The 115,343-nt window shown below is 52.8% G+C and carries 89 protein-coding genes, 5 tRNA genes and 2 other RNA genes (1 of these 96 cut by a window edge); 16 read left to right on the top strand and 80 right to left on the bottom strand.

Translation table 11 applies throughout. From position 1 onward, the window contains the following. The 16 genes from BLT02_RS07155 to BLT02_RS07075 all read right to left on the bottom strand — a co-directional run. On the bottom strand, positions 1 to 95 hold the 5' portion of the coding sequence (locus BLT02_RS07155; protein ID WP_092992992.1) for an endo alpha-1,4 polygalactosaminidase. The gene continues 976 nt to the left of window position 1, outside the view; the window shows 95 of its 1,071 coding nt (coding positions 1-95); its start codon is at positions 93 to 95; the stop codon falls past the left edge of the window. Beyond that, positions 88 to 915: a tRNA (guanosine(37)-N1)-methyltransferase TrmD gene (gene trmD / locus BLT02_RS07150; RefSeq protein ID WP_092992990.1), complete on the bottom strand. Its 828-nt coding sequence runs from the start codon at positions 913 to 915 to the stop codon at positions 88 to 90. The genes BLT02_RS07155 and trmD overlap by 8 nt, the downstream gene beginning before the upstream one ends. 3 nt (positions 916 to 918) lie before the next feature. Continuing rightward, positions 919 to 1,431: a ribosome maturation factor RimM gene (rimM, locus tag BLT02_RS07145; RefSeq protein ID WP_092992988.1), complete on the bottom strand. Its 513-nt coding sequence runs from the start codon at positions 1,429 to 1,431 to the stop codon at positions 919 to 921. 205 nt (positions 1,432 to 1,636) lie between these two features. Continuing rightward, complete coding sequence (locus tag BLT02_RS07135; RefSeq protein WP_092992984.1) at positions 1,637 to 1,864, bottom strand: KH domain-containing protein; 228 nt, start codon at positions 1,862 to 1,864, stop codon at positions 1,637 to 1,639. 33 nt (positions 1,865 to 1,897) lie between these two features. Further along, entirely contained in the window at positions 1,898 to 2,140 is a 243-nt protein-coding gene (gene rpsP, locus BLT02_RS07130; protein ID WP_092992982.1) for a 30S ribosomal protein S16, read from the bottom strand. Between the two features lie 141 nt (positions 2,141 to 2,281). Beyond that, a complete protein-coding gene (gene ffh, locus BLT02_RS07125; protein ID WP_092992980.1) occupies positions 2,282 to 3,688 on the bottom strand; it encodes a signal recognition particle protein in 1,407 nt (468 codons plus the stop codon). A 3-nt stretch (positions 3,689 to 3,691) separates the two neighbouring features. After that, on the bottom strand, positions 3,692 to 4,033 hold the full coding sequence (ylxM, locus tag BLT02_RS07120) for a YlxM family DNA-binding protein (protein WP_092992978.1): 342 nt from the start codon (positions 4,031 to 4,033) through the stop codon (positions 3,692 to 3,694). Positions 4,034 to 4,229: 196 nt separating this feature from the next. Next, entirely contained in the window at positions 4,230 to 5,486 is a 1,257-nt protein-coding gene (locus BLT02_RS07115) for a glycoside hydrolase family 25 domain-containing protein (RefSeq protein WP_092992976.1), read from the bottom strand. 53 nt (positions 5,487 to 5,539) lie between these two features. Then, a complete protein-coding gene (ilvA, locus tag BLT02_RS07110; protein ID WP_242869728.1) occupies positions 5,540 to 6,772 on the bottom strand; it encodes a threonine ammonia-lyase in 1,233 nt (410 codons plus the stop codon). Between the two features lie 154 nt (positions 6,773 to 6,926). Then, complete coding sequence (gene ftsY / locus BLT02_RS07105) at positions 6,927 to 7,835, bottom strand: signal recognition particle-docking protein FtsY (protein WP_092992974.1); 909 nt, start codon at positions 7,833 to 7,835, stop codon at positions 6,927 to 6,929. 77 nt (positions 7,836 to 7,912) lie between these two features. Next, the gene (smc, locus tag BLT02_RS07100) at positions 7,913 to 11,509 is read right to left on the bottom strand and encodes a chromosome segregation protein SMC (RefSeq protein ID WP_242869727.1); all 3,597 of its coding nucleotides are present in this window, start codon (positions 11,507 to 11,509) and stop codon (positions 7,913 to 7,915) included. 56 nt (positions 11,510 to 11,565) lie between these two features. After that, entirely contained in the window at positions 11,566 to 12,273 is a 708-nt protein-coding gene (gene rnc / locus BLT02_RS07095; RefSeq protein WP_092992970.1) for a ribonuclease III, read from the bottom strand. Positions 12,274 to 12,409: 136 nt separating this feature from the next. After that, complete coding sequence (acpP, locus tag BLT02_RS07090; RefSeq protein ID WP_092993043.1) at positions 12,410 to 12,643, bottom strand: acyl carrier protein; 234 nt, start codon at positions 12,641 to 12,643, stop codon at positions 12,410 to 12,412. Positions 12,644 to 12,675: 32 nt separating this feature from the next. Further along, complete coding sequence (gene plsX / locus BLT02_RS07085) at positions 12,676 to 13,770, bottom strand: phosphate acyltransferase PlsX (RefSeq protein WP_092992968.1); 1,095 nt, start codon at positions 13,768 to 13,770, stop codon at positions 12,676 to 12,678. Positions 13,771 to 14,279: 509 nt separating this feature from the next. Continuing rightward, positions 14,280 to 14,462: a 50S ribosomal protein L32 gene (gene rpmF / locus BLT02_RS07080; protein WP_092992966.1), complete on the bottom strand. Its 183-nt coding sequence runs from the start codon at positions 14,460 to 14,462 to the stop codon at positions 14,280 to 14,282. Between the two features lie 336 nt (positions 14,463 to 14,798). Further along, a complete protein-coding gene (locus tag BLT02_RS07075; RefSeq protein WP_092993041.1) occupies positions 14,799 to 16,001 on the bottom strand; it encodes an acetate kinase in 1,203 nt (400 codons plus the stop codon). Between the two features lie 254 nt (positions 16,002 to 16,255). Here BLT02_RS07075 and BLT02_RS07070 point away from each other — a divergent pair, with 254 nt between their 5' ends. Further along, complete coding sequence (locus BLT02_RS07070) at positions 16,256 to 17,626, top strand: tRNA(Met) cytidine acetate ligase (protein WP_092992964.1); 1,371 nt, start codon at positions 16,256 to 16,258, stop codon at positions 17,624 to 17,626. Positions 17,627 to 17,823: 197 nt separating this feature from the next. Here the strand turns inward: BLT02_RS07070 and BLT02_RS07065 are convergent, their stop codons facing one another. Further along, positions 17,824 to 19,308 (bottom strand): mechanosensitive ion channel family protein, encoded by a 1,485-nt coding sequence (locus tag BLT02_RS07065; protein WP_092992962.1) that lies wholly within the window; start codon positions 19,306 to 19,308, stop codon positions 17,824 to 17,826. 419 nt (positions 19,309 to 19,727) lie between these two features. Here BLT02_RS07065 and BLT02_RS07060 point away from each other — a divergent pair, with 419 nt between their 5' ends. Continuing rightward, on the top strand, positions 19,728 to 20,177 hold the full coding sequence (locus tag BLT02_RS07060) for a MarR family winged helix-turn-helix transcriptional regulator (protein WP_092992960.1): 450 nt from the start codon (positions 19,728 to 19,730) through the stop codon (positions 20,175 to 20,177). A 163-nt stretch (positions 20,178 to 20,340) separates the two neighbouring features. Here BLT02_RS07060 and BLT02_RS07055 read toward each other — a convergent pair whose 3' ends face one another. Then, positions 20,341 to 20,880 carry a glutathione peroxidase gene (locus BLT02_RS07055; RefSeq protein ID WP_092992958.1) on the bottom strand — a complete coding sequence of 180 codons (540 nt, stop codon included), beginning with the start codon at positions 20,878 to 20,880 and terminating at the stop codon, positions 20,341 to 20,343. A 406-nt stretch (positions 20,881 to 21,286) separates the two neighbouring features. Here BLT02_RS07055 and BLT02_RS07050 point away from each other — a divergent pair, with 406 nt between their 5' ends. Beyond that, positions 21,287 to 21,685, top strand: a complete 399-nt coding sequence (locus tag BLT02_RS07050) for a DUF1284 domain-containing protein (RefSeq protein ID WP_092992956.1) — start codon at positions 21,287 to 21,289, stop codon at positions 21,683 to 21,685. A gap of 86 nt (positions 21,686 to 21,771) precedes the next feature. Here the strand turns inward: BLT02_RS07050 and BLT02_RS07045 are convergent, their stop codons facing one another. Continuing rightward, positions 21,772 to 23,505, bottom strand: coding sequence for an ADP-ribosylglycohydrolase family protein (locus BLT02_RS07045; protein ID WP_092992954.1), 1,734 nt, complete (start codon positions 23,503 to 23,505; stop codon positions 21,772 to 21,774). A gap of 57 nt (positions 23,506 to 23,562) precedes the next feature. Then, positions 23,563 to 24,489 (bottom strand): HAD-IIB family hydrolase, encoded by a 927-nt coding sequence (locus BLT02_RS07040; protein WP_175453732.1) that lies wholly within the window; start codon positions 24,487 to 24,489, stop codon positions 23,563 to 23,565. A gap of 575 nt (positions 24,490 to 25,064) precedes the next feature. Here BLT02_RS07040 and BLT02_RS07035 point away from each other — a divergent pair. After that, entirely contained in the window at positions 25,065 to 26,222 is a 1,158-nt protein-coding gene (locus BLT02_RS07035) for an FtsK/SpoIIIE domain-containing protein (protein ID WP_092992950.1), read from the top strand. Between the two features lie 28 nt (positions 26,223 to 26,250). Continuing rightward, the gene (locus BLT02_RS07030) at positions 26,251 to 26,970 is read left to right on the top strand and encodes an HAD family hydrolase (RefSeq protein WP_207649393.1); all 720 of its coding nucleotides are present in this window, start codon (positions 26,251 to 26,253) and stop codon (positions 26,968 to 26,970) included. Between the two features lie 3 nt (positions 26,971 to 26,973). Here the strand turns inward: BLT02_RS07030 and BLT02_RS07025 are convergent, their stop codons facing one another. The 17 genes from BLT02_RS07025 to BLT02_RS06940 form a co-directional block, all read right to left on the bottom strand. After that, a complete protein-coding gene (locus BLT02_RS07025; RefSeq protein ID WP_092992948.1) occupies positions 26,974 to 28,083 on the bottom strand; it encodes an RluA family pseudouridine synthase in 1,110 nt (369 codons plus the stop codon). Positions 28,084 to 28,239: 156 nt separating this feature from the next. Continuing rightward, positions 28,240 to 28,956 carry a cysteate racemase gene (locus BLT02_RS07020; RefSeq protein WP_092992946.1) on the bottom strand — a complete coding sequence of 239 codons (717 nt, stop codon included), beginning with the start codon at positions 28,954 to 28,956 and terminating at the stop codon, positions 28,240 to 28,242. A 302-nt stretch (positions 28,957 to 29,258) separates the two neighbouring features. Next, positions 29,259 to 29,522, bottom strand: coding sequence for a 30S ribosomal protein S20 (rpsT, locus tag BLT02_RS07015; RefSeq protein ID WP_092992944.1), 264 nt, complete (start codon positions 29,520 to 29,522; stop codon positions 29,259 to 29,261). 331 nt (positions 29,523 to 29,853) lie between these two features. After that, positions 29,854 to 31,344: a nickel pincer cofactor biosynthesis protein LarC gene (gene larC / locus BLT02_RS07010; protein WP_092992942.1), complete on the bottom strand. Its 1,491-nt coding sequence runs from the start codon at positions 31,342 to 31,344 to the stop codon at positions 29,854 to 29,856. Between the two features lie 19 nt (positions 31,345 to 31,363). Continuing rightward, positions 31,364 to 32,308: a TIGR03943 family putative permease subunit gene (locus tag BLT02_RS07005; protein WP_242869726.1), complete on the bottom strand. Its 945-nt coding sequence runs from the start codon at positions 32,306 to 32,308 to the stop codon at positions 31,364 to 31,366. A 128-nt stretch (positions 32,309 to 32,436) separates the two neighbouring features. Further along, positions 32,437 to 33,717, bottom strand: coding sequence for a CobW family GTP-binding protein (locus BLT02_RS07000; protein WP_092992938.1), 1,281 nt, complete (start codon positions 33,715 to 33,717; stop codon positions 32,437 to 32,439). 265 nt (positions 33,718 to 33,982) lie between these two features. Continuing rightward, positions 33,983 to 34,350: RNase P RNA component class A (gene rnpB, locus BLT02_RS06995), an RNA gene on the bottom strand. 313 nt (positions 34,351 to 34,663) lie between these two features. Then, the gene (locus BLT02_RS06990; protein ID WP_092992936.1) at positions 34,664 to 36,325 is read right to left on the bottom strand and encodes a nucleoside kinase; all 1,662 of its coding nucleotides are present in this window, start codon (positions 36,323 to 36,325) and stop codon (positions 34,664 to 34,666) included. Between the two features lie 20 nt (positions 36,326 to 36,345). After that, the gene (locus BLT02_RS06985) at positions 36,346 to 37,128 is read right to left on the bottom strand and encodes a Nif3-like dinuclear metal center hexameric protein (protein WP_092992934.1); all 783 of its coding nucleotides are present in this window, start codon (positions 37,126 to 37,128) and stop codon (positions 36,346 to 36,348) included. A 3-nt stretch (positions 37,129 to 37,131) separates the two neighbouring features. Next, positions 37,132 to 38,016, bottom strand: a complete 885-nt coding sequence (locus tag BLT02_RS06980) for a tRNA (adenine(22)-N(1))-methyltransferase (protein WP_175453731.1) — start codon at positions 38,014 to 38,016, stop codon at positions 37,132 to 37,134. Positions 38,017 to 38,097: 81 nt separating this feature from the next. Continuing rightward, positions 38,098 to 39,228 (bottom strand): RNA polymerase sigma factor RpoD, encoded by a 1,131-nt coding sequence (gene rpoD / locus BLT02_RS06975; protein ID WP_242869725.1) that lies wholly within the window; start codon positions 39,226 to 39,228, stop codon positions 38,098 to 38,100. Positions 39,229 to 39,364: 136 nt separating this feature from the next. Continuing rightward, positions 39,365 to 41,338, bottom strand: a complete 1,974-nt coding sequence (gene dnaG, locus BLT02_RS06970) for a DNA primase (protein ID WP_092992930.1) — start codon at positions 41,336 to 41,338, stop codon at positions 39,365 to 39,367. 14 nt (positions 41,339 to 41,352) lie between these two features. After that, a complete protein-coding gene (locus BLT02_RS06965; RefSeq protein ID WP_092992928.1) occupies positions 41,353 to 42,360 on the bottom strand; it encodes a deoxyguanosinetriphosphate triphosphohydrolase in 1,008 nt (335 codons plus the stop codon). 426 nt (positions 42,361 to 42,786) lie between these two features. Beyond that, positions 42,787 to 42,860: transfer RNA gene (locus tag BLT02_RS06955), tRNA-Val, on the bottom strand. A 70-nt stretch (positions 42,861 to 42,930) separates the two neighbouring features. Further along, positions 42,931 to 43,014, bottom strand: a tRNA-Leu gene (locus BLT02_RS06950). A 20-nt stretch (positions 43,015 to 43,034) separates the two neighbouring features. Then, positions 43,035 to 43,117 (bottom strand) — tRNA-Leu (locus BLT02_RS06945). 78 nt (positions 43,118 to 43,195) lie between these two features. After that, a tRNA-Val gene (locus tag BLT02_RS06940) sits at positions 43,196 to 43,269 on the bottom strand. Positions 43,270 to 43,535: 266 nt separating this feature from the next. On the opposite strand from BLT02_RS06940, the gene BLT02_RS06935 reads away from it, so the two are divergent. The 3 genes from BLT02_RS06935 to BLT02_RS06925 all read left to right on the top strand — a co-directional run bounded on the left by BLT02_RS06935 (position 43,536) and on the right by BLT02_RS06925 (position 46,828). Beyond that, a complete protein-coding gene (locus tag BLT02_RS06935; RefSeq protein WP_242869724.1) occupies positions 43,536 to 45,659 on the top strand; it encodes a flavocytochrome c in 2,124 nt (707 codons plus the stop codon). A 241-nt stretch (positions 45,660 to 45,900) separates the two neighbouring features. After that, the gene (locus BLT02_RS06930; protein ID WP_175453730.1) at positions 45,901 to 46,293 is read left to right on the top strand and encodes a NusG domain II-containing protein; all 393 of its coding nucleotides are present in this window, start codon (positions 45,901 to 45,903) and stop codon (positions 46,291 to 46,293) included. Continuing rightward, positions 46,265 to 46,828: a Gx transporter family protein gene (locus BLT02_RS06925; RefSeq protein ID WP_242869723.1), complete on the top strand. Its 564-nt coding sequence runs from the start codon at positions 46,265 to 46,267 to the stop codon at positions 46,826 to 46,828. Before BLT02_RS06930 ends, BLT02_RS06925 begins: the two co-directional genes overlap by 29 nt. Before the next feature lie 201 nt (positions 46,829 to 47,029). Here the strand turns inward: BLT02_RS06925 and BLT02_RS06920 are convergent, their stop codons facing one another. The 21 genes from BLT02_RS06920 to BLT02_RS06810 all read right to left on the bottom strand — a co-directional run bounded on the left by BLT02_RS06920 (position 47,030) and on the right by BLT02_RS06810 (position 79,718). Beyond that, a complete protein-coding gene (locus tag BLT02_RS06920; protein ID WP_092992920.1) occupies positions 47,030 to 47,956 on the bottom strand; it encodes an RnfABCDGE type electron transport complex subunit B in 927 nt (308 codons plus the stop codon). Between the two features lie 15 nt (positions 47,957 to 47,971). Further along, positions 47,972 to 48,550, bottom strand: coding sequence for an electron transport complex protein RnfA (locus BLT02_RS06915; RefSeq protein ID WP_092992918.1), 579 nt, complete (start codon positions 48,548 to 48,550; stop codon positions 47,972 to 47,974). A 3-nt stretch (positions 48,551 to 48,553) separates the two neighbouring features. Then, positions 48,554 to 49,240 (bottom strand): electron transport complex subunit RsxE, encoded by a 687-nt coding sequence (locus BLT02_RS06910; protein WP_092992916.1) that lies wholly within the window; start codon positions 49,238 to 49,240, stop codon positions 48,554 to 48,556. Further along, positions 49,240 to 49,812 carry an FMN-binding protein gene (locus tag BLT02_RS06905; RefSeq protein ID WP_092992914.1) on the bottom strand — a complete coding sequence of 191 codons (573 nt, stop codon included), beginning with the start codon at positions 49,810 to 49,812 and terminating at the stop codon, positions 49,240 to 49,242. The genes BLT02_RS06910 and BLT02_RS06905 overlap by 1 nt, the downstream gene beginning before the upstream one ends. Before the next feature lie 12 nt (positions 49,813 to 49,824). Next, positions 49,825 to 50,880: an RnfABCDGE type electron transport complex subunit D gene (locus tag BLT02_RS06900; protein ID WP_092992912.1), complete on the bottom strand. Its 1,056-nt coding sequence runs from the start codon at positions 50,878 to 50,880 to the stop codon at positions 49,825 to 49,827. Beyond that, the gene (gene rsxC / locus BLT02_RS06895; RefSeq protein WP_092992910.1) at positions 50,870 to 52,192 is read right to left on the bottom strand and encodes an electron transport complex subunit RsxC; all 1,323 of its coding nucleotides are present in this window, start codon (positions 52,190 to 52,192) and stop codon (positions 50,870 to 50,872) included. Before rsxC ends, BLT02_RS06900 begins: the two co-directional genes overlap by 11 nt. Positions 52,193 to 52,627: 435 nt before the next feature. Then, positions 52,628 to 54,292, bottom strand: a complete 1,665-nt coding sequence (locus tag BLT02_RS06890; protein WP_092992908.1) for a CotH kinase family protein — start codon at positions 54,290 to 54,292, stop codon at positions 52,628 to 52,630. 62 nt (positions 54,293 to 54,354) lie between these two features. Beyond that, positions 54,355 to 55,803 (bottom strand): hypothetical protein, encoded by a 1,449-nt coding sequence (locus BLT02_RS06885; protein ID WP_092992906.1) that lies wholly within the window; start codon positions 55,801 to 55,803, stop codon positions 54,355 to 54,357. 209 nt (positions 55,804 to 56,012) lie between these two features. Then, positions 56,013 to 58,913 (bottom strand): flippase, encoded by a 2,901-nt coding sequence (locus tag BLT02_RS17750; RefSeq protein WP_242869722.1) that lies wholly within the window; start codon positions 58,911 to 58,913, stop codon positions 56,013 to 56,015. Between the two features lie 43 nt (positions 58,914 to 58,956). Further along, positions 58,957 to 59,808 (bottom strand): LicD family protein, encoded by an 852-nt coding sequence (locus BLT02_RS06875; RefSeq protein WP_092992904.1) that lies wholly within the window; start codon positions 59,806 to 59,808, stop codon positions 58,957 to 58,959. Positions 59,809 to 59,944: 136 nt separating this feature from the next. Beyond that, positions 59,945 to 61,096, bottom strand: coding sequence for a glycosyltransferase family 1 protein (locus tag BLT02_RS06870; RefSeq protein WP_092992902.1), 1,152 nt, complete (start codon positions 61,094 to 61,096; stop codon positions 59,945 to 59,947). A gap of 423 nt (positions 61,097 to 61,519) precedes the next feature. Next, the gene (locus BLT02_RS06865) at positions 61,520 to 64,747 is read right to left on the bottom strand and encodes a SpoIIE family protein phosphatase (RefSeq protein ID WP_092992900.1); all 3,228 of its coding nucleotides are present in this window, start codon (positions 64,745 to 64,747) and stop codon (positions 61,520 to 61,522) included. Between the two features lie 177 nt (positions 64,748 to 64,924). Continuing rightward, complete coding sequence (locus BLT02_RS06860) at positions 64,925 to 66,433, bottom strand: glycosyltransferase family 2 protein (protein WP_092992898.1); 1,509 nt, start codon at positions 66,431 to 66,433, stop codon at positions 64,925 to 64,927. A 70-nt stretch (positions 66,434 to 66,503) separates the two neighbouring features. Continuing rightward, positions 66,504 to 67,598 carry a tRNA preQ1(34) S-adenosylmethionine ribosyltransferase-isomerase QueA gene (gene queA / locus BLT02_RS06855; protein WP_092992896.1) on the bottom strand — a complete coding sequence of 365 codons (1,095 nt, stop codon included), beginning with the start codon at positions 67,596 to 67,598 and terminating at the stop codon, positions 66,504 to 66,506. A gap of 27 nt (positions 67,599 to 67,625) precedes the next feature. Continuing rightward, positions 67,626 to 69,080 carry an aminopeptidase gene (locus tag BLT02_RS06850; RefSeq protein ID WP_092992894.1) on the bottom strand — a complete coding sequence of 485 codons (1,455 nt, stop codon included), beginning with the start codon at positions 69,078 to 69,080 and terminating at the stop codon, positions 67,626 to 67,628. A 278-nt stretch (positions 69,081 to 69,358) separates the two neighbouring features. Beyond that, on the bottom strand, positions 69,359 to 71,866 hold the full coding sequence (gene pheT, locus BLT02_RS06845; protein ID WP_092992892.1) for a phenylalanine--tRNA ligase subunit beta: 2,508 nt from the start codon (positions 71,864 to 71,866) through the stop codon (positions 69,359 to 69,361). Between the two features lie 253 nt (positions 71,867 to 72,119). After that, positions 72,120 to 73,142, bottom strand: coding sequence for a phenylalanine--tRNA ligase subunit alpha (gene pheS / locus BLT02_RS06840; protein WP_092992890.1), 1,023 nt, complete (start codon positions 73,140 to 73,142; stop codon positions 72,120 to 72,122). Between the two features lie 288 nt (positions 73,143 to 73,430). Next, a non-coding RNA gene (gene ssrS / locus BLT02_RS06830) (6S RNA) lies at positions 73,431 to 73,622 on the bottom strand. Positions 73,623 to 73,898: 276 nt separating this feature from the next. Further along, positions 73,899 to 75,854 carry an aminopeptidase P family protein gene (locus tag BLT02_RS06825; protein WP_092992886.1) on the bottom strand — a complete coding sequence of 652 codons (1,956 nt, stop codon included), beginning with the start codon at positions 75,852 to 75,854 and terminating at the stop codon, positions 73,899 to 73,901. A 56-nt stretch (positions 75,855 to 75,910) separates the two neighbouring features. Then, the gene (thrC, locus tag BLT02_RS06820) at positions 75,911 to 77,398 is read right to left on the bottom strand and encodes a threonine synthase (protein WP_092992884.1); all 1,488 of its coding nucleotides are present in this window, start codon (positions 77,396 to 77,398) and stop codon (positions 75,911 to 75,913) included. Positions 77,399 to 77,822: 424 nt separating this feature from the next. Then, positions 77,823 to 79,718 (bottom strand): fructose-1,6-bisphosphatase, encoded by a 1,896-nt coding sequence (locus BLT02_RS06810; RefSeq protein ID WP_092992880.1) that lies wholly within the window; start codon positions 79,716 to 79,718, stop codon positions 77,823 to 77,825. Positions 79,719 to 80,284: 566 nt separating this feature from the next. Between BLT02_RS06810 and BLT02_RS06805 the strand changes: the two genes are divergently transcribed. Continuing rightward, on the top strand, positions 80,285 to 81,409 hold the full coding sequence (locus BLT02_RS06805; RefSeq protein ID WP_175453729.1) for a ribonuclease H-like domain-containing protein: 1,125 nt from the start codon (positions 80,285 to 80,287) through the stop codon (positions 81,407 to 81,409). Between the two features lie 826 nt (positions 81,410 to 82,235). Beyond that, positions 82,236 to 82,817, top strand: coding sequence for a cytidylate kinase-like family protein (locus tag BLT02_RS06800; protein WP_092992876.1), 582 nt, complete (start codon positions 82,236 to 82,238; stop codon positions 82,815 to 82,817). Between the two features lie 272 nt (positions 82,818 to 83,089). Here BLT02_RS06800 and BLT02_RS06795 read toward each other — a convergent pair whose 3' ends face one another. From BLT02_RS06795 to BLT02_RS06755, 9 genes are all read right to left on the bottom strand, one after another. Next, complete coding sequence (locus BLT02_RS06795; protein ID WP_092992874.1) at positions 83,090 to 84,082, bottom strand: glycosyltransferase family 2 protein; 993 nt, start codon at positions 84,080 to 84,082, stop codon at positions 83,090 to 83,092. Positions 84,083 to 84,144: 62 nt separating this feature from the next. Beyond that, positions 84,145 to 85,245, bottom strand: coding sequence for an NAD-dependent epimerase/dehydratase family protein (locus BLT02_RS06790; RefSeq protein ID WP_092992872.1), 1,101 nt, complete (start codon positions 85,243 to 85,245; stop codon positions 84,145 to 84,147). A gap of 233 nt (positions 85,246 to 85,478) precedes the next feature. Further along, a complete protein-coding gene (gene rpsA, locus BLT02_RS06785; RefSeq protein WP_092992870.1) occupies positions 85,479 to 86,642 on the bottom strand; it encodes a 30S ribosomal protein S1 in 1,164 nt (387 codons plus the stop codon). After that, positions 86,623 to 87,480, bottom strand: a complete 858-nt coding sequence (ispH, locus tag BLT02_RS06780; protein WP_092992868.1) for a 4-hydroxy-3-methylbut-2-enyl diphosphate reductase — start codon at positions 87,478 to 87,480, stop codon at positions 86,623 to 86,625. The genes rpsA and ispH overlap by 20 nt, the downstream gene beginning before the upstream one ends. Positions 87,481 to 87,604: 124 nt before the next feature. Further along, positions 87,605 to 88,270, bottom strand: a complete 666-nt coding sequence (gene cmk / locus BLT02_RS06775) for a (d)CMP kinase (protein ID WP_092992866.1) — start codon at positions 88,268 to 88,270, stop codon at positions 87,605 to 87,607. 21 nt (positions 88,271 to 88,291) lie between these two features. Then, the gene (locus BLT02_RS06770; RefSeq protein WP_175453728.1) at positions 88,292 to 89,962 is read right to left on the bottom strand and encodes an MBL fold metallo-hydrolase; all 1,671 of its coding nucleotides are present in this window, start codon (positions 89,960 to 89,962) and stop codon (positions 88,292 to 88,294) included. 87 nt (positions 89,963 to 90,049) lie between these two features. Beyond that, a complete protein-coding gene (locus BLT02_RS06765; protein ID WP_092992862.1) occupies positions 90,050 to 91,423 on the bottom strand; it encodes a BaiN/RdsA family NAD(P)/FAD-dependent oxidoreductase in 1,374 nt (457 codons plus the stop codon). A gap of 96 nt (positions 91,424 to 91,519) precedes the next feature. Then, entirely contained in the window at positions 91,520 to 92,236 is a 717-nt protein-coding gene (locus BLT02_RS06760) for a YkgJ family cysteine cluster protein (protein ID WP_092992860.1), read from the bottom strand. Positions 92,237 to 92,288: 52 nt separating this feature from the next. Further along, the gene (locus BLT02_RS06755) at positions 92,289 to 94,298 is read right to left on the bottom strand and encodes a glycoside hydrolase family 3 protein (RefSeq protein ID WP_175453727.1); all 2,010 of its coding nucleotides are present in this window, start codon (positions 94,296 to 94,298) and stop codon (positions 92,289 to 92,291) included. Between the two features lie 257 nt (positions 94,299 to 94,555). Between BLT02_RS06755 and BLT02_RS06750 the strand changes: the two genes are divergently transcribed. Continuing rightward, the gene (locus BLT02_RS06750; protein WP_092992856.1) at positions 94,556 to 95,389 is read left to right on the top strand and encodes an SIMPL domain-containing protein; all 834 of its coding nucleotides are present in this window, start codon (positions 94,556 to 94,558) and stop codon (positions 95,387 to 95,389) included. Between the two features lie 169 nt (positions 95,390 to 95,558). On the opposite strand, the gene tpiA is transcribed toward BLT02_RS06750, so the two are convergent. From tpiA to BLT02_RS06730, 4 genes are all read right to left on the bottom strand, one after another. Then, on the bottom strand, positions 95,559 to 96,311 hold the full coding sequence (tpiA, locus tag BLT02_RS06745; protein WP_092992854.1) for a triose-phosphate isomerase: 753 nt from the start codon (positions 96,309 to 96,311) through the stop codon (positions 95,559 to 95,561). Positions 96,312 to 96,434: 123 nt separating this feature from the next. Next, positions 96,435 to 97,643, bottom strand: coding sequence for a phosphoglycerate kinase (locus BLT02_RS06740; protein WP_092992852.1), 1,209 nt, complete (start codon positions 97,641 to 97,643; stop codon positions 96,435 to 96,437). Between the two features lie 166 nt (positions 97,644 to 97,809). Next, positions 97,810 to 98,829, bottom strand: a complete 1,020-nt coding sequence (gene gap / locus BLT02_RS06735; RefSeq protein WP_092992850.1) for a type I glyceraldehyde-3-phosphate dehydrogenase — start codon at positions 98,827 to 98,829, stop codon at positions 97,810 to 97,812. Between the two features lie 370 nt (positions 98,830 to 99,199). Further along, a tRNA-Arg gene (locus tag BLT02_RS06730) sits at positions 99,200 to 99,271 on the bottom strand. A 369-nt stretch (positions 99,272 to 99,640) separates the two neighbouring features. Here BLT02_RS06730 and BLT02_RS06725 point away from each other — a divergent pair. Both BLT02_RS06725 and BLT02_RS06720 read left to right on the top strand, forming a co-directional pair. After that, positions 99,641 to 100,348 (top strand): fibronectin type III domain-containing protein, encoded by a 708-nt coding sequence (locus tag BLT02_RS06725; protein ID WP_092992848.1) that lies wholly within the window; start codon positions 99,641 to 99,643, stop codon positions 100,346 to 100,348. Between the two features lie 266 nt (positions 100,349 to 100,614). Next, positions 100,615 to 101,253 carry a M48 family metallopeptidase gene (locus BLT02_RS06720; RefSeq protein ID WP_242869721.1) on the top strand — a complete coding sequence of 213 codons (639 nt, stop codon included), beginning with the start codon at positions 100,615 to 100,617 and terminating at the stop codon, positions 101,251 to 101,253. Positions 101,254 to 101,259: 6 nt separating this feature from the next. Here BLT02_RS06720 and BLT02_RS06715 read toward each other — a convergent pair whose 3' ends face one another. The 9 genes from BLT02_RS06715 to BLT02_RS06675 all read right to left on the bottom strand — a co-directional run bounded on the left by BLT02_RS06715 (position 101,260) and on the right by BLT02_RS06675 (position 111,168). Continuing rightward, on the bottom strand, positions 101,260 to 101,895 hold the full coding sequence (locus BLT02_RS06715) for an HAD family hydrolase (RefSeq protein WP_092993028.1): 636 nt from the start codon (positions 101,893 to 101,895) through the stop codon (positions 101,260 to 101,262). A 113-nt stretch (positions 101,896 to 102,008) separates the two neighbouring features. Beyond that, positions 102,009 to 103,283 carry an O-acetylhomoserine aminocarboxypropyltransferase/cysteine synthase family protein gene (locus tag BLT02_RS06710; protein WP_092992846.1) on the bottom strand — a complete coding sequence of 425 codons (1,275 nt, stop codon included), beginning with the start codon at positions 103,281 to 103,283 and terminating at the stop codon, positions 102,009 to 102,011. A 173-nt stretch (positions 103,284 to 103,456) separates the two neighbouring features. Then, on the bottom strand, positions 103,457 to 104,254 hold the full coding sequence (gene proC / locus BLT02_RS06705; protein WP_092993026.1) for a pyrroline-5-carboxylate reductase: 798 nt from the start codon (positions 104,252 to 104,254) through the stop codon (positions 103,457 to 103,459). A 232-nt stretch (positions 104,255 to 104,486) separates the two neighbouring features. Continuing rightward, positions 104,487 to 105,275 (bottom strand): HAD-IIB family hydrolase, encoded by a 789-nt coding sequence (locus BLT02_RS06700; protein WP_092992844.1) that lies wholly within the window; start codon positions 105,273 to 105,275, stop codon positions 104,487 to 104,489. Between the two features lie 25 nt (positions 105,276 to 105,300). Beyond that, positions 105,301 to 106,053, bottom strand: a complete 753-nt coding sequence (gene truA, locus BLT02_RS06695) for a tRNA pseudouridine(38-40) synthase TruA (RefSeq protein WP_092992842.1) — start codon at positions 106,051 to 106,053, stop codon at positions 105,301 to 105,303. Between the two features lie 129 nt (positions 106,054 to 106,182). Next, positions 106,183 to 106,533, bottom strand: coding sequence for a hypothetical protein (locus BLT02_RS06690; protein ID WP_092992840.1), 351 nt, complete (start codon positions 106,531 to 106,533; stop codon positions 106,183 to 106,185). A 197-nt stretch (positions 106,534 to 106,730) separates the two neighbouring features. Further along, a complete protein-coding gene (locus BLT02_RS06685; RefSeq protein ID WP_092992838.1) occupies positions 106,731 to 108,428 on the bottom strand; it encodes an ATP-binding protein in 1,698 nt (565 codons plus the stop codon). A 40-nt stretch (positions 108,429 to 108,468) separates the two neighbouring features. Further along, positions 108,469 to 110,112, bottom strand: a complete 1,644-nt coding sequence (locus tag BLT02_RS06680) for a vWA domain-containing protein (protein WP_092992836.1) — start codon at positions 110,110 to 110,112, stop codon at positions 108,469 to 108,471. Between the two features lie 84 nt (positions 110,113 to 110,196). After that, entirely contained in the window at positions 110,197 to 111,168 is a 972-nt protein-coding gene (locus tag BLT02_RS06675; RefSeq protein WP_092992834.1) for a leucine-rich repeat protein, read from the bottom strand. Between the two features lie 579 nt (positions 111,169 to 111,747). Between BLT02_RS06675 and BLT02_RS06670 the strand changes: the two genes are divergently transcribed. From BLT02_RS06670 to BLT02_RS06655, 3 genes are all read left to right on the top strand, one after another. Beyond that, positions 111,748 to 112,509: an esterase family protein gene (locus tag BLT02_RS06670; RefSeq protein WP_092992832.1), complete on the top strand. Its 762-nt coding sequence runs from the start codon at positions 111,748 to 111,750 to the stop codon at positions 112,507 to 112,509. 243 nt (positions 112,510 to 112,752) lie between these two features. Next, on the top strand, positions 112,753 to 113,979 hold the full coding sequence (locus BLT02_RS06660) for an ATP-grasp domain-containing protein (RefSeq protein WP_092992827.1): 1,227 nt from the start codon (positions 112,753 to 112,755) through the stop codon (positions 113,977 to 113,979). A gap of 368 nt (positions 113,980 to 114,347) precedes the next feature. Next, positions 114,348 to 115,010: a MotA/TolQ/ExbB proton channel family protein gene (locus tag BLT02_RS06655; protein WP_092992825.1), complete on the top strand. Its 663-nt coding sequence runs from the start codon at positions 114,348 to 114,350 to the stop codon at positions 115,008 to 115,010. Positions 115,011 to 115,343: the final 333 nt, after the last annotated feature.

The raw sequence follows: 115,343 nt of genomic DNA, 5'->3' as shown, positions 1-115,343 counted from the left end.
TGTCTCTTATTCCTGACTTTTTCTTTCCCGCTTCCCTGTGTTCCGCTCTTCTCTTTCCTGTCTCTGTGAGCCCTGCCTTCCTCTGCTCTATTCATCTGTTCTCTTTGTCTGATCTTCTTTATCGGCTTTCCTTTGTTCCCTTCTCCTTCTTCTCTCTTCGCTGCGCCTTTGTCTCTCGAGCCTTTTGCGCCGCTCTTCAAGGATTTCAGGATGCTCTGCCTCAAACCTCGCAAACAGGTCCGGACGCAGTTCACGGGTGATCTGGATCGACTGTTCCAGACGCCATTCATCCACTTTGGCATGGTCCCCGGACAATAGCACTGCAGGCACCTCTCTGCCTCTCCAGACCGCAGGCCGGGAATACTGTGGGTATTCCAGAAGTCCGTTCATAAAAGAATCCGTATCCGCAGAACCGGAATTCCCGAGCACTCCGGGGATCATCCTGGAGACAGCATCGATGATGACCAGAGCGGGAAGCTCTCCTCCCGTAAGTACGAAATCACCTACGGAAACTTCCTCCGCGCCGATCTCCTCCAGAGCCCGTGCGTCCACACCTTCATAATGCCCGCAGAGCAGGATCAGGTCTTCCTCAGCCGCAAATTCCCTGGCCATCTTCTGGTCAAAAACCCGTCCCCGGGGGGACATATAGAGGACTCTGGCGTTCTTTCCGCTCCGCTCTCTGATACCTGCCTGGACGAAGCTGCAGCAGTCATAGACCGGCTGGGCCTGCATCAGCATGCCGGCGCCTCCTCCATAGGTATAATCGTCGACGCTGCCATGCCTGTCCTCGGTAAAGGACCGTATGTCCACAGCATCGACCTTTATCAGGCCGCGTCCTGCGGCACGTCCCAGAATACTCTCACCCATAGCCGCCCTGATCATATCAGGAAACAGGGTCAGTACATGAAAAAACATTCGTCACAAATCCTCAAGTCCCGGCATGACATAAACGGTCATGAACCCCTGCTCCGGCTGGACATCCAGGATACACTCCGGAATAGCCGGCAGGAGAAGGTCTTTTCTGCCTTCCCGCTCAACCGCGTATACGTCATTGGCCCCCGTCTCGATGACTTCCTTCAGAGTTCCGATCTCATTCCCGTCCTCAGTCCGGACGGACAGACCGATCAGGTCCGCCACATAATACTCCCCTTCTTCAAGGGGGATCGCGTCTTTTCTCTCCACAAGCAGGGGACACCCTCTGAGCTTCTCGACATCTTCGATCCGGTTCATCCCTTCAAAACCCAGGATCACAAATTTCTTAAAAAATTTAACACTGCGGATCTTCAGACGCCGCTCCTGTCCGGGCATCTGCAGGATCACTTCTTTCAGATCCAGAAACCGCGCAGGATCCTCCGTAGTGGGGAAGACCTTTACCTCGCCTCTGAGGCCATGCGTTCCTGTGATCACTCCCGTCTGAAACCTGTCTGTCACTATACTTCACCCCGTATGATGATGTTGGCGCATTCCACAAATGTCCCGCGGATGCACAATGAATGTACAACAAATAAACCGCAAATGCACTTCCAGGGGACAAATGTGCCGCTGCCGGATCCCGGATCCGTCTGCAGCGGTACATACAGATGCAGGGCAATGAAAAGGCGGCGTTTCCGCCGCCTCATAAAGCTTTCACCTGTTCTCAATCGATGTCAACATCGATCCGGTAATCTTCCTGAGCAGAAGCGGCCTTGACAACAGACCTGATCGCTCTTGCGATCCTTCCCTGTCTGCCAATCACCTTTCCCATATCCGAAGGTGCCACATGCAGCTGTACCCGGATGTTCCTGCCCTCTATTTTTTCGGTCACGATGACTTCATCGGGATAGTCGACAAGTGCTTTCGCAATCACTTCAACCAATTCTTTCATAGACAATCCTTCCGGTTGTCAGGCACACGGCAATTATTTAATGCCCGCCTGCTTGAAAAGTTTTTTGACCACAGTCGTGGGCTGCGCGCCATTGCCGAGCCACTTCTTTGCAGCTTCCACATCGATATCAACCGTGCCGGGATCCGTGTTGGGATTGTAGTGACCGATGGTGTCGATCGCTCTGCCGTCCCTGGGAGTAGAGGCATCAGCCACGACGATCCTGTAAAGCGGAACCTTCTTTTCTCCGATTCTTGTAAGTCTGATTTTAACAGCCATGATATCATTCCTCCTCTTTTATACGCATCGGTCATGCCGTGCTTTTTAAATTAATAAATGAATAAACTAATAAATGAATAAACTGAAAATCACAAAATGTCAGGTCACAAAAAATATCAGATCACAAAATGAATGAAGCAGTCAAAACGGGAAGCCGCCTCTTCTGCGTCCCATATTTCCCTGCGGCATACCTCCTCCGAACATGCCTGCCAGAGGATTCCTGCCTCTGCGCTTTCCGGACATGCCGCCCATCTGCTTCATCATTTTCTGCATCTGTGTAAACTGCTTGATGAAGCGGTTCACCGTAGCCACATCGCAGCCGGAACCCTTGGCGATCCTGAACTTTCTCTGTGGGCTGAGTATCTTTGGATTGGCCCGTTCCTGCGGAGTCATGCTCAGGATGATCGCCTCGGTCTGTTTGAGCTGCTTTTCATCCACGGCATCCTCGATCATATCGCGGTTCATTCCCAGTCCCGGGAGCATAGACAGGATGCTGCTCATGCCGCCCATCTTGCGCATCTGCTTCAGACTCTCAAGATAGTCGTTAAAGTCGAACCTGCCCTTGCGGACACGGCCTGCCATGTCACGGCTCTTCTCCTCGTCCTCCTTGTCCAGGGCAGCCTGTGCCTTGTCGATCAGAGTGAGGACATCTCCCATTCCAAGGATCCTGCCCGCCATCCGGTCCGGATAAAACTGTTCAAGGTCGGACAGCTTCTCTCCCATACCGACATACAGGATCGGCTTTCCGGTGACAGCCTTGATCGAGAGCGCCGCGCCGCCGCGGGTATCACCGTCCATCTTCGTCAGGATCACTCCATCGACGCCCACCTTCTCATCGAAGGTCTTGGCGACATTGACGGCTTCCTGACCGGTCATGGCGTCCACGACCAGCACAGTATGGTGAACGGTAACAGCCTCTTTGATGTCCGAGAGCTCCTTCATCATCGATTCATCGATCTGCAGACGTCCTGCCGTATCCAGAATGATGACGGTCTCGCCGTTGGCCGCCGCATGCTCCATTGCCGCCTTCGCGATCTCCGCCGGCTTTTTACCCTGTCCCATGGAGAAGACATCGACGCCCTGTTTCTGAGCATTGACCTCGAGCTGCTTAATAGCTGCCGGACGGTAGATATCCAGCGCTACCAGCAGGGGTTTGCGGCCTGTGGACTTGAATTTGCCAGCGAGCTTTGCTGCCGTCGTGGTTTTACCTGCGCCCTGAAGGCCCGCCATCATGATCACTGTGGCGCTTCCTCCCGGCTCAAGACTGATCTGGGTCGTCTCCGAACCCATCAGTTCGGTCATCTCCTCATTGACGATCTTGATGACCATCTGGGCGGGATTCAGTCCGTTCATGACATCAGCGCCGACAGCCCTCTCCTGCACAGTGGCGACAAACTTCTTGACTACCTTGAAGTTTACGTCCGCCTCCAGGAGAGCCATCTTGACCTCCTTCATAGCGGTCTTGACATCGCCCTCTGTCAGCTTTCCCTTCCCGCTCAGGTTTCGGAACACCTGATTCAGTTTGTCTGTCAGACTCTCAAAAGCCATGATTTAATCCAGATCCTTTCTGATTCTCTCCGCGATCCCGCGGACCCGGACCGCCAGCTCCTCCCTGGTGTCTGCCTGATCTGCGGCTTCAGCGAGCAGGTCTGCCGCCTCCCGCAGGTTTCTGAATCTCCTGATCATACCCAGGCGGGTCTCGTATTTCTGCATCAACGAAGTTGTGCGCCGCACGAGATCATGCACCGCCTGACGGCTGATCCCCTCATTTTCAGCGATCTCATTAAAAGAGAGATTGTCATAGACCGCCTGCTCATAGATTTTCTGCTGATGAGAAGTCAGGAGCTGCCCGTAAAAGTCATACAGCAGTCCCTGTTCTACGATTTTTTCCATATCACATTACAGCCTGCCGTTCACAGGGATTCCGGGACAAAACATTTGATCCACAGTTTTTTATCACACCCGGCTATTTTACATAGGAAAGCATGGGTTGTCAAGCAAAAATTCTTGACTCCAGGCAAAAATATTTCAGCAAAAATATTTCAGCGGAAATTTTTCACCTTCAATAAAAAGTATTTCAAAGAGTATTTCAGCTGTCTGCTTCAGTATCTTTTTCGGGTTCTGTTTCAGTGTCTGGCTCCGAGTCTTTCCCGGCTTCTGTTTCAGTGTCTGGCTCCTTGTCTTTCCCGGCTTCTGTTTCAGTGTCTTTTCCGCTGTCTGTTTCCGCGCCATCCATGATCTCTTTAACAGCTTCCGTGTTTTCGATTCTGGCATAAAGGACAGCGTCTCCGGGAACTCCCTCCATATGCCCCTCCAGACTGTATTCCCAGAAAAGAAAGCTGTAGGGAAAACTGGCGATCTCATCGTGCTCGATGAGCCATCTGGGGTAGTCCTTCAGTCCCTTGAGGTCAAACTGCGCGGCAAAGGTAAAGAGGTCTCCGCCGATTACCGGCACTCCCCCTTCCTTTTTTACTGCGTCACAAAGGGAACGGATCGTTCTTGTCCACTCCTCCCGCTTTTCCTTTTCCACAGGCACATCCCTCTCAGCCCGCAGCCGCAGAAGTATCGGGAGATCCTCAAAAAATTCCTTCTGATCCTGTAAAGATCCTTCAGTAGTAACAGCTTCTCTGCATTCCCTGATCGTGTCCCTCACAGCCTGCGACACGCCAGCGACCATTTCATCGCGGACAGGTTCTGAAATCTCAAAACACAGACCGGTCTTTATCTCCTTTTCAAAGGCCTCTTTCCAGTTCCTGTCCAGCTGTTCATCCCTGGCGAGTCCGTTCCCTACAACATTTCCAGCTGCCAGCATGATCTCCTCGATACCACTGTCAGCGAAACGTTCCCAGTCGATCTTCCCGTTGGCAACAGAGAGAACCACACCGCAGGAGATGTCCAGCTCATCATACACCGCAGACACGACACGTCTTCCGCTCCTTTCCAGGGCTCCGTAAGGAAGAGGATTTCTTTCGACGTCGTCGATCATGGGATAAAAATAATACCTTCCTCCCTTGACGACTACGATGGTTTTACTATCATAAAAGATCTCCCGCAGCATCTGGGTCGTGCTCCTGCCGGATTCCAGACTGGACTGGATCTGCAGAAGGATCGATCTGCGCTCCTTCTCCTCAGCCTCCTCGCGGATACTGTCGATCTGTCTGGCAGTATAAAACTTTCTCATCCCGGCCATCCCTCTTCCGCTCACTCCAAAAAAAGTGATCAGGGCAAAGAGCAGCGACGCGATGGTGAGACAGCACAAAAAAATGATATTCACAAGATACAGCGTGTGCGGGTGACTCCTGTGTTCCTTGTCATTTTTATTCGTGTGGTTCAGATTGGCATTCATATCTCTTCTCCCGTTCCCTGTCTCCCCGGTCCGCTCTATTCATTATTTTCCTGTCAGCTCCTGGTCTTCACGAATCTGGGTTTGTAGCCGTTTTTCTCAAGAACAGAAATGATCTCATTCTTGTGGTCAGTGCCGAACGCCTCGAGAGTGATGCGCAGTTCAACTGCCGCATTGCGGTTGATGGAGATAAACTGGTTGTGCTCCAGTTTGATGACATTTCCGTTGGCCTGGGCGATAATGCCGGAAACGCGGTGGAGTTCCCCGGGCTTGTCAGGCAGAAGGACGGAAACGGTAAAGATCCTGTCTCTAAGGATGAGGCCCTGCTGGACCACGGAAGACATGGTGATGACATCCATGTTTCCTCCGCTGAGAACACAGGCTACCTTCTTATTTCTGCAGTCCAGATGACGGAGGGCAGCGACAGACAAAAGCCCTGAATTTTCCACGACCATTTTGTGGTTTTCGACCATATCCAGAAAAGCTGTCACCAGCTCCTGGTCCGGTACGGTGATGATGCCGCTCAGGTTTTTCTGCAGCCAGGGAAAAATCCTGCTGCCCGGCGTCTTGACGGCAGTGCCGTCCGCAATGGTATTAACAGCGGGAAGTGTGACGACTTTGCCGGCCTCAAAAGAAGCTTTCAGGCAGGCCGCTCCCTCCGGTTCGACTCCGATCACTTTAATGCCGGGCTTAAGGTAGCCGGCCAGGACACTGACTCCGGTCGCCAGTCCTCCTCCTCCGACCGGAACAAGGATGATGTCAACGAGGGGGAGGTCCCTCATGATCTCCATGGCGATCGTTCCCTGACCGGTCGCCACATCCGGATCGTCGAAGGGATGGATAAAGGTGTATCCATTTTCCCGGGCGAGCTTGTCCGCCCAGGCTGCCGCATCATCATAGACATCCCCGTGCAGGATGACTTCAGCCCCCAGTGCCTTGGTCCTGTTTACCTTGATCAGGGGAGTCGTCGTGGGCATCACGATCACAGCCTTTGCGCCGCACTCGCGCGCCGCATAAGCTACACCCTGGGCATGGTTGCCGGCGGATGCAGTGATCAGCCCCCTCGCCCGCTCTTCAGCGGACAGAGTGCTGATCTTGTAGTAGGCTCCTCTCACCTTGTAGGCACCGGTTCTCTGCATATTTTCGGGCTTCAGATAAACCTTTCCGCCCGTAATCTCACTGAAATAATCCGAATAGATCAGCTTCGTATCCAAAGTCACCCGGCTGACGGCGTCGCATGCCTCCTCGAATCTGGCCAGTGTGAGCACATCTTCTCTTTCTGTCTTCATATTCTGCTCTCCATTTCCTATAATCAGCAGTTCGCAATCAGCAGTCCGGCCGTCTGCGGTAAGGCATTGTAACTAAATTACTTGCTAATATCTGCAGGTCTATTCTTCCGATCGCTTTGTCAACAAATACTTTGTCAAAGCCCCGCCGATGTGATCAGTAAAACAGCGCATCCACATACTCATCCGGATTGAAGCGCTGCAGGTCCTCGATCTTTTCCCCGACGCCAATAAACTTGACAGGTACCCCCACCTCGGCCTGGACTGCGATCGCGATACCGCCCTTGGCCGTGCCGTCCATCTTGGTCAGGACAATACCGGTCAGGTTGGTCACAGAAGCAAACTCTCTGGCCTGGGAGACCGCGTTCTGTCCCGTCGCGGCATCCAGAACCACCCAGTTCTCCCTGTAGCACTCCGGAAATTCACGGGTGATGATCCTGTCGATCTTGGAAAGCTCGTTCATCAGGTTCTTTTTATTATGGAGACGTCCTGCTGTATCGCACAGGAGAATGTCGATCTTACGGGCTTTTGCCGCCTGGACGGCATCGTAGACGACGCTGGCGGGGTCAGACCCCTCCGCGGCGCTGATAATGTCGACACCGGCGCGCCTTGCCCACTCTGTCAGCTGTTCATTGGCCGCTGCCCTGAAGGTATCCGCGGAAGCGATCAGGACTCTCTTGCCCTGTTTTTTATAATTGGCGGCAAGCTTCCCGATCGAAGTCGTCTTTCCGACTCCGTTGACCCCGATCACGAGGACAACAGCGGGTCCCTTTTCAAAATCATAGGCGTCTTTGCCCTGTTTCATGCGGTTGCGGATTCCCAGGATCAGTTCCTGCCGGCAGTCTGCCGCATATTTGATACGCTCCTCGCGCACTTCCTCCCGCAGATGATCGAGAAGCTCCTCCGTGGTCTTGACCCCGATGTCGCCCATGATCATCGTCTCTTCGAGTTCATCATAGAAATCCTCAGTCACTTTTTCATAAGTGTTGAAGATCTGGTCCATGCTGTCGGTAAAGCTCTCCCTGGTCTTTCTGAGGCCTTCCTTCAGTCTGTCAAAAAATCCCATCTTTATTCCTCCTTGAGGGTAAACCGGGGGTTACTATTGGACCAGAGGACGGATCGGGAAGCCGTCCCCGGACCATGTCAGGAAATATCCTTATCTTCGATCAGATCCACGCTGACCATGGAGGATACTCCTTTTTCCTGCATCGTGATGCCATACAGGCGGTCCGCCTGTTCCATCGTGCCGCGCCGGTGAGTGATTACGATAAACTGTGTCTGTGCAGTGAGATTGTGGAGATACTGGGCAAAGCGTCCCACATTGCTCTCGTCCAGAGCCGCTTCGATCTCGTCCAGCAGGCAGAAGGGAGATGGCTTCAGGCTCTGGATCGCAAACAAAAGGGAGATCGCGGTCAGAGCCTTCTCCCCTCCGGACAGCTGCATCATATTCTGCAGTTTTTTCCCAGGAGGCTGGGCGATCACGCGAACGCCCGCTTCCAGAATATCCACATCCTCCATCAGCTCGAGCCGGCCCTGGCCTCCTCCGAAAAGCTCTTTGAAGACCTTGTCAAAAGCGGCCTGGATGTCCGCAAACTGCTCTTTGAACTGTCTGCGCATTCCTTCCTCCAGGTCCCGGACGATCTTTTCCAGGGAGACCGCTGCTTCTTTCAGGTCGTCGTACTGCCCTTTGAGGAAAGAATAGCGCTCCATCACTTCCCTGTACTCTTCTATGGCGCTCACATTCACATTTCCCAGGGCTTTGATCCGGCTTCTGTACTGGGTGATCTCTTTTTTCATCTTTGCCAGATCTGTGAGGCTGTCGTCCCGCATGGATGCCGCGTCTGAAGGTGTGATCTCATATTCCTCCCACATGTAGGCAGCTTTCTGTTCCACTGCTTCTTCCAGCCTTTCACGGCGGGAGGACAGGCGTATGCATTCCCTGTCGAGGCCGGAGATCACCTCCATGGTGCTCTCCCTCTCCCGGGCTGTATCCTCCTGCTGTTCCCGGAGGGCTTCACTCTGCCTTCGCAGATCCCGGAGTACTTCTTCATCAGAGCTGCGGACACCCTCGGATTCTTCGGATTCCTTTTCCAGTTCTTTGATCCGGGCTTTCTTTTCTTCTATGCCGCTGCGGTCGCTTCGGGCACTCTCGAGGATCAGGCTGAGCTGGCCTCTGAAATTCCCCAGTTCTCTGCGGATACGTTCCGCGTTCTGCTGTATGAAGCCCAGTTCCTGGCCGGTCCTGCTTTTTTCCAGTTCCAGGGCGGACAGACGGCCGGCATCTCCCTCTTCATCTTTGAGGCGTTCGGTCAGCCTCTCCTGCACAGAGGCGGCTTCTGTATTGAGTTTTTCCTCGAGAAGTACACTCGCCTCGAGCTCTTCCTGCGCTTTTGCCTGCGACGCAGCCGTGGCTGCAGTCCTCTCCCTGAGGGAACGCAGCTCCTGCCGCAGAGATTCCACATTTCCAGCCGCCTCTTCAAGCTTCTGTACTTCCTGCTGGATGCGGACGCGGAGTGTATTCTGCCTGATGAACAGTTCCTGCAGGGCCCGCTTGTTGTCATCGAGCTTTCTTCTGAGGATATTGCGGCTCTCCTTGGTGTCCTCGATCACCTTTTCCAGCCGTTCGACCTCTCTGCGAAACTGTTCTGTGCTCGTTGAAAGCTCCTGCAGCTCCCTCTTTCTGCCCAGAAGGCTGCTTGTGTTTTTATAGGTGCCGCCGCTGATCGCGCCCCCGGGCGCGAACAGCTCTCCTTCCAGGGTCACCATACGGATCCCGTGTCCTGACCGTTTCGAAGCCGCAACAGCGTGGTCAAAGGTATCAACGATCACCGTCCGTCCCAGGAGGGATGCGGCCACGTCCCTGCAGCCTTCCGCCGCAGTGACCAGCGTGTCCGCGGTGCCGATGACGCCAGGCTCCCGGAGCACCGCACTGCCGGAAAGGGTCCTTGCGTTCCGGATCCCGGACAGCGGCAGGAAAGTAGCTCTGCCGGCTCTCTCCCTCTTGAGGATCTCGATCATCCGTCTGGCTGTGTCTTCATCCCTGGTGACAATATTCTGGATGCTGCCCCCCAGGGCGACCTCTATCGCCGTCTCGTATTTTTTATCTGTCGTCAGCAGATCCGCCACAGATCCGATGATCCCCGGCTCCCTCTGCTTCTCTTTCATCACTCGCCGGACACTTCCGCCATATCCCTCATATCGTTCCGCGAGATTAGTCAGGGCATCCAGCCTGGATTTTTCCTGATGCCAGGAGAACTGGGCGCGCTGAAGCATGGCATCTGAATCGCCCAGCGTCGTCTTGTGCGCCGCGATCTGTTCCTCGATCTCTTTCTGACCGTCCTGCAGACTCCGGATCTCCCCGGAAGCCTCACGGAACTGGTCTTTGAGAGAAAGGATCTCATCATCGGTCTGTTTTTGTTCACCGCTGACCTGGGAGAGTTCTTTTTCGACTTCGGCCAGCCGGTCACCCTCCTGGGACTGGAGGGTCTTCAGACTGGCAAGTCTGGACCTGATGTTGGCACGGCGGTCCATTTCCTCCAGGACGCCCTGCCTTTTTATCTCAAGCTGCTCACGGAGACTGCGGACATCTTCCGAAGAAGACTGCAAAGCCTCCTTTGCGGCCTCATAATCCGCCCCGATCCGTGAAAAGGCTTCCTCCGCCCCGCGGATCTTTTCCGCAAATTCCGTCTCCTGGACTTCTCTGGCGGAAATATCCTTTTTTAGGATCTCCTCCTGTTCTGAAAGCCTGTGCGAGCGCTGGACAGCGGAGCTGATCTGTTCCTGGAGAACCTTGATGTCCCCCTCGATCCGGCCCCGGACAATGCTCGCGTCGGTGATCCTGCTCCGCAGGGATTCTATCTTTGCGTCCAGATCCCTTCTCTGGTCCTGCAGCCCCTCGGCCCTGACGCGGAGCGCCTCACTGCGTATGTTCGCGTCAGAGAGGTCCTGCCGCGCAGTCGTTTCCTGTGAAGTGATCTCCTGCAGCTGCTGTGTATTTTTCCCGTTTTCGATCAGAAAGGCATTGATATCGAGACGCTTGAGTTCCTCCCTCTGCTTCAGGTAGATCTTTGCCTTTTCCTGCTGTTTCTCCAGGGTGGGGATCTGTTTTTCCAGTTCACCCAGAATATCCGTGACACGGACCAGGTTTTCTTTTTCGCTCTCCAGGCGCCGGAGCGTCATCTCCTTCCTGTGCTTGTATTTGACGATACCGGCCGCTTCATCAAAAAGAGCCCTGCGGTCCTGCGGTTTGTCGCTCAGGATCCTGTCGATCTGGCCCTGACCGATGATGGAGTAGCCCTCCTTGCCGATCCCGGTGTCATAAAACAGTTCGTTGATCTCCCGAAGGCGGCAGACCGTCCCGTTGAGCAGGTATTCGCTCTCCCCGCTGCGATAGATCCGTCTGGCTACAGTGACCTCGCGGTAATCGATGGGAAGGGCTCCGTCCGCATTGTCCAGCGTAATGGCAACATAAGCAAAGCCAAGCGGCCTGCGTGCCTGTGTCCCTGCAAAAATGACATCCTGCATGGAAGACCCGCGCAGCTGCTTGACTCTCTGCTCCCCCAGGACCCAGCGGACAGCGTCTGCGACATTACTCTTGCCGCTCCCGTTCGGCCCTACGATCCCGGTGATCCCGTTATGAAATTCAAATCTGATCTTATTGGCAAAGGATTTAAATCCCTGTATTTCAATACTCTTTAAAAACAACTCTGTCCCCGATACTGTAGACGAATAACGTTTCACCCACCTGTTTTCCAAACGGTGTATTTAGTGCTTTGCCCGTTTTCCAAACGGTAAATTCAGTGTTGTGCCATAGATCCGCTCCTCGGGCGGGGCCTCAGCGCAGCGTAGGCAGCCTGCTGTTCAGCGGCCTTCTTGGACCGGCCTTCGCCTACGCCGGCCTCCTGACCGTCCAGTAAGACAGCGACCCTGAACAGTCTGCAGTGTCCCGGTCCGCTCTCTTCCAAAACCTCATAACGGATCTCCTGGCCCTCCTGCTGGGCCCGCTCCTGGAGGATCGATTTGGCATCATAAAACAGCTGCTTGTCCTCGAGATCTGAGAGGATATAGGTCATGATAAAGCGGCGGGGTTCTTCTATACCTCCGCTGTCCAGATACAGGGCTCCGATCAGGGCCTCCATGACATCGGATATGATCGAATCCTTTTCCCTGCCTCCGCTGGCTTCTTCTCCTTTTCCAAGGCGGATGAACGATCCCAGTGACAGATCTCTGGCACAATAAGCCAGGGCTGGCTCACATACAAGAGAGGCGCGCAGCTTGGTGAGCTCCCCCTCTTTTTTCTCCGGATAAGTACGGAAAAGAAAGTCACTGGATATCATTTCCAGTACTGCGTCGCCAAGAAATTCGATCCTCTCGTAATCCCTGAATGTCTGGATCTTTTGTTCATTCGCAAAAGAAGTATGTGTCAGTGCACATTCCAGCAGATACCTGTCCTTGAATCTGTACCCGATCTTTTCTTCAAGCACTTTGCGCGATGCCTCTATCATAAATGTCTTAAGTATCCTCCTGTATAAGGCTGTTTAAGGGTTTATAATGTGTCCTGATGCCTTAACCGATATGATGCCCGGCCTGTCCGCAGACAGGCCGGGCTCAGCTGTCACAGGTTGCCCTGCACGGTGATTTTTAAGCATCGATAGCGTTCTTGATCAGCTCAAGAGCCTGGCCCACCGTAGTAACGTTGGAGGCGACGTCCTGATCCACTGTGACGTCAAATTCCTCTTCGATTCCCATGATGATCTGCGCGACATCGAGAGAATCAGCACCCAGATCATCCACAAATGTGGTATCCGGTGTGATTTCCTCAGCATCGACGCCGAGTACATCCACAATGATCGAAACCAGTTTTTCAAACTCCATATCCATACTTTCCCTCCCTTTATGTTGATGAATCAGAAACTGCCTTTTTCTTCCTGAGCTGTACTATCCTGAGCTGTACTTTCCAGAGCCGGATCTTTCAGAGCTTTTTCTTTCTGAGCGCCAAGTCCCATCTGGGCTACGAACTGTCCGTTGATATCCTTTTTCTTAAACTGAATGCACTGTTCGATCGCGTTTCTGATCTCCACTGCCTCGGAATTGCCATGGGTCTTGACCACCAGACCGCGCAGGCCCAGCATAGGCGCTCCGCCATAGCTTGTGATGTTGAATTCCTTTAACAGCCCCTTGAGAGCCGGTTTGATCAGCAGGGCTCCGATTTTGGAGGGGATGGTGGACATCAGTGCGGCTTTGATCTTTTTAAGGAGCATTGTGGCAAGTCCTTCATAGAGCTTGAGGATAACATTGCCCACAAACGCGTCGCACACGACAACATCCGCAGCGCCCTCGGGGATCTCCCTGGCTTCTATATTGCCGATAAAATTGATTCCCTCACACGCCTTGAGAAGAGGAAAGACTTCTTTTACAAGTGCATTTCCCTTTTCTTCCTCCGCGCCTATATTGACAAGGGCCACTCTCGGGTTTTCGATCCCTGTCATGTTTTTCATGTAAATAGAGCCCATCTGGGCAAACTGGACCAGCTGGGAGGCACGGGCATCTACATTCGCACCGCAGTCTACCAAAAGGACCGGCCCCTTCGCTGTGGGAAGAAGAGGAGCCAGAGGCGGCCTCTCGATCCCGCGGATCCTTCCGACCAGAAGCTGTCCGCCTGCAAGGGTCGCGCCGGTGCTGCCCGCTGTTACAAAGGCATCGCAGGTGCCCTCTTTGACGAGCCGAAGCCCCTTTACAATAGAAGAATCCTTCTTTTTACGAATCGCATTGACCGGTGATTCGGCCATTTCGATCACTTCCCTGGCATCCAGGATCTCCAGCCTGTCTTCAGGATACTGATATTTTTCCAGCTCAGCACGGATAACTTCCTCCTTGCCGACCAGAGTCATATGAAGGATCTTCCTTTTTTCCAGCGCTTCAACAGCTGCCTTGACCGGCTCTGCGGGCGCCAGGTCACCACCCATTGCATCCAAAGCTACTCTGATATATTTTTTGCTCATTTTTACCCTTTTTTATTCAACCTTTTTTCTGAGACTATTCACTTAATCTGAGACTGTTCACTTAAGCGGTTTTACTAAGCCTGTTTATCAAACCTTTTTTACAAAAGCTGCTTTACTGTCTTCTTATTCTGCTCAATGCAGCCTTACGGCAGGCTGCTCTCCTTATGTGGGTATTATACGACAGGATTTAAGGCAAGGGCAACCATTTACTTTTTCAGGAAAAACGCGCCCCTTCCACAGAACTTGTTTTGTTTCTTATTTGTTTCTTATAAGGATAATACCCATGAAATAATATACTATCACGATGTCTATATTGCAAGTAGACCTGCAGGATCCGGGATAAGGGCCGCTGTATAGGCGAAGAGATCAGAAACCCGAAGGTCTGAGGTTCCGATATTAAACGAAGAAAGCCTCCCGATGCCTTAGGGCTTCGGGAGGCCTGCCATAAATCCGATTCTCAGGTTCTGTCATGCTGTGAAAAATCAGCGGATCAGCTGTTTCGTTTACAATCAATCCTCAACCTGGATGATCTCCTTCTTGTTGTAGGAGCCGCACTTTGCACATACTCTGTGGGGAACCATAAGGGCGCCGCACTTGCTGCACTTTACCAGAGCGGGAGCAGACATCTTCCAGTTTGCTCTCCTTTTGTCTCTGTGGCTTTTCGAAGATTTATTTTTAGGGCAGATCGACATGATTAACACCTCCTTCTTTCAAAGAATCACACGAAGCCTATTATATGGAGGGATTCGGGTTTTGTCAACAAGTTTTTCTTTACAAAACGGCCCTTTTTTATTCTTTTTTTATCCTTTTTTCAGGTTTCCGGTCAGCATTGCAAAGAGACCTCTCCGGCCGGGCATCAGTCTGTTCTGACCAGGAGAGCCCCCGAAACCGGCTGGGGCTTCAGGGGCTCTTTCGCATGCCATCCCTAAGGTGTTATCCGTATAGTGATAGTGTACCTCTGGACAGGGTTCCCGTCACACAGGGATGGACTGTTATTTCGCAAAGGCTGTTTGCAAATATTATTTGTATTATTTGCAGAGTGCTGCTGTCTCGCGTGCGATGGCAAGCTCTTCATTGGTAGCAATGACATAAGCTGCGACAGTGCTGTCGTCAGTGGTGATCTTCACGACATCGCCGCGCTCTTTGTTTGCTGCCTCGTCGAGCTTCGCGCCGAGATAGCTGAGGTACTGCATGATCTTGCCGCGGACAAATCCGCTGTTCTCGCCGATGCCGGCTGTGAAAGCGATATAGTCCACACCGTTCATGGAAGCGGCATAAGCACCGACATACTTCGCTACACGATAGCAGAACGCTTCGATCGCGAGTGTGCAGAACTTGTCGCCTTCATTGTAGCCCTGCTCAAGATCACGGAAGTCAGAGGACTTGCCGTCGGAGAGAGCAAAGACACCGGACTTCTTGTTGAGGACAGATACGACCTCTGCTGCGGTCATGTTCTCTTTGCCTGCGATGAACTCGATGATCGCGGGATCCAGATCGCCGCTGCGGGTGCCCATGATCAGGCCCTCAAGCGGGGTAAGACCCATGGAAGTGTCAACGCACTTGCCATTGCATACTGCGGAGATGCTGGCGCCGTTGCCCAGGTGGCAGACGATGGTCTTAATGCTGTCGTAAGGCTTGCCGACCACTTCAGCGACCTTCTTGGAAACGAAGGAGTGGCTGGTGCCGTGGAAGCCATAGCGGCGGACCTTGTAATTCCTGTAATAGTCCATGGGGACCGCGTACATATAAGCCTTCTCGGGCATGGTCTGATGGAAAGCAGTATCAAAGACAGCTACCATGGGAGTCTTGGGCATCAGAGCCTTGCAGGCATCCACGCCGATGAGGTTGGCGGGGTTGTGCAGAGGAGCCAGATCGGAGACATCCTTGATAGCCTCAATAACTTCATCAGTAATGACAGCGGAGGAAGTGAACTTCTCGCCGCCATGGACGATACGGTGGCCGACAGCACCGATCTCGTCGAGGGACTTCAGGACGCCGGTCTTTTCATTGGTCAGGGCTTCGAGAACCAGGCTGACTGCCTTATTGTGATCGGGCATAGGAATCTCATTGACTTCCTTGCCTGCGTTGGTCACTTTATTCTCATAAGTGATGACGGATCCGTCGATGCCGATCCTCTCGCAAAGACCTTTTGCAAGAAGAGCCTCGGTCTCGGAATTGATGACCTGGAATTTCAGGGAAGAGCTGCCGCAGTTGATAACCAGAATATTCATTTTTACCAGTCCTTTCGAAATCATGCCTTGAATAAGCATTATTGCAACACCTTCCGCAGAATCGATTCCGCCGATCCTGTTCCCTCTGACCATATGGCAGGACCCGCTCACATGCCCAATGAATCCGGCATCCCCCGGAGCAGCTATACCTCCGGATCTGAGTAACAGAAAACGATGAAAAAGTCTGCAGACATTAATTGAAATATCACCCAAATTTATTATATCATTTATACAGTTTCATTCAAGGAAGAAAAATGCTTAAAATGCAGGACACAGGCTGTACAGGGAGCTGCGGGATCGGAGAAAGGAGAAGGGGACGGTTCTTTGTCTCCACGGTACTGACGGAGGAGGACAGCACATTTATGAGAGTGACCGGAATCATTATGGAGTGCAACCCTTTTCATGAGGGGCATGACTACCTGCTGAAAGAGGCGCGCAGGATCACACAGGCCGACTATATTATTGTGGTCATGAGCGGCGATTATGTACAGCGGGGTGAACCTGCTGTCTTTGATAAATATATCCGCGCAGGCCAGGTTTTAAAAGCCGGCGCAGACCTGGTCCTGGAGCTTCCTCTGTACATGGCATGCGGCAGTGCCGAATATTTTGCCCGGGGAGGCATTTTCCAGCTGGAAAAACTGGGGGTCGTCACGGATCTCTGCTTTGGTTCTGAGACAGGAGATCTCGACCATCTGGCGCAGTGCGCGCGGATTCTGTCCCTGGCTGAAGATACTGAAGGTCCTGTGTCTCCTTTTCAGGAAATCTATCAGGAAAAACTCCGGAGCGCTCTGAGCAGCGGGCTCCCCTTTCCTGCTGCCAGGACTCAAGCCCTCGAAGGGATCCTCCCCTCTGCCCCCAATGATCTTCTGGGGGTAGAATACTGCCGTGCGCTTTCTGCCTGCCGTAGCGCCGTCAGGCCTCATGCCATCCGCAGGATCGACGTCCCCTCCGCCACGCAGCACAGACAGGAGCTGCTAAAAAACAGGGAAGCACTGTCAGGCCTTTTTCCTGATCTCACAAAGACTGATCAGGCAGAAACGCCTTCAGCCTTCAGCCTGCCGTCGGCATGGCCGCAGACAGGGAGCTCTGACGTACCGGTCTTTCCTATAGGACCCGATGACTTCTCCCCGGCTCTCTTGTACGCTCTGTGCATGAATTCGGCCGGTCTGGACCAGTTCGCGGATGTGTCCCAATCTCTCGCGGACAGGATCTCGAACCTCCTGCCGCAGTTTTGCGGTTTTTCGGATTTTACAGGCCTTCTGAAAACCAGAAATCTGACAAGGACCAGAGTCAGCAGATGCCTTCTGCATATCCTGCTGCAGCTGCAAAAGGAACGGCTGCAGGCTCTGGTTTCAGGGGGATACGCTCTCTACGCGAGACCGCTCGCCATGAACCGGCAGGCCTCCCCGCTCTTTACCGCGATCCGGGGGAACGCCTCTATTCCCTTCCTGTCAAAACTGTCCCGGGCTGAGTCTCTGCTCTCCCCTGCGGCATACAGCTTCCTGCAGGAAGAGATCCGGGCAGAAGACCTCTATGTCCATACTCTTGCGGATGTCTGCCGGCGGTATGGAGCAGGGCTGTACAGGATTCCGAAAGCGCAGCAGCGCAGACTGGTCTTTCTGTAGGTTTTCCAGATACTTTTCACGTTCAAACCAGCCCTGAAAATCCGTTCCGGATTTTACCTCAAACAGGCTTCAGACTTTATCTCAAACAGGTTTCCGGCTTTATCTCAAAAAGGTTCCAGACTTTATCTCAAACAGGTTCCGGACTGTATCTCAAACAGGTTTCAGATTTTATCTCAAATAATCCGTTAATTTTCTTTTCAGAATTTTTTAAATACGATGATCTCCACACTGGGACCGTCCATGCTGATCCTGACTTCATCCGCAATATTTGCGATGATGGATTTCTCCAGCTGGTCCCAGGCTTCATCTGCTTCGAGACTGTTGTCCCGGTTTCTCTCAATGCCGGACTTATATTTGCGCATGGACCAGGTGTAGCCCGACATTTCCATATCTCTCCTTCTGTACAATCCCATCCCCATAATGCCCGGATTCCGATTCACACCTTCTGCTTCCGACCGGAGCGTCGCGAGATAGAGCATTTCGCGGATCATGCCCGTAAAGCTTTTCGCCGCATCATTTCTGCCTGTAGAAGAAACCGCGAGAAGCTGCTTCCTCAGTTCCAGGTTCATCGGGACATAGGCCTGAAGATGGAGGGCAAAGTTTTTATGGTTCTGCCAGACCCAGAAGCTTGCCTCTACATCTCCCACAAGCCCCCGCATCATTCCGAACAGTTCCTCCGCCAAAAGGCGCAGACGCAGGGAATCTTTTCTCTCCAGGCCGCAGTTCGTTCCGAGCTTCGCCGTGGCATTGACCGCTTCCTCCATGCTCTCTCCCTGACTGCTGACGATCATCAGCGGTACGCCGGGTACATTGTTGGTAAACTCCTCTACTTCTTCTGTTCCGACGAGCGCAGTGTCCTCCTTCTGGATCACATTGATATAGCTGAATGGGATCTCGATCCCGTATTTGGCAAACAGATCGTTTACCCGGAGGTTGATGTCCGTGATCATGATCTCCGTCGGTGTTGACTGCAGATAATACACAGTCGTCATCAGCCTCAGACTGCTGCTGTCAAATGCCATAAAATATACCGGGGCATACTCCATTCCGTTTGGCTTTTCCTTGCCCGGGACGGTGTATTTCGATTCGATCACCGCCTGCATAACTATACTGCGGGCCTTCTGCACATCGCTTCCATAAGCTATGTTGAAGGTAAATTCCCTGGCACGGTAGGCGGAATGATAACTCAGGTTCCTGATGCTCATCGCGTTCAGTTTGCTGTTCGGGACGATCATCACCTGTGTGTCGGGAAGCTTGAGCACAACATGCCTCATCGTGATGTCCATGACGATTCCGGCAGATCCGTCCTCCAGCTCGATCCGGTTCCCGATCTCAAATGGTTTATAGATGCTGATCATCAAACCGGCCAGAATGTCCTTGATGATGTCCTGGGCAGCAAAGGCCAGGACCGCACTGACGATGGCAGTCCCGCCCAAAAGCGTTCTCCAGATAGACTGTATCCCCCCGAATAAAGAAAAGATCAGGATAAGACCGACAAGGACAATAAGCACTGAAGTGACTCGTTCAAAAAAGATTATCTCGATCCCCTTGCGGTTTTTCTTGATCCTCTGAAAGATCAGGCTGTTGACCTGGATCAATACCCATACGAGAAGGCTTACGCCTATAATCACCATCACACAATAAAAAATATGGGAATTAAATAATAAACCGGATTTTTCCAAAGTATCACCCTCTTACAGACCCCGACCCATGAGCCTGCTCATGTTCCATGTGCAGATGCCGCAAATAGTATTTCCATAAAATATGATACCCCATCGATCTGCCCATGTAAAGCTGACTGGCAGCCGGCCAACTGTGTCTTTTCGGGCATTGACAAAAGCGCTTCTGTTTATTTAAGCTAACTGTGTTAGGTAAGTGCAACTCATTTCCCGCTTTAATCTCTTCCGCGCGGTCCCCCGAGACATCAGTCACAGGATAATCGCGTCAGACTCACGAACAGGTCCGGAGTCCATAGACCGGTCTGTTATGCGCGGGATTGGTATTGTACCCACGATGAAGCGAGTTTCCCTTTTGCGCGTAATCCCATGTTTGAAACACGGGTATTATGCGATGAAGAATAAAAGGAGCACCGGAACCGAAAATGGAAATTTCAATAGATTACGGAAAGCTTGCAGACAATCTGTGTGATATTCATTTTTTATATGCAAAAGATCTGGCAAACGTATTTGAGCAGCACAGCACCCGGGGAGAGGAAGCGGCTCTGTTCTGGCTTTCAAAAATGGAATGCCCCGTCTCAGCGGGAGAACTTGCCTCCCGGATGGGGATATCTTCCGGAAGGATCGCCAATATTCTCAGCAGTCTTGACCGGAAAAAATACATTGAGCGCCGCCGTTCCTCCAGAGACCGCCGTCAGATCAATGTTTCCCTGACGCAGAAAGGCAGCGACCATATTCATCATGTCTACGAAAACGCAAAAAACAGCCACATCCTGCTCCTTCAGAAAATGGGGGAAGAGGATGCGGAGGACTTTATCCGGCTCATGAATCTGGCGGTCCGGACCGCCTCGGAAATGACCAGCACAGAGTTTTGAACAGAGTTTGAGGATGTAAAAAAACAGGGCGCCTTTCCCGTTCCATTTCTAAGCGGAACTAAGAAGGCTCCCTGTTTCATTTTTTCTTTAACTAAAAACTAAAGAACTCTAAAAACTAAAGAACTGTTACTTACGCCAGCTCCTGAAAGACTCTTAAGCAAAATTAAAGCAGAGACTTGATGCAGGCTTCAACTGCGGCCATATCCGCTGTCGGCTCGAAGCGGGCAGCAACGTTTCCGTCCCTGTCGATCACAAATTTAGTGAAGTTCCATTTGATATCAGGCTTTTTGTCCCAGTCGGGATCTGCCTTGGAAAGCATCTCCGTCAGAAGCCCGGCGAGCTGATGTTCGCCGAATCCTTCAAAGCCTTTCTGTGACTTGAGCCAGGTATACAGAGGGAGTTCGTTCTCTCCGTTCACATCTGCCTTCTTCATCTGAGGGAAGGTCGTGTTAAAATGAATAGTGCAGAATTCATGGATCTCATCATCTGTTCCGGGGGCCTGACCGCCGAACTGATTGCAGGGGATATCCAGAATTTCAAGTCCCTGATCGTGATAGTCTTTGTACAGCTGTTCAATAGGGGCATACTGGGGAGTAAAGCCGCAGCCAGTCGCCGTATTGACGATGAGGATGACTTTTCCCTTATAATCTGCCAGATTCAAATCTTCGCCTTTTCCTGTTTTCAAAGTAAAATCATAAATCATCTTAATTCTCCTCTTTTCTAAATAAATGACGGGAAAGCGGGTTCTTTTCTTTAACATTGTTTACCATTAAATTGTACACAACTTATATATAGGATACCTTTGTATTCCATCATTGTCAAGCAGAATCGTAGAGATTATTTTGACTATTATTCTCTTATTATTTCTTCCGTTCCTGTATAAAAAAAGCAATGAGTCCAAATGGATGACTATAAATTGTATTCGTTAACCATCAATTTGTATTTTGGTTGACAACCCGTAAAATCAGAAGTATTTTCAATACAGATCCTCAGGTGCCAGTAAGTGATCTATACATATTTCCGACGGCAGGAGTCCATTATTTCCGGTCGCTTTCGCCGTCATATTGTCATGTTTTTCTGCCTGGTGCAGGGAAAGGAGCGGTACAGATTTGAGCACTCTGCGTCTTCGTCCCCATCACATTCTCTGCCTGCAGACTTTCCGCGGATCCGGATACAGCCCGGACTTTGTCGCAGGGATGAAAAAGATTGTCGCTGAGCTTAAAGAAAATGCGGAGACCTCCCTGCAGATCGTAAATATCTGTGATGATATTTGCCATCTATGTTCCAACAGGAATGGATGGTCCTGTACTTCACTTCGTCCCTCCATCTTTGATGTATTGGTCAGCGGCAGATACAACATACTTCCGGGAAAAGAATATACGTGGAAAACCCTGCTCTCCATGCTTCCGCCTCTGTCCCTGGAGCTTCTGGAGGAATGCTGTCCGAACTGCCAGTGGCTCTCTCTTTGCCGGCAAATCGTCAGTGAAGAGACCCCGGTGTCCACATGACCGGTTAAATAAAACCTTTTTATTCTTCATCGCGTAATACCCGTGTCTTCAGACGTGGGATGCACGCGCAAAAAAGGATCCTGTTTTCAGGAAAGCTTATGTCCATCAGTTTTGTGTGCCGCAAGGACAGCTTCTATGGTCTTGCGGGGCAGATACAGAGCTTTGTCATAAGGATTCAGGACAATTCCCGCTATTTCAGGCGGCGCCTTGCGCTGAGGTTCCACAGCCCGGGCGCTCTTTGCCTTTTCATCAGGCAGAAATGATCTCAACAGAGCTTCGATCGACCAGGACAGGGCCATGGCACTGTCCTGTTTTTCTTCCCTGCTTTTCAGGAAAGCTCTGCCTTTCTCCAGCTGTCCACGGCTTGTATAGGCGGGCTGCCAGAGTTTTCCGTCCCTCGTCCGCAGTGTCTGCAGTCGATAGACTACTGCATTTTCTTTTCCCTGCCGCTGTCCTTCTTCCTTCCTTTCATTTCCATCAGTATTTCTTTCAGAATTTCCTTCTGAGTTTCCTACTGTATTTCCTTCAGATTCCATCCTGGCATTTTCCCCTGCCTCTGCCCGCCGGACTCCAAGGAGCGGTACCAGAACTCTGCCCTTTTGCTGCATACGCCGGCGAAGCATTTCAAGGGCCAGAAGAAGCGACTGCTGATCCCTCTTTTCCAGCATCTGCGCGATCACACCTTCCAGCTCCTCATTTCCCTGTACGGCAGCAGGATGCCGTTCAGAAGCCCGGATCAAAGCATTCTCCCACCGTTTTCTGGCTGCCGGATCTGTCTCTCTCCTCCTGCGGCGAAACTCCATCCGCTCTGCAAAGGTATCCGCTGCAGCGCGAAGGTCATCCGGCAGGGACTGCCTGCAGGTTTCTTTCCATTCCTCCGGCATCCCGAAAAAGGCCTCCGCCGCGGCTCCTGCGATCGCAGCGATATCCGCGCAGCTCCCTCCCATGGAGACTGCCCTTCGCAGGACATCTTCAAAATCCGTCCCGTACAGAAAAGCGGTCAGGGCGGCGCGGACACACAGTCCGGGATCCGGGGATCTGCCTCCGCTCAGCACCTCCCCGCGCATGGCTTCCTCTTCCGGGATCCGGTATCCGAATTCCTTCCCCATAAAAGCAGCCATATAATCCTTTGTACAGCCGTGAAGAGCCAGGAAGACCAGACAGGCGGCTGCGTCCGCCGCGCGGACTGTCTCTTTGCTGCGGTTTGTGAGCGAGGCCTGAAGACGCGCCATATGGCGCATCATGTAGAGGTCATCCTGAAACATCCAGGCGATCGGACTAACCCTCGCGGCAGGTCCAGCTTCAGCCTGTGTCCCTGGAGCCGTTCCCTCCCTGAACAGCCAGATACTCGTATCCATGGTGTAGCCGGCCAGGGGATAGGCTGTCCCGAAACGCCGGAAGGCCGTTGTCAGTTCCTCCGACAGGATCTCTTCAAAGAGGCCGGCAGCACCGCCTGATCCCGGGCGGACCGGATCCTGCGCTTTTTTTTCGCTTCGATCTCCCTCTTCGCTCTTGCTTTCTTCTCTGTCGTTTTTTTCGCTCCGCTTTTCTTCGTTCTTGTTTTCTTCTCTTCTGCTATTATCTCTGTTATTATCTCTTTTTACGGTATTATCTCTTTTTCCGGCAAGGATCTCAGGCATCCTGCGCTCAAAGCACAACAGCCCCTCTTCAAGGGCTGTCGTCAGGACAGTCTTGTCGGAAAAAGTATTTTCGTTTTCCTCCTCCGGCATCCGGATCAGGGGAAGATTCCTGTCCGTCAGGTCTGCAGGATGATTCTCACAGGGAAATCCCGCCAGATCCCCCAATATAGCACCGTACATAGCCTCCTCCCTTCTGCCCCAATCTATCTTATTCCACTTAAATCTATTTCATCCAATTCAGTCTATTTCGCTTCCGTCTGGCTCTCCTTTTTCCAGTATTTTCCGGATCATAAGAGCCGCTCCCTCGTGTTCGTTGTCCAGAGTGATCATATCGGCTGTCTTCTTGACAAAGTCAGGCGCATTTCCCATGGCTATCCCGAAGCCTGCGCCGTGCAGCATGGGCCTGTCGTTGTCTCCGTCCCCGATCGCTGCTATCTCATTTTCGCAGATTGAGAGTTTTCTTCCCAGATCTCTGAGCGCGAGCCATTTATCGGCCAGAATATGGGTGATCTCCATGTCAGTCACCCAGGGAAGAAGCACGTGGATCAGGGGATCTCTCTTTTCGTTGAAGGAAGTCTCCAGTTTGTTATAAACCCTGTCCCGCAGGTCCTGTGAAAGAAACATCAGGGAAATATTTTCCACGTGGGAGGACTCATCTGTCAGAAGCTTTTCAAAATCCGGAACGATCTTTCTGCTTCTGTTAATATAAGCCATGATCTGCGGCGCCAGGGCAAACTTCGCTTCCAGCAGTCCCTGCGTCCTTTCGTCATGGTAACCGACTCCGCGGACAAAGATCTCCCTGATCACATCTTCTCCCGGTGCTGTCGACAGGATCTCCCGGACCAGATCATGGGACATGTGGGCTTTCCTGAGGACAGAGCCTGCAGTCAGCACCGGATAAGGAGCCTGCTCTTTCCTGACTGCCTCCAGTTCCGTAAGATCATAGGTATTGGCTCCGTTCGAAGTGATCACATAACGGATGCCGGGGATCTCCAGTATTTCGACAGGGACTCCCGTGAGCGGTCTCCCGGTAACAGGTACTATTGTAAGGCCGGCCTCCAGAGCGTCTTCCACTGTTTTTTTGCTATAGGGCAGAAATTCCTTATTTTTTGTCAGTAAAGTCCCGTCCAGATCGATCCCGATCATTCGAATCCTGTTCTTCATCCTGTTCCTTTCCTTATGCGGGCGGTATTCCGTCCGGTATGATCGCGCAGGTCCCGCAATACCTGTTTCCATACGCTTTTCTTTTATGGTGTCCATTGATTTGTCCGGCCGCCCGTCTGCTTATGCGTTTTCACTCATATACTTACCGGCGCGAAGCCATGAACAGCCGCAGTCTATGCCTGGCCCTGCCCGGCAGTGTATGGGTTTCCGGACACATGCAGACAAGTGAGCAGCTATGGTTACAGTACAGACCGGCTCGAAACTCGAGGCGTTTTTCGCGGCTTTTTCGCGAAAAACCCGAGTTTTACGGCGAAAATCCCATCGCGAAGCGATTTGGAATGGGATTTTCGCAAGCTACAGTACACGCCCTCGATAGGGCGTGTACTGTAGCCAGCTATGAACAGCTGTATCATATTTTAGAGAATTATTATAACACGTCATTTCTTTTCGTGATATAATGAATTTCCACGGCACTCCGTGCGCGTTTCGCAGATACGCATTTCGCACGTTTCGCCTTTCATAGAGATCATAATGCTTTTTAATGAAGCAGATTTTTCCATAGAGACCAAAATACAGTGAATAATAAGGATTTTGTACTCCCTCTTACGAAGGATTTATTAAAATATCATACAAGATGGAATGAACGCTCTCTCAAGCCCTATACGGACGAGCTCTTTGACCTGTGGGCGGAAAACGGGATCGACGGACTCCTGGACACCCAGCTGCAGGGACCGACTCTCACCAGGTTCGGGATCATTCCTGATGACCGGCGCAGCGCCGACCGCATCATCGGGCTCCTTCCCACCTACAAGGCGATCTTTAACCGTAACGATGTGCAGGTTTACAGGGCGGACGGCCATATCTATATCGATGTCCCCTGGCAGACCGACCAGGTCTATCTGGGAGATATTCTGACTGACGGAGAATTTGACCGGGAACTGAGTACACCTCAGGGGATCCCGATCGCCATCGGGATGGATATCTACAGGCAGAGTTATTTCGAGGATCTGTCACAGACTCCCCATCTGCTTGTCGCAGGGCTGGGGCGTACAGCTTTCCTGCATGGGATCATCATCAGTCTCCTGCTCTCCCATACCCCGGAAGAGATCGAATTGTACCTGTGCGGACAGAGGCGCAGTGAATTCTCCCGCTACAGCGAGATTCCCTACTGCCAGATCTCTTCTGATCCGGCTGAAGAACTGGAGCTTCTGGAGGATCTCCAGGCCGAAGTGGACAGGCGTTATACTGCTCTGTTTGAAAGCCGGTGCCGGACGATCTATGATTTTAACAGACGGGCAGGCCTCATGAAACATCTGATCGTGATCATTGAGGAGTACTCCAACCTCGCTGCCCACGGAAAAAAACGGACGGCCTCTCTCGTCACAAACCTTGCCGAGATGTCGTCTGCCTGCGGGATCCATGTGATCGTCTGCTCTGAAAAGAGCGTCTATTTCAGAGATATAAGGAACAGCTTTCCCTCCAGAGTCTGTCTGCGCACCGACTCAATTGCGGACTCCTATGTCATGATCGACCGCAAGGGCGCAGAGAAACTGGGAAAAAAAGGCATGCTCTATTATGTGGATGGTACTTCCCAGCCTCCCTACCTGCTCCAGAGCGGGATCGTCAGTGTAAAGGAGATCCGGGCTGTCGTCTCCGCGATCCTGGACAATTTTGAAGATCCCTCCGCCCGGGTCAAAGAGCCCACCCTCTGGGAAAAGCTGTTTGCAAGATGATTTTACTAAACGATAAAGGAATTCTGAATTGAAAAAAAAGTATAAAGCAGTGATCTTTGATATGGATGGAACTATCCTTGACACGGTAGATGACCTGAGGGCTTCCATTAATTATGCCCTGGCCCGGTGCGGGCATAAGCACGATTTTACGCGTGAGCAGTGCAAGGAACTGTTCGGGAGCGGTGTTCACACCGCCCTGCAGCGGGCCCTGTCCATAGAGGCCGGCGAACAGGATCAGGAAATGCTCCGCCTGATCGGCACCCCGCAGAGGATGACTGTCCCCGGGATCGACGAAAAAGAAATTGAAAGAATTGAAGGCGTTTTCCGCCCTTATTATCTGGAACACAGTATGGAGCATACCGGACCTTACGACGGGATCATGGATCTGCTTCGGACTCTCCGCAGCAGAGGTTTCAAAACAGCCGTCGTCTCCAACAAACCGGATCCCGCAGTGCGGAAGCTGGCTGAGGAATGCTTTGAAGGCCTGTTTGATGTTTCAACAGGAGAACAGCCCGGCATCCGGAGGAAACCCGCCCCCGACATGACAGAAGAGGCTATGCGGCTGCTCGGTGTCTCAGCCGGGGAATCTCTCTATCTTGGCGATTCCGAGATCGATGTGCAGACTGCCCTGAACACCGGAATGGACTGCATCTGTGTCACCTGGGGTTTCCGCAGCGCAGATTTTCTGGAGTCGCTCCATCCTCTGGCGCTCATTTCCACCCCGTCGGAGCTCCTCTCTTTCCTTTGAGTTTCAGATCAGCAGGCCGGATCCGGACGCCCAGTCCGGAAGAGGGGCTTCGATCCTGATCTCTTTTCCGGTAAATGGCTGGCGGAAAACCGCCCGGTATGCGTGCAGCATCAGCACACCTGTCATGCCGCTGTCCTGTGGCGCCTCTGGTCCATACAGTCTGTCCCCGACGATCGGATGCCCGGTTTCCGCCATATGGACGCGGATCTGATGGGTGCGGCCGTGTTCGATCCGGCAGGCAATGAGTGATGTTCCGTCAGGGCATTCTGCCAGCACGCAGTAATGAGTCCTGGCTTTTTTTCCGTCCGGGGAAGCGATCATACGAAAGGAATCCTGACTCTCTCTGCGCAGGGGCAGGTCCACTGTACCTGTCAGGGCTAAAAAGCGGCCCCGCACTCTTGCGATATAGAGTTTAAAGCAGTTGCCCGATGTCATCTGCCTGAGGGCTGATGCCGGTGCCGGCGCTGGGGTCAATGCATCTGATCTGTTTTTTAAGGCTTCCTGCCGCTGTTTGATGAGCTGTGCGGCAGTCTCCGTATTCAGGGCAAAAATCACGATCCCTGAGGTGTCCCTGTCCAGCCGTCCTGTCACACGGACATCCAGTTCCTGTCCAATTCTTCCCAGGTGCTGCGCGACCTGATTGGAAAGCGTATCATCATAATGGCCGGGACTGGGATGGCAGACAACTCCGGACGGTTTGTCGGCCGCCAGGATATCCTGATCCTCATAGAGGATCCGCAGAGGATGATTCTCTTCCAGCCAGCCGGCTGGAGCAGCCCAGATCTTCTGCAGACGCCCGTCCCGGGCTCTCTGATAGCCGGGCATCTGATCATCCTCCCGAGGGGTCCCTCCGGTGAGAGCGTCATGCGGATGAGCTTCTACCGGCTCACCTCCCTGCGTCAGCCGGATCTCCAGGACATCTCCCTCCGACAGACCGGCATTCACATATCTCTTCTCTCCGTTTAAAAGGATCCCGTCTTTCCTGTATTTAAACCTGCTCAGCTGTTTGGAAGAAAAGCCAACCCTGCGCATCAGGAAGCTCTTGATCGTCTCTCCCTTTTCTTCCTTTCCGATCTCAAAACGCAGGATCCTGGGTTTCAATTCTCCGGGCAAGCCTGTCTCCTCCTCTTTTCGGCATGCGGTGTCCTCTATTCTGCTTTTGGCAAACTTTTACCACAGCTCCTGAAAGCTCCTGAACAGGATACAGACTCCTGCACGCTTTTAGAAATGATCCCTGAATATAGCCCTGACTTCGACTTCTTGCAGGCATTAAGATAAACACGATCCATTGAGCCGGTAGCCCGCTTTTACAACGGCAGCCCTGGCCAGCACTTCCAGAGTGTCCACTCCCGGCAGGTCCAGCCCGAACATGTGGAAACCGACGGGTATTTCCGTACAGCCCAGGATCAGGGTACTGGCGCCTCTCTCCAGCAGGTGCTCAGCGGCGCGCCGCAACGCCTTCACATCATAGGTCCAGTTGGAAGCCTTTACTCCGGAATAAATAAAGTCCATAACCGCATCCTGTTCCTCTTTGTCCGGAAGCAGAATCCCGATCCCTCTTTTTTCACAATATTTCTGATACAGGTTTGCATTCACGGTTCCGGTTGTCGCCAGAAGGCCGGCCGTATGCACCTTCTGCTCTGCTAAAGACCTGGCCGTCTCATCGATCATATTGACCAGTTCAACAGACAGGTCCTTCTGGACTTCCTCGTAAAAATAATGCGCAGTATTGCAGGGCATCAGGATCATATCCGCCCCCTGCCCGGCCAGCCCCTTTGCACAGGAAAGAATCATCTGCGCTGGGGTGTGGTCTCCCCGGCTGATCGCCCTGGTCCTGTCGGGAATCTGCGGACAATTGTCGATAAAGATACGGATATGTCCCTGATCGTCGGGGCTCTCCGTATTCTCTACGATTTTCTGAAACAGATACACAGTTGCCATCGGTCCCATTCCACCGACAATTCCAATCTTTTTTTTACCGGTCACCAGTTCTGGCCTCCTTTGCTTTCACAGATGATTATGCTTTCAGGGATGCTTTTTATTACAAGGATGCTTTTTTGAAAGGATGTTTTTTTACAAGGATGCTTTTTTACAAGGATGTTTTTTTTACAAGGATGCTCCGAAATAAGGGGTAATATTTTCTCCAATCTCACAGGGCGGGATTCAGTTATATAGTTTAAATGAAATGAAAACAGCCGCCGTACCACAAATTGGAACGGCGGCCTTGTCGCTTAGTCTGTTTATTCTTCTATGACTTCTTCTATGACAACAGTCACTGCCGGCCCAGATTACTGAGCCTTCTTGACTGCTGCAGCAAGTCTGGAAACCTTACGGGCAGCCGTATTCTTGTGAAGTACGCCCTTGGAAGCTGCTCTGTCGATCACGGACTTTGCATTCTCGAAAGCTGCTGCTGCAGCTGCTGTATCCTTGGCTTCAACAGCGGCACGGACCTTTTTAACAGCGGTCTTAACACCGGATTTGACAGCCTTGTTGGCTGCTGCACGCTTCTGGCTGGTGATAATTCTCTTCTTGGCAGATTTAATGTTTGCCATGTTCAGTTTTCCTCCGAATTAAAATCTTCTCGATCTGATAATAACCTATACCACTGTCCCATTTCGGCAACTGTGCAGCCGCGCAAACAATCACTGATCCGGGAGCGGGCAGAAGCTGACACGGTTCTTCTGTCCAAACATACTAAAGCATAATACAAAATTGTCCTGAATCTGTCAATAGGCCGGTTTTCATTCAGGATAAATGATATTGTTCTTTTTAGCATTCAAAATGCTGAATTCATCTCCGTCCTGCTGAGCTGTCATCAAACGCTGCAGAGCCCCTGACTTCGGTCACTGGCCAAAAATCCATGGACTGAGGTTGTGAAAATGATTAATGTGTGCTTTTCTCAGTCAGGCGGACGGCTTCGGCAAGGCTGATCCCTCGCTTACGGGCGATCGCGGCCAGATCCTCATATTCATATTTCCGCCTCGATACCCCCCAGCCGTCAGCTGTCTTGCAGCGGACCTCACCAAGATCCGTCGTGACGGTGCGGACCCTGCGCTGTAATGTGTACCTGTTGCAGAGATATTCGCGGATCCCCAGTGTCGTTGTATGGAGAAACATGAGCGACAGGATCTTTTCGCGCATAGATTCCCTGCAGAGACAGTTCAGGATGAAACCGGGCCGGTTCTTTTTCATCGTTACCGGGATGGTGTAAACATCCAGGGCTCCTGCCTTCAGGAGCTCTTCCATGGCAAATCCCACTGCTTCCGGAGTCATATCATCGAGATTGCAGGACAGCTCCAGGACAGTTTCCCGGGACCGGTCACCGGACCCCGCCTGTCTGTCTTCCGGTTTTTCTGTTCCGGTAGTTTTTGAACTATCTTCCATCTCGCCGAGCAGGGCGCGGACTATGTTTGCCTGTTCGAAGTCCTTTTTCCCGCAGCCGATCCCGACTTTACTGATCTGCATCTGCGGAAGACTGCCAAATTCATCCGCAAAGCATTTGAGGATAGCTGCTCCTGTCGGTGTACACATTTCCCCGCGGATGTTTCCTGCATAGACGGGAACATCTCTGAGGATCCACGCTGTAGCAGGCGCAGGGACAGGAAGGATCCCGTGTGCGCAGCGCACCTCGCCAAAACCGAGATTAATCGGGGACACGACGACCTTTTCAGGGCCGATCAGAGACAGGAGCAGGCAAAAGGCAGTGATGTCCGCCACTGCGTCCATTGATCCGACCTCGTGGAAGTGGACTTCTGTCACAGGTCTGCCGTGGGCATGGCTCTCCGCCTCGGCGATCAGGCTGTATACCTTCAGGACATCGCCGCGCACAGCCTCCGGCAGATCAAGCTTATTGACGATCTGTCTGATGTCCGCCAGATTTCTGTGGACATGCGAATGGGAATGACCGTGGGTATGCTCATGGTGATGGTCAGAATGATCATGCTCATGGCTGTGGTCGTGGTCATCATGGCTGTGCACATGATCATGCTCATGGCTGTGGTCGTGGTCATCATGGCTGTGCACATGATCATGCTCATGGCTGTGGTCGTGATCATCATGACTGTGCACATGATCATGGTCGTGACTGTGGCTGTGGTCATGGTCATGGCTGATGTGGTCAGTGTGCTCATGATGCTCATGCGTATGGGAGTGTACGTCCAGACTCTCCTCTTCCTCTCCGCAGACTGTCACTTTCAGATGGGTTCCGCGGATCCCGCATTTTTCAACAGCTTCCTGTTCAAAGGACACTCCGGGAATACCCAGGGCATTCAGTCTGTCAACCATGCCGGCCGGATCGGGATAGAGTTCCAACAGGGCTGCGGAGAGCATATCTCCGGCTGCCCCCATGTTACATTCAAGATATAGTGTTTTCATTAATTGTCTCCAAGAGGGATCAGCCGGCAAAGTTGATGACTGGTTCTTCAGGCTGAGGTGCAGGGACTACTTCAACGGCATCCAGGATCACTCCCGGACCGTCATAGGGACCGAATTCTTCTTTTTTAATATTCGCGGTGACTTTTACCCACTGGCGCTCCCGCAGTTTTGACGCGTCTTTGTACCTGCAGGCATATCCGAGGAAAGACATGTCATTGGCACAGCAGGTCATCGCCATTCTGCCGGGGACAAAGTATCCCGCCGGGAAATCGCCGGGCCGCATTACCATTCCGGTATAGGTGATGTTTTTTCCCACATACCTGTCGGGGTGCTCCATGGCATCGATATACCAGATGCCGTAGTCCAGGCCTTCCAGGGGGATAGGGTCCTGATGGATATCAAAGGGCAGATCCTCTTCTGTCGTCATATCGATCTCACCCTCCGAGTCCTCAAAGACAAGGTCCGCCTTCTGGTTGATCGCCTTGACATTTCTCTTGAAGCTGACAAGCTGTTTCTCATCCACATCATCGCAGCGATTGAACATGATGAGCTCGGAGTTGCGGAGCTGCTCCGCCACCAGAGACCGCATATTAGTGAAATACATGTTAAACACGGAGGCATCGATCGTCGTGATCTGCTGCTCCAGACGCCATGCGTTCGGAATCTTGAACTGACGGAAGTCCCACATTCCATTCCATTCGATCAGGACACGCTCGGGGCGGTACTTTTTTTCAAACTCCATCAGCCTGGACGGTGTGAAGTCCTCCAGATCTTCGATCTTCTCAACCACTGTTCCCGATTCTTTCAAAAGAGATTCCCGGTATTCTCCCTCACCCTCTTCGCAGAGGATCAGCAATGTGGTTCCCTGGATCTGAAAATAGGGCTGTCCAATCGTATAGGCGATAAAAGAACTCTTTCCGCTGTCCAGAAAGCCGTTTATGACATATACAGGTTTCTTTTCCACTTCTTTATTTCCTTTTAAAAAATCAAACATATCCTGAAACCATTACCCATTACTATAATGAATTTTCATCAAGCTTTTCTTTGATCTGTTCTTCTGTTTTTTGTTCTCCTGTTTTTCTGTTTACTTCTTTATTTTCTCTTAAACAGTTTTTCAAGAGCCGCTTCATCAAGCTTTGCTCCGATGACACAGATCTTGCCAGTGACATCCGGCGCACCAGTACGGACTTCCGACTCCTCCGGAACATAATCGAAATGGATCCATGTGCCGTCCGGTGCCGGGACCATTCCCTTGGAGCGGAGAACATAACCATACTTCTCCTCATTCTCCAGTTCCTTCAGGATGCTTCTGATCTCATCCGCTGTAAACCTGGAAGGAGTTTCCATTCCCCAGCTGCCGAACACTTCATCCGCGTCATGCCCGTGATGATGGTGATGGTGGTGGTGATGATGGTGCCCTCCGTGCTGTTCCTGATAGTCGTGGGTATGATAAATACGGTCGCCATCCTCATCGACTCCGGACTCTTCTTCCTCTTCCTCATGATGGTGGTGGTGCTCGTGCTCTTCCTCATCCTCATCATGATGGTGGTGATGCTCGTGCTCCTCCTCATCCTCGTCGTGATGATGGTGGTGGTGCTCGTGCTCCTCCTCATCCTCGTCGTGATGGTGATGGTGGTGCTCGTGCTCCTCCTCATCCTCGTCGTGATGATGATGGTGGTGCTCGTGCTCCTCCTCATCCTCATCGTGATGATGCTCGTGTTCATCCTCTTCCTCGTCGGAGGCGAGTACTTCCTCGAGAAGCTGCTTCTGCAGATCGGCAGTTCCCTCGATCGTGTCGAGGATCATCTTTCCATCGAGCTGGGAAATGGGAGTCGTAATGATGGTCGCATCCTTGTTGAGGGCCCGCAGGAGCTCGACACACTCATCGATCTTTTCCTGGCTGATCTTGTCCGTCCTGGAAAGGATGATCGTCCCGGCATAGGCGATCTGATTGTCGAAAAACTCGCCGAAATTCTTGAGATAGACCTTGCATTTGGAGGCATCCACCACTGCCACGGCGCTGTTGAGATGCATCTGCGTATGCTCGGAGGCATCGTTGATGGCGCGCATGACATCCGAGAGCTTGCCGACACCTGAGGGCTCGATCAGGATCCTTTCAGGCGCATAGGTCTCCATCACTTCTTTCAAAGAGGTTCCAAAATCTCCGACCAGGGAACAGCAGATGCAGCCCGCGTTCATCTCACGGATCTCGATCCCGGATTCCTTGAGAAAACCGCCGTCGATCCCGATCTCTCCAAATTCATTTTCAATAAGGACGACCTTCGTCCCTGCAAATACTTCACTTAACAGTTTTTTGATCAGGGTTGTTTTGCCTGCACCCAGAAATCCGGATACAATATCAATTTTAGTCATTTAATTCACACCTCCGAAATAACCATCTGAACATACGGATCAGGATTCTGGCTGAGTCCTGCCTGCGCAATGACAGATAATAAAGCATGTCACAGCCCTTGCGGCTGATGATACGGCACAAGACCGGTCTTTACGATAAATAGGATAAAGAAAACTACAGTCAAAATATGGTTAAAAAGCTCTATAAAGAAAATGAACATAACGGTAAATGAACATTAAGATAAAGAACAGGGAGGCCGGAATCCGGCCTCCCCACCGGTCTTACAAAATAAGCAGAGCTGTAAGCCGGGTTCTGTCTTGGATGATCATCTATCTGGGACTGCCGTCACCGACAGCCTCAAGCGACCCACCTGAGAACGGGCCGGGCCGACCCATGGTCCTCGTTTCGGTCTTGCTTCGGATGGGGTTTACATGGCTCTTTGTGTTACCACAAAGACGGTAGTCTCTTACACTGCCTTTTCACCCTTACCGGCGAAGCAGATCAGCTGGATCTGATCTGCACCGCAGGCGGTATATTTCTGTTGCACTGGCCTGGGAGTCACCTCCACCGGACGTTATCCGGCATCCTGCCCTGCGAAGCCCGGACTTTCCTCAGTCCGGATCTCTCCGGACCGCGACCATCCGCTCTGCTTATCCTAATGAATATAGTCATCTTTTGCTTTTTTGTCAATTGACCTGTCCGATATATGACTTGCAACGGCTGCAGCCGTGCTACAGTACACGCCCTATCGAGGGCGTGTACTGTAGCTTGCGAAAATCCCATTCCAAATCGCTTCGCGATGGGATTTTCGCCGTAAAACTCGGGTTTTTCGCGAAAAAGCCGCGAAAAACGCCTCGAGTTTCGAGCCGGTCTGTACTGTAACGCAGCCGTTACTATACACGCCCCCTCGAGGGGCGGAATCATTGCTTCGCAATGCAGTAACTTGCAGCTTCAGGGTTTTACTGATCAGACCGGAAAGATCCCGCCGCCGACAAATTCTCTGCAGATAGAATTGCCCGGAACAGGAGTCGGGGCGATCCCGACGAAATAGTCCAGGAATTTGATCAGTCGTTTCGCCTCATAGTATTCGGGCTCGTTCTGCTTCACTCCCAGAAGGAGGGGTTCCGCAAACTGCTTCAGGACAGCCAGTTCATAAATGAGAACGGAGTTGAAAACCGCGTCGGCATCCTCCTGGAAAGGATAGATGTTGTTTTCCTCCCCTTCCCTGACTTTTTTCCAGGACCGGAGTGTCTCCTGGGCCGTGTACCCGCGGGTGCGGGCATCACGTACCAGCCTGCGCAGGAGCCTGGCGTCTGTGGAAGGGATCCTGTTGTGTTCATCGATGTTCAGGCTGGTCAGGGCACTGATATAGATCTTGTAGATATTCTCCGGAGGAAGGCTCTCTGTTGTCTTGGGGTTCAGCCCATGGATGCCCTCGATCACCAGAATATCCTTCTCATCAAATTTCAGGAAATCACCCTTGTACTGGCGGCGTCCGGTCTTGAAATCAAAGTGGGGCATCTCGATGGTCTCCCCGCCCAGCAGGTCCATCATGTCGTTGTTAAAGAGCTCCAGGTCCACTGCCTCGAGGACATCGAAATTGTAGTTGCCGTCAATATCGATCGGGGTCCTGTCTCTGTCCACAAAATAATCATCCATGGCAATGATATGAGGGCGCAGGCCGAAGGACTTGAGCTGGATCGCCAGCCGGTGCGAGAAGGTCGTCTTTCCCGAGGAACTGGGTCCCGCCACCAGGATAAAACGCACCTTTTCCCTGTCATAGATCTGCTGGGCGATCTCACCGATCCTTCTTTCCTGCAGGGCCTCCTGGACCAGGATCATATCACTGATACTGCCGCTGCAGATCTGTTCATTGAGGTCACCTACCGTGCTGATGTTGACCAGATCTCCCCATTTGGTTGAGAGCATGAGCTGTTCAAACAGACTGGGCTGCTCGACAAAATCCTCAATCTCCCCGGGCTGATCGATCCTGGGCAGGATCAGCAGCAGGCCGCCCTTGTAGGCCTGGATCCTGAACTGCCTGACATAGCCGGTAGACGGAAGCATGTAACCGTAGAAATAGTCCGAATAGCCTTCCATGCGGTAGACGTTCACTGTGGAGCTTCTGCGGAAGTGGAAGAGCTTTTCCTTGTCTTTCATCCCCTGCCTGCGGAAGATCTCGACTGCGTCATCAATGGGATAGGTCTTTTTGATGATCGGGATGTTTTTTTCGGAAATCAGATGCATTCTCTCCTCAAGTCTGGCAGCAAACTCGGGATTCGCGCGGATATTGCTTCCCAGGATACTGCAGTAGCAGGCATTCCCCAGAGAGAATTCTATCTTGATATGGACGTTTTTGCTGTTTTCACCGAAAATCTCCGAAGCGGCCTTGACAAGCATCATCTGAGCCGTGCGCACATAGGCATTGTATCCGGCGCTGTCCGAAGTCGTGATAAAAGACAGGGCGCCGTCCTTCTCGAGACGTCTGGACAGCTCGCGCATCTTTCCGTTGAAATAAATAAGAGCGATCGAATAGTTATACTTAGGCTGATATTCTTTTACGATAGATTCAAAGGTTGTCCCTTTGTCATACTGCCGGATCGCTCCATTGATCATGACTGTAGGCATGCCTTTTCCCTCCTGTATCTTTAAATCAAACGGCACGGCTCGCCTTCGGGAGCCGCAATTGTCTCCAATGAAGGAAGATTCCTGTGAAGATAATCCTCCATGTAGGGGACAAATAATTTTTCAACGCCGTAATGTCCTGCGTCTATGAGATCGATCCCTTTTTCGACTGCATCCAGACCGGCATGATGGTTGACGTCGCCGGTCACCATGACGTCGGCACCGGCCGCTATTGCCAGATCGATCTCATCCTTGCCTGAACCAGGCAGGACAGCACACGTGACGACCGTGTCGTCCGGATCTCCGTAGACACGCACCTGCTCCAAATGAAAAGCGCTTTTCACAAAAGCAGCGAAATCATCGAGTTTCATATGCTCTGTCAGCTTCCCCGTCCTTCCGATACCCTCCTGGGAAACGTCGTCTTCATAGGTCTTTTCCAGGACCTCCCGGTCCTTGAGCCTGAGCAGGTCCGCTGCGGCATCCGCCATGCCCATGACATCAAAATTTGTATGCATGGCATAACATGCGATATCATTGCGGATCAGGTCTATGATCCTCCTGCCCACGAAGTCGCGGTCATGGATGCTCTTGATCCCGGAAAAAAGCAGAGGGTGATGGGTGATCAGCAGGTCAGCTCCCTCCCGCACCGCATATTCGATCACGGGCGTCGTGGCATCTACCGCCAGACAGACCGTAAGCACCTCCTGTTCATATCTCCCTGTCTGGAGGCCGGAATTGTCCCATGACATCGCAAACTGGGGCGGGCAGAGCTCTTCAAGCTGCGAAATGACATCTTTCAGTTTCATTGATTACCTCCCGTCCGAGGTTCCCCGGCCGTACATCTTCAGGGCTGTGCGAAACAGAATGATTCTGTGTCCGATCTCTTCTGCTTTGGCGAGATGGTCTTCGCTGCGGGCCCCGTTTGTCTGTGCCGCTCTCCGGACAGAGGAATGGATCTTTTTCAGTACTCTCTCCTGCCGGACGAGAAACTCCAAAAGTACCGGATCGCGTCTTTCAAGAAGGACCGGACCGAACAGGTCCTCTGTCTCCTGAAGCAGGGCGGACTTATCCGGAAACGGGCCGGAATCACCACCAGCTGAATCTCCAAAAGGATCTTCCAACGGATCTCTCTTTAGATCTTCTAAATGACCTCCCTTTGGATCTCCCCGCACCGCCCGCACGATCGGATAGTATTTACCGTCATCATAGATCAGGCGCTCATCCTCTATCCGGAATCCAAGCGTCCTCAGCGCCGAGCGGACCTTTTCCGGATCTGACTGGGGTCCCAGGACCAGGGCCTGGAAAGACCTGGTCTTTTCAGGTTCCCGCAGCAGGATCTCCTGCATCATGGAGCCCCCCATTCCGGTGATGACCAGTGTATCCGCCTCGCCGATACAGAAAGCATCCAGTCCGTCAGAGAGCCTCAGCCCGATCCTGTCCTGCATCCCGTAAAGACTGAGATTGCCGGCAGCCTTTTCCAGAGGTCCCTCGATCACATCCATGCCGATCGCCCTCTTAAACCGTCCTTCCTGAAGCAGGCGGATAGGGATATGGGCGTGGTCGCATCCCACATCGCAGACGCACTCACCGCTGCGCGCGAGGTCCGCGATGGCCATAAGGCGCCTGGAAAGGCCCACCGGCCTGGTCCTGGCTGTTCTTTTTTCTTCCGGATCCTCCCGGGACATACTGCCCATACTGTTTCTCCGCAGCCGGCCCCCGCAGGGGCCGGTCTGTTTCATCGTCTGTCTCTGATCTATTCTATAGTCTGTGTGTTATCAGTCGAGATAATCTTTGAGCTTGCGGCTTCTCGAAGGGTGGCGGAGCTTGCGCAGGGCCTTGGCTTCGATCTGCCGGATACGCTCACGGGTGACATTGAATTCCTTGCCGACTTCCTCAAGGGTCCTGGCCCTTCCGTCGTCCAGGCCGAAACGGAGCTTGAGCACTTTCTGCTCACGCTCTGTCAGCGTTCCCAGAACTTCATGGAGCTGCTCCTTGAGAAGAGTGAAGGCTGCGGCATCCGCAGGTACAGGCACGTTGTCGTCCTGGATGAAATCTCCCAGATGGCTGTCCTCCTCCTCGCCAATGGGGGTCTCCAGGGAAACCGGCTCCTGAGAGATCTTGATGATCTCCCTCACGCGGTCCACGGGAATATCCATCTTTTCCGCGATCTCCTCCGGAGTAGGTTCACGTCCAAGCTCCTGCAGGAGCTGTCTGCTCACACGGACAAGCTTGTTGATTGTCTCGACCATGTGTACAGGAATACGGATCGTACGTGCCTGGTCAGCGATGGCTCTGGTGATAGCCTGGCGGATCCACCAGGTGGCATAGGTCGAGAACTTGAATCCCTTGCGGTAGTCAAATTTCTCAACAGCCTTGATCAGACCCAGATTGCCCTCCTGGATAAGATCCAGAAAGAGCATGCCCCTGCCCACATAGCGCTTGGCAATGCTGACAACCAGTCTCAGGTTGGCTTCGGCCAGGCGTTTCTTGGCCTCCTCATCGCCATCCTCCATACGCTGCGCAAGATCCTGCTCCTCCTCCGCAGTCAGAAGAGGGACCTTGCCGATCTCCTTGAGGTACATGCGGACAGGATCTTCAATATTGACACTGTCAGGGATGGTCAGGTCGATGTCCAGATCCTGTTCCTCCGTATTCTCCTCTTCGATGGATACAAGATCTGTCTCGGGGACCTCTTCCTCCTGGGTGCGGATGATATCGATATCACTCTTTTCCAGGATCTGCATGATCAGATCATACTGCTCCTCATCGAGCTTCAGGTCCTGAAATGTCTCAGTGATCTCCTGATACTCAAGGACATTCTTTTTATTCCTGCCCCTCTGGATCAGATCATCGAGCTTCTTCTTGAATTCCTCTCTGGCCTTCTCATCGAATTGCTGCATTGTCATGTACTTTCGTTTCCTCCGGTTTTGAATATGTTCATCTATGTTCTTCTCTCCGCAGACCATGTAGCTGAACACCGCGCAGTCCATACGTGTGGATCAGGTTCGGGTTTCCACACATAAATGCTGAACGGTATACCGGTTACTGTATCTGCAGATGGAACTGCTGTGCTCTGAGGGCTTCCAGCTCTTTTCTGGCTGCCAGAAGCTCCTGCAGCGATATGGCTCCTCCTGGATCCGGCCCGTCCATCCTGCTCATCCTCTCGATCGAGGCCTCGCGGACAGGTATGATCAGTTCCTTGAGTGCCTTTCCGCGGTCAGCCGCATCCTCCAGCCCGTCCATATGCCTGCTGAACATGGCTGCGGCTTCTTCCTGCTGCTGTGCTGTATCAAAAGCGGAAATGACAGACGCTGCGCTCACGGCTCCAGCGCCCTTTTCCATCTGGGCCCATAAAAGCTCCGCTGCCTGTACAAACAGAGGTCCGTCAAAATCCTGCGGCCGGATGTATCGTTTCACCACGGGGAAGATCCCGGGCTCATCCGTGATCCATGTCAGCAGGATCCTCTGCCTGTCCCAGAGCGCCTGCTCTGCCTTTGAGGGCGGAGGCTGCCTTTTCTGATCCCCGCCGCCCGGACTGCTTCCGTTTTCTCCTGTACCCGGCATCGGCCTGCCGCGGTCTGGCCCTCCGGGGTTCTGCCTGCCTGCAGGGCCTCCAGCATAACCTGTATATCCTGATCCTGCTGGTCCTGTAATGCCCCTTCCCTGTCCGTATCTGTTTCCCCTGCCTGTGGAATATGTCCCTGAGCCGGGCCTGTCTCCATATCCGGCCGCGTTTCCGTACTGGGCCACGAGCTTTCTCAGGCTTTCCGTCTTGATCAGGTATTTCTGGGCAGCTGCAGCAATATAATTGTCCCGTTCGATATCATCCGAAAATGTACAGAGCTTTCTGGCGATCTCACGGTGAAAGGCTGTGCGCTGGGAAGGATCCTCCATCCGGTAGGAGCCGGACAGGATCCTGAGCTCATAAAAAAAGCTGTTTTCCGCCCCGTCGATCCGGGCCTGAAAGGCTTCCTTTCCCTCGGCTTTGATGAATTCATCCGGATCCTTGTGGGGACGCAGATCGATCACGGCTGACTCCAGCCCTCCGCTGCGGAGGATCCCTATATTGCGGAGAGCCGCCCGCGTTCCGGCCTGGTCACTGTCATAGGCGAGAAGCACCCTCGCCGCATAACGCTTCAGGAGCGCCGCCTGACCCTGGGTAAAGGCGGTTCCGAGCGAGGCGACCGCTTCGGTAAACCCTGCCTGATGCATGGCGATGACATCCATATAGCCTTCGCACAGGATCAGATAATCCTTTTTACTTCTCTTTGCGAGATTGAGCGCATAGAGATTTCTCCCCTTGTCAAAAACGGGTGTATCCGAGGAATTGATGTATTTGGGATGCCCGTCCCCCAGGACGCGCCCTCCAAAACCGATCACCCTGCCCCTGACATCCTGGATAGGAAACATGACGCGGTTCCAGAAGCGGTCGTGCATACCCTGTTTTTCGTTGTACAGGACTGTGTCCGACTCCAGGATCAGCTCATCGGAAAACCCTTTCTTTTTCAGCCAGGCAGTCAGGTCGCTCCTGGCTCCGTCCGCGAAGCCCAGGCCGAACATTCTCATGGTCTCCGGTGTCAGGCCGCGGTCTGTGAAATACCGCATGCCCCTCTCTCCCCTGGGCGAACGCAGATTTTTATAATAATAAGTAGCTGCCTCTTTATTGACGGCAAGCAGATCCTGCCTGTGCTTCTCCCTCTTTTTGGCCTCTTCACTCAGGTTGTAAGCGGGAAGGGTGATCCCCGCCCGGTCAGCGAGCTCCTGGAGAGCCTCCTGAAAAGTACTGTTATTGTAGCGCATCAGAAAAGTGATCGCGCTCCCTCCTGCCCCGCAGCCGAAACAGTGGAATATGTTTTTGGAGGGGCTGACATTGAAGGAGGGCGTCTTTTCATTATGAAAAGGACACAGGCCGACATAATTGCTCCCCCTTTTTTTGAGATGTACATGGGCGGAGACTACATCCACGATATTTGTATTGGCGAGGACCTCGTCCAGAACCTCCTGCGGATAATACATCGGTTTCCCACCTTTTACAGTACTGACCAGGATTTGGGGATGAACAATTCTTCGTATTTTGCTATGGCAAAGCGGTCCGACATGGCGCTGATATAATCGCACACGGCGCGGATGCGGGACTGGTCATCCACGGCCATTTCTCTGAGGAAGGCCGGCAGTTCATCTGTATGCCTGGAAAAATAGTCAAAAAGCACTTCCACCAGCTTTTCCGCCTTGTACTCCTCCGCCTTGGCCACGGGATCCGAATACACGCGGCGGCGCATAAAGGTGCGCATATCCTTAAAGGCCTGGGCCACGGGCTCAGACATGCCGATCATGGCCTTTCCCTGGCTGGTCCGGATGGTGTCATGGATAAAGCAGTCAAGCCGCTCTCCTGTCGTCTTCCCGACGACTCCGGTGATCTCCGGCGGCACATCCTCCTCCCGGATGATCCCGGCCCGCATCGCGTCATCCATGTCGTGGTGAAAATAGGCGATCTTATCGGACAGGCGGACGATCTGACCCTCCAGCGTAGAAGGAGACCCGCTGGTCTGATGGTTCAGGATCCCGTCCCTCACCTCCCAGCTGAGGTTCAGGCCTCTCCCATCCCTCTCCAGGATATCCACCAGGCGAAGGCTCTGCTCATTGTGCTTAAACCCCAGGGAACAGACCCTGTCCAGGGCGCGCTCACCGGCATGGCCGAAAGGCGTGTGCCCCAGATCATGCCCCAGCGCGATCGCCTCAGTCAGATCCTCATTGAGTCTGAGGGCCTTTGCGATCGTTCTGGCGTTCTGAGAGACCTCAAGCGTGTGGGTCATCCGGGTCCTGTAGTGATCGCCGAAAGGAGCCAGAAAGACCTGGGTCTTCTCCTTGAGCCGACGGAAGGACTTGCTGTGCAGGATCCTGTCCCTGTCCCGTTGAAAAGCAGGCCTGATGTCGCACGGTGTCTCCTTGCGCGCACGTCCCCTGCTCTCGGACGAGAGACTCGCCCAGGGTGCCAGGATCTCCTTCTCTCTTCTCTCCAGTTCCTCGCGGATCGTCATGAATTCCTCCACAGAAACAGCAGGGCACACCGCTGTTGTATCCGGCTCTGCAGAAAAAACAGACAGCCGGCAGCTGAATTTAAGATTCTCCCGCAAGTCTTGCGCGCCGGAAACATGGCTGCAACGTCTTGCTCCGCATACCCGGCATGAACAGGAAAAGGATTTCCCGTATCCATATTACCTTAATACACAGCCTGCACGCCTGACGCGGGTGCGGTAATTATATTATTCTGTAAAAAAAACCGGATTCCTTTTTTATAATTGGAAGAAGAAATAAATTTTTTATAAACAGACAGCCCTGGACGCGGCCCTGCAGGCCGCCCGATGACCGGTCACGAATCGTTTTCACGGTTCGTGAGACGAAAGAAACCCGCACAAATACCGGACTTTTGAGGCAGTCAGTATTTCTGCGGGTCTTCTTGATCGTGGAACGGATGGGGTTCGAACCCATGACCTCTCGCGTGTGAGGCGAACGCTCATCCCGGCTGAGCTACCGTTCCAATCATCAATATCCAGGCACATGGTCCTGAATATGATAGAAAAAAGGGAATCTGCCGATTCCCTTTTTCATGCGGAAGATGGGACTTGAACCCACACGCTGTAGCCAGCACAAGATCCTTAGTCTTGCTCGTCTGCCAATTCCGACACTTCCGCAAGCACTTCCAAAAGGAAGATGCAGGAGATGGGACTTGAACCCACACTATGTTGCCATAACAGGCACCTGAAGCCTGCGCGTCTGCCATTCCGCCACTCCTGCGCAACTGATGAAATTTTAATCCCGACCCTGTCAAGAGCTATGCTTCTGTAAATCATTCTCTCTTCAGTATCTGGAAAGTGGAACCGACGGGGATCGAACCCATGACCTCCCGCACGTCAAGCGGACGCTCATCCCAGCTGAGCTACGGTTCCATTTGCTGACCTCTTTTTGTTTCCTTGCTGTCAACAAATGCCATTATATAGGACATCTCCTGTGAATGCAAGCCTTTTTTTAAAATTTTTTAACGTTATTTTAAAAATGATATTGCGTCTATGATAATCCCATATTATTGCCCCTGTGTCTCCCGCGCTCCGCTTCCCTGTATTCCTTGACATACAATATTGCAAATGTAATAATTATTGTACATATTTCCACAAACCCAAAAACATTTTTATTCAACACAAAGGAGGAATATCTAATGAAACACTCTGAAAACGGACCGTTATCAAGCGGCCCGGGAGCCATCATAGCGATGACTGTGGTCGGTGTAATACTGGCAGTGATCCTCGGGATCTACCTTAAAAATTCAGGACCCGCGCCGGTAAGCGCTGATGTGGAAGGGGCATACACGCCCGGCTCCTACACCGCTTCCGCCGACGGTTTCGGAGGACCGGTCGACGTAACAGTAGAGATTGGAGATAAGGGCGGGATCACGGATGTCGTCATTACCGGCGAAGGGGAAACACCGGATGTCGGCGGACAGGCAATGCCCTTGCTGAAACAGGCTATTCTTGCAGCCCAGAGTGCGGATGTGGATTCCGTATCCGGTGCGACCTATACAAGTGACGCTGTCAAGACAGCCCTTGCCTCTGCCCTTGCCCAGGCCGGCGGCGAAGAAGTCCCCTCCGGTCCCAAGGCGGAGGATGGCAACCTGTTTATCCCCGGTACTTATACAGAGACCGGCACCGGCTTTGGCGGCGAAGTATCTGTAACGGTTACCGTTTCCGAGAATAAGATCGAGGATGTACAGATCAAGGGAGACAATGAGACCGAGAATATCGGTTCCTTTGCGGTTGATATGCTCGATGACAGTATTCTGGAAGCCCAGAGCCCTAATGTCGACGCTCTCACCGGAGCGACCGTCACCAGCAACGCCATCCTGGGCGCGGTGAAAAAGGCCCTCACGGCTGCAGGAGCCGATCTGAGCGCTTTCCCGAAGCCTGAGGATAAGTCCAATGTCCAGAAGACTGACGAGGAGCTTGAGACTGATATCGTGATCGTGGGCGCGGGCGGCGCAGGCATGACGGCTGCCATCAATGCCGCACAGGCCGGCAAAAACGTCATCCTGCTCGAGAAGATGCCTTACGCTGGCGGCAATACCACAAAGGCCACCGGAGGCATGAACGCGGCTGAGACCCACTATCAGAAAGAACAGGGAATCGAGGACACTGTCGAACAGTTCGTCGAGGACACAATGGAAGGCGGCCACCAGCTCAATGACAGAGACCTGGTCACGAAAATGGCTGAGGATTCGGCGGAAGGCATCGACTGGCTCGACTCCATCGGCGCTCCTCTTCCCAAGATCTCCTTCTCCGGCGGAGCGACCAATCAGCGTATCCACGCCCCCGAGGACGGTTCCGGTGTCGGCGCTTATCTTGTCACTGCTCTTCTGAAAAAGATGAGTGAGTATGACAACATCAAGGTCATGTACAACACAGCCGCAACAAAGCTGCTGTCTGAAGACGGTACAGTCAATGGTGTCTTGGCTGAGGGTCAGGACGCCGATTACACCATCCACGCCAAGGCCGTGATCCTTGCCACCGGCGGCTTCGGCAATAACGAAGACATGATCGTGAAATACCGCGAGGATCTGAAGGGAACAGTTACCACCAGCGCACCCGGCATCATGGGCGACGGTATCGTCATGGCTCAGGAAGTCGGTGCAGACCTTGTTGACATAGAACAGATCCAGCTCCACCCCACTGTCGAGCAGAAGACCAGCATGCTGATCACGGAAAGCGTCCGCGGAGACGGAGCGATCCTGGTCAATCAGGATGGAAAGCGCTTCACGAATGAACTTCTCACCCGCGATGTAGTTTCCGCTGCGGAACTGGAACAGCCCGGCAGCTATGCCTACATTATCTTTGACCAGAAGCTCCGCGACGGCCTCAAAGCTATTGAAAAATATGTCTCCACCGGCATCACTGTCCAGGGCGACACCATTGAAGACCTGGCAGCCCAGATCGAAGTCGATCCCGCGACTCTTGCGGAAACACTGAAAAACTGGAACCAGTATGTGGCTGATCAGAATGATCCTGATTTCGGGCGCGATACCGGCATGGATAATGATCTGAGCACCGCTCCGTATTACGCGATCAAGATCGCTCCCGGCATCCATCACACCATGGGCGGCGTCCATATTGACACAGACGCTGAAGTCATCGACACCAACGGCAACGAGATCCCCGGCCTCTTTGCAGCCGGTGAAGTCTGCGGCGGTGTCCACGGCGGCAACCGTCTGGGCGGCAACGCGGTAGCAGATATCGTCGTTTTCGGCCGGATCGCCAGCGAAAGTGCTGTTGAATACTGCGACGAGAAGTGATACATTAGGTATGGCAAACGTATCTCTTGATCACTGATACCAATTACTGATACCAGAAGCGGTACATTATTTTAAGCAGACGGTATCTCTTAATTCATGATCGTATGGAAATCAGGGGGGATCGAATCCCCCCTGATTTTTTACCTGCAGATTTATTCTTTTTGGGGTAATGCATTTTTTTATCTGTTGAAGTATTCTTTTATCTGTAAATTTATTCTTTTATTCAAAAATGAGGGCATCTATGAATCTACCTCTGAAAAAAGCGGACTTCTTCCTCCTGTTCTTTTTTCTGGCAGCGGCAGCCCTGATCGCCGCGGCGCCGCTCACCGGTTCTGACGACGGAGGTCTGAAAGTAAAGATCACCTGCCGCGGAGAGGTCATGGGCATCTATCCCCTGGATAAGGATATCGATGTTGAAGTCTCCCGCGAAGGCCATCTCAACATTGTATCCATACAAAATAATACAGTCCACATGGATTTCTCTGACTGCAAAAACCAGATCTGTGTCTATACAGGAGAGATCTCGACCGCCGGGGAAACTATCGTCTGTCTTCCAAATTTTGTGATCGTGGAAATAATCAGCAGTGAGAAGGGAGGCGGGGAAGATGAAGCCATCGATGCCATTGTCAAATGATCCGAATAACCTGGACAAGCGTCAGCCCGGCTCTGAGAATATCGCGAAGAGAGTTGCCCTGACCGGACTTCTCGCCGCTCTGACCCTGATCTTCTCCTATGTGGAAGCTCTTGTTCCCTTTAATGCGGGTGTTCCCGGAGTCAAGCTCGGCCTGGCCAATCTGGTCCCGCTGATCATCCTCTACCGTCTGGATGCCCGGTATGCCTTTGCGGCAAACCTGATCCGTGTGATACTCGCCGGCCTCCTCTTCAGCGGTCTCTTCGCCGCCCTCTACTCTCTGGCCGGAAGTGTTACCAGCTTCCTGGTCATGTGGCTGTTAAAGAAAACAGATCTCTTCTCTGTGATCGGGGTGAGTATGGCAGGCGGTGTATTCCACAATCTGGGACAGCTTGTCGTCGCCATGATCGCCGTTTCCGGCCTGCAGCTCATCCACTATATGCCGGTACTGATCATCTCCGGAATCGCTGCCGGAGTCATTGTGGGGATCGGAGGAGTCATTCTGATCGGCCGTATCCCCGCTAAGTTGTTTATGTAGGATTACTTATATAGTTCTTTATATCCTTATAAACTGGATCCTTTCAGGCTGTTTATACAGGATTTGTCCCTGCTATGTTTGTGGTTTAGCTGTGTCGATACAAAAACCGCCTGCCTCTTTTTACAGAGACAGGCGGTTCTTTTGTCAGTTTGGATTGATTCTTTTGGCAAGCGGAGAACCTGCGTTTTCCTCAGGTTTTCTTTACTTCGCAGCTTCTGCTGCAGCCTTCTTGGCTGCTGCAGCCTCAAGAGCTGCCTTTTTCCTCTTTTCCGCTTCCTTTGCTTCCATTGCGGCAAGAGTAGTTTTAACCTTCTCAAGCTGCTCTTTGGTATGAAGCATATCCTGGATCGCGCCGGTAGGGCACTTAACAACGCACATACCGCACATCTTGCACTTGGCAGGATCAATGGATGCCACGTTATTTTCGACATGGATGGCGTCGAACTTACAGGTCCTCTGGCACATGCCGCAGCCGATGCAGGCGACGGAGCAGTGCTTGCGGGCATCTGCGCCCTTCTCGCTGTTGTGGCAGCGGACGGCGATCTTGGCCTTATCAGGAACGATCTTGATCAGGTTGTTCGGGCAGGCCTTGACGCAGGCGCTGCAACTGACGCACTTGTCGCGGTTGACAAGAGCTACGCCCTTGATCACGTGGATCGCGTCGAAATCGCAGGCGGCCTCGCAGTCGCCAAGTCCCAGACATCCGTTCGGGCAGGCCTTGCTGCCGCCGAAAAGCTGCTTGGCAGCCTTACAGGTCGGGATATCCGCATAATCGAAAAGCTTCTGAGCATTGTTGGTCGTGCCGTTGCACATGACATAGGCAACGTTCTTTTCCATGCCGTCCGCGCTCTTGCCGAGGATCTCAGCAAGCTTCTCCGCGCAGGCAGGGCCGCCGACCGCGCACTTGGTGATCGGGACGCCGTCCGGATCTTCTACCAGGGCGTGTGCATAGTCATCACAGCCTGCATAGCCGCAGCCGCCGCAGTTGGCACCGGGCAGTTCAGCACGCATGAGAATGAATTTGGGATCTTCCTGAATAAAGAATACCTTGGAAGCAGCCGCAAGGATGATGGAAGCGATCAGGCCGACAACGACGACCAGTACGACCGGAATAATAATCTGACTCATCACAGACCTCCTTCCTTACGAGAACATCCCGCCGAATCCCATGAAGCTCAGGGCCATGATGGCCGCAGTGAGCAGGACGATCGGAACGCCCTGCCAGGACTTCGGAATACGGCTCTGGTCGACGAGCTTGCTGCGGACACCTGCCATGAGGATCATGGCAAAGAGGAAGCCGAGCCCGGCGCCAAATGCGTTGAACAGGGACTGGAGATAGTTGTAACCGCTATCGATGTTGCTGATGCAGACACCGAGCACAGCACAGTTTGTTGTGATCAGGGGAAGGAAAACACCCAGGGATTTATACAGGCCGACCATGTTTTTCTTCATGAACATCTCAATCAGCTGCACGAGGGAAGCGATGACCAGGATGAAGACGACGGTCTGCAGATATCCGATGCCCTTGCTGTTCAGGAGCTGCTGAATCGGCCATGTAACAGCAGTTGCCAGAACCATGACGAAGGTAACGGCAATGCCCATGCCCGTAGCGCTCTCACTGTCCTTGGAAACGCCAAGGAAGGGGCAGATGCCCAGGAACTGCGCAAGGGGGTAGTTGTTGACGAGGACCATACTGATAATGATGATCACATACTTAGCCATGAATTATGCCACCTCCTTTGAGCAGCCGCTGCCGTCGACGCAGTCATCTGCGCTCGCGCAGCCGTCGCATCCGAAGCTGTCCTTGATCTTGGACTTGTCTTCAGTGATGTAATGCACAAATGCCATGACGATCGCGTATACGGCGAATCCGCCGGGAACCAGGGTCATGATGCTCATGCCGGGCATAATACGGGACAGAACCGGGATACCGCACCATGTGCCGGCGCCGGTGAGCTCACGGATGGAGCCCATGACGACCAGGGTAGCGGTGAAGCCGATGCCCATGCCGACGCCGTCCAGCAGGGAATCAAAGACGCTGTTCTTATTAGCAAACATCTCGGCACGGCCCAGAATGATGCAGTTAACAACGATGAGCGGCAGGTACAGGCCCAGTGATTTATCCAGAGCCGGCGCGAAAGCCTTGACGACCAGCTGGACGATCGTGACGAAACCTGCGATAACCGTGATGTAGCACGGAATACGGACGCTGTCCGGAATGATTTTACGAAGAATCGAAATAACGATGTTGGAGCAGATCAGAACCGCCGTAGCGGAAACGCCCATACCAAAGCCGTTTACGACGGAAGTGGATGTTGCGAGCGTCGGGCAGGTACCGAGAACCAGGACGAGAACCGGATTCTCTTTGATCAGTCCGTTTGTAAGAATAGAAAGCTTGCTCTTATTTTCCATTACTGTGCACCTCCCATCGCTGCAAACTGGCTCAGGGCAGCAGCCACACCAGAGTGGATGGCCTGTCCGGAAACGGACGCGCCGGAGATAAATGCAAAGGGAGCAGATTCCTTCTTAATATTGTCCGCGCTTGTCAGTTCGGTCATTCCGCCGTACTGTGCGAGGTAATCCGCTTCCATGTTTTTGGTACCGACACCGGGTGTGTCTGCATGCTCTGTGACCTTGACACCGGTGATCACACCCTCGCCGTCCATACCGACCATCATGGTCAGCGCGCCGCCGAAGGATTTTGTTTCGACAGTCATGACATAGCCCGCGCCGTTATCCGCTTTGTAGGCTTCTGTCACCACGGCCTTGCCGTCACTGCTCGCTGCTCCGGTTTCCTCAATCTGAGTGAACGCATCCGCAGCAGGCAGGATCTCAGTTCTGGCTGCGTCAGCGGCCGCCTGATTATTTTTGATAATGATCGGGTTTGCAACCTTGTAAGTAAATGCCAGCGCAAGAGAAACAACGAGGCAGATGCAGCTGAGTACGATTACGGGGGCTGCAAACGAGCTTTTAGAATTTTCCATCACATGCCCTCCTTATGCGTTCTTTTCCGCCGCTGCCTTTTTGCGTTTTGAAATCCCGTAGAACTGGTCCTCAGCGAAGTTGTTGATAAGAGGAGTCATGATGTTCATGAACAGGATCGCGAAGGAAACGCCTTCAGGATAAGAGCAGAACAGGCGGATGATCATTGTCACCAGACCACAGCCAATACCGAACAGCACTTTGCCCAGAGGCATGATCGGGGATGTTACATAGTCGGTTGCGCAGAAGACCGCACCGAACATCACGCCGCCGGCGAAGATATGGAATGCAGCCATATACAGTGCGGACTGACCGTCGGGGCCGCCGCCGATCACTGCATAGTACACGAGAGCGAAAATAAATACAGTCGCGACAAAGCATACCGGGATGATCGGGGAGATGATCTTCTTGGCGATCAGGAAGATCGCGCCGATCAGGATAGCAAGAGCGCAGGTCTCACCCATGGCGCCGCCGATGTTTCCAAGGAACATATCCTTGAGGGAAGGCGCATAGGCAAGGCTGCCGTCTGCCAGATAGCCCAGAGGGGTCGCGCTGGTAACAGCGTCGATCTTCTGGAAATTGGTTGTCGGCCAGCAGGACATAAAGGAAGTAAAGGACAGGAACAGGGTAATACGGCCGACGATAGCCGGGTTCGCGAAGTTCCTTCCCATACCGCCAAAGAGCTGCTTGACGATGACGATCGCGACAAAGCTGCCGATGATGGCGATCAGGATCGGCATGAAGATCGGATACTGGATGCTCTCCAGGCGTGTCAGGTTCGCGGGCAGGTTCAGTGCAAGGATCAGACCTGTGACCAGAGCACTTCCGTCGCGGACAGTGACAGGCTTGTTGAGGATCTTCTCATAAGCCCACTCAAAGAACGCGCATGCAGCCATGCAGACAGCGATCAGTACGACGGCGGGAACGCCGAAATAAACAATACTCATAACAGCCGCGGGGCACAGAGCAGCCACGACAAACAGCATTGTCTTGGTTGTATCCAGGCTCGTCACCAGATGGGGCGAGTTGGATACGGTCAAATTATCATAATATTTCGTATTACTTGCCATTTGTGCTCGCCTCCCTTACCATTGCCTTGCCCAGCTTGTTCATAAAGGCCAGCGGACGATGCGCGGGGCAGACGAACGAGCAGCTGCCGCACTCCATGCACTGCATGACCTTGAGGTCATTCAGGCGCTCCACATTGCCAGCCTCATATGCATCTGCAAAACCGGTGGGCAAAAGCTCGAACGGACATGCCTGATGGCATCTGCCGCAGTTGATGCAGGCCGTCTCCTCGGGAATCCAGGCCTGTTCCCTGGAAAAGACGAGGATCGCATTGTTGTTCTTGACGATGGGCATCCTGTCGGAGAAGATCGCGCGACCCATCATAGGACCGCCCATCAGGATCTTTTTGGGGGGCTTGCGGTAGCCGCCGCAGAACTCAACGACGTCATGGATCTCGGTGCCGATGGGAGCCACAATGTTCTTGGGCTCGGCAACGGAATCGCCGTCCACGGTCATGCGCTTTGAAATGAGCGGAATACCGTCCTTCAGATACTGGCCCAGGAAAGCGATCGAAGTGACGTTGGAAACGATGCATCCCAGATCCGCCGGCAGAACGCCTGCGTCACAGACCTTGCCAAGCACCTCATAGATCAGGACACGCTCCGCGCCCTTCGGATAGCTTGCCTTGAGCGGGAATGTGTACATATTGTTGATGCCCTGCTGTGAGAACATCATATCAAAGTTATCGATGGCATCCTGCTTATTGTCCTCGATACCGATATAGCACTCATCGAGTTCAAGGTACTTCATGACGGCAAGCGCGCCGTCGATCACGTTTTGGGCATCCTCCAGCATTGTCCTGTGGTCCGACGTAATGAAAGGCTCACACTCCGCACCGTTGATGATCAGCGTCTTGACGCTGTTCATGTCCTTGGGATTGAATTTGAGCCAGGTCGGGAAAGATGCGCCGCCCAGGCCTACCAGGCCGCTTTCCTTGACAGCTTCCACGAATTCCTTGTGGTTTGTGACGACCGGCGGTTTGATCTCAGGATCCATTGTCTGCTGTCCGTCGGACTCGATGACAACCATCGTGTCCATACCGCCCATGGCGTTACGCTGTGTTTCAATACCGGTCACCTTACCGGAAACACTGGCGTGGACAGGCACATGCAGAAACGCATCCGTGTCGCCGATCTTCTGGCCCACCAGGACCGTGTCCCCCTTTTTGACAAGGGGCTTACAGGGCGCACCAATGTTCTGCGACATGGAGATCCTGACAGTAGCAGGAACCGGCATGATCTCTGTCGCACATCCGGCCGTGTGCTTATGATGGCCGGCGTTAATGCTGTTCAAATGCCTTGATTTGAAAAACATAAGTTAGCTCCTCCCTTTCTCCAAATGTGACATATGAACACCGTCCTTATCACACACACCCCCACAGTGCGGATCCAGGACAGATTGTTCCATTTTCATTTCGGGAAAACCGTCAGGCAGTCCCTCATGCCCTGCCCGATCTGGTGCAGAGCAGCCGGCTGCGGTCCCGGTTTTCCTGTTGAAGGAACTGTCAGCAAATAAAGATGCAAAACAGAACCTAAGCACATCTAATATATTATAAACCAGAAGTGAATTTCCTGTCTGCCCGAATTGTGTACAGAATTAAAAAAACTGTTCCTTTTTTAGTACAATTCAGCCGTCAATCGCCACAGGGTATCGCTACAGGATCCAAAGCGGCGGGCTATAAAGATCATCCGCTCAGCTTCCAGGCCTTTTTTTACAATTCACTCCCTGTCGGGGCGCGGCAGACAAGACTCAGAAATTAAAATATGCATCCAGAAAAGCAAACCTGCGGCGGATCCACTCTTCCATCTCTTCCATCTCCTCCCGGCCTCCTGTCTCCAGCGGCCAGCGTTCAGCTTCTCTTATCATGGCTCCGCTGCTCTCGAGGATCTCTCTGTTTCTTTCCGCCATCCCGCAGACAGAGGAAGCACTGATTCCGGCCTGTCTCCAGGATGTCCAGAGCTTTCTCAGGGAGTCCTCCAGCTCCGGGTCAGTCTCCAGAAAGGCAGCATAATCAAAGGTACTGTCCTCCCTGGACTTCAGGCTCCGGGCGGTATCCGGGTCAAAAATGACATAATTTTCTTCCGGCTGGTAAATAAAAACATCACCGAAGGAATAATTCATGTCCCAGATCGTGCGGTACAAAGAGTAGCCTTCAGGAGTATTCCTGGCTATCAGAAAGGTATTCTTCCAGTTGTTGTCCATTCCGTGGATCAGTGTGCAGAACAGATCCATCCTGACCACACTGTCCAGATCCGCGCTGAGCCCGGCGTCAGTGAGGGTCTCAGGATCCTTTGTCCTGAAGCAGAAGCTGTGAAAGGCCTCCATGGGTTTCCATGTGGCAGTGCTGTCCCAGGCGAGGGGGTAGCGGATCTCCACGCAGGGCAGTCCATGATCATTGAGGATCTCCAGTACCTCTTCCCCCTCTTTTTCCTCATAAAGGTCCAGATAGGGATATTCCCAGTCCCACCGGTCGATTTTATAAAGGATATCCCCCCGCTTGAGCCCCAGCTGCTTCCTGTCCACAGGTTCCATCAAAGTGTAGATCCCCTGGTATTCATTGTCCAGGAAGACCTCTGTGTATTCCATATGAGAAGAGGCTTCAGGCCCGGGGGTGCAGGAGGCAGTCTCCTCCCACAGCTCATAGGCTGTCATCTCCCGCACTCTGGTGCTGTCTGTAAAAAGAGGGTTCAGGATCCAGTCGTCATCCCGGCGGAGTCCCAGCCAGGAGGCATCCGTCTTCTCCCCTCTTTCATCCACCAGGGAGATCTTATAAGGTTTCTTATCCAGAGTGGAGGATACATTCCCGCGGACATGGAAGGTGCAGCGGAATTCTTTTCCGGCATCGCCCGGATCGTTTTCTGTCCCTGATCCCGCGCCGGTTATGATCCTGATCCGGCCCTCGTGAACCTCTTTCCGGACTATTTCCTCCTGGTCCGTCCTGTGCAGACAGACGGCAGGAAGGCCGGTCAGGACAACCTGGAAGGACATCCTTTTTTTGCCCGAGACAAGGACGGCGCGGAAGGGATGGCTTTCCCTGACTGCCTCTTCCGGTACCCCTGTCCAGTCATCTGTCAGCAGGAACACAGAGGCGTTTTCTTCAGAACCGGATAGACCGGCGGCCAGATCTTTGCAGTTTCCGGTCTGACCTGTCCCCTGAACAGTCTGAAGGTCACAGGGAATAAAGACTGTCGTGGACGGTGCATCACAGGGAACAGGCCCTCCCTCCCATAAAAGGGCGGAGGGATCAAAATCCTCCTCCTGCGTTCCCCTCTCCAGCTGTTCAAATTTTCTGGCGGAGACAAATTCCCCGGTCCTCCCGCTTTTCCCGCCGCCGGAATCCGGCAGCCTGAGCAGAAGCGCCGCTATTGCCAGAAGGCAGGTAAAGACCAGTAAAAACGGTCTGATGATCCTCATAATCACTCCCAAAGTGTTTTAAAGGTAAGGATCCACTGCCGGACCCTTACCTTTAAAATACTTTACAGATATACAGTTCCCAGTATTTCCTTTCCGGAAGCCAGGAGCAGTTCTACTTCCTCGGCGGCAGTCCTGTAAACAGACTCTCCCACTCTCTCGACAACGACACAGGCGTTCGCGTTCCTGAGCGCCCGGATGGCAGAAGCGTTTTTCTCCAGATCCTTTGAGGCCTCAAAAGTCACATTGATGCCGGCTTCCTGGGCACGGGAGCTCAGAGTCCTGGCCAGATTATCGATCCGGTTTCCTCCTAAAGAACTGACAAGAATTACATGACACGATTCCCCGGGATCAGTCAGGGCTTCCACTCTGGCAATGAGTACATCGCAGGCAGAGACAAAGGGCATATTGGGGGCGCCGCTTACGATCTTATCCACCAGTCTGTCAACCGGGAAGCGTTTTCTCCTCCCTGCGGCTCCTGCGGAGAAAGTCATGAGATTTCTGAGTCCGTATCCGACGTTGATCTCATCATCTGTCAGGATCTTTCCTGACAGCAGGATCCTGACTGCCCAGAAAAGGACCATCAGGAAGATTCCTCCTGCCATACCGACGATGCCGTATTTAATACCGTTTTTCAGGATCGTCTTCATGGATGCGCCTGTAGCTTCCGTGGGCTTAATGAGTTCCTTCAGACTTGTCTGCGACGTCTGGAGGTTTTTCTGAAGGGTGGCGATCGAATTCTGAAGCTCCGTCTGCTGCTGCAGGAGGGCGGTATCGACCGCGGTCTCTTCGCTCCGGCTCACCAGCTCAAGGTCATACTCTCCCAGAGTGCTCTTGAAGGCATCCCTGTTCTGATCGATCTCCTCCAGAATATGGTCCATGATCTTTTTGGAAAGATCCATGTCCATACTGCGGGCCTGCACCTTGAACACGCTGCTGAAATGATACTGATCCGTTGTGACAAGCACCAGTTCCCGCACGCTCTGTTCCGTGACACCCGCTTCCGCAGCGATCTTGTCAAAGGAAATGTTGGAGCTGATAAAATCCGTATAGGCATGGACGACATTGCTGGCATTGACGATAGCCGGACTCTGTGTCTGTCCGGCCTGCGCGGCAGAAGTGTCGGCTTCTTCCATCCCGGGAGTCTTCACTACCATGGAAATCGTGGAGACACACTCATTGTGAGGGTCGATCTGCATCAGCAGTGATTCATTAAAGTATTTCTGCTTATTGTCGATCTTGGTCTGAAACTTCTCGATCGCTCCGGAATAGGCTTCGACGGAGGCATTGTAAATCTCCATCGCAGCGAGGTATTCCTCGTGGGCGACATTGGAAACTCCCCTGTTTTTGTACTCACGCAGGACCTTCATGCCGGCGAGCAGGACCGCAAGGATCAGGCCGAAGAGGAACATGCTGCGCCAGTGCCGCAGTGTCAGAAGCAGAAGTCTCGGAAGGCTCACCTCCCTCATCGGAGTGGCCGGATGGTTTCGGTTTGTATAATTCTGATTATTCAATGCAATCCTCCCAAATCTAAGAACCTGCGTTCATTATAGCATAGTGCCGCATCCAGTGCAAAGAAGTACGTCCGGAACTGCAGCATCAGTTTTCATGCTCCGTTTTTATGCGCAGTTTTTATGCGCCGTTTATATGCACTTAATGACCATGCGCTCCGAAATCGTGACAGTAATCTTGAAAAATGTACTTTCTGGTCATCATGTCAGCATCAGGACCGCAGTCTTTTCTTAAATATTGTTTTCCTGACCAGATCCATACAGAAGCCTGTCATGAAGCTGTCCCGCAGGATAAACAGGGCACCCGTGTACACAGCTGCCCCCAGAACGACTTCGCAGACCAGGGCCGGGAAATTCGCGTGGAAAAACGGATCGATGAGACGGACCGCTCCAAACATGAGCACTGCCGCCAGGAGTTTTTTCCAGCCGTCCCGCACGAGGACAATGGGATGAAAGGATTCTCCGGAGAAAGCCACATACAGGATCGTGATCACCAGCTCGGCGATGATCGAGGCCGCGATCGCTCCATAACCCCAGTATCTCGGGATCAGGAACAGGTTGAGCACCAGATTCACACAGGAGCCCATAATAATAAACCGGGCACTCTGAGCCCGCTTTCCCGACGGGGTATAATACTGCGAACCCAGACAGTTGCTGACGCCTATGATCACGACGATCGGGCTCATCAGGATCAGCATGGTGATGGATCTTTCATAACCGGGTCCCAGAAACCAGGGGATGAACCTGGGTGCCACACCCGAGAGACCGAAGCAGATCGCAAGTCCCATGAAAAGGATGTAATTGATCGAGGTCTCGATCCTGCGGCGGATCTCGTCATATTTTTTCTCCGCAAACAGGAAGGAGATCCGGGCTCCCAGCACACTGTTCAGCGCCGTAAACGTCAGTGCCTTCATGATGTTGATCAGCTTGACAACACTGTCGTAATAACCGTTTTCCGCTTCGTTGCGGGTAATCTCTCCGATCAGGGTCTTGTCCAGAACGGTATAGACCGAAGTCGCGATCGAGGGAATGAAATAGACCATCGTCTCCTTCAGGTGGCGCCGGATCCGGAGGGTCCTGAAGTCCACCGGGTCCAGAAAGCGCGGCATGTAGAGCCACATGGACAGATTTCCCAGAAGCGTACTCGCTGACAGGATAATGATATAGATCATCAGATCTTCCGGCTTATGCACGAACAGGAAGATCAATATGACGCCCGCGAGTTTGAAAAGCGCGTTCTTGGTCACCGTATATCGGAACTCCTCTATTCCTGTAAAGAACCAGGAGATATCGAACATGACCGCCAGAACCGCCATGATCTGCGGAATATAGTAGATCCTGTACCGGTCCCTCGTATAAATAAACAGCAGGAAGGCGATGATGGACAGAGTCGAGGTCACCACTGTCATGAGCTCGATCTCCCAGAAAAGCTTAGAGCGCAGCGGCCTGTCCTTTCTGTTGCGGGCGATCTCCCTTGATCCGTAAGAGACCGTGCCGAGTGCCGCGAACATGGAGAAATAGGTCTGATAGGAAGCGGTGAAGCTGTAGATCCCGTTTTTTGCCGCCCCCAGGACCCGCGCCAGATAGGGCGCTGTGATCATGGGAAGGATAACGATCAGGACCTGATAGGCCATGCTCAGGACAAAATTAAGGCGTACGCTCGGCTGACTGCCGCCATCCTTTTTCTGTGGTCCCTGATCCGGCTGCGGATCCATTTCCGGTATGGCTTTCTGAAGCTCCGGATCAGATTGTTGATTAGTTTCCGGTGCAGCTTTCTGTGGTCCCGGATCAGATTGCGGTTCTGTTTCTAATATACTTTTCTTTGTGCCCAATCCCGGCTGAGGACCGTTTCCCGGAGGCGCTCCGGTAAAGATGTTTCTCCCGCCGCCGCGCCGGCCCCGTCTCATGACATCCAGGGCGTACCAGAAGGCGAACAGGCTGCAGCACTGTTCCGGATCCATGAGGACGTTGTTCATCAGACTGTAGCCGGCGATGCACACCATCCAGATACACAGAACAGTGTCCCTGTTCTTTACAGCAGCGACTGAGATCATGGCGTAAATGCCAAACAGGATGACTGCAAAGATCAGGCCGTAGTTGATCAGCACCTTCATATAGGCGCTGTCGATATAAAAATAATTGGGGGACTGCAGGTCTCCGTTCTGGTAGACGACCTGACCGAAGGGATGGATGCCGTACCTCTTTAGTCCCTCTGCCGCATGACGGATGCGGAAATGGGTCAGCTTGTCATCGATCTTCAGCCACTTCTTGTTATTCCCGTTGTAGCGGGAAACCACCTGATAAGTAAGAAACGCCAGCACCGGATAACATGCGCCCGCGAGAAACCGCATCAGTCCGCAGTCGGGAAACAGGTCGATCCCGCCATAGAAACTGACCAGATAAAGAAAGACAAAGAAGGTTGTGATCAGGAACGGGATATTGGTGTTGGTCCTGATGTAGACAAGGAGATTGATTCCTTCCAGGACAGCCAGAGACCAGAGCGGCAGCCTGGGCGGGCATTGCCTGTTCAGGCGGATCCTGCGGACTTCATCGAGAGACCCCGTATAGGCATAAGCGCCGCAGAAAAACAGATTAAAAATATAAAAAGACGGGAAAGAGACAAAGCGGAAGCCCATATAGTCCCGGACCCTGTCGCCGTCGATCAGCGGCGGTCTCCAGATGAGCCCGATTTTATCAAATAACAGGACTCCCAGATAACAGGTCAGACAGGTCCAGAACATGACCTTGCAGATTTTTTTAAAAGAAATGTCCTTCACTGCCATCATCATGACAAACAGCTGCAGAAAGGTGATCCCGGAGCCCGCCATTTTCTGGATCATCATTAGATAACAGAAAAAGACGGCGGCAACAGAAAAAGCCCGGGCTGCCAGATGCATGTCCGAGAGCAGGATCCTGACAAGGAAGAGAAGCAGGCAGAAATAGCGGATCAGCTTGCCCAGTTCCGTACCAAAAATCACAGCGAAGCCGCTGTCTTCTATATAAGCCTGCACCACCCACAGGATGAGGCCGGTAAAGGTCATGAGCTCGTCCAGCCGGACCCGCGGTGCTTCCTGCGGGATCCGCACTCTTGCAGCTCTACTGTCAAAAATCATAGGATAACTCCAGGCTGGTCTGTACCAGCTTTTCTGAATAGGCTCAGGTCCGTTTTATATCCTCCGGTGTCTCGCCCTCCTCCAGAAGCCAGGCGTCCATGCCATGCATGATACGCTTCTCCTCGGACGGAAGCTGCATGTAATCGTGATACAGACCGGTCAGATAGTGATGGTAATTGGACGGGGCAGGCATCTGTCTTCCCTCAAAAGGCACCATTACGGCTTTCCCGAATTTCTTTCTGGACATCCGTTCCCGGGGACCGTACCCCCACATGATACAGCCCACATAGGGGGTGCTCTCATAGGGGATCGCACTTGACAGGTCATCGATATCCTTCAGGAGCCTGGGCATGGGGTACAGGACCTTCAGCGCACCGATCACAGCAGGCTTGAACAGACGCTTAAGGGCTGTCTTTCCCTCGCCCTTTTTCGCGATCTTGACAAAGATCAGCTTCCGGAGCCTGAGGGACTTTTCATAGACGCGGCGGTTAGCAGTCTTGTCAACAGGATTGCCGTCGATCGGGAAAATATCCATCCAGATCTGGCTGATATTCTCCGCGCTGTCATAGTAGGGAAAATCAACAAAGGTCCGGGTATCCACCAGCTTGATAAAGGGATACCTCAGACTCCCGTCCCGATAGCTCAAAATTTTCATATACTCCGGGAAACCGGTCAGATCCAGCTCCTCCGGATGGAACAGACGCTCATAATCAGGCCTGGGCATCATGACATCAATGTCATCGTCCCAGGGAATAAAGCCCTGGTGGCGGATCGCGCCAAGCAGCGTCCCTCCGCCCAGCGTAAAATAAATGTTATTCCGGTCGCACAGTGCCTTGAAAGCGTCCAGCAGTTCCAGCTCCAGACCGCGGATCTCATCCAGTGTCAGTTTTTTCATTTTTGCTCCTGTGATTTGTAAGTAATGATTGCTTGAAAAAGAATTGTCGACGCGAAGACGGATCCCCGCAGGATCTGTCCTCTGCTATGCTGCTGTGAACTCCCGCTGCCGGTACACAGCCGGCGCGGAAAAAGCTTCATTTCTCCCCCGCCAGCAGCTGCTCCAGTCTCTTTACTTCCGCCGCACTGTTATAGCCCTTTTCCGTAAATTCGTCAAGGATCCGTTTAAACAGAGGGTCCTGTAAGCTCTCCGGCCGGGGCTCTGCTTCTTTTAGCATACTCAGGACCCGGTCCGCCCAGGCAGCAGGTCCCTCTTCAAGCGGTACAAAGTGTAAAAGGTCTGTGACCGCGATATCCTCAGGAATCACGTTGGCGGAAGCAAGCGTCGGCAGTCCCGCCGCCTGGGCTTCGAGCCCGGCGATCCCCAGTCCCTCAAAAACAGAAGGAAAGAGGAAGAAATCCGAAGCGCCCAGATATCCGGAGACATCCTCCGCGACACCTGCAAAGCAGACCCGACTCTCGATGCCCCTGTCCCGTACATGGGCGCGCAGCATAGTCTCATCCTCTCCCTGCCCCACCAGCAGGAGCCTCGCCTGCGGCATCCGGGGCAGAAGCTCCGCCAGGACATCGACCGCGAATTTCTGGTTTTTCTGGAAATGCAGGCGTCCTATACAAGTAAGAATACAGGCATCCTCCCAGCCGAGTTTCGCCCGGATTTCTTTTCTCAAAACGATCCCGGCCTGGATCTTTTCCACGTCGATAGCATTGCGGATCACGACCGCGGGATGCCGCAGCTCACCCTTGCCGCCGCGCCCGGCGTAAAACCATTTCGCCGCATAGTCGGAGCATGCCCAGAAGTCTGTGGCATACTTTCCCAGCTTAGAACGGTTTGCCTCATGGAGCATACCGCGGAGCTTTGTGTCCATGTTCTGAGCGTTATGACTGTGGATGATCCGCTTCGGGATCCCGTATTTTACGGCCAGTTTCAGATAGTCTATATTGGCCAGGCTGTTCACATTCACCCAGATCGCCTGATATTCCCCGGCATGCTTCACGAAAAAGCTTTCCAGCTCCCTTTTAAACCGCAGGGGGTTCCGGCGTCTTGACGTAAAATGGATCGTGCGGCCTCCCATCCGGTGGATCTCATCCTCAAAGGCGACCGGATCGTAGGAATTGCACAGAAAATCAAAGTGAAACCGCTCCAGGTCGATCCGCCGGTAATAATTCATCAGAAAACTCTCGACCCCGCCGGGGTTTTCTGTCATTCCAAATACAAGCACATTATACATACCTGCCTCCCGGGGAGCTGGTGGGATATTCACACAGCCTTCCTTCAGTTCACACAGCTTTCCTTCAGTTCACGCAGCTTTCCTTCAGTTCACGCAGCATTTCTACAGCCAACGCAGCTTTCCTTCAGTTCTCAACCCTGATCCGCAGCCCCTGCATGATCCGGGACTCATTCTCTATGACACATTCTTCAAATGGCCCGGCGCCCCGGACAGCACAGCCCCGCCGCAGATCTTCGTCCTGTCTATTTTACCACAACACGGTGCTTTTATGATTATGAATAGGGTCATGCCCGAATTTCATGTTTCTGGTCATGGGCGGGTGCCCGCAAATCTGTAGGAATAAACTACGCGCTGCTCCGCGCCACGGGCGCTCTCGCATCGTTCCAGCCACTCGGATTCCGCTCATTTTGCCTGTCTCTTCATTCAGGTACTGCTGTCAGACAACGGTCCTCTGTATTCCAGACAGAGCATGGTGAGATCATCAAACTGCTCCTCATTCTTTACAAATCTGTCCACGGCTCCCCGCACATTTTTCAGGATCTGCTGCGGCGGCGCATCAGGATCTATGTTCAGAGCATCCACCAGACGTTCTGTGCCGAAAAGCTTCTTATCGGAATCCGTCGCCTCAGTCACTCCGTCAGTGTATAAAAACAGCTTGTCTCCAGGTTCAAGACGAATCTCATATTCCGGGTACTTTATGCCCTCCAGGCCGCCGATGACAAGGCCGTGTCTGCCTTTCAGCAGGGTAAATTTTCCATCTTTCATCACGGCAGGATATTCATGACCGGCATTTGCCGCACGAATGATCCCGGTGCTGATTTCCAGGATCCCGACCCAGATTGTGACAAACATCTCCAGCTTATTGTTGGAGCAGAGCGCCTCATTGGTCATGGTCAGAATCTCCGAAGGATTATTTTCCAGCATGGCAGTATTCTGCAGGATCGCTTTGGAGATCATCATAAACAAAGCGGCAGGAATCCCTTTTCCCGAGACATCCGCAATGGCCAGGCACAGATGATCGTCATCGATCAGATAAAAGTCATAGAAATCGCCGCCCACCTCTTTGGCCGGATTCATGGACGCGTAAATATCAAATTCCTGCCGAAGAGGAAACGGCGGAAATTCATAGGGCAGCATACTTTCCTGAAGTTCAGAGGCCATTTTCAGCTCCCTGCTGATCCGTCGTTTTTCCTCCTCCTCCCGGTGTTTTTTCTCCAGGTCAGTCATTTTCCGGCGGAAATACATACTGACGGCCTGCGCGACAAGAAAAACGGCCAGAAGGGCTGTCAGAAGTATAAACCAGGCGTTCTCATACAGAGCCTTTTCCTTGACGATCTGAAAGGAAAACGACCGGTTTCCGCGGCCCATGGAATCCTTGAGCTCCATCACGAACCGGTAGGTCCTGCCGGGCAGGTTTGTATAATCGACCGGTCCCAGATTGCTCCGGCTGACTGTGTTTTCAGACTGGTCAAAGCCCTCCAGATAATAGGTCACCAGGGGATTTACCAGTGAATAATTATAGACATAGCTGTAGACCGTCAGTTTCCTGGCTTTGGAAGAGACAGTAAAAGCGCCCTTTTCATCGGGATAGATCCTGACACCGTCCGCGTCAATATAGGGGACGGCGACCTTCAGCCTGTTGACGTTTTCAAAAGGCTTTTCGATATTGACTTTGGCAACACCGGTCGTCCCCGCGATATACAGGTCTCCTGTGCCGGTGAGCTCGCTGTAGGAGTTTGCGGTCGTGATACAGGGCATCCCGTCCGACCTTCCGTAATGCTGGGGATCCATTTTTCCGTTCCTCAGTAGTTCTTCTCTGCGCAGAACATAAATTCCGTTACTGCTCAGGATCCAGAACTCCCCGGCTGAGTTCTCATAGAGGTCAAAATTGTTGGAGTAAGGGAAATTATTCAGAGTCGTGATCTGATAATCTTCATCCATAACGGCAAGGGAATTGCCTGTTACGATCCAGTAGATTTTATCCTTCGAATCCGGCTTGATACGCATGACCGCTTCCGAGGTCAGGCCCTGCGCGCGTCTGATCTGACGGACCATCTTTTCTCCGCTGAAGACAAAGATACCTCCTCCGTCGGTTCCGATGAGAATATCCCCCTTGTCTGTCTCTGCTACAGTCAGGACCTCCGTATTGGTAATACCGTCCTGTTCACCGTAGCTCCGGGTCACACGATCCTTCTCAATGACATTTACACCGCCTGTGCAGGCGACGAGCATGGAACCGTCCCTGCACTCGTAAACGATCCTCACCTGATCGGAGAAGAGGCCGTCCTCCACCGTAAAAGCAGTCAGTTTCCCCTTATCATACCTGAGGAGACCATGGCTCCTCCAGGTGCTGATCCACAGGCGTCCCAGGCTGTCCTGTATGATGGACCGGATACGGCAGCCGTCCAAAAGTTCCACAAGATCAGCTGCCTCCAGAGGAACACCGGAAGCAGTCACGGCTTTGGTAAGTGGAATTGAGGAAACGACTCCTTTTTCATCCAGGACTGTCAGCCCTGTATCTGTGGCAATGAAGAGCCGGTTTCCATACCTGCAGGTGGAATTGACCACCGCCTCCGGCAGTTTGAAGCGCTCAAAGATATTGGAAAACTGATTGGGCACAATCTTCATAACGCCCTGCCGCGTGGAGGTAAACCACAGGTTGCCTTCATAATCTGTCATGACGTGACCGATGGAATTGTCCATGGGAATGTTTTCCAGTTTGTGAAAGCCTTTTTCATCCATGACCCCGATCCCGTTTCTGGTACAGATCCAGAGATCGCCGTCGATGTATTCAAACTGCTGGACCTGGGACAGCGGTGAAATGTCCGTTTTTTTCAGCACTTTCAGAGAATCTCCGACACTGCAGGAGTAGATACTGGAATCCCCCGTTGCCATATAAATATTTCCGGGATCAGCGGGATCCGGAAGTATACAGTTGATCCTCCCGGCCTTCTTGTCTTTAAACTGCAGATAACGGACTGTTTTTTCATTCTCCAGAATAAAGATATCTCCGCTGTTATCCAGACCGTAGACAGTGCCGTCCGCTCCTTTTCTGAGTTCGTGTATAAAGGAATCCTTAAGCTCCAGATCATCCAGAACGCGGAAATTCATTTTCTGATCGACCGACGCGATCCCGTCCGTAGTCGCTATATAAATCAGACCGTCCCCTCTCTGCAGAATAGAACGGATCGATGTGGATTTAAGTCCGGCCTTCTCATCCCAGCAGCGGAACTCTCCCCGCTCCATCAAAAAGACGCCGCTCTCATTGGTACCGATCCACAGGCGGTTTTCCCGGTCCACATAGAGGCACTTCACACTTGCGATCCCGGTGGAGGAGTCCATGCGTTCAAAAGTATTCCCGTCAAAACGGATCAGCCCGCTGTAACTGCCGATCCAGATAAATCCCTCTTCTGTCTCCGCGATGGCGTTTGCCTCGGAAGTAGGAAGACCGTTCATACTGTCGTACAGCACCGCCGAATACCCTTCTTTGAGTCCGACAGGGTCGACAGACGAATCAACGTTCAGATTCCCCGAGGCATTCAGGGTCTCCTGCGGCACTTCGCTGTTCCCGCGCGCCACAGCGGCCGTCAACTGGAGCAGAACAAAGAATATCAGGATACAGTTGATAATTTTTCCACATCTTTTTATCATTCTTGCACACCCTGCCGCCGGCAGATCAGCGGCCAAAGGAGAAATATCCACAAACAGAGCAGACAGTGTTTCCGGTCGATCAGGCTGAGCCGCAGTATGACCATGAAACGTGAAGATACTTCATATTTTTCATAATTGTGGCGGGTCTGGTCAATGGGTGACCGGCAGCGTGAGGGGTTAAGACCGTTCTTTTTTCGCGTTCTGCATGACCCGCGCTTCGTAAACAGCGGCAGCAGCGGGATACAGGCCGCTTTTGATCAGGCGGATAGGAAGAAATCTCGCCCCCTTGTGGCGCCTGGCGTCAAATCCGAGGAAGGCTTCCGCAAAGGGTCCGTCTTCCCTGATCTCCTTCATCCTGCGGATCTTCTGCAGAAATTTTTCAGGACTGTCCAGGGAAAAGACCTCCCGGACCATGAGCAGATTGAACTGCATCAATCCGTATGCTGAAAAAGCCTGCCGGACGGACAGGGGCTGTGTCTGCAGGCAAGCCCTGACAGCGATCAGAGAGTCTCTGTATCCCTCCTCCTTTTTTCCGTCCCATTTCCGGACCACAGAAACATTATCCGTTGAATAATGATAGACAGGCCGGTCAGAAAGACGGATCCGCCTGCATAAAAAGAGATAGCGGATCAGGAAATGGCTGTCCTCGGAGAGTCTCAGGTTCGGGTCAAACCTCAGCCTGCCATATTCGATCCTCTCCCGCCTGAAGAGCTTGGACCATACCGCCGTATACCGTGTGGGATCCTCGATCATACGTACAATAATCTCTTCGATTGGCCCGGTCTGTGACTGATCATCATCGACATTTTGTTTTCCGGAGAACAGCTTCTTTCCGGAGACTGCACCGGCAGAATCCCCAGCAGTATTTCCTGCAGTATTTCCTACAGTTTTTCCTGCAGTTTTACCTGCAGTTTTTCCTGTAATATCCCGGGTTCCTGAAAGTTTCCCCTGCGCTCCGGTTCTGACCGGTTTTCCCGTATACCGCTCACCCTCCGGCCCGCAGACATGAACCCTGCGGTTTCCCGCCTCATAGCTGTGGACGATCAGGTCAGTCCCCGTAAAGTGCAGGTCATCAAGGAGCACAGTTCCTGCCCCCTCAAGGAGATAATCATCGGCGTCCAGAAACAGGACCCAGGTCCCCCTTGCCTCTTTCAGCCCCCTGTTGCGGGCATTGGAAACACCCTTTTCAGAACGCAGAAAGCGGACTGCCCCCGGATGCTCCAGTTCCAGTGTCCTGGCAAGGAATTCTGTTCCGTCTTCCGACCCGTTTTCTACGATCAGCACCTCATAGCGGGAAGCAGGAGCATCAGCCCTGTCACTGGTCCGGGCAGGCTCCCTCTCCGGATTCCAGGCCTGTTCTCCCCTTGTCTCAGGCACCTGTTCCGGATTCGCGGTCTGTTCGCCCTTTGTCTCAGGCACCTGTTCCGGATTCGCGGTCTGTTCGCCCTTTGTCTCAGGCACCCGTTCCGGCTCTCTGAGATGCACAGCATCCGCCGGGTTCCCTTCACCCGCTCTGCTGCCTGCCTCCGGAGATGCCCCTGACTTTCCTGACAGCAGCCCCAGTTCCCTGCAGGCACTCTCCACAGCCCGTCTAAGCGTTTTTTCCGCATTGTGGGCAGGGATGATGACGGAGATCTCAATAGTACCCAGAGTATTCAGATGTGTCCGAAAAGTCTTGTTTTTCATATCCGCTTCCCCCGGTTCAGGCGCTGACCGTAATTACTTTTGAAAGTTGCACATGTTATTTGAAAATCATTTAAGAAACAGTTTCGATTTTTGTATGATCCGCGATGAACATGGCATCACCAAAACTAAAAAATCTGTATCTTTCTCTCACAGCTTCTTCATAAGCCTTCAGCACATGCTCCCTGCCTGCGAAGGCGCTGACCAGCATGATCAGGGTGGATTCCGGCAGGTGGAAATTTGTGATCAGGCCGTCCATCGTCTTAAAATGATAACCCGGATAAATAAAAATCGAAGTGTCGTCGCTGCCGGCGTGGACGATCCCGTTCTCATCCGCCGCGCTCTCAACAGTGCGGCAGCTGGTCGTGCCGACGCAGATGACGCGGCCGCCTGCCTGGTGCGTGCGGTTGATGAGGTCCGCGGTTTCCTCCGGCACGTTGTACCACTCGGTATGCATGGTATGCTGCTCCACATCGTCCACCTTGACCGGCCGGAAGGTACCTAAGCCGACATGCAGGGTCACAAAGCCTGTCTGAACCCCAAGCGCACGCACCTCATCCAGTAATTCCGGTGTGAAATGCAGACCGGCTGTGGGAGCAGCCGCGGATCCCTCGTATCTCGCATAGACTGTCTGATAGCGGCCGCGGTCTTTAAGCTTATGTGTTATATAGGGAGGCAGAGGCATCTCTCCGAGCCGGTCCAGGACCTCCTCGAAAATCCCCTCAAATTCAAAACGCACCAGGCGGTTGCCGCCCTCCACGACCTCCAGGATCTCAGCCTTCAGGCTCCCGTCGCCGAATACTGCCCGGGCACCGGGCCTGAGCTTTTTGCCTGGCCGCACGAGGCACTCCCAGACATCCTTTTCCATGCGCTTTAAAAGCAGGATCTCTATAGAGGCGCCGGTGCCCTCCCTTTCGCCCAGAAGTCTCGCCGGGATCACCTTCGTGTCATTGAGGATCAGCGCGTCCCCCGGGTGAAGATATCGAAGGATATCCCGAAAAGTGCCATGTGTGACCTCTCCGGTGTTCCTGTCCATGACCAGGAGCCGGGAGGAGGATCGGTCCTCAAGCGGATCCTGGGCGATCAGTTCCTGGGGCAGCTCAAAATAGTAATCCGCCGTGCGGTGCCCGACGGGCACCGCAGGGGAAGGTGTTTGTGTAGTGTTCATTTTGTTGGTCCTGAAAAATCCGCCTTATCACATATTCCTCATATCCATTTTCTGCAGAAATGCCTTGTACCCCTTATAGGCTTCGTAAATGTCCGCCTTGCTGGTCGCCTCCCAGGGAGCGTGCATGCTGAGCACTGCCACACCGCTGTCGATGACGTTCATGCCGTAAAGGGCAAGGATATAGGCAATGGTGCCGCCGCCGCCCAGGTCGACCCTGCCGAGCTCCGCCGTCTGGTAAAGGACACTGGCGTCGTCCATGACCTTGCGCAGGGCGCCGAGGTATTCCGCGTTCGCGTCGTTGGAACCGGATTTGCCGCGGGCGCCGGTGAATTTGTTAAAAACCATACCACAGCCCAGGAAGCAGGCGTTTTTCTTTTCAAAAGCAGCCGCATAGGAAGGGTCGAAAGCAGCGCTCACATCAGAGGAGAGCATAGCGCTGTTGGCAAGGGTCCGGCGGAGAGCAAGCTCGGAATACTGGCCGCAGAGAGACATGACCTCTGCGAGGGCATTCTCAAAAAAGCGGGACTGCATGCCGGTCGCGCCGACGCTGCCGATCTCCTCCTTGTCCACGAGCAGGGTACAGCTCGTGCGGGCAATATCCGTTACTTCCATCTGGGCGCGGAAGGAGGGGTAGGCGCAGACGCGGTCGTCCTGCCCGTAGGCAAGCACCATGCTGCGGTCCAGGCCGGCATCTCTGGCCTTTCCTGCGGGAACGATTTCCAGTTCCGCAGAGATGAAGTCCTCTTCCTCAATCCCATAGACGTCCTTGAGGATCTTGAGGAGGGCTTTGGTCACTGTGCTCTTTTCAGAGGCTTTTTTATCCGCCGTTTCATCCTTTTCTCCCTTTTTCACGGGCTTTGTGTCGGCATCGATCACCACAGGCTGGCTGCCGATGATCAGATCCAGGACTTCACCCTCGATAAAGGTGGAAGCGTTCTTTTTCATCTGGTCCTGGGCAAGGTGGGGAAGCAGGTCCGACACGAAAAAGACCGGATCGTCGTCCTCTTCACCGATATTTACGAGGATGGTCTCCCCGCTCTTTTTGACCACGACACCGTGAAGGGCCAGAGGAAGTGTCACATACTGGTATTTTTTTATCCCGCCGTAATAGTGGGTATCCAGATAACCGATCCCGCCGTCCTCATAGAGAGGATTCTGCTTGACATCCAGACGGGGGGAATCGATGTGGGCACCGAGAATATTCATTCCTTCTTCGAAGGGCTTCTCGCCGATCCTGAAGAGGGCCATGGACTTGTTCATCCACACACTATAGACACAGTCGCCCGCTTTCAGCTCTTTTCCTTCCGCGATCGCGCGCCCGAGCTCAATGTAACCGTTCTTTTCCGCTTCTTCTACGAAGTAATCAACACACTCGCGCTCTGTCTTGCCTTCATCCAGAAAGCTCTTGTAGCCTTCCGCAAATGTCATGCAGGCATCCTGCGCAGCGAGATCATAAGTATTCCATGCGTTTAATCGTTCCATAATGTCTCCTGAGGTTAAAAATATAAATACTTAGTTATAGAATTATTAGCTGTTATTTCAAAATACAATATAATGTTAAATCTATTCTATTTCAAAATATATACAGTTTCAAATAGAAACTGTAAAAACAGGCCGGGAAGACCTGTGTATTCTCCCCGGCCTGCATATACGCGTGCTCAGTTTCATCCCGCGATATTCAGGTTCCGAATATTGACATCTGTAGTTTCCGGAGATCGGACTCCGGGAAAACCTGATGTTCAGGCCTCCTGTTATCCTGATCAGCTGCGGAGCTCGATCCCCAGGCTCTCCAGGCCGTTCAGGATCTTCTTCATGGCCGCAGTGATCTCGGCTTCCTCAAGGGTCTTTTCCTTGTGGCGGAAAACGAGGTTATAGGCCATGGATTTGAAGCCGGGACGGACCTGGGCACCCTCGTAAATATCGAAGAGGCCGTAGGACTCAAGGATCTTTCCGCCGCGCTGGGCGATAATCGCTTCGATCTCTCCTGCCGTCACAGCCTTGGGCACCAGCATACTGATGTCCCTGGAAACTGCCGGATACTTGGCGATTCCGGTATAATGATAATCAAAAGCAGTGTGAGGAATGACGCTCTGCAGGTCTATGACCGCGATGATCGCACGCCCGCCGATTCCATAGGCACCTGCCGTATCAGGGTGGACCTCACCGAAGTATCCCAGGATCTCATCCTTGTAGCGGATCAGGGCCTGGCGGCCGGGATGCAGGAAGGGTCGACCTGCCTTCGGGTCGCAGACCATTTTTTCCTTCATGCCGACAGACTGGAAGAACTCCTCGATCACGCCCTTCATGGTGAAGAAGTCGCCTTCTCCATACATGCCCAGGGTGAACATGGAACGCTCGTCGGGGAGCTCGGTGAGAGGCAGAGCCTTCGGGATGTAGACGTTGGCGAGCTCAAACAGACGGGCATCCTTATTGCGGCGGTTGTAGTTGGTCGCAAGACTGGTCAGCATGCCATTGAGAGGAGTCGTGCGCATCATGGAAAAGTCCTCGCCCAGGGGATTCGCGATGCGGATCGCCTGACGCTCGGGGGCATCCTCCGCAAAGAGCAGACGGTCAAAGACCTTCGGGCTCTCGAAGGAATAGGTCATGGCCTCGGAGAATCCGTTGAACATGGCGATCTCACGGGCCTTGTCCTGGACGCGCATCTTGTAGGTCAGGCCTCCCATCATGGATTCGCCGCCCGGCAGGGTCATCGGGATATTTTCATAACCGGTGAAACGGGCTACTTCCTCGGCCAAGTCGCACATGGCTTTGACATCCTGGCGGAAATAAGGGACGACGACTTCTTTTTTCTCAGAGTCATAGTCCATCTCCAGCTTCGCGAAAATGTCGAGCATGGTCTTCTCATCGTAATCAGTGCCGAGGAAGGCATTGATATCACCTGCATTGAAGGGGATGCGGACGCGGTCCGGGATGGGCTCGCAGACATCGGCAAGGCCCTTTACGGGGACACCGCAGCCCAGCTCCCGCATCAGCTGGCAGGCGCGGTTGACCGCCGCCTCGGCGTTGGTGGGATGAAGTCCCTTTTCAAAAATACCGGACGCATCGGTGCGGAGGCCGATCCTCTTGGCGGACTTGCGGATATTGGGACCGTTGAAGGTCGCGGACTCGAAAAGAACGGTCTTCACTTCGTCCGTGATCTTGGAGTTCTCACCGCCCATGATACCTGCAATACCGATCTCCTTTTCAGCGTCGCAGATCATCAGGACATCGTGGTCCATCCGGCGCATCTGGCCGTCCAGGGTCTGGAACATGTCTCCGTCCTGCGCGCGGCGCACGACGATCTTGTGTCCCTCGACCGTATCGAGGTCAAAGGCGTGCATGGGCTGGCCGTATTCGACCATGACATAGTTGGTGATGTCGACCAGATTGTTGATGGGACGGATCCCGCAGGCAGAGAGCCTTCTCTGCATCCACCAAGGGGAGGGGCCGATCTTTACATCCTTGCAGACACGGGCTGTATAGCGGCTGCACAGGTCGGGATCCTTTACCTCGATGGAAATATAATCATTTACATCTCCTTGCTCGTCGGCTGCGGGGGTCACATCAGGCTCTTCAAAAGGCTTTCCAAAAGTAACTGCCGCTTCGCGCGCCACGCCCAGAAGGCTGTAGCAGTCCACGCGGTTGGATGTGATCTCATATTCAAAAACTGTATCCCTCAGACCCAGGAGCTCCAGGGCATCCATACCGGGTTTCACGGGGTTCATTGCGCGGGCTTCCTCGCTGTCCAGCTTTCCGGCAGCCGCCAGCGCACAGGTCTCCGCCTCTGTCACGGGGCCGAGGGCCTCGGGGAAGATATAGATGCCGTTCTCAGGAGCCTCGGGATAGGCGTTGTGGTCGCTTCCCAGCTCCTCGATGGCGCACATCATGCCTGCGGACGGAACGCCGCGGAGCTTGCCGGCCTTGATCTTGATCCCGTTCTCAGGGAGGGGGCCGCCGTCATGTCCGCCGGCCACACGGCCGCCGTCCAGGACCACGGGAACCAGCGCGCCCTCAAAGACGTTGGGGGCACCTGTGACGATCTGCACAGTCTCTTCTCCCACATCCACCTGGCAGACGACCAGTTTGTCCGCATCAGGGTGCTTCTCGATGGACAGGACCCTGCCCACCACGATTTTTTCCAGATTTTTGTCCAGACGCTCGACGCCGTCCACCTTGGTGCCGGTCATCGTCATCCGGTCATTGTATTCCTTATCGGTGCATTCCAGCCCCGGTACATATGCTTTCAGCCATGAAATCGGTGTATTCATTCTAACTAAACCCTTTTTATTCCCTTTCTTTTCCCGGAACCGGTCCGGGAGCTTTACAACATCCGTTTTGAAAAAACGATTAACCCTTTTCTCAAAGTCTGTTTTCGGGAAACAGCAAAAAGCCTCTGCTGCTTTCCTTCAACACAGTTCTGTCAACACAGTATTTTTACTGTTCCGCTGAATCATCTCTGCCAAAATAAGAATCTGATAAATAAGATAAATAACAGTTCTTTCCGCCAGATATGTTTCAGTCTCAGAACTGATTCAGGAACCGGATGTCGTTTTCATACAGCAGCCTCATGTCGTCGATCTCATAGTTGAGAAGGGCGATCCTCTCCAGACCTACGCCGAAGGCGAAACCGCTGTATACGTCGGGATCGATGCCGCTCATCTCCAGCACGTGCGGGTGCACCATGCCGCAGCCGAGGATCTCGATCCAGCCTTCACCCTTGCAGAAACTGCAGCCTTTGCCGCCGCACTTGAAGCAGCTGACATCCATTTCCGCGCTGGGCTCGGTGAAAGGGAAATGGTGGGGACGGAAGCGGGTCCTGGTCTCTTCGCCAAACAGCTTTTTGGCAAATTCGTCCAGTGTTCCCTTCAGGTCCGCGAAAGTGATGCCCTTGTCGACTACAAGCCCCTCTACCTGGTGGAAGGTCGGGGAATGGGTAGCATCGACAGCGTCGGAGCGGTAGACTCTTCCGGGCGCGATCATGCGGATCGGGATCCGGCCGCTCTCCATCGCGTGGATCTGTGTGGAGGAGGTCTGTGTGCGCAGAAGGATATCCCCGTTGATATAGAAGGTATCCTGTTCGTCCTTTGCGGGATGGTCCGCAGGAATATTCAGTGCCTCGAAATTGTAATAATCACGCTCAACCTCAGGGCCTTCGATGACCTCGTAGCCCATACCGACAAAAATGCGTTCCATCTCCTTGAGGGCGATCACATTGGGGTGGCTGTGGCCTCTCGCCATGCGTTTGGCGGGCAGGGTGACATCAATGGTCTCCGCCGCGAGCCGCTGCTCCTGCACCTTGCGCTCGATGGTCTTCTGAGCCTTCGCGATGGCTTCTTCGATCTCCACGCGGACATCATTGACCATCTGACCGACCTTCGGACGTTCCTCCGCAGGCACATTCTTCATCCCCTTGAGGATGTCCTTGAGGCTTCCTTTCTTTCCGAGGACGCCGACGCGGATCTCATTGATCTTGTCCAGCGAATCACTCTGCTCGAGACGCTGCTGCGCCTCTTTTCTGATCTTCTCCAGTTCTTCCTTAAACATTTTCCTAAATCCTTCTTGCTGAAATAATATGCTTCTATCATTCAAGGCCTTCGGGGAGGCCTCATATGCATGAATATTATACAGATCCTCTCAGGATCCTTTCAGATCCATTCAGTGCTTTCAGATATATTCAGTACTTTCAGATCCATTCAACACTTTCCGATCCATTCAACACTTTCAGATCCATTCAACACTTTCAGATATATTCCGTATTTCTACAATCCGTGCTTTTACAATCAGTGCTTTATAATCAGCGCTTTCAGTCCATTCAGTACCTTCAGGGCACAAAAAAAACCTGAAACGCCGAACCTGCATTTTGACTCCTAGCACGCATGCCAGGTGGGTGTCCGCAGCATGTGCTTCAATCTTCCTCTGCCGGTGCAAGAGCACGGAAGGCCTGACATCGACACAGCAATATGAGAGTCCCGTTTAAAGTAATTGTAGGTTCAAAATGGCAGATGACTGGCATCTCAGGTGAGATTATTATACCACACTTACCTGCCGGATGACAACTGTTGTATAGATATTGTATAGATATGGAACAATATGTGTTACCGTACAGATCCCCTCGAAATTCGAGGCGGTTTTCGCAGCTTTTCGCGGAAAACCCGGGTTTTACGGCGAAAATCCCATCGCGAGGCGATAACAAAGCTTCGCATTGGTGGAATGGGATTTTCTCAAGCTGCAGTGCACGCCCTCGACAGGGCGTGTGCAGCAGCTAATATGTCAGCCAATATGTTTCGGTTCACCCGCCGGTCAGCATGTGACCGGTCTGGTCTGGGTGTACAGCCACTCACTCTCCTCCTGCGTCAGCAGAGGCGCGATCTCTTCATAGACCCTCGCGTGATACCGGTTGAGGACCTCTGTGGTCTGAGGGGTCAGATATGCGGGATCAATGAGCGCCGGGTCGAGCGGCACCAGGGTCAGGGGCTCAAAGCGCAGGAATCTCCCGTCGCCGTTTTTCGCCGCTTCGACGACTTCGAGGATCGTTTCGATCCGGATCCCGTACTGCCCCTCAATGTAGACACCGGGTTCGTCGGAGACGATCATACCGGGTTCCAGTACAGCCTCCTCCATGCCTCCGATAAAACGCCAGCGAATGTTCTGGGGACCCTCATGGACACTCAGAAGATATCCGATCCCGTGCCCTGTCCCGCATTTATAATCCACGAAGGTGCGCCAGAGCGGCTGCCTTGCCAGGATGTCCACATTCCGGCCGGTACAGCCGTAGAGGAAGACCGCGTCCAGAAGCTGAAGGTTTCCGACAGCAGTCAGTGTATAGTGTTTCCGCATATCCTGCGTGACAGGTCCCAGGGCCATGGTGCGCGTCACATCCGTAGTCCCGCGCAGGTATTGACCTCCGCAGTCCACAAGGAGCATCCCCTCCGGCTGCAGCTGTGCGCATTCCCCTTCTTTTGCCGTATAATGCATCATTGCGGCATTGGGCCCGTAAGCTGAGATCGTACCGAAGGACAGGTCGACATAATCGCTGATCTGCGCGCGAAGGGAATCCATTTTTGCCGCCGCGTCCATCTCGGTCAGGCTGCCGATCTTCCCGTCTTCCTTATTTTTGTGCAGCCAGAAAAGGAACCGGCAGACTGCTGCGGAGTCCTCCCGGTAACAGTCCCGGATGTTTTTCAGCTCGGCTGCGTTCTTGACTGCCTTAAAGTCCTCGACAGGGCTTCTTTTCTCCACATCAAAATGGCGCCCGGGGAATCCCGGTCTATTCCCCCTGCCTGCAGTCTGAGACATCCCGGTGATCTCCGTGCTGTCAATCAGAGCCTGACGGCCCTTTAGCACAGCTTCCCGGAGCCTGACGCTGAGCGATGCAGGATTAAAAAGGACCCGGCAGACCGCTCCCTGTTCCTGACTGTAAAGCCCGGGCTGCTCCAGATAATTGAACACATCATCATAGGGGTGGAGCTCCAGGCCGATCCGGTCCGCATAGGCCTGCACCTGGCCGGTCACGGCACTCTCCTGAATAAAGAGGACCTGATCCTTCATCGTGATGACGCCAAAGCAGAGCGAAACCGGTGTACACTCCACATCCCTGCCGCGGAGATTGAACAGCCACATCAGGTTTTCGAGCCTGTTCTCTACATAGATCCCGGCTCCCGCCCCGCGCATCTTCCCGCGAAGACGTTCCAGCTTGGAAGGAGCACTCTCCCCGGCGTATTTCTCCTCGAGGACAAATGCGGGAGCTGCCGGTCTCGCAGGCCTGTCTGTCCAGATCCCCTCCGCGGGGTCCGTGTCTGTGACAAACCGCACTCCGAACGCAGAGAGCTTTTTCTGAAACTGCCTCTTCTGCGCAACATTGACACAGCGCCCGTCAAAGCCCAGAGCGAGAGCCCGGGATTTCTCCCCATTGTCCTGTGCTTTCGCAGCCCTGCCAAACCGGTCCGCGAGCCATTGAGCTGCTGTGGGGACGCCCTCTTCTCCCTCTCTGTACAGATCCACACCGGTACCCCGGAGTTCTTTTTCCGCCTGGATAAAATACCGGCCGTCTGTCCAGAGCCCGGCTTCCTCCATGCCGACGACCAGGGTTCCGTTGGAACCGGTAAATCCGCAGAAATATGCTCTTGTCTGAAAATAGGGAGCCACATATTCCGAGTTGTGAAAGTCCGCTGTCGGGATCAGGAAATAATCGATCCCCAGGCGGGACATTTTTTCCCTCAGCAGCGACAGTCTGGACTTGATCTTACTGTTTTCCATAACACTCCTCAAGAGGACAGATTTCCATAACACTCCTTAATAGGACAGAATCAGGTTTATAACCCGAGAAATCTCCGCACTTCCTCCTTCATACCCTCCTGTCCGCACACGATGTTATGGCGTACAGGGGCGGTCCTGAGTACGTTGACGGCTTCCGGCACCGGCACACCGGCCTTTTCGCTCAGGCGGTCCGCAAGCTCGAGATCAGGCAGTTCTGCAGGCTCACCCAGGGCACGCATAACGCTGTTCTCAAATTTGAAGGGGCTTGCCGTTGATGCAATGACCGCAGGGGTGGTGTCCCCTGTCTTACTGCGGTAAGCGTCATAGACATGGACAGCGACGGCTGTGTGAGGATCGATGACATATCCGTCTGCCTCATAGAGCCTGCGGATCGCGGCAGCCGTCTCCTCCTCCGTGGCATAACCGCCTTCAAACAGGGAGAGTCCTTCCTTCATCTGATCAGTGATGGCATAAGAGCCCTTTTCACTGAGGTCCTTCATAAGAGCCGCCGTAGCTGCCGAATCGTTTCCGCTGATGTGATAGATCAGACGCTCCAGATTCGAGGAGATCAGGATGTCCATAGACGGCGAGCTGGTCAGGATGAAGTCGCGGTTCCGGTCATAGGTACCTGTAGTAAAGAAATCAAACAGGACTTTATTGGAATTGGAAGCGCACAGGAGCTTCGCGACCGGCAGCCCCATCCCTGAAGCATAATAAGCCGCCAGGATATTGCCGAAATTTCCGGTCGGGACTACGATATTGATCTTTTCCCCTTCGCGGATCACACCGTCCTTCAGGAGTCTGGTATAGGCGAAGACATAATAGACGATCTGGGGGACGAGACGTCCGATGTTGATCGAGTTGGCCGAGGAGAAGGCAAACCCTTTTTCCGCCATCTCCCCGCGCAGAGCGGCATCTCCAAAAATGCGCTTTACTTCGCTCTGTGCGTCGTCAAAATTCCCCCGGATGCCGACCACACGGGTATTGTCACCCTTCTGGGTCACCATCTGACGCTCCTGGATGGAGGAGACGCCGTCCTTGGGATAAAAGACCATGATCCGCGTGCCGGCGACATCCGCAAAGCCGGCCATGGCAGCCTTGCCGGTATCTCCGCTGGTCGCTGTCAGGATGACAACTTCCTTGTCCTCCCGGTTCTTTTTCATCGAAGTGGTCATCAGATGCGGCAGGATCTGGAGAGCCATGTCCTTGAACGCGATCGTCGGGCCATGGAAGAGTTCGAGGAGGTAAGCGCCGTCCGCATTATGCAGCGGGACGATCTCCTTCACATCGAAATTGTCCCCGTAAGCACGCTCAATGCATCCCTTCAGCTCTTCTTCCGTAAAATCGGTGAGCAGCAGCTTCATCACTTCATAGGCGACGCCGCGATAATCCATCCCTGCCAGCTCCGAAAGTGTTTTATCAAATGCCGGAATCTGTGTAGGGACAAACAGACCGCCGTCCTGGGCCAGGCCCATCAGGATCGCTTTTGAAGCAGAGACAGGCGCGCTGTCCGACCGCGTACTCTTATATAAGATCTCCTTCATACTTCCTCCTCATTGATATCTTTACCCAATGATACCTTTACCCAAAGATATCTGTACCCAATGATATCTGTAGATAATGATATCCGCGGATGATGATATCTGCAGTTAATGATATCCGTACCGTTGATATCTGCATCCGGCAGCGCGTCCCTGTAAAGAAAAAACAGAACGCCTCCCGGGGTCCGTCGCAGGACATTTTCCGGACAAACATACACTATATCATAAAACAGGGAATAACACAAAGAAAAAAACAATCAGGCCCGGCTGGACATTGGCCTGCCGGACCTGATCTTAATGCAGATCATTATACCGCGCGCATTCCAGGCACTTTTCTGCTCCAGCATTCACTTTAGTAAAGCGACAGAATAAAGTGACAGGATGAAGTGACAGGGAATGTGCCGGCTGTTATTTAAGAAACAGTTCCTTAATTCCTCTCGCGGAGAGTACCGCTGCGGTAGGCTCTCAGGAGATTCTTGAGATCTCCGATCCTCTCGCGGAGCCGGATGCCGTCGTCGGTGTCAGCGACCATGACGCGGCGGTCTTCGACCTCCACGATCTCCGTGTCGGAGTGAATATCCACGTTTTCCTCCAGGGCTTTTTCGAGACTCTCAAAAGGCTGGTGGGTCTTGAGCTTGAGTCCATGGGAGTTAAAGATCAGTGTATAGCCGGCAATGCCGGTAGTCTTCTGATAAGCCTTGCAGAAGCCGCCGTCGATGACATACAGGCAGCCTTCCGCGCGGACAGGCTTCTCTCCCTTTTTCAGATTGACCGGGGTATGGCCGTTGATGATATGGCTGCGGTCGGAGTAAAGGCCGAATTCATGCAGGATCATCTTTGCAGTTCTTTTTTCGCGGTTGAACGTGTAATAGGTGTTCCTGGGTTCCTTCCAGGTCGACTCGTCGACGATGTAGGTGCGCTCGAAGGTCTTGATGATCTTGCCGAACAAGGGGGAATTATAGCCGCACCACATATACCATAAATAGTCCACGCTGTCGGGACTGCCTGTGCTCCAGGCATAGCGGGCCACCTCATCCACCTTGTCGAGGAGGGCTTTTCCGTGTACCGGTTCGTCCCAGAAATCCACCTGTTCGAAATTTCCGTCCTCATCCAGCGGGATGCAGCCGTGGAAGAGCAGGTTTTCATTGACGCAGAGATACATGGAGCCGTGGGAAAACAGGAAGTCCATGTGATGGCGCAGGCGCACGGAATTCATGAACGCGTGGCGGAGTTCCTCCAGGACCTGCTCCTCCTCTGCGGTCAGGCGCAGGGGATCCTCCGGATCGACCGTAGGGAAGTCCTTTGTCTTCAGCGGATAGGTTACGCCCTCAATCTCCACCGTGTAGTTCTTCCAGTCTATTTTTTCAAAGAGATTGCGGTCGTCCATCCGGTACTCCGGATGGCGGTGGAGCAGCTGTCCCTCTGTCTTGAACATCAGCACGGAGATGGCCTTTTTAAGAGGGTCCATAACATCGTCCGACAGATAAGTCTTCTCCGCGAACAGCACCAGGGACCGCATGCTGATCCCGTAGCCGTTCTCCAGCACTTCATAGTTTCCATATTTGACGTTGTTATTAATACAGTTCATGATGCTGCAGAGATTGCCTGCAGCGGCGCCCATCCACAGGGCATCGTGGTTGCCCCACTGGATGTCGAGCTCATTCTTGTACTCCCTGAGCAGGTCCATGATCTTGTCCGCGTGTTCACCCCGGTCAAAGATATCGCCCAGAATGTGCAGCCTGTCTACTGTCAGACGCTTCGCCAGCTCACAGAGGGCTATGATAAAATAATCCGCGCTTTCCGTATCCAGGATGGAATCATAGATCCTGGCGTGGTAGAGCGTCCGGTTGTCATCCTCGTCCTTCTGGGCGTGCAGAAGCTCATCGATAATAAAAGCAAACTCCTCCGGCATGGCTTTTCTGACTCTGGAACGGGTGTATTTGGAGGACAGATATCTTGTCAATTCTATCAGCCGGTCAAGGATCTGCTTATACTGCTCCCGGTAGATCCTGCCCCTGGCATGCATCCGCGCCAGTTCCTCCCGGGGATAATAGATCAGGGTGCAGAGCTCCGCCTGCTCGCCCGCCGTCATCGTATCTCCAAAGACCAGCTGCACCTTCTCCCGGATCACACCGGAGCAGTTGTTCAAAATGTGTTTGAAAGCCTCATATTCTCCGTGAGGGTCACTCAGAAAATGCTCTGTCCCCTTGGGAAGGTTCATGATCGCCTGCAGGTTGATGATCTCTGCGAAGGCTGCCCGACGGTTCGGATAATCCTGGGCCAACAATTCCAGTACTTTTCTGTATTCCGATGATGTTTTCATATTCTTCTCCTGACGTCTGATTTCTTCCTGATTCCGGTCATTTTATGCCTGAGGTTATTATGTATTTACGGTCATTTTGATTCCGTAAAAAATTCATACCATATCGAAAATCCGGAACTTCCCGTCGACTCAGAAAAGTATTTATACCGCGCAAAAATCAAGAACTTCTCATCGATTCAGAAAAGAATATATACCGTGCCTTAATCCGGAACTTCTCTACGATTCAGATCAGAATGACTGACCGGGACTTGCTGCTTAATCTATTATAATATGTTCATAGATATTTACATTTGAAACCTGTTAAAGTCAAAAAAATTCCATGGAAACCTTTCATTTCATGGTCATTCCCCGGGCAGATTATTCATCCCCCGGCCGGGGTGTGAATATGAGTGACCCTCTGGGGCTGCTGACTGCATACAAGGTTCATTTACCGGAGCATACAGGAATATTGGAGTATTCCCTGCCAATATCTCCTTGCGCCATTTATTTCCTGTGGTAAACTGTTTTTTAGCTGCTCAGCTGTAATGAAAATAGATTTCCGTTTTCAAAACGATGAAAGGAACGCCATGCGCATCATCAGCAAACCTGTTGGTCTGGATACTGAGTTTTCCCTTCCCGACGTGCCTGCCGGAGCACTGGATGTCCTGTTTCTGGATATCGAGACCACCGGCATCAGCCGCGAAAAAAGCGCGGTCTATCTGATCGGCTGCATCTGCATGCAGCCGGAGGGGTGGCAGCTGACCCAGTGGTTCGACGACACAGGGACAGATGAAAAAATGCTCCTCTCTTCCTTCCTGATCTTTTGCGAAAAATACAGGTATGTGGTCAATTACAATGGCAACCGCTTTGATCTTCCCTTCCTTCGCGCGCGCATGGAGGCAAACGGTCTGCTGAAGGAAGGATCCGCCGCCTCTTCCTTTTTGTCGATGGAATCCGTCGATCTGTACGGCTACATCGCTCCCTACCGGCATCTTCTGGGCCTGCCGGACTACCGGCAGCAGACTGTGGAGTTCTGTATCGGGACCGGGCGCACAGAAAATGAAGACGGAAAAGCGATGATCGACGCCTACAAAAAATACCTTCTCCTCCCCTCGAGGGAAATGCTGGACCGCCTGGTCGGGCATAACGCCGCCAACGTGGAGGGGCTCCTGGGGCTTTTGTCCCTCTCCGCCTTTTCCCGCCTGGAAGAGATGAATGTGACTGTCACCCGGGCCCAGGCCAACTACTACACTGACCACGAGGGAAAGCAGGCGGAGGAACTCCTCGTTCGCTTTTCACTGGATTTCCTTCTCCCTGCCCGGATCTATGCCGGCGCGGACCACTGCTATCTCAAGATCGAGGGAGAAAACGGCGTGCTCAAGATCCCGCTCTACACCGAGGAAATGAAGTATTTTTACGCCAATTACAAAGACTACTACTATCTGCCTGCGGAAGACATGGCGATCCACAAATATATTGCCTCCTTTGTGGCTCCGGACCGGCGCATCCAGGCCAGGCCGGAGACCTGCTATACCCGCAAAACCGCCTCCTATCTGCCCCAGTGGGACCTCTACCGCACTCCTTTTTTCAAACGCGGTTTTGAGGACAAGGATATCTTTTTCGAGTTCTCCGACGACATGAAAAAAGACCGCGCAGCCCTCTCAGACTATGCGGACTATGTACTGCGGCATATTATTTTCCGGAAGCCGTGATTCTCCGGTACAGCTGCGTTTTCTTCCCTGCTCTCAGACTGAAATCCGTTTCAGACTGTACAGTTAATGCCACCGTACAGACCGTCCCCTGTCTCCCTCCCCTGCCTCCCTACAGGCAGGTCTGTTACCAGTTAAATGGTTACTTTTCAGACCGGCACGAAATTCGAGGAGTTTTTCGCGCGCTTTTCGCGAAAAACCCGAGTTTTATGACGAAAATCCCCATCGCGCGGCGATAACAAAGCTTCGCATTGTTGGAATGGGATTTTCGCACGTTACTATACACGCCCTCAATAGGGCGTGTGTAGTTACGTTAAAGTTACAGTACAGACTCCCTCGAAACTCGAGGTGTTTTTCGCGGCTTTTTCGCGAAAAACCCGAGTTTTACGGCGAAAATCCCATCGCGAAGCGATTTGGAATGGGATTTTCGCAAGCTACAGTACACGCCCTCGATAGGGCGTGTACTGTAGCACGTTAAATGATTAACAGAGCCTCACTTTTGTATAAAAATTGACATTTTTCTAATTTCATTGTAGAATTTAGGTAAGTTGCGAGACAATTAATCAGGCTGATTGCCGTCGCGACATGGGAAAATGTGTTACATGAAGATGTGTTATCAAACAGTACTTTCTGAGTACGGACACAGTATGTATGGTTATTAAGAAGATTGTTCATAAGCCTGATTTATGGACAGGATCCTGTCCGGCTGCGTCCTTAAAAAACGCGGCCGGGCAGCAGATAACCTGCAGCGGCGCGGAACGTTGCTTCTTCGGCTGCAAGTTTTCATTGATTGCAGGCAGACATATTTTATCCAGAGGGAGGTAACGCAATGGGGAACAAGATCATCACAATCAGCAGAGAGTATGGTTCAGGAGGCCGCCAGATCGGAGAGGAGCTGGCCAAGCGGCTGGGAATCGATTTCTATGACAAGGAAATCATCACCATGCTCGCACAGGAAAGCGGTCTTGATGAGCAGACGATCAAGAATTGGGCAGAAAAAGAAGTATCCGGTTATTTCTACGGCATCAACGCCGCCAGAGGCATCATCCCGATTCCGGATCGTATTTTCGGCGCCCGCAGAAAAGTCCTCAATGACATCGCCGACAAGGGAAGCTGTGTCATCGTAGGCAGCTGCGGAGACTATATCCTGAAAGACCGCGACAACATCAAGAAATTCTTCATTTACGCTCCGAAGGAGGCGCGCGCAAAACGTGCGCTGGAAGTCTACGGCGACGATCTGGCTGCATTCCCGAACCTGATCAAGCGTAAAGATCAGGAACGCAGAGATTACTACAACCACTTCACAAGCTATAAATTCGGTGATTACAGAAATTACGACGCCTGCTTCAATTCCGAGATGGGCATTGACAGGGTCGTCGATATCATAGAGTTTATGGTCAAAGACGACTGAGCGTACTTCCTCTGATTCCTGAACGAGGACAGGGATTCCCGGTCTGCAGGCAGGGACTCCCGAAATGTGTATTAATCAGCATTGATATTAATATGGATCAAATAGAAAGCCCCGCCGGTACAGATCAGGTATCCGGCGGGGCTTTTTATTCTTCATTTTCTTCATCGCGCAAGACCCGTGGCTTCAGTCGTGGGATACGCGCGCAAAAAGGGAAACCTGCTTCATCAAGGGAAACCTGCTTCATCGCGTAAGACTCGGAGGCGGGTCCTGGATCAGTATCTGTACTCCTTCTGCATCCTTTTGTGAAGGATCCCGTAGGCACGGTACCGGGTCAGCAGTAAGATATTCAGGATCTTGCTGGTACGCCTCAGTTCCTTGTAAATGAGCGGCTGTTCCCTCTTCAAGTAGTCAAGGAAATTGATGAGCTCCTGTTTGTGGAGATTGGACTGAGAGATCACAAGGTAGACCTTGATCTGCAGGAAGGTGCGCAGGACAAAATAGTTAAAAATGTAGGTGTCCTTTGCTGTCTTCTTCAGCCCGACATCCGGGTATACCGTATAGAGCCTTTTCAAAACCACGGTCTGGTCATTGTAGTGTTTTTCCAGGCCCTCCGGACTGACGCTCTGTTCCCCCCGGCCGATCCTGTAGCAGTAGACTACCTGGGGGAAGATCCGGACAGTATCCACCCAGGGCAGGGGAAGGAGATCGTATTCCTGGTCTGTGTAGAAGCAGTGCTCTGTCAGCCGGATGTTGTTCTCCTGCAGGATCCTGGTCCTGTAGGTGACGGCATGCATGGTAAACCAGTCATGGCAGCCCAGATCATCGAAGCGCACCACTTTCTCACTGATATCCTCCGCTTCGTCCCGGACCTCCTCGTGCCCGTCCTCCTCAAAGACCCTCTTGAATCGGGCAATGACCATATCCTCCTGAGCATCTGTAAGCTCGTCTACAAAAGCTGTAAGCCCTTCTCTGTCAAACCAGTCATCCCCGTCCAGCAGGCGGAAATATTTCCCCCGCGCGGCCCGGATCGAGGCATTTACAGTGGATCCGTAGCCTCCGTTTTCCTTGTCGATCACGCGGAAGGTCTCAGGATATTTTTCCTCATATTCCTTCGCGATCTCCAGAGTGTGGTCTGTGGAACCGTCGTTTACGACGATCACTTCCAGCCTGTCCATGATCTCCGGGATACAGCAGGAGTCCAGGGCTCTTTTGATGTAGTTTTCGACATTGTAGGAGGCGATCGATACGCTCAGTATTTTTTCCATAGAATTGATTCTCCCAGGTGGTTGTCTGCGGTTTCAGAGAAAGGTATTACAGGTTCCTTGTTTCACGGCTGCATCGATTTAATCATTCTCCGATACGCCTCCGCAAGGCCGCAGGAGGGGTGCCATCCCAGCGTGCGAAGCTTTGAAGTGTCCAGATTCATGTGGAGGGTGGGGGCATAGCCGAACACCGAGGGATCCCTGTCCGCCTCGATCCGGACTTTGATCTTTCCCTCCGCGCATTCCCGGGCAGCCAGATCCGCCATCTCCCTGATACTGCAGTAGGTCTCTTCATTGGCGGCATTATACGCCTCTCCGTCGCTGCCCCGGAGCAGGACGGTCAGGATCGCGGAGACCGCGTCTGCGGTATAGAGGTAAGAACGGCAGGTCAGTCCTTCTGTCTTCAGGACGATGTCCCGGCCTTCGATAACACAGCGGGCAAACTCCGCAAAGACGCGGCCGTCGTCATAGCGCACTCCCGGTCCGAAGGTCTGGGTCAGGCGCAGGACGCGGACAGGGACACCGTACTCCTTCTGCCAGGAAGCGCAGAGGACCTCGCACAGTCTCTTGGATTCGGGGTAACAGCTTCTTGGATGCATGGTGTCCAGATTTGTCCCGTGTTTTTCATCGATCTTTTCATCATCGACGGGAGCTCCGTATACCTCCATCGTGGACAGGTAAACAAAGCACTGCACCTCATTTTGGCGGGCAAATTCCAGGGCGCTCCTCGTTCCGTTCACAGCGGTAAAAATCGTTTCCACAGGCTGTTCGACAAAGGCCCTGCTGGATGTCTGGCTCGCCGCATGGATCATGTAGTCGACTTTGCGTTCAGCCTTCTTTGTGTGCAGGGATGCAATATCGCAGACCAGGTAAGTGAGATTGCCGCTGGCAAAGCCCTCGAAGAGGCGGTCTGCCTTCTCCCTGTCCCGGACACAGGCGATGACATGGATCTTTTTTTCAGGTCCCTCTCCGGCTCCGTACTGCAGAAGTACCCTGGTCAGAGTCTGCCCGATCAGACCGGTCGCGCCGGTAATGAGGACAGTCTTTCCACAAAGCTCCTTCAGGAGGGGGAGTTTCAGTGTCCTTTCAATATCTTCTATAAGAACAGTATTAAGAACAGTATTCGCTTCAGTAGTTTTCACTGCAGTATTTTCCGTCAAATCCATAACGATCTCCTGGAAATGTGCCCCGGATTCCGATATGCGAATAAAAGGGGAGACAAAGCCGCCTTCATTCATCTGCCCGCGTCAGGTACGCGTGAGCCGGATCCGAAAGGAAAAGGCCGGAACCCGCAGGGATTCCGGCCCGAAAATCAGAATCATTCAGGTGCCTGTAAACACACTCTGCACAATCAGATTATTCCGTGTCGCTTTTTTCGGAACCATAAGATCCCGGAAAATTATTCAGCGTCCTCTTTATCTCTCTGAGCATTCACAAAAGCGTCGACATCAACGGTCTCGGTGTCAGCATCGGCATTTGCGCGCTCAGCAGCACGTCTCTCACGCTCCTTGTCGATGAGGAGCTGTTTGACGCTCAGGCTGATCTTGTTGCTGTCTTCGTTGAAGTCCACGATCTTGGCTGTGACTTCCTGTCCGGTCTTGAGGACATCCGAAGGCTTGTCGATGTGCTCGCGGGCGATCTGGGAGACATGAAGCAGGGCATCGATGCCGGGCTCAAGCTCAACAAACGCGCCAAAATCGGTCATCCTGGCAACTTTGCCGGTGACGATCGTGCCGGCTGCATACTTCTCAGCAGCACCGACCCAGGGATTCTCCTCCGGGAACTTCAGGGAAAGGGCGATCTTTGTTCCCTGGATGTCCTTGATCAGGACGCGGAGCTGCTCGCCGACCTTGAAGACCTTCTTGGGATTCTCGACGCGGCCCCAGCTCATCTCGGAAATGTGCAGCAGTCCGTCTGCACCGCCCAGATCGATGAAAGCACCGAAATCTGTGATATTCTTGACAGTACCCTCGACTGTATCGCCGGGGTGGATGGTCTCGAAGAGCTTACGCTGCATTTCCTGGCGCTTTGCAACGAGAAGCTGCTTGCGGTCACCAATATATCTGCGCCTGTGCGGATTGTACTCGGTGATCACGAACTCAATATCCTGTCCGAGATACTTGCTCAGGTCTCTCTCATAAGTATCGGAGACAAGGCTTGCAGGGATGAATACTCTGACTTCCTCAACAACAACGCTCAGACCGCCGGAAAGGACCTGTGTGACCTTGGCAGTGAGAACTTCCTTGTTGTTGTACGCTTCCTCAATGCGCTTGTTGCCGCGGTCTGCCGCGAGGCGCTTGTAGGAAAGGACGACCTGGCCGTCTCCGTCATTCACTTTCAGAATCTTGACTTCAAGTTTGTCGCCTACGTGCAGGACTTCTGTGAGATCAACAGAATGATCGTTCGTGTACTCATTCCTGGTGAGAATGCCGTCCGACTTTGCGCCGATATTCAGGATCGCCTCATCGGGCTTGACGTCGATGATCTGTCCCTCGACTACCTCTCCGGTGTGAATGGTCTTGAACGATTCGTCCAACATTTGTTCAAAGGTCTGCTCTGACATGGTTATAAACCTCCTCAATGATATTCTTTGGGGTCGAAGCCCCCGCGGTAATGCCTATCACCTTTTCTGCACCAGTCAGAGTAAGATGTAAGTCGTTCCACGTTTGTATGAAATGGGTGTTCGGGCACTCCTTTCTGCAGATCTCGTAAAGCTTTGCCGAATTGGAGCTGCTCCGGTCTCCGATTACAATCATAATGTCCGCGCGGCCGGCAATGGCCTTTGCTTCCGACTGCCGCTCGTGCGTCGCATTACAGATTGTATTCACACAAAGAACATTGTACCTATTTTTCTTCAAAATATCAACTAAATCTTTAAATTTATTTGCGTTAAAAGTGGTCTGAGCCACTACGCAGATCTCCGCTTCCTCGGGAGCCTCAAATTCAGCAGCTTCCTGTGCTGTCTGGATGACCGTGACGGGTGTCGAGGACCACCCCATGATCCCCATCACCTCCGGATGGACGGGGTTTCCGATGATGACGATCTTTTTTCCCTCCGCGCTCGCTGCTTCCACAGTCCTGTGGATCCTCTTGACAAAGGGGCAGGTGGCGTCTATGCACCTGAGCCCGCTCTCCCTGATCAGGGTATCGATCTCTCTTGACACGCCATGGGACCGGATGATGACCGTCCCCCGCTTCAGGGAACTGATCTCCTCGGCCGATTCGACGACATGGACTCCGCGCTTTTCCAGATCGGCAACCACTTCTGTGTTGTGGATGATGGGGCCGTAGGTATAAATGTCGCCTCCCCTGTCCGTCTCGTCATATACTTTGCTGACCGCGCGCTGCACTCCAAAGCAGAACCCCGCGCTGCGGGCAAGGATGATTTCAGGTTTGCTCAAATGTCTGTTCCTTTCAAATAATCAGATCAAATAATGATCAGATCAAATAATAATCAAATCAATAATAATCAGATCAATAATGATCAGATCAAATAACGTAAATCAAATGATCAGGAGACGGGGTTCATACCCGGCTGTGGACGATCTTCAGGATATACTCGGCCACTTCTTCTATGGTCATGGCGGAGCTGTCCACCAGAACAGCGTCATCCGCGATCCTCAGGGGGGAGACCTCCCGGGTCATATCCCTGTTGTCCCGCTCCTCAATCTCCCGGGCGATCTCCTCAAAGACCGGATCCTCTCCTTTTTCCTTCAGTTCCAGCCAGCGGCGTCTTGCCCTGACGTCCACACTGGCTGTCAGGTAGATCTTGACCTGAGCGTCCGGAAGGACCACCGTCCCGATATCCCGGCCGTCCATGACAACGTTCTGCTTTTTTCCGAGCTCCTGCTGGAGCTGTACCAGTCTTGTCCTCACCTGCGGGACTGCGCTGCTTTTGGAGGCCATTTCGCTGACCTCCCTGGTGCGGAGAAGGGGGTTCACGTTTTCACCGCCGAGCAGGACGACCTGTTCGCCGTCAATATACTCGATCGAGATTTCCGCCCCTGAACAGGATTCGGCGATTTTCTCTGTATCCTCGGCGCTGATCCCGAGGCGGTGCAGATAGAGCGCCATAGCCCTGTACATAGCACCTGTATCCACATAAATATAGGACAATTCTTTTGCCACTCTCTTTGCGATGGTGCTCTTTCCGGCCCCTGCCGGTCCATCGATCGCGATGTTTATCATAATGCAGGCCTCCTTGTCGGTATCTTATTTGGTAGTATGGCGGTGCTCCACGGTCAGGATCCCGATGCCGGGAGCTTTCATTTTGGACAGGTCAAGGCTCCCGTTTGAACGAAGCGGCCAGACCTTCCCCCCGATCCAGGTTTTTCCGGTTGCCATGGTGCCGTTTTTCAGGAAATAGTACACCTTGCCGTCGATCATCTGCCAGCCCAGCTGCCGGACTCCGACCCGGCTCATGAAGTACATTTTGCCATTGAGCTTGAGCCAGCCCTCGTGACGGTAGCCGTTATTGGTAAAATAATAGGTACTGGAGCCGATCGTCTTCCATCCGCCCGCCAGCCATTTTCCTTTTTTCGTCCGGTATCTCCAGCCTTTGGAATCCTTCACCCAGCCGTTATAGGTTTTTGAGGGATCAGCAGCTGTTCCAGTCACCAGCTTTGTCCCGGAAAAAAGCATCCGCTTGTCCAGATGAAGACTCTGTGCGTCATTATAGACCAGCGTCTGGGTGCGGATCTTTCCGTTCCAGTCGTTGCGGACCTGAATACTCTTTTTCTTGATGTGGCGTTCCGCGCTGACAGTGATCGTATTGAACTGCACCTTGTAGGTGATGGTTCCATTGTAGCGGTTTCCCAGTATATTATACTTGGGCGCGAGCTTTCTCATGGTCGCCGACACATCGGCGGCAGCGCCGAATCTCCTGTACTCGGGATCTGAACCATTCTTTTTATAGGCGTAGTAGACATAACAGGGATTGACCGCCCTGAGGAAGGCCTCTGTATTGGCGCTCCAGATCCCGTGGTGGTTGAGCTTGAAAATATCGGCGGAAAGGTCCGCGCCCGAGGCAAGCAGGTCTCTCTCAGTGGAGCACTCAATATCTCCGGCGGTGAGAAAGCTCCGTTTCCGGAAGGTAAATTTCGTCACCAGTGAGCTGTTGTTGATATATCCTGTACCGGTCACATCGTAGGGGTCAAAGACCTCCACCGGCCGCTGGTTGCGGTCCCAGAGAACTTTGGCGTTCACGGCCCCGATCGAGAAGGTGTCACCCTTCCTGAGTCCTTTGACCGGGATCTTTTTGCGGCGGGCTGCCGCGAGGATCTTGTTGTAATAGTTCACCGCATTTTTGCATGCGTCGTAAAACTTTCTTCTGTGGTTTTTGCTGTAGCTGGTCAGATAGTGCTTTGCACTGTCGGGGTTGGCCAGATAGACCTTTTTCAGCTTAAACCAGGAATCACCTATGATACTGGCGGCATAGTAACAGTGGTCTTCGTGAAAATGAGAGATATACAGGCTCAGATTCCTTATACCTTTCTTTTTCAGATATTTGATGACTGTATTGTTGGGATCTCTGGCTCCGGTGTCGATGAGCAGATATTGTCCGCCTGATTCCAGAAGTGTCGCGTCCCCGTAGACAGAACTGCCTGAGCCGTAATCGATCACGGTAATCTTCATGTAGGGTTCAGCTGCCTTTGCGGATACTGTTCCGGCCTGTACCGTCTTAATAAAGAGGCTGCAGGGATCCGCCGGCAGGTCCGCCCCGGAGGCCAGACAGCCGGCGGCTGTCCCGATCAGCCCTGTCACGATCATAAATCCCGTCACAAACGCAGTGCAAAGCCCTGTGCGGGCACTCTTTCCTCCTCTGCGCTCAGACTCTGTCCTGTGGCTTTTCTTTTTCATCTTTTTCTCAGTTAACAATCTCATATTTCCTCTCTGATCATAATTTTTGCCTGGTAATGAGACCATGCGCAGACGAAAATGACGACAGCAGCTGGGGCCCGCCCCCGTTTCTCAGGATTCCACCGGGATACTGCTGCCTGCCAGATGGCCTGTCGACCAGGCGATCTGGAGATTGAATCCGCCGGTGTGCGCGTCCACATCCAGGATCTCTCCGGCAATATACAATCCTGCGATCTTTTTCGCCTCCATCGTGGAAGGGTTGATCTCTTTTACACTGATCCCCCCTCTTGTGATGATCGCCTCTGTATACCCCCTGGTGCCGGTCACCGTGACAGGGATGTTTTTAATCAGGCTGGCGAGCTCCCTGATCCTGGAAGGAGAAAAGGCGGCAGCCCGCTGTTCAGACCCGAAGCCGGAGAGCTCTGTCACGGCCTCTGCGAGACGGGCAGGAAACAGGGGCCTGATCGCGGCGGGCAGGTGTTTTCCGGGTGAAGCGGCAAACTCTCTGGCGATCCTCTCCTCCAGCTGCTGCTGTGACAGGGCAGGCTTGAGATCCAGGAAGAGGCGGAACCCCTCCGGATATTTCTCAAAGTCACAGCTGCAGGATGCCGTGAGAATGATCGGTCCGCTCAGGCCGAAATGGGTAAAGAGCAGCTCCCCGAAAGCTTCGTAGACAGGCTTCGCCTTTTTTCTGCCCTGCGGAGCTTCCCCGCCTTCCGTTTCACTGGTCTTTTCCAGAGGAAAGATCCGCACGGAGACATTTTTAAGGGCAAGACCCTGCAGGTCCCGACACCACTGGTCCCGGGTCTCGAAGGGGACAAGGGAGGGGGCTGTCGGAGTTGTCTTCAGGCCGAGCCGCCGGGCGATTTTCAGACCGTCCCCGGTCGAGCCTGTCGACGGATAGGACAGGCCGCCGGTGCACAGGATCACCGCATCCGCCGGGATCATCTTCCCGTTCTTCAGACGCACTCCCCGCACACAGAGGTCAGGACCCTTTTTCCTGCTCCGGGGATCATTATGTTTCCCGTCCCCTGCTTCTGTGCCCGATCCGCCCTCCGGAAACAGATCTTCTGTCAGAATATCCTCTACAGGCGAATGGCAGCATATATCCACATCGTGCTTCTTCAAAAACCTGACAAGAGCCGCCGTCACATCGGAGGCGTGATCAGAGACGGGAAAAACACGGCTGCCGCGCTCCACTTTGACCGCACATCCGTTTTTTTCAAAGAAGTCCTTGACCATCCCGTGGTCAAAGCCATAGACGGCGCTGTACAAAAACTTGGGGTTTCGCACAACATGGCTGAAAAACTCCTCCGTGTCACAATCATTGGTCAGATTGCATCTTCCCTTCCCGGTGATATAGATCTTTTTTCCCGCCTTTTCATTTTTTTCCAGCACGATCACCCTGTGCCCTTTTTCCGCCGCCGCAGCGGCGGCCATCAGCCCGGCCGCGCCGGCACCGATTACAATGACTGTTTTTTCCATCCGGTCACTTCCATGATATTTCCGTTATACTTTCACGATACTTTCCTGATACTTCCATGATATTTCCATGATGCTTCCCGGTGCAGTGAAAGGTCCTTATCTTCCTTCCGCTGCGCGGAAAGCATCCCCGAGGGCGCCCATGCAGATTTCCATCCTGGCCTCGTACTGAGGGTAAAACTCCATTTCAGTCAGGTATGGATGGACAAAAAACAGCTGCAGGATATAGCGGGCGACAGAGGACCGGCTTTTTTCTGTCAGGAAGGCGAGGGCGTTTTCCGCCCTTTTCCTGAAGCTGTGCCAACTGCTGATAAAGGCTTCATACCGGGGCAGGTCCTCGACCCCCAGCCAGTCTCTGAGCAGGACCGGCGTCTTTTCCCTTCCTGTGCATTCATTTTTCTGAACGATATAATAAAACCTGTCTCCCTCATAGTATCTGCCCATGGGATAGAGCCGGCAGAAACCGGGACGCCAGGGATGGATCGTACACCGGCCGGACTCTGAGAGAAAGGGACAGCAGTCCTGCTGCAATCCATTATTGCCTCCGGATTCTCCTTCATGATGCTGCATCAGGTTGGGCAGGATCAGGCCTTCCACCAGCCGGATCTCGATCTGGAGCTCGATCATCTCCTCAAAGGTCCTGCCGGTCCCGGTCTGCAGCAGGTACATATCGTAGGGATCCAGGATGATCGTATCGCCTGTGTTCCGGCAGCAGTCAGAACATCCCTCACAGCCGGAACAGCCCACCGGTACCAGATCGTCCGGTGAGTAAAAGCGTCCGTCATAGATTTCTTCTATTCCCTCTTCCCGCAGCATTGTCTACTGATACTCCTTCATGTTAAGACGGTTTTTCGCATCTTTCGTTCTGTCACGGTGTCTGCTGCTTTTTCCAGGAATATCCCCTCGGGTAGAGGACCTCATCGGTAAAATGGTACTCCTTATCCAGCTTCATCAGGTTCACAGGGAGTGTCCCCTCCGGTTCAGAACCGCCAAAAACAGCGCAGATGGCAGCGGGAAGGCTGGGATTAAAAGCCTGTCCCTCCTCAGGCAGGTTATTCATCCCGGTTGACCCGTAACAGGCTATGACCGCATCCGCCTCCTGATATCTGGCGGCATCATAGGGCAGCCAGGCACTGATCACAGTGATCCTGCCGCCGTCTTTGTGAACGCCTGCGATGATTTTGTCCAGAGCCATTCCGGATTCTCCGTCCTCTGTCCGGGGATCCAGCTCCGGCGCGGAAAACATAAGGGAGACGGCAGCCACATGGTCGGCCTCCCGCGCAGCCTCCAGGCATTCTTCAATGTTGTCCGGCCCGTAGACAAGTGCCTTCCACTCTGTGTTGTCCGGAATCTTTTTCTCTGATTCCAGATGCTTTTTCGCGAATTCAGCAGTCAGCTTCCTGTTCTCTCCGGGATACAGGACCAGGACCTTCTCATTCTGCCCAAGTCTGCAGGGAAGGGTATCTTCTTTATTTTCTATAAGCGTCAGGGAACGCTCAGCTGTCTCCCAGGCTTTTTCAGCCTCTTCCCTGCTGCCGACCCGGGGCTTTATTTCATTGATCTGTTCCTCAGAAATCCCGAAATCCCGGGGCTGCAGCAGGCCGTGCTTTGCCTTCAGAGTAAGGATCCGGCGCACAGATTCATCGATCCTTTCCCGACTGATGATGCCTTTTTCAGCCATCTCTGTGATCTCGTCGATGACTTCAGGCAGTCTGGCGGCAGTGTCCGCATCCTTGACAGAGACCGGCATCAGAAGCATATCTGCGCCGGCGTTGATCGACAGTCTCCAGACATCCTTTTCCTCAAAGTGGCTGCTGATCGCATCCATCTCGAGAGCATCTGTAACCACGACGCCCTCAAACCCCAGTTCTCCGCGCAGAAGGTCCGTGAGGATTGTACCCGACAGGGTGTCCGGCAGAAAGATTTCTTCCCCGGTCTGCTTTGAAACACTGGTTTTCTTTTCGATCGCGGGATGCTGGATATGAGCGGTCATGATCATCTCCGCACCGGCATCGATAGCTTCCCTGAAAGGAATCAGCTCGCATTCTCTAAGTTCCTCCAGAGTTTTGTTTACACAGGGCAGTCCCACATGACTGTCTGTATCTGTATCACCATGACCGGAGAAATGTTTCAGGCAGGCGATCGTGCCGCTTTCCGACAGGCCTTTCAGAAAGGCTCTGCCGTACTGAGACACAGTCCCGGGATCATCGGAAAAAGAGCGCACACCAATGACCGGGTTCTTGGGATCACTATTGACATCCATCACCGGGGCAAAGTCCGTGTTGAAGCCTATGAGGGACAGTTCCTCTCCTATGGAAGTCCCGGCTGCTCCCGCCAGATCCGGATCCCCGGCTGCCGCGAGCGCCATATTTCCCGGCCAGCCCGTGGCCTGCGACAGGCGGTTGACAATTCCCCCTTCCTGATCCACCGAGATCAACAGGGGTATTCTGCATTCCCTGTCTGTATCCTGATTCGCCGACTGCAGATCACTGATCAGGCGCATAGTGTCGCTCAAGCTTCCGGAACAGTTCTCACTAAAAAGGATCACGCCTCCGAGGCGGCTCTTCGCGATCGTCTCGCGCACCGTTTCATTCATCCTGGTAAAGGGAACTGCTCCTTCATCCTCATGATCCGGATCGTCATTCCAGGTCCTGAAAGCCGGGATCAGCATCTGACCGACCTTTTCCCGGAGCGTCATTTTTTCCATCACGGCGTCCACTTCCGCCGCTGTATTGTTTCCCTTTTCCTCTGAGACGCCGGCTGATTCCGGAGTGGCATAGGCTGTTATGGAACCTTTCGCCCCAAAGATCTGAATAATCAGCGCAAAGCTGAGCATAATCACTGCCAGTCTGCCTGCTCTCCTGTTTTTTGCAGCCATTTCCATTCCTTCCTTTCCTGGTAAAAATCATAGTAAAAACTTAATAAAATCTCTAAGTAGAGGCAGTAACGCCGTCTATTATTTTATCGTCAGTTCGGATATAAAGCAACTGCCGTAAAGGCATCCCCTGCCGCAGCAAAAAACAGGAGGACTGTAACAAGGCAGGGACAATATTTTCTGAGTCTCTTTCCCGCCGCCGCATTACAGTCGTCCTGAAGCACTACGAACATTAACATTTCTATCTGTGAGGAAAAGCCATGAAAAAAAGAAACAAAATGAACTGCAGGATGCACTCCCGGACTCTGTGCTCTCTGGCTCTGGCTGCGGTATGCGCCGCATCCCTGGCGCTGACCGGCTGCAGTGCTTCCACATCAGACGCAGGGACCGGAGGCACCGTCGTCCGTGTGAATGCTGCCCAGACCGCAGACACCGCCCAGGCAGCAAGTCCATCCGACACCGTTACCGTCACTTCGAAAGGCAGCGTTTACGCAGTGCCTGATCTGGCCGAACTTCGTTTCGGTGTCCGAACCCAGGCAGAGACTGCGGCAGAAGCGCAAAGCGCCAACAGCAGCGGTGTGGATTCCGTCATCAAAGCCCTCAAAGACAATGGGGTCAGCGAGGACAACATCCAGACCACCTGGTATGATGTAAGTCCCCAATACGACTGGAACACCGGCAACGGGGATACGATCACCGGATACAGTGTCAGCACCAGTCTGTCAGTAAAAGGTGTCGCGATCAAAGAAGCGGGAGGTCTCATCTCTGCCTGTACCGAAGCAGGCGCGAACGAATTCAATGGTGTCAGCTACAGCTGCTCGCAGTATGCAGCCTTTTACAGCGAGGCACAGCAAAAAGCAGTGGAAGCCTCAAAAGAAAAGGCTTCTGTCCTTGCGGCAGCCGCCGGACGTTCCCTGGGACCGGTCAGGTCCATCACGGAGGGCTGGCAGGATACGACCTATGAAGCCAATATGAAGACAATGGCGGCTATGGATGCCGGAAAAGGCGCCGGCCCGGAGAGCAGCGCCGCAGGCTTCATGCCCGGTGAAGCAGAGATCACGGCAAATGTGACCGTGACCTATGAATTGAAGTGATACACTTGCCGAAAGGTATAGGAAGCGGAATAAAGGGCAGCCGGCTGCGCATCTGAGCGCGGCAGGCTGCCCCTTAATTCTGCTTAAAGGATCCCCGGTTCACGGGAGATCCCGGAAAAGTCACCTGAACGCAATAACCGGAGACAGTTATCTTTTATGTCGGGACCGATCACTTGTTGTAGTTGACGATCTTTCCAAAGTCCTCAGTGAGGGCTGCGCCGCCGATCAGGCCGCCGTCGATATCGGGCTGAGCAAACAGCTCGGGAGCGGAGGAACCCTTGACGGAGCCGCCGTACTGGATGCGGATCTTCTCAGCTGTATCTGCGTCATAAATCTCGGCGATGAGTTCACGGATCGCATGGCAGACTTCCTGTGCCTGTTCTGTAGTTGCAACCTTGCCGGTTCCGATCGCCCAGATCGGCTCATAAGCAATGACCATAGAAGCAGCCTGCTCCTTCGTGACGCCCACGAGATCGCTCTTGAGCTGCAGACGGATCCAGTCGATCGTAACCCCCATCTCACGCTGCTCAAGTGTCTCGCCGCAGCAGAGGATCGGGATCAGACCATACTCAAATGCCTTGAGTACTTTTCTGTTCAGGAAAGCGTCATCCTCTTTGTAATACTCTCTTCTTTCAGAGTGACCGATGATGACATACTTGACACCTGCATCAACAAGCATCGCACCGGAGACTTCACCGGTGAAAGCGCCGCTGTCCTTGTCGGAGAGGTTCTCTGCGCCAACAGCCACGTTGGAGCCCTTTACAGCCTCTGCCACGGGAACGATGTCAATGGCAGGCACGCAATAAACGACGTCCACATCGTCATTCTTTACAAGAGGAGCCAGAAGCTCGACAAGAGCTTTTGCCTCAGAGGGGGTCTTGTTCATTTTCCAGTTACCGGCTATGATTTTCCTTCTTGCCATGTCTTTTCTCCTAATCATAAATGATAAAAATACTGCTAATTGTCTCCGTATCCCTTATAGCACGTTCAGCTTCTGATCATCTGTCGTCCACAGGCGCTGCGCCGGGGTATTTTTTATTATCTATTACTTGTCGTTTGCAGCCGCAACACCGGGAAGATCCTTGCCCTCGAGGAATTCAAGGGAAGCGCCGCCGCCAGTGGAAATGTGGCTCATCTTGTCATGGAAGCCCATCTGATTGGCTGCCGCAGCGCTGTCGCCGCCGCCGATAATGGTGGTAGCATCTGTATCTGCCATAGCCTGGGCAACAGCCTTTGTGCCCTTGGACAGGATCGGGTTCTCAAAGACGCCCATCGGGCCGTTCCAGACAACAGTCTTGGCAGTCTTGACCGCGTTGGAGAAGATCTCAATGGTCTTCGGACCGATGTCCATGCCCATCTTGTCAGCGGGGATCTTGTCGATATCCACGATTTCAGTCGGGATCTCAGCATCGATCGGATCCGGGAACTCTGAAGTGATAACAGCATCAACAGGCAGAAGCAGGCTCTTGCCCAGGCTCTCCGCCTTCTTGATCATCTCTGCACAGTAGTCGACCTTGGTTTCGTCCAGAAGGGACTTGCCGATCTCATAGCCTTTGGCCTTTGCAAAGGTATAAGCCATGCCGCCGCCGATGATGAGAGTATCGCACTTCTCCAGCAGGTTGTTGATGACTGCGAGCTTGTCAGCGACCTTCGCGCCGCCCAGGATCGCGACAAAAGGACGAACCGGATCTTCAACGGCTTTGCCGAGGAAGTCGATCTCTTTCTGCATCAGATAGCCGACAACAGCCGTATCCAGATACTGGGTCACGCCGACGTTGGAGCAGTGTGCGCGGTGAGCGGTACCGAATGCATCGTTGACGAAGACATCCGCCAGGGAGGCAAGGTCTTTGGAGAACTCCTCACCGTTCTTGGTCTCTTCCTTGCGATAGCGGGTGTTCTCGAGCAGGACAACATCGCCGTCCTTCATAGCCGCGACAGCTGCCTTTGCGTTCTCGCCTACCACGTTGTCATCTTTTGCAAAGACGACTTCCTGGCCGAGAAGCTCGCTCAGCCTCTTTGCCACGGGAGCAAGAGACAGCTCGGGCTTGGGCTCGCCCTTCGGCTTGCCCAGGTGGGAGCAGAGGATCACCTTGCCGCCGTCCGCGATCAGCTTTTTGATCGTGGGAAGAGCCGCGACAATACGGTTGTCATCCGTGATCTGTCCTGCCTTGAGCGGCACGTTGAAATCGCAGCGGCAAAGAACGCGTTTGCCCTTCACGTTAATATCATCAACCGATTTTTTGTTCAGTCCCATACTATTTCCTCCTAAATTCTGAATGAATCCTGTTGTAAAAAGGGTCCGGTCCATAACAGACCGGACCCTTCTCAAATACTCAGGTCAAATATCCCGGGAACTGCTGCAGCGCTATTGGCAGGCAGAGCCTGATCCTGTCCGGCTGAAATCCCGGAATGCACATTCATTATGCGCCGAGCAGGCTGCCGAAGTGCTTAATGGTGCGGACCATCTGGCTGGTGTAGGAATTCTCATTGTCATACCAGGAAACAACCTGGACCTGGGTCGTGCCGTTGTCAAGAGGCAGAACCATGGTCTGGGTAGCATCGAACAGGGAGCCGTAGCGCATGCCGATGATATCGCTGGAGACGATCTCGTCCTCATTGTAGCCGAAGGACTCGGTCTTGGCTGCCTTCATGGCTGCATTGATCTGATCCTTGGTCACATTGCCTTCGACGACAGCGGTCAGGATGGTGGTGGAGCCTGTAGGGGTGGGAACACGCTGGGCAGCGCCGATCAGTTTGCCGTTCAGCTCGGGGATAACAAGGCCGATAGCCTTTGCAGCGCCGGTGCTGTTGGGAACGATGTTGATGGCTGCAGCGCGGGAACGCCTCTTGTCACCCTTCCTCTGAGGGCCGTCAAGAGTCATCTGGTCGCCGGTGTAAGCATGGATCGTGCACATGATACCGGACTTGATGGGAGCGAGGTCATTAAGAGCCTTGGCCATAGGAGCCAGGCAGTTGGTTGTGCAGGATGCAGCGGAGATGATCTTGTCTTCGCTGGTCAGGGACTGATGGTTTACATTATAAACGATGGTGGGAAGATCATTGCCCGCGGGAGCGGAAATGATGACATGCTTGGCGCCCGCATCGATGTGTGCCTGTGCTTTTCCTTTGGAGGTATAGAAACCTGTGCACTCCAGAACGACATCTACGCCGATCTCGCCCCAGGGAAGCTCAGCTGCGTCAGCCTTAGCATAAATCTTGATCTCTTTGCCGTCGACAGTGATGGAATCCTCACCGAAGGTTACGGTATCGGCCTTCTCATATCTGCCCTGTGTGCTGTCATATTTCAGCAGATGTGCAAGCATCTCGGGAGAGGTCAAATCGTTGATTGCAACAATCTCAAAACCCTCAGCGCCGAACATCTGACGGAATGCCAGACGACCAATACGACCGAAACCGTTAATTGCAACTTTTACTGCCATGTTCATTCCTCCTGAATTAACTTGAAAATTTTTCAACAACCGGTGCACCTGTAATTCCGAGTCGTTATTATGCCATCCGGTTTTTGTCAAAAATCATTGTACAGTATTTTGATAGTAAAAGCAAATAGTATTCTGGGAAATAATTGTTAAATATGTAGTGTTGTGTTACCGTACAGACCCCCTCGAAATTCGAGGCGTTTTTCGCGGGTTTTTCGCGAAAAGCCTCAGTTTTACGGCGAAAATCCAATCGCGAAGCGATTTGGAACGATTTGGAATGTGATTTTCGCAAGCTGCAGTTACACGCCCTCGACAGGGCGTGTGTTTTAACAGCGTAAAAAAAACGGTGCAGAGACCACCCTGCACCGGAAAATGCACTCGACAGGAATCGAACCTGCATTAAAGGCGTCGGAGGCCTCCGTTCTATCCATTAGACTACGAGTGCAGTTATCAAATTGTCACTGACAGTCCCTTTGGACTGCTGAACGGAATTTATGTTAGCACATCTTTCCTGACGTGTCCAGCAGAAAAATCGCCATTCCGGATCAATAATTGCCGATCATGTAATAATAGTGATAAGAAAACGGGAAAGGACAGGACAACGATTGGAGAAGAAACAGAAGTAACGACTGGAGAAAGATCAGAAGAAAATAAGGAAGACAATCAGGAAAACGGGCTTAGGAAAACAGTAAAACGCCACAAAATACCTGCAGTATCTCATTGTGTTTTTTTCATGAACAGTTTATAATAAATATGTAAAAATAATCATTTTTCTTTCAATCCTGCAACGGAAATTTGTCAAGGAGGTATCTCTATGATCAATTCTATCAAACGCTTCGCAGCAGGTTTACTCATCGCAGTCCTTCTCGTCGGTACCTTTTCCGTCACAAATGCAGAAGCTGCGCTGCCTAAGCCCGGTAACGCCCGTTTCGTAAAATGGAACAACTCCAAGTTCACATCATGCCGGATCGCATGGAACACAGTCTCAGGCGCGGATTATTATGAGATCGTGTGGACATACACGGACGGCTCTCACTGGAATCACCGCTACCAGTACAATTCCTACAACTACATCGACATCACCGGTCTTGACTATAACCATGTTTACAAGGCACAGGTGAGATCACTCCGGATGAACGGCGATGTGATCACGGACAAGAGCAGCTGGTCCAACAGCGTGTATATTACACCCTGGCCCCGCAGCATAAAGGGTTCGCTCAAGGGTGAGTCCGATGTCAGGCTTTCATGGAATAAGATCTCCGGAAGCAGCGGCTACAATGTCTTCCTCGCCACGAACCCCAACGGAACATGGAGATGGAACCAGTCCACTGACACTACTGCTACAGCTACTTCCGCACATGTCAAGAAATACAGCGGTTCCAAGCTCAAAACATATCAGAACTACTATTTCAGGATCGTCACAAGGCGCAAACAGAACGGTTCCTTTGTCTCCGTTCCCACTCCTTATGACGGATACTATTCCGGAAGGTTCTATCTGTATGTGAGCATGAAGTACAACTGATGACCCCCGCTGAAAAGGAGCCTGTTTCCAGTTTCATCAGGTCTCCTGCAGTATAGCTGAACCGCAGGCGGCAGGTAATGCGCAAGCACTTTACCTGCCGTCTTTCTTTATTTTTAAATTCTTCATGGCTTAATACCCGTGCCTTCAGACATGATATCCACACGCAAAAAGTGAAAGCCGCTTCATCGGCCAAGACTCACAAGCGAGTCTTGAATAACAGAAAATAACAGAAAGCTTACAATTACTTACAGTTAAAGGAAGTTTTTATGGAAGTATTTATGGATAAAACAACCCCTGACCACATCGGCAGGACTCAGGCTCCTGAGGGCAGCATCCCCGATGAGGTCTCCATCCGCATCATCCGGAGCAGCCGCAGGACACTCTCCCTTCAGGTCCGAAGAGGAGGTGAAGTGATCGTCCGGGCTCCTCTTCATGCTTCTCTGAAAGAGATCAACGCCTTTATCCAAAAAAACAGGTCCTGGCTGGCCAAACATCTTGCTGCCGTCCAGAAAGAAAAGGAGGAAGAAGACCAGCATCCGGTACAGCCTCTCACCATGGAAGAGATTAGGTCCCTGGCAGACGAAGCAATGCGTGTTCTCCCCGCCAGAGTGTCTCATTTTGCCCCTCTCGTCGGTGTCACCTACGGCCGGATCACGATCCGCAATCAAAAGACCAGATGGGGGAGCTGCTCATCGAAGGGTAATCTTAATTTCAACTGTCTCCTGATGCTGGCTCCCGCTGCCGTTCAGGATTATGTCGTCGTCCATGAACTCTGCCATAGAAAAGAGATGAACCATTCCCCCCGGTTCTGGGCCGAGGTGGAACGGATCATCCCTGAATATAAGACTTATGAAAAATGGTTAAAAACGGAAGGAAAGCACCTGATGCGGCGCATGACCGGGTAAAGCATTCTATGCTTCCCGCCAGTCGAGGATCACTTCATCCGCGATCTCCAGGGTCTCTTCCCACTTACCGGAGAAGGGCTCATAAACTGCGACGGCATAAAACCCTGCTTCTTTCGCAGTGCGGACCGCTGTGAAGGCATCTTCAAAAACAGCGATCTCGTCGGGCCGGGCACCGAGCCGCCTGGCCGCTTCCAGAAAAGCGTCAGGATAATCCTTTCCTCTTCCGACCTCTTCACAGCTCATGATAAAAGAAAACAGATTCCATATCCCGAGTCGTTCCAGACAGACCTTCACCAGAGGAGGGGCTGTCGAAGTGACAACACAGAGAGTGACGCCCTCTGACCGGAGTTTTTCAAGATATTCCCTGACACCCTCTTTCAGGGGGATATCCTTTTCGTAATGTCCCCGCATGACCTCGCCCAGTTCATCGGCGATCTCCTGCGGTGTCTCCGGAAGGTCGAATGTCTGTTTAAGCACGGCACAGGCTTCCGGCATGGTCATTGTCTTGATGCGCTCCATGAGCTCATCCGTGTCCTCATTGATCCCCCGGCTGATCAGATATTCGGGGCTGAGTCTGTCCCAGTAGCGCATGGAATCCACCAGAGTGCCGTCCATGTCCATAATACAGTATTTTTTATCCACTCTTTTCTCCAGTCTGCGCGGAAAGTCTTTTTGCGGCATCCGGGTTCAGTTTATCAGAGCCCGCCTTATCGAAAAAGCCGCGAAAAACTTATTCTTCATCTGAATCCGGCTGATCAGATAAAGGAAAGTGCCTGATCCAGATCTGCCAGAATATCCTTTGCGCTCTCCAGGCCGCAGGACAGCCTGATCAGGTCGGGTGTCACACCGCCGGCCTTGAGCTCTTCATCTGTGAGCTGACGATGAGTAGAGGAGGCGGGATGGAGCACGCAGGTATGGGCATCCGCCACGTGAGTGGCGATCATACCGACCTTGAGGTGTTTCATAAACTCCTCAGCTGCAGAACGTCCGCCCTTGACACCGAAGGAGATCACACCGCAGGTGCCGTCAGGCATATATTTCTTCGCCCGCTCAAAGTATTTGTTGGAAGGAAGGCCGGGGTAATTGACCCAGGCGACCTTCTCATGCTTTTCGAGGAATTCAGCTGCCTTCTGGGCATTCTCGCAGTGCCTGGGCATGCGGACCGCCAGGGACTCGATCCCCAGGTTCAGATAAAAGGCATTCATCGGCGCCTGGATGGATCCCAGGTCGCGCATCAGCTGCGCAGTCGCCTTGGTGATGTAGGCGCCGCCCTGACCGAATTTCTCTGCATAGGTGATTCCGTGATAGGACTCATCCGGTGTGGTCAGGCCCGGGAACTTGTCCGCGTGGGCAAACCAGTCGAAATTCCCGCTGTCCACGATACAGCCGCCGACTGCGGCGTCGTGTCCGTCCAGATACTTGGTCGTGGAATGGACGACAATGTCAGCGCCCCACTCAAAAGGCCTGCAGTTGATCGGAGTAGCAAATGTGTTGTCGATGATGAGCGGTACGCCGTGGGCGTGGGCTGCGTTGGCAAAGCGCTCTATATCAAATACGATCAGAGCGGGATTGGCAAGAGTCTCTCCGAAAACCGCTTTGGTATTGGGCCTGAAAGCAGCTTCGAGCTCTTCATCGGAACAGTCGGGATCCACAAAAGTAAACTCAATGCCCATGCGGCGCATGGTCACATTAAACAGATTAAAAGTCCCTCCGTAAATCGTGGAGGACGCGACGACATGGTCTCCGCAGCCGGCAAGGTTAAAGACAGAGAAGAAGGAAGCCGCCTGTCCGGAGGATGTCAGCATGGCAGCTGTTCCGCCCTCCAGCGCACAGATCTTGGCCGCGACCATGTCATTCGTGGGGTTCTGGAGCCTGGTATAGAAATAGCCCGGCGCCTCCAGATCGAACAGCTTTCCCATATCCTCGCTCGTATCATATTTGAACGTCGTGCTCTGGATAATGGGAATCATCCTGGATTCTCCGTTTTTCGGCTCATATCCCGCCTGTATGCACATTGTATCACGTTCCATTTTCAGACCTCCTTTTTTTAACTGTTATTGCTCGTTTCCGGTCACACTCTGACCGGGGTGTGATCATGAAACATCTCGAAACCGGTCAGCAAGTGACCAGAAACACCAGTAACTATTACTCCTATACTGCCGGAGCAGCGTCTCTGCAATACCATTAATGCCAGTAATGCGTCTCACAACGATGCGGACTTTTCCGCGCAAGCCTTAACGCACTCAAATACCGAGCTCCTGAATCCTTTTTCCTCAAGGACACGGACTGCCTCGATCGTCGTTCCTGCCGGGGAAGTGACCATATCCTTGAGCTCTCCCGGATGTTTCCCGGTCTCCAGGACCATTTTAGCACTGCCGAGCACTGCCTGGGAAGCGAATTTATAAGCCATGGAACGGGGCATCCCGCCCAGGACAGCCGCGTCCGCCATCGCTTCGATGAACATAAATACATAGGCGGGAGAACTGCCGCTGACCGCGGTGACGACGTCAAAGAGGCTTTCGGAAACCTGTTCCACCTCTCCGAAGGCACCGCAGAGACCGCAGACCTCTTCCATCTCTTCGGGTCTGACCCTGCTGTTGGCGCAGGCAGCGGTCATGCCCTCCCCCACCAGGGCGGGAGTGTTGGGCATCAGACGGACAAGGCGGACCGGGTACTCGCCGAAGCGTTCTTCGATCCATGAGACGGACCTGCCGGCCGCAATACTGACAAACAGCTGCTCCCTGGAAGCACAGCCCCGGATCCCGAAGATCACCTGCTCCAGATACTGGGGCTTCACCGTCAAAAAGACGATCTGCGCCTTCCTGACGACCTCCTCATTGTCCGCTGTAACCAGAATCCCGCTCTCCCGGCTGATTTTTTCCCGCGCCTGTTCAGACAGGTCCGCACCGATGATCTCATCAGGAGCGACAACGCCCGACGCAATGATCCCCCTTATGATGGCACCTGCCATGTTTCCGCAACCGATAAATCCAAGTTTCATATTTTTCCGGCCTGTAGACCTCGTGACCTCAGTCATTAGAAGAGACTTCCGTCAAAAGAGAGAGCCGTCCTCCTTCCATAATTCTATAAACTAAATGAATGCTGTGTAAAAAATGCTGTTAAAAACGCCCGGGATATGATTGAAAATGCCCGGGATATGATTGAAAATGCCCGGGGTATGTTTGAAAATGCCCGAAGTATGACCAAAAATATCCGGACTGTGACCGGAAACATCAGATCCGGTCCAGCAGTTCACTCACGCTTCTCACAACGCCTTCCGCTGCATCCTTGATCTGCTGCGGGGCATGGTTGAGGGTATAGGGATGGTCCACGCTCTCCAAAAGCGGGAGGTCATTGTAGGAATCTCCGATCCCGTACATCTCTTTGACTCCAAAGGCTTTTCTGACGACCTCGACCCCGATGCCCTTCGAGCATCCCGCCGGCACGACATCTATATGGGTCATATTCTGAAAAGCAGTCACTTCCTCCCCATACACTTCGTTGATCTCCGCCGCCGCCTCCGAAGCGGTTTTTTCATCCGGCGCAGCCATGGAGATCCCGTATATATGTCCGCCTTTGAGATCCTCAAAGGAATCAATATGGGTCTGCAGATAAGTTGTTTCAGAAAAAATATAAACCGTATCGTTTGCCTGGATCACGGCTCTCATGGTAGAAGCGTACCTTTTGTAAATGGCCTCAACCGTACTGAGCGGTACACATTTTCTGTAGAGCACATTTTCCTCTCCGTCCAGTACCAGGGCCCCGCTCGCCAGAATATAGAAATCCGGGCGGATCCACCTTCCGATCACTTCCCTGACACCCACCAGGGACCTGCCGGTACAGATCCCGAAGAGACCGCCCCTCTGCTGATAATAAAGGATGGAAAAAATATCCGCTGCCCGCAGGGGTTCTTCATCTCCCATAAAATATAAGGTATTGTCAAAATCACTTGCTGCTGCCCGGCCAAAAGAAGGTCCGGCTGTATCAGCTGCTCTGTCTGTATCGTTCCTTTTTATTTCCATATGTTTTTATTTCCATCAGCTTTTTTCAGTAATCAACCTTCATCAGGCACAGGCCCCTGGCCGGGGCCGTAGGACCTGCTGTCCTCCTGTCCTTAGCCTCTATGATATGCCCTGTCTGTTCCGGTTCGATCTCGCCGAAACCGACCTGCAGCAGAGTCCCCACCATGATCCTGACCATATGCTGGAGAAACCCGTTGCCGTGTACGTAAAAGCGGATATAGGAACCGCTCTCTTCGATCCTGATCACATCCACGACCCGGATTGTAGGTTTTTTCATCTTCGAGTTTCCGCAGAAACTCCTGAAATCATGCATGCCGATCATATACTGGGCCGCATCCCGCATTTTTTCCAGGTCCGGCTTCCGGTCGAGACAGTACACATAGCGGCGGTCAAAAACCGGCTTGGCATTTCCATACCAGCAGGTATAGCGGTAGGTCTTGCCGCGCGCCTTGAATCTGCTGTGAAACCGGTCCGCACAGACACTGACAGCATTGACACTGATATCTTCCGGCAGATAGCGGTTCATATAAGCCTGGATCTCCTGTTCCGTCATCTCCGTGTCGAGCAGGACATTGCAGGTCATCGCGCGGGCATGCACACCGGCGTCGGTCCGACCTGCGCCGATCACTGTCACAGGATCTCCCGGATCCCGGCCCGTCATTCTGGTCAGGACAGTCTCCAGCCTCCCCTGAATGGTCAGATCTGTCTCCTGCTGATGCTCCCAGCCGAAATACCTGGTCCCGTCATAGCTGACCACCATTTTAAAATTTCTGGTCATGATCCTCCTCTTTAAATCTCTCGAGGAACTATAAGTCTCCAGAGGAACTCTGCACTCCGGAAACCGCTGCGCCGAAAAACGCTGCGGGATTCAGAGTAAATTGATGAACGAGTTACTGATCCTCTTATTTTATCTTCCCTGCACCTCGTTTCGATAATCCTTGAGCAGGCTGGCGAGTGTGTCCGCGTTCCTGTCCTTATCCATGATCATGATCTTGAAGCTGTCTCTGAACAGCAGACGGATCGAAGGTTTCTCAACAGCATATTTGACCAGCCAGCGGTCCGTTGAATCGAGGGATTTTGCCCGGATCACCGCCTTTAGCTCTCTGTAAGGCAGATAATTCCAGTTCAGGCCGTCAGGGAAATAAACCGCCTCTTCGCCCGCTTTGTATTGTTCGACCGTGACTGCGCGTTTAAAATCCGCGCGGGGATCATCGATCAGGGCATCTTTCAGCAGGGGTCTGATTTTGAAAATTTCCATATTGGTATCTATCTCCTCTTCTATATTGAATGATGGATGACGATTCCGCAGCCTTACCGGGGCCGGCCTGTGCAAGCATTTGCCGGCGAAATGATGATAACGAAACCGAGAGGAATTCAGGCAGGCAGAAAATCGAGATTATTAACTGACGCAGTTAATACTATATAGCCTGAACTGTCATCCGTCAAACGTCACTCTCATTCCATCAGGCGCAGGACCTCGTCGCGAAGGGCATCCCGTCTCTCACGCAGAAGGAGCATGCGGTTGTATCTGAAGTATTCCTCATTCCCATGTTCATTGATAAATTTCAGGCTGTAATAGCCTGAGGACAGTTCGGTCAAAAAGAGCACCATCTCCTGGCCGTCTCCGTATACATGGGAGAGGAAGCGGAAGGCATTGGTCAGGCTTGTGTCCGCCTCTTTTACCGCAGTCTGCCTTGCCTGCTCACGCGCGGAAAACCAGTCGCGGATCAGGGCGTACTGCATCCTGGGCGGCAGGGGCTGTGAGATGCTCTTTTCCAGGAGCTGTTCCCGGAGCACGTCCATTTCCCTGCAGGCAGTCCTGAGGACGCGTTCCTGTTCGCGCTCCACGGGAATACCCGCCTCCTTTTTTCTGCGAAGCTCCCGCAGCAGGCTCCCGCTTCTTTCATGGATCGCTTCAGCCGCAATGTTCTGCACAGCCCTGCCAGGCTGTTCCTCTTTCGCTGACTGCCGGCCGGAAGATCCCGGGAGCTTAGTCTCTGCAGATCCCTGTGAGGATGCAGAATCTCCTTCTCCTGTATTTTCAGCAGACTGATTTTCAACAGACTTATTCTCAGCAGACTTCAGGACCTGTCTCACCTGCGACATCTCCCGCATGAGAAGCTCCTGCACAGCCTTGTCCCGCGCACAGGCGGCAAAGGCCTGACTGAGGGCCTCGATCAGAAGGCTGATCAGGCTCAGTTTTTCATCAAAGGGAGCGACTTTCATCTCCCGGATGCGGACAGGATCAAGCTCCAGCTTCTCCCCTCCCTCCGTTCCGGTAAACCGGCCCGCCAGGATATCCGGCACACGGTAAATATCCCCGTATTTTTTATAGAGCTCATAATAAACGGCAAAGCTGCGGGAGATCTCGGGATCCTGCAGGAACTGAACGGCAAGGCCCTCATTCACAGGCAGATTTCTTTTTTCATGTACCTGAATGGTCCTGGACAGGTCCTCCCAGCCGCGGGCAGTCACGAAATGTCTTCCCTCGACCTCAGTGCGGATAGAGTAAAAATGATTGTTCCGGATACCGAGATAGGCCATGATCGATCCGTGGATCCCCGCCCGGGAAGCATATTCCCTGAAGGAAGCAAAGTCTTCCTCTATGTCGATCCGGCGCAGCCTGTCGAGAGTGACAATGTCAAAATCACGGACGGACTTATTGTACTGGGGAGGATTGCCCGCTGTCACGATGATGAACCCGTCCGGGACCCGGTGCGCGCCAAAGGTCTTGTACTGCAGGAACTGCAGCATCGTGGGAGCCAGCGTCTCGGAGACACAGTTGATCTCATCCAGAAACAGGATCCCCTCCTTCACTCCGGAGGCTTCGATCTGGTCATAGACCGCCGCGATGATCTCGCTCATGGTGTACTCTGTCACGGAGTACTCCCTGCCGCCATAGTTTTTCCTGGAAATAAAAGGAAGACCGATGGCGCTCTGTCTGGTGTGGTGGGTGATGGTATAAGAGACCAGGCCGATACCGCACTCCTCGGCGACCTGTTCCATGATCGCCGTCTTGCCGATCCCTGGAGGCCCCATCAGAAGAATCGGGCGCTGCTTTTCCGTTGGGATCGTATATACTCCTGTCTCGTCCTTGTCCAGATAAGCCTGTACGGTGTGGATGATCACTTCTTTTGCTTCTTTTATATTCATATGTGCGACTCCTCCTGCCTAATCTCTTTAGCTGCCGCTGTCAGGAACTGCTGACAAGCTTTTCTCCCCTGATATACAGCTTCATTGCCCAGTCCGGGACCTTCGAGTCATCCAGTTCTTCATCGTTGAAAAAGACAAAGGCCGTGTCGTAGTCCGTCGGCTTCTCCGGATAGATCCCCATACCGTCTGTAAAATACATCAGGGCTTCCATATCCCTGATCTCACCCGTCCGTCTCTTTTCCTCGATGTAAGAAAAGACCGGGCGGAAATCCGTGCCGAATCCTCCCTTCACATGGAAGGATTCGGCATATTTTTCCAGATCAGAGATATCGCGGACTACGATCTCATCCTGAACGTGCTCATCGCATTCGATGATATGCACCTCGCTGGAACTGAAAAACTGACCGATGTTGCGAAGGACTGCCGCGGTCTCATTGAGGAACCGCTGCACGAGGATCTCCTGGCAGGAGGCCGAAGTATCAATGGCGATCGCCAGGGTCCGGATCCGGTTCATCTCCCGGTATTCGTTCTCCTCGATCAGAGGCATGTTCCCGTAAACCTCAAGTCCGTAATTATAAAAGCCATAATCAAAGGAATCCGGATCGATCGTCGTCACCTCGCGCAGGATGGCAAACTTCCGCAGAAATTCCCGGTAGTCTGTCCTGCGGCGGTTGGAGATGGACAGGATCCGGTCCAGACTCCCGCGGTCCTGGGATGCCTCCTTCCCCGAGGCCAGAAGCTCCGCTTCCATGCGCTCGGAGGTTTCCTTCCACTGCCTGTTCAGATTTTCTATCTTCTTTAGTTTCCGGACAGACTTCTCATGAGTGTTTTTTTCACCGTTTTTTTCATCGTTTTTTTCATCGCCATTTCTTCTGTCGGAATCTTTGTTGCCGCCTTCATCCTGCCTGCCGGAAGGCCGTTGGCGGCGGGCGTTCCTTTCGCTGTTCTTTTCCTTGTTTTCTTCTTTATTGTTTTCTTTATTTCCGGTCTGCGAATCTTTCTTACTGTCGGGATCGTCATTACCGGGACCGGAATCGTTTTCAGAATCGTTTTCGGAATCGTTTTTGGAATCAGTATTTCCGGAAGGGCTGTTATCCGAGTCTTTTTGCCTGGAGTTCTCTCCGGAAGGATTTTCCTCCTCGTCCTCCATCCTTTCCCAGAAGCTGTGGTCATCGTAGGCGAAGATCTGCGCGAGCTGCATCTCCTCGAGGTAATTCCGCTTTCTTTCTATAAAATACTGGTAGATCCGCTCCGCAGTCAGAACATGGATCTCCTCCTCCAGTCTGCTGTACCATTTCTGACGGTATTCCGGCGTCAGCTCCGCCACTGCCCGGTATTCCATCGAATCAATGATCGCATCCACAGCGATATCGCTGGCCAGATCCCAGAGTTCCCTGTCCTCCTTTTCCCGTGCGGTGAACATATGGCGGAAGACACAGTGGAGGATCATATGCAGATAGGTGCGGTTCAGAAACCGCGGGCGGTTCACGTAGAGCTGGAAGAGATAATTGGGGTTAAAGCGGATCATGGCGGCATCCGTCCCGACAAAGGCCGTGGACAGATCCATGATCCATCCCAGGCTGTGCAGGGCAGGGCCCAAAAAGCGCATGGAGAGATAGAGCTCCGTCCTCGACGCATCCAGTATTCTTTTTCCCATTTCGTCCAGTTCAACTCTGTTTCCCATACCTGCCAGTCCTGTCTCTCCTGTAAATACCGTTACAGTATCCTTGTTATTATGACTTTCTTTCCTGCTTTTGACACGCAGTCCTCACCAGTCATCCAGGGTAAATTCCCCTGAAGAGGAAGTCTCATTTTCTTTCTCTGTTTTGTCTCTTCCCGCCAGAATGATGCTGCAGGCTTCTGTCAGGCCGAGGGCAGATGCCTCGCGGAGAGCGTCGTCGGCTGCGTCCGCACTGACAAAGCCGCGGTCCGCCATCATGCGCAGCCGCAGGATCCCTTCTTCAGAAAAAGCATGGGAGGTCCCGCCGCGCATCTGCTGCAGAAACTGCAGCAGGGCCTCCCGGGCATTTACGCGCAGGTGGTCTTCGTAGGCCTGCCTGTGCTCGGGAGCGAGATTGTAAGGGAAGAGCAGACGGTCAGCCGCGATTTCGACAGCAGCCTGCGGATCATCGAGGACGACCCTCGAAAAGAGGCGGTCATACTCCCGAAAGCCGACTCCCTTTCTCCGCACGCATTCCCTGTAGACCATGCCTGATCCGGTGATGGAAAACTGGATCGTTCTGGCCATTGTATTTTCATTAAAGGCATATAGATAACCGGGAAAAGTCAGACGCGCCTCCCCGTCGGAGAAAAGCAGACAAAACTGCAGCCGGGTGTCTGATTCCGACAGGATATCCTTCATCACGGTGAAGCTTCCCCCGGGATTATCTCCGTTGATATGGATCCGGATCCGCCGCAGACGCAGATCATGCCGGAATACTCCATTGTGAAAATCAGTGATCCCGTCGTGCAGGTCCACCTCTTCGAGCTCCGGACAGTTGTACAGGGCAAAGGCCCCTACAGAACGCAGATTCCGGGGCAGGGAGAGCGATCGCAGATGCTGCTGTTCTCTGAAGGCGTGCGGGGCGATCCTTCTGACAGGAAGGCCTTCCAGAAATTCAGGCACCTCCAGGTAAACCCTCTCCTGTGTCAGGCCGGTGATCGCCGCCTCCTGCTCAGGTGTCGACCCGCTTCCTTTACTTTTTTCTTCTATCAGAAATTCAAAATTATTTTCAGGCATAGTTCTTGTTCCTGATTTACCGGCTTTATTTCCCTGGCATGATTATCCTGAATTGGTTTCATTGCCATGATTCCCGGCAATGGTTGCATGGATATAATTTCCCCGCCATGGTTTCATTGTCATTCATTATCAGATTCATTATCATTTGTAGTAATTCACCAGAATATTATATACATTTTTTCTATTTTTTGTATTGAATTAACATTCATTTTGTGTGAACATTATCTATGATTGTCATTGAACATTCATTGAATGGAAAAACTGTGAATATTTACCACTGCCGTTGATCACGATCATCCTGTCAGGCAGATACGCATAATGTATTGAAATCATAGTCGGTTAAAACCATAGTCTCATAAATCTATTAAAATCATCATTAATTGAAAACAGAAAGGAAATGCTCCCGTACGTAAAAAGCTGAACATTACCACTGACCAGGCGCGAGGCGTCCCGGTAAAACACTTCCGTACGTAAAAAGCTGAATATTGCCACTGACCAGGCGCGAGGCGTCCCGGTAAAACACTTCCGTACGTAAGGAGCTGACAGTTTAAATCAACACAGGAGGAAATCAAAGCATTAATGCAACGAGAATATTTTACCCATTACAGCGGCCGGCTGAACCGGGATATGCACATTCTGATCCACGGCGACAGGGGCTGTCCGCTTCTTGTCTATCCGACGCAGGACTCCAAATGCACCAACTTTGAAGATTTCGGCATGATCGACACCATTGCGGATTTCATCGACAGCGGGCAGGTCCAGGTCTTTACGGTAGACACGGTCGATAAGGAAAGCTGGTCCGATCTGTACGGCGACAAGGCTCACCGCGCAGATGTCCAGGAAAACTATTATCATTATGTTGTCGATGAGGTCGTTCCTTTCATTGCTTCACGCAACAAATCCGGAAGGCGTCCTGTTGCAGTCGGCTGCAGTCTCGGCGCAATGCACGCCGGTATCATAGCCCTGCGGCGGCCCGACCTGTTCGACGGCTGTATCGCCATGTCCGGTATCTATGACGCCACTTATTTTACAGGCGGCTGGATGAACAGTAAATGGTACGACAACTCACCGGTGCATTTTCTGCAGAACATGCCCCGCGACCATCGTTATATCAATCTTTACAACCAGCGCAGCCTGATCTTCTGTGTGGGACAGGGCGCCTGGGAGAATGACGGTATCCGCACCCTCCTGCTCATGGCCAGCATTTTCCGCGACAAGGGGATCAACGCCTGGTGCGACTTCTGGGGCTATGATGTCAGCCACGACTGGTACTGGTGGAAAAAACAGATCCGCTATTTCCTCCCCAAGGTCCTGGACGGATCCGCAATTGGCAACACATAAGGATAGACAAAGAAAGATCCGACAGCAGGAAAACGGAATTCAAATCAGAATCCATATAAGAATTTATATAAGAATTCATATAAGAATTCATATAAGAATTCAAAGAAAGTAAAAAACCGGTAAGAAGCAGACAGAATACAGAGAGAATACAGAGAAAAGAAGTAATCCCGGTAGCAAAGAGAATAAAATACAAAAATATTCCCGGTAACAAAGAAAACGGAATACAAAGAAAAGGGGGCAAGAATGAATTTCATATTTATCTCACCACAGTTTCCGCAGACCTTCTGGAATTTCTGCGACAGGCTCAAAAAGAACGGCGTCAATGTACTCGGGATCGGCGATTCCCCTTATGACAATCTGGCACAGAATGTCAAAGATTCCCTGACAGAGTACTATTATCTTCCTACTCTGGAGGATTACGACGGCGTCTTCCGGGCTGTGGCCTTCTTTTCCTTCAAATACGGAAAGATCGACTGGCTGGAGTCTAACAATGAGTACTGGCTGGAGCTGGACGCCCGCCTGCGCACGGATTTCAACATTACCAGCGGTGTTAAATCCGAGGAGATAGAGAAGTTCAAGAGCAAGGCACAGATGAAAAAATGGTACGAGAAAGCCGGTATTCCCACTGCCCGCCAGCACAAGGTGATCGCCGATGAGACCGGCCTCGCCGCCGCAAAGGCTTTTATCGCGCAGACCGGATATCCCGTCATCGTCAAGCCTGAGATCGGCGTCGGCGCCCTGGATACCTACAAGCTGGAGAATGATGCCGACCTCGAGCATTTCTATGCCAATATGCCCGCCCACCCCTATGTCATGGAGGAGTTCATCACCGGCAATATCGCTTCCTATGACGCGATCATCAATTCCAAGGGCGAGCCGCTCTTTGAATCCATGACCTGCTGGCCGCCCTCCATCATGGATATCGTCAACCACAGGCTCGACCTCGCCTACTATGTGGCCGCGGAGATGCCTGAATCCCTGCGCAAAATGGGCCGCGCAGCTGTGGAGGCCTTTGAAGTCAAAGGACGTTTCGTCCATATGGAATTTTTCTGCCTGACCAAGGCCAAACCAGGCCTCGGCGAAGTGGGCGATTTTGTCGCCCTGGAAGTCAACATGCGCCCCGCCGGCGGCTACACCCCCGACATGATGGATTACGCCCACTCCCTGGACGTCTACCAGATCTGGGCGGATATGGTCACCTATGACGAGCGCCGCTTCCCCGCCGCCGAGAAAGAACAGTGCTGCGCTTACGCCGGCCGCCGGGATGAATACGAATATGTCCACTCCCACGAGGAGATCATGGAAAAATACGGTAACTGCATCGTCACCTGCGAGCGCATGCCCCAGCTCATGTGGGATCAGATGGGCAACATGAACTACACTGCTATCCTCCCCGACGAAGAAGCCACCCATGAGTACATCCGCTTCGTCCAGGAATACAAGGAAGGGAGCGGTCCTGATTACAGATAACTATTCACTGAAATATGCACTGTATAACACATTTCATTACACATATCGATATATATTATTATAGAAATTGCTGTGCACTTTGCTAAACACTTATTGCAGTACACATTGCTATACGCATTACGGTATTCATTGCTATAATCATTACAATTCATTTACAGTGTGCGTATACGCAAACTATAATATGAGCGACGTTCAATGCACACGGATACTGTTTATCCGTGTGCATTTTGTACATTTAACAAATTCGTGTTCCCGGAATATTTGTGTTCCCGGAATATTTGTGTTCCCGGAATATTCGTGTTCCCGGAATATTCGTGTTCCCGGAACATTCGTGCTCCTGAAATACGGATATCTAAAAAGGACTTCTCATGTTTTCTACAATATTGGAACAGATGATGCGGGCTATTGCGGACGCCGCCCGCATTCCGGTGATCATAGCCCTCTTCTGCTTTCTGGCCTTCTCACTTTTCAGCATAGGAATGACAGCCATGGAGGCCTGGGGGGAAAGGCGGTACCTGGATTACCATCTCCCGGGGCTTCTGGAGGAGCTTCAGGACTGTAAACCGAACAGGGTCAGGGCCCGGATCAAAGGGAGCGGTCTGCTGACCCGCCATAAGGATATCCTTCTGGAGCTTGCCTCTCATCCCTCCTTCGGACAGGACATGCTTGAGAGCCTGGCTGACAACCTCATGGAAAAAGAACAGGCGCATTATGACCATATCCTGTCCATGACAGCCCTGACCGCCAGGCTCGCTCCCATGGCAGGACTCCTGGGCACCCTCATTCCCCTGGGGCCCGGCATCACTGCTCTGGGTTCGGGAGATGTCCAGACCCTGTCCCGTTCTCTCCTCATCGCTTTTGACACCACGGTCCTCGGCCTCATCGCCTCCGGGATCTGTCTGGTCACAGGAAGTATCCGCAGACGCTGGTATGCTCAGTATATGTCAGATCTGCAGACACTGGCGGACTGCGTCGTGGACAAGTGCCGGAGCCGGCAGGAGTCTCCAAAAGATACAGAAGATTCAGAATAAGATGTGAGATAAGATGTGAGGGCTCTGTTGAACAGGCCCGGGGAAAATCTAATGCACTATATGACTTTCTTTAAAAGCCGCCTTCAATCGATTGTGATCCGGCTGACATGCTTTCTGATATTCTCCTCTCTTCTCTTTTTCTCTGCCTTTTCTATCCCCGCGGGATTCTTTACTGTACAGGCTTCACCTGTTTCGGATGATACCGGTTCCGAAGAGAATCTGGCCGCTGAAGAAAATCTGGCCGCCAAAGAGAATCTGGCCGTCGAAGAAAATCTGGCCGATAGAGAAAGCCTGGCCTTCGAAGAAAATCTGGCCGATAGAGAAAGCCTGGCC

The organism is Sarcina sp. DSM 11001, assembly GCF_900101015.1.
Lineage (GTDB): Bacteria > Bacillota > Clostridia > Lachnospirales > Lachnospiraceae > CAG-791.
The sequence above is the reverse complement of the archived record's forward strand: the minus strand, read 5'-3'. Positions and strand labels throughout refer to the sequence as shown.

What these genes read in the sequence shown, in the direction of transcription:
- BLT02_RS06710 (WP_092992846.1), bottom strand. Translation starts at nt 103,283, where the DNA reads ATGGAACGTGATACAATGTGCATACAGGCGGGATATGAGCCGAAAAAC.
- BLT02_RS07070 (WP_092992964.1), top strand. Translation starts at nt 16,256, where the DNA reads ATGCTTAAAATGCAGGACACAGGCTGTACAGGGAGCTGCGGGATCGGA.
- trmD (WP_092992990.1), bottom strand. Translation starts at nt 915, where the DNA reads ATGTTTTTTCATGTACTGACCCTGTTTCCTGATATGATCAGGGCGGCT.
- dnaG (WP_092992930.1), bottom strand. Translation starts at nt 41,338, where the DNA reads ATGTATTATCCGCAGGAGGTTCTGGACGAGGTCCTCGCCAATACAAAT.
- BLT02_RS06980 (WP_175453731.1), bottom strand. Translation starts at nt 38,016, where the DNA reads ATGGGCAGTATGTCCCGGGAGGATCCGGAAGAAAAAAGAACAGCCAGG.
- thrC (WP_092992884.1), bottom strand. Translation starts at nt 77,398, where the DNA reads ATGAAGGAGATCTTATATAAGAGTACGCGGTCGGACAGCGCGCCTGTC.
- rnc (WP_092992970.1), bottom strand. Translation starts at nt 12,273, where the DNA reads ATGATAGAGGCATCGCGCAAAGTGCTTGAAGAAAAGATCGGGTACAGA.
- BLT02_RS06890 (WP_092992908.1), bottom strand. Translation starts at nt 54,292, where the DNA reads ATGAGGATCATCAGACCGTTTTTACTGGTCTTTACCTGCCTTCTGGCA.
- BLT02_RS06660 (WP_092992827.1), top strand. Translation starts at nt 112,753, where the DNA reads ATGAATTTCATATTTATCTCACCACAGTTTCCGCAGACCTTCTGGAAT.
- BLT02_RS06900 (WP_092992912.1), bottom strand. Translation starts at nt 50,880, where the DNA reads ATGGCAAGTAATACGAAATATTATGATAATTTGACCGTATCCAACTCG.
- BLT02_RS06925 (WP_242869723.1), top strand. Translation starts at nt 46,265, where the DNA reads ATGAAGCCATCGATGCCATTGTCAAATGATCCGAATAACCTGGACAAG.
- BLT02_RS06700 (WP_092992844.1), bottom strand. Translation starts at nt 105,275, where the DNA reads ATGGAAATAAAAAGGAACGATACAGACAGAGCAGCTGATACAGCCGGA.
- BLT02_RS07075 (WP_092993041.1), bottom strand. Translation starts at nt 16,001, where the DNA reads ATGAATATTCTGGTTATCAACTGCGGCAGCTCTTCCCTGAAATTCCAG.
- acpP (WP_092993043.1), bottom strand. Translation starts at nt 12,643, where the DNA reads ATGGAGTTTGAAAAACTGGTTTCGATCATTGTGGATGTACTCGGCGTC.
- rpsT (WP_092992944.1), bottom strand. Translation starts at nt 29,522, where the DNA reads ATGGCAAACATTAAATCTGCCAAGAAGAGAATTATCACCAGCCAGAAG.
- BLT02_RS07040 (WP_175453732.1), bottom strand. Translation starts at nt 24,489, where the DNA reads ATGAAGAACAGGATTCGAATGATCGGGATCGATCTGGACGGGACTTTA.
- rpsA (WP_092992870.1), bottom strand. Translation starts at nt 86,642, where the DNA reads ATGTCAGAGCAGACCTTTGAACAAATGTTGGACGAATCGTTCAAGACC.
- gap (WP_092992850.1), bottom strand. Translation starts at nt 98,829, where the DNA reads ATGGCAGTAAAAGTTGCAATTAACGGTTTCGGTCGTATTGGTCGTCTG.
- BLT02_RS17750 (WP_242869722.1), bottom strand. Translation starts at nt 58,913, where the DNA reads ATGATTTTTGACAGTAGAGCTGCAAGAGTGCGGATCCCGCAGGAAGCA.
- BLT02_RS06920 (WP_092992920.1), bottom strand. Translation starts at nt 47,956, where the DNA reads ATGAGTCAGATTATTATTCCGGTCGTACTGGTCGTCGTTGTCGGCCTG.
- queA (WP_092992896.1), bottom strand. Translation starts at nt 67,598, where the DNA reads ATGAACACTACACAAACACCTTCCCCTGCGGTGCCCGTCGGGCACCGC.
- BLT02_RS06685 (WP_092992838.1), bottom strand. Translation starts at nt 108,428, where the DNA reads ATGAATATAAAAGAAGCAAAAGAAGTGATCATCCACACCGTACAGGCT.
- BLT02_RS07055 (WP_092992958.1), bottom strand. Translation starts at nt 20,880, where the DNA reads ATGATTTATGATTTTACTTTGAAAACAGGAAAAGGCGAAGATTTGAAT.
- ffh (WP_092992980.1), bottom strand. Translation starts at nt 3,688, where the DNA reads ATGGCTTTTGAGAGTCTGACAGACAAACTGAATCAGGTGTTCCGAAAC.
- BLT02_RS07135 (WP_092992984.1), bottom strand. Translation starts at nt 1,864, where the DNA reads ATGAAAGAATTGGTTGAAGTGATTGCGAAAGCACTTGTCGACTATCCC.
- rpoD (WP_242869725.1), bottom strand. Translation starts at nt 39,228, where the DNA reads ATGACAATGCAGCAATTCGATGAGAAGGCCAGAGAGGAATTCAAGAAG.
- BLT02_RS06725 (WP_092992848.1), top strand. Translation starts at nt 99,641, where the DNA reads ATGATCAATTCTATCAAACGCTTCGCAGCAGGTTTACTCATCGCAGTC.
- pheT (WP_092992892.1), bottom strand. Translation starts at nt 71,866, where the DNA reads ATGAATACACCGATTTCATGGCTGAAAGCATATGTACCGGGGCTGGAA.
- pheS (WP_092992890.1), bottom strand. Translation starts at nt 73,142, where the DNA reads ATGTTTAAGGAAGAACTGGAGAAGATCAGAAAAGAGGCGCAGCAGCGT.
- ylxM (WP_092992978.1), bottom strand. Translation starts at nt 4,033, where the DNA reads ATGGAAAAAATCGTAGAACAGGGACTGCTGTATGACTTTTACGGGCAG.
- BLT02_RS06875 (WP_092992904.1), bottom strand. Translation starts at nt 59,808, where the DNA reads ATGAAAAAACTGACACTGGATGAGATCCGCGGTCTGGAGCTGGAACTG.
- BLT02_RS07060 (WP_092992960.1), top strand. Translation starts at nt 19,728, where the DNA reads ATGGAAATTTCAATAGATTACGGAAAGCTTGCAGACAATCTGTGTGAT.
- BLT02_RS06915 (WP_092992918.1), bottom strand. Translation starts at nt 48,550, where the DNA reads ATGGCTAAGTATGTGATCATCATTATCAGTATGGTCCTCGTCAACAAC.
- proC (WP_092993026.1), bottom strand. Translation starts at nt 104,254, where the DNA reads ATGAAACTTGGATTTATCGGTTGCGGAAACATGGCAGGTGCCATCATA.
- BLT02_RS06805 (WP_175453729.1), top strand. Translation starts at nt 80,285, where the DNA reads ATGCGCATCATCAGCAAACCTGTTGGTCTGGATACTGAGTTTTCCCTT.
- BLT02_RS06770 (WP_175453728.1), bottom strand. Translation starts at nt 89,962, where the DNA reads ATGAGATTGTTAACTGAGAAAAAGATGAAAAAGAAAAGCCACAGGACA.
- BLT02_RS06755 (WP_175453727.1), bottom strand. Translation starts at nt 94,298, where the DNA reads ATGGCTGCAAAAAACAGGAGAGCAGGCAGACTGGCAGTGATTATGCTC.
- rsxC (WP_092992910.1), bottom strand. Translation starts at nt 52,192, where the DNA reads ATGTTTTTCAAATCAAGGCATTTGAACAGCATTAACGCCGGCCATCAT.
- BLT02_RS06860 (WP_092992898.1), bottom strand. Translation starts at nt 66,433, where the DNA reads ATGAAAAACAAGACTTTTCGGACACATCTGAATACTCTGGGTACTATT.
- BLT02_RS06930 (WP_175453730.1), top strand. Translation starts at nt 45,901, where the DNA reads ATGAATCTACCTCTGAAAAAAGCGGACTTCTTCCTCCTGTTCTTTTTT.
- BLT02_RS06795 (WP_092992874.1), bottom strand. Translation starts at nt 84,082, where the DNA reads ATGGAAAAAATACTGAGCGTATCGATCGCCTCCTACAATGTCGAAAAC.
- BLT02_RS07115 (WP_092992976.1), bottom strand. Translation starts at nt 5,486, where the DNA reads ATGAATGCCAATCTGAACCACACGAATAAAAATGACAAGGAACACAGG.
- BLT02_RS06870 (WP_092992902.1), bottom strand. Translation starts at nt 61,096, where the DNA reads ATGTATAATGTGCTTGTATTTGGAATGACAGAAAACCCCGGCGGGGTC.
- BLT02_RS06765 (WP_092992862.1), bottom strand. Translation starts at nt 91,423, where the DNA reads ATGGAAAAAACAGTCATTGTAATCGGTGCCGGCGCGGCCGGGCTGATG.
- truA (WP_092992842.1), bottom strand. Translation starts at nt 106,053, where the DNA reads ATGACCAGAAATTTTAAAATGGTGGTCAGCTATGACGGGACCAGGTAT.
- BLT02_RS06670 (WP_092992832.1), top strand. Translation starts at nt 111,748, where the DNA reads ATGCAACGAGAATATTTTACCCATTACAGCGGCCGGCTGAACCGGGAT.
- tpiA (WP_092992854.1), bottom strand. Translation starts at nt 96,311, where the DNA reads ATGGCAAGAAGGAAAATCATAGCCGGTAACTGGAAAATGAACAAGACC.
- BLT02_RS06720 (WP_242869721.1), top strand. Translation starts at nt 100,615, where the DNA reads ATGGAAGTATTTATGGATAAAACAACCCCTGACCACATCGGCAGGACT.
- BLT02_RS06680 (WP_092992836.1), bottom strand. Translation starts at nt 110,112, where the DNA reads ATGGGAAACAGAGTTGAACTGGACGAAATGGGAAAAAGAATACTGGAT.
- plsX (WP_092992968.1), bottom strand. Translation starts at nt 13,770, where the DNA reads ATGAGCAAAAAATATATCAGAGTAGCTTTGGATGCAATGGGTGGTGAC.
- BLT02_RS06990 (WP_092992936.1), bottom strand. Translation starts at nt 36,325, where the DNA reads ATGCCTACAGTCATGATCAATGGAGCGATCCGGCAGTATGACAAAGGG.
- BLT02_RS06865 (WP_092992900.1), bottom strand. Translation starts at nt 64,747, where the DNA reads ATGATAAAAAGATGTGGAAAAATTATCAACTGTATCCTGATATTCTTT.
- BLT02_RS06935 (WP_242869724.1), top strand. Translation starts at nt 43,536, where the DNA reads ATGAAACACTCTGAAAACGGACCGTTATCAAGCGGCCCGGGAGCCATC.
- BLT02_RS06690 (WP_092992840.1), bottom strand. Translation starts at nt 106,533, where the DNA reads ATGGAAATTTTCAAAATCAGACCCCTGCTGAAAGATGCCCTGATCGAT.
- BLT02_RS06985 (WP_092992934.1), bottom strand. Translation starts at nt 37,128, where the DNA reads ATGAAACTGAAAGATGTCATTTCGCAGCTTGAAGAGCTCTGCCCGCCC.
- BLT02_RS06760 (WP_092992860.1), bottom strand. Translation starts at nt 92,236, where the DNA reads ATGCTGCGGGAAGAGGGAATAGAAGAAATCTATGACGGACGCTTTTAC.
- ilvA (WP_242869728.1), bottom strand. Translation starts at nt 6,772, where the DNA reads ATGAAGACAGAAAGAGAAGATGTGCTCACACTGGCCAGATTCGAGGAG.
- BLT02_RS07000 (WP_092992938.1), bottom strand. Translation starts at nt 33,717, where the DNA reads ATGACTAAAATTGATATTGTATCCGGATTTCTGGGTGCAGGCAAAACA.
- BLT02_RS06750 (WP_092992856.1), top strand. Translation starts at nt 94,556, where the DNA reads ATGAAAAAAAGAAACAAAATGAACTGCAGGATGCACTCCCGGACTCTG.
- BLT02_RS07045 (WP_092992954.1), bottom strand. Translation starts at nt 23,505, where the DNA reads ATGTACGGTGCTATATTGGGGGATCTGGCGGGATTTCCCTGTGAGAAT.
- BLT02_RS06965 (WP_092992928.1), bottom strand. Translation starts at nt 42,360, where the DNA reads ATGACGATCCGCGAGGAACTGGAGAGAAGAGAGAAGGAGATCCTGGCA.
- ftsY (WP_092992974.1), bottom strand. Translation starts at nt 7,835, where the DNA reads ATGGGATTTTTTGACAGACTGAAGGAAGGCCTCAGAAAGACCAGGGAG.
- BLT02_RS06655 (WP_092992825.1), top strand. Translation starts at nt 114,348, where the DNA reads ATGTTTTCTACAATATTGGAACAGATGATGCGGGCTATTGCGGACGCC.
- BLT02_RS06810 (WP_092992880.1), bottom strand. Translation starts at nt 79,718, where the DNA reads ATGAAAACATCATCGGAATACAGAAAAGTACTGGAATTGTTGGCCCAG.
- rpmF (WP_092992966.1), bottom strand. Translation starts at nt 14,462, where the DNA reads ATGTCGATCTGCCCTAAAAATAAATCTTCGAAAAGCCACAGAGACAAA.
- BLT02_RS06800 (WP_092992876.1), top strand. Translation starts at nt 82,236, where the DNA reads ATGGGGAACAAGATCATCACAATCAGCAGAGAGTATGGTTCAGGAGGC.
- rpsP (WP_092992982.1), bottom strand. Translation starts at nt 2,140, where the DNA reads ATGGCTGTTAAAATCAGACTTACAAGAATCGGAGAAAAGAAGGTTCCG.
- BLT02_RS06850 (WP_092992894.1), bottom strand. Translation starts at nt 69,080, where the DNA reads ATGGAACGATTAAACGCATGGAATACTTATGATCTCGCTGCGCAGGAT.
- BLT02_RS06825 (WP_092992886.1), bottom strand. Translation starts at nt 75,854, where the DNA reads ATGGAAAACAGTAAGATCAAGTCCAGACTGTCGCTGCTGAGGGAAAAA.
- larC (WP_092992942.1), bottom strand. Translation starts at nt 31,344, where the DNA reads ATGAAAACACTATATCTTGAATGTAACATGGGGGCAGCCGGAGATATG.
- BLT02_RS06790 (WP_092992872.1), bottom strand. Translation starts at nt 85,245, where the DNA reads ATGGATTTGACGGAAAATACTGCAGTGAAAACTACTGAAGCGAATACT.
- BLT02_RS06910 (WP_092992916.1), bottom strand. Translation starts at nt 49,240, where the DNA reads ATGGAAAATAAGAGCAAGCTTTCTATTCTTACAAACGGACTGATCAAA.
- BLT02_RS06675 (WP_092992834.1), bottom strand. Translation starts at nt 111,168, where the DNA reads ATGCCTGAAAATAATTTTGAATTTCTGATAGAAGAAAAAAGTAAAGGA.
- BLT02_RS06905 (WP_092992914.1), bottom strand. Translation starts at nt 49,812, where the DNA reads ATGGAAAATTCTAAAAGCTCGTTTGCAGCCCCCGTAATCGTACTCAGC.
- BLT02_RS06740 (WP_092992852.1), bottom strand. Translation starts at nt 97,643, where the DNA reads ATGGGACTGAACAAAAAATCGGTTGATGATATTAACGTGAAGGGCAAA.